The following is a 114,705-nucleotide window of genomic DNA, read 5'->3' as shown; positions in this document are numbered from 1 at the left end:
GGGCAAAACGCCCCGAAGGCCTGAAGGCAGGAATATGGGCATAGGATCTGAACCCCGTCTACTCGATGTCTCGTCTTATTTATACTCAGAAGTCGTCGAGTTGGCTCTGCTTTCCGAGCTCTGCAACAACCCGCTCTTCACACGTGTCGCTTAACTGGTCTTTCATCCTCTTGGTAGTCGGGAAAGGTTCTTATGCAGGAACCGCCTCGGTTAGAATAGGCCCGACTGGAGGCTTCAACGATGACCTTTCAAGAACGACTCCGCTCGATAGAAGAGCGGTACGACGTAAGCGAGAGCGAATATGCCCGGGAGCTTGGGCGCACTGTCGCGGACCTTCAGGACTAACGCGGTTATTCTGCCTTTTCGAGGAACGAGACGAACTCTGCTTTTCGGGTTCCTTCGGTACTGAGGAGTTCGTCGTGTCCAGCACGGGTGACAGATTCGGTGAGGAAGTCTGTACAGAGTTCAGTGTGCACATCCCCATAGTGCGCGTACGCTTCTGAACGAGTGAAATCGAGGTCGTACTCTGCAAGAACGATCTCGATGCCGTTCTTCCGGACAACGGTGTCACACCCCCACTCAGAGAGTAACGAGAACGCCGTCGTATTCCGCCGAACCGTGAGAAGCCGCTTCGATTCGGCAATGTACTCGTTGACCCAGGTCTTCCAGCCGTACGCTTCGGTCGCAAAGTCCGGAAAGGAGAACCCGGTTTCGATGCTCTCCAAGTACCACTGAGCCATACTGATCGAAGTCCGGTGGTTCGCGTTGGGTAGCGCGTGTTTCAGAACCAGCGTAGACATAAGTTGCCCTGCGACATCGACGGCAGTACCGGTCCAATCGACGTGTGCGATAGCGTTGGGGATTCGCCCTAATTCGATTTGCTTGTAGATCTCCAGCTTCTCTTCTTTTTCCAGTTCCTTTTCCTCGACAATCTCCTCGAAAATCTGGAGCAACCGCACTGTAATCGTCCGATCCTCTGGTGACATCTCATCGAGTACCTCCTCAAACTCGTCGTCGAGATCATCGACGGTACCACTCGCCCCACGATTCGTATACAACACAAAGAACTCCCCATCGAAATCGTAGTGCTCAATAATCGCATCTTTCCCAGATGTCGTTATCTCATCCCTGTTCTGAGTGACATACGCGAGAGAATATTGAGAATCCTCGGGATGATGGTAATAGACACGGGCAGTCATCCAATCAGCGTAGGCGATAGACCAAATTAAAACACACTACATCCAGAGGAGGGTACGCACGTTCGGACATACTACTGCCCTATATGAGTCGTTCTGTGGCTCTGGAAGGGCAGGCCAGCGAATCTAAATCGGACTATCGGAGTCTGGCGGATATCTGATCGTCCCCTTCCTCGACCTGGACGAGACCGTCCTCAGAGAGGTCCGAAAGGAGATCTCGAAGCCACTCGCGGCCGTGCTCACCGTCGGGCGTGTAGTCAACTCGTATCCGATGTCCGAGCGTGTCTAGGTCCATCTCGTCGTGTTCGCCGAGGAGCCGAACAATCCGCCCGCGGAACTGCCGACGGCTCCCCTCGAAGCTCGGCTGTGTGGGCACGTCAGGCGCGGTGAAGTCACCAGTCTGGTACGCGTGACACCACTCGCGCCACGGGCACCCGGCCTCGTCACACCGTGGTTTCTTCTCGCACGCGACGCCACCCAGTTCCATCATCGCGTTGTTCCAGACCCGGGATTCGCCAGCGGGCAGCAGTTCGGCCGCGGTCGCCTCGAACGCCGCGTCGTCGTCTGCGACGTCGAAGGCGCGGTAGAGGACACGCTTGACGTTCGTGTCCACGACCGCGTTGCCGTTGTTGAACGCGAAGGAGGCGACGGCGTTGGCGGTGTAGGGGCCGACGCCCATCAACTCCGAGAGTTCCTCGGGCGTCTGCGGGAACTCGCCGTCGTACTCCTCGCTCACCTGTCGCGCAGCTTCGTGAAGGTACCTCGCCCGGTTGTTGTACCCAAGCGAGTGGTCGCTCCAGAAGGCGACGACGTCGGCGCGATCGGCTGCCGACAGATCCGCCGCAGTCGGCCAGCGGTCGAGGAAGTCCTCCCAGGCGTCGACGACACGACCCAACTGCGTCTGCTGGCTCATCACCTCCGAGACGAGGATCTCGTAGGGATCGTCGGTCTCGCGCCACGGGAACTCGCGGTGGTCGGCCTCGTACCACGAGAGCAGGGCGTCGCGGATCGACGCCAGATCGTCGGCCGGAACCGCCGCCGTCGCGGCCTGGGAGGCGTCCTCGTCGGTCATCGATAGTCCCTGTGGGCTCGCGGGATTTGTGGATTCTGATCGGGGCGTGGCGGTTCGACCCTGGCCTCGGCGGGATCGCGCACCCGAGGCGAAAGCCGTTTGCCCACGCCACCCCAGCCTCGGGGTATGAGCCTCGATGCTCTCACTGAGGACGTCGAAACCGCCTACGCCGACATCGACGAGGAGCAGTCGGTGTCGCTGGACAGGGAGACCCGCCACGAACTGGCGATGCTGGCCGCAGCGTTCGGCACTGAGGAGACCGACGAGCTGTTGCGGCGGGCAGTCCATCTCCTCTTCCAGACGACGGTCGATCGCGGCACGCTGGATTTCCACCTCCGACAGGACTACGACGTGACATACGACGAGTATCTCTCGGGGATGACCTTCGAGGAGATGACGGGCGCCGATCAGTACCCCCAGCGCGACGACGAGCGCCGGTATCAGATGTAGTCGCCCCCGTCAGCGAACCCAAGTAGAATCGCTGTCGCCACAGCCCCGAGCGGAGGGCTTTATTCCTTGGCGCCGCTCAGACCGCGTATGGAAACCGACGAGGTCGAACGACGTATCGAAGCCGCGATCGACGACGCGGAGGCGTCAGTCTCGCTCCCGCGTGTCCCCGACGAGGACCACGAGGACGCCCACTTCGCCGCAGTCGTCGTCTCGCCGGCGTTCGAAGGGCTCTCGCTCGTCGATCAGCACGAACTGGTGTACGACGCGCTGGGCGAGGCGATGACGACCGAGATTCACGCCCTGGAGTTGAAGACGTACACGCCCGAGGAGTACCGCGAATCGAACTGATACTGTCGCTCGCGGCTGTTTTGTGACCGACACCACCGCTGCAGTCACACGAACAGACGCTCGAACTCCCGGATGCTCTCGTCGGTCCCGGCGACCACGAGTTTGTCGTCGGTGCCGATCCGGGTGTCCGGCCCGACGTCGGTCAAAACATCACCGTTGCGCTCGATCGCGACCACTGTACAGCCGGTTCGGGCGCGAATATCCGCCTCCGAAACACTCTGTCCCGAGAGTTCGGGAGCCTCCATCCGAACAACTTCGATCTGTTGATCGAGCGAAAGTACGTCCCGTTCCGTCAGGATCTGTGAGGCGATCATCCGACCGGTGACCGTCGCCAGCGACAGGACATAGTCCGCACCCGCGCGGAACGTCTTCGGGATCGTCGGGCGCTCCTCGACGCGGGCGATGATCTCGATCTCCGGGGCCAGATCCCGAACCACGAGCGTCGCAAACTCCGTCGTCGTGTCGTCCGGCAGCGCGAGCACCACCGTTCGGGCGCCCTCGATACCGGCCTCGACGAGCGTCTCCGGATCGGTCGCGTCGCCGACGACGTCGACGCCCTCGCCCTCGGTCCGATCGACCGTCGTGAACGGGACACCGGCCTCTTCGAGCGCGGTCGCGACCGTCTGACCGACCTCTCCGTAGCCGAGGACGATTGTCTCTCCCGTCCGGAACCGGCGGAGTTGCGCCCGGCTCAGTTCCACGAGGCGTTCGAGCTGTTCGGAGTGGCCGGAGACGAAGAGCACGGTCCCGGCTGTCAGCCTCGTGTCCGGCGTCAGGACAGCGTTAAATTCGCCCTGAAACCAGGCGCCGAGCACGTTGACGCCGGTCTTCTCCCGGATCCCGCTGTCGGCGAGCGTCGACTCGGCGAGTTCGCTCCCGTGGCGGATCGGAATCTCTGCGAGTTCGATGTCGTCGCCGATCTCGATCGCCTCGTCGATCTCCGCGTTCATCGCCGTGGTCACCTTCGCGGCGAGGCTCCGGCCGAGCAGCGACCGCGGCGAAAGCACCTGGTCGGCGCCGGCCAGCCGGTGGTATCGCTCTCTGTCGGGGTCCTCGACGACGCTGACGATCCGGACGTCCGCGGCGAGTTCCTTCGCGGCGAGGACGATGCTCGCGTCGACCTGATCCGAGAGGTCTGCGACCAGCGCCCGCGCTGTGGGGAGGTTCGCCCGCGCGAGTCCGTTTGTCGACTCGGGATCCGCCCGGATGACGCGGTGGCCGTCCTCGTATAGTTCGACCGCCCGATCACGGTCCCCCTCGATGATCACGTACGGCACGTCGAGGGAGTCAAGTTCCGACGTGAGTGCCTCCACCCGCGAGGTGTCCGAGCAGATCACCACGTGCTCCGAGAGCGACTCCTCGACCGCCCGCGGGACCGTCGTCGAGAACGCGTTCTCCAGAAACGGCGTCGCCAACACCGGCAGCGTCCCGATCAAGAGTGCCATTCCGACGAGATCCATCACGGCGATGAACACCTGCATCTGCGGCGCCGTCCACGGCGAGTCGCCGCCGAACCCGGTGGTTGTGAACATCTCGACGACGACCTGCAGCGAGTGGAGGAAAGTCACCGGATCGTCCTCCCAGACCCGCATCCCCCACTGGTAGGCCAGTGCCGTGAGTACCATCACCGTGGCGAGGAACACGGTGTAGCCGACCACCCGACGTTTCCACGCGTTCACGGTTACGAGAGAAACGGTGAATTCTCTTAAACCGTCGGAATCGCGCTTCCGCTCCGACGCTGAGCGTCGTCGATACGAGGTCCCGCGCGACGCGAACCGACGGGTTTTACGCGCCGGCCGGCCGTCCCTCCGAGTATGTCCGACGACGACGAGTACCGCATCGAGCGGGACAGCCTCGGAGAGATGCAGGTGCCGAAAGACGCCTACTGGGGCGCCCAAACCCAGCGAGCGATCGAGAACTTCCCCATCTCGGGGATCGCCTTCGGCCGCCGCTTCGTCCGGGCGCTCGGGATCGTCAAGAAGGCCGCCGCAGAGGCCAACCGGGATCTCGGCCTCGTCGACGACGAAATTGCCGACGCCATCGTCGACGCCGCCGACGAGGTCATCGCGGGCGAACACGACGACCAGTTCCCGGTCGACGTCTTCCAGACGGGCTCGGGCACCTCCTCGAACATGAACGCGAACGAAGTGATCGCCAACCGCGCCGCGGAGATCCTCGGCGAGTCGATCGGCGACCGGACCGTCCACCCCAACGACCACGTCAATTTCGGACAGTCCTCCAACGACGTGATTCCGACGGCGATGCACGTCTCGGCGCTCGAAGCCGTCCAGAAGGATCTGATCCCGGGGCTCGAAACGCTCGCGGATTCGCTCGAAGCGAAGGAGTCTGAATTCGACGGCGTCGTCAAGACGGGCCGGACCCACCTGCAGGACGCGACGCCGGTCCGCCTCGGCCAGGAGTTCGCCGGCTACCGGACGCAGGTCGAGAAGGGGATCGAGCGCGCGGAGGACGTCAGCGACCACCTCGGCGAACTCGCGCTCGGCGGGACAGCGGTCGGGACCGGCCTCAACACCCACCCGGAGTTCCCCGAGCGCACCGCGGCGTACATCTCCGAGGAGACGGGGCTATCCTTCCGCCCCGCGGACAGCCACTTCGAGGCGCAGGCCGCCCACGACGCGATGAACGAGGCCCACGGCGCGCTCCGGACCGTCGCCGGATCGCTGAACAAGATCGCAAACGACCTCCGACTGCTCGCCTCGGGGCCGCGGAACGGTCTCGGCGAGATCGAACAGCCGGAGAACCAGCCCGGCAGTTCGATTATGCCCGGGAAGATCAACCCGGTCGTCGCGGAGGCGGTCAACCAGGTCCACAAGCAGGTCGTCGGCAACGACGCCGCCGTCGCCGCCGGGGCCGCGGAGGGACAGATCGATCTGAACCTCTACAAGCCCGTCCTCGCGCACAACTTCCTGCAGTCCGCGGCGTTGCTCTCGAACGCCGCCGAGACGTTCGCCGAGCGCTTCGTCGCGAAACTGGAAGCCAACGAGGCCGTCTGCGAGGCGCAGGTCGAGCGGTCGATGGCGCTGGCGACGGCGCTGAACCCGACGATCGGCTACGACAAGGCCAGCGAGGTCGCGAAGACCGCGCTGAAAGAGGACAAGACCGTCCGCGAGGTCGTCATCGAAAAGGGCTACCTCACCGAGAGCGAGGCCGACGAGGTGCTCGACCCCGAGACGATGACGCACCGCGGCATCCTGGGCGACGAGTGAGCCGCGGTTTGGCGGGTCGGCCCCGAACCGCAACCTCTCGCCGACCTGTTAGTCGTCCAGAAGCTCCGCCGCACCTTCCTTGATCCGCGCGGCGGTCGCCGCCCCGACGTAGTCGACTGCTTCGAGTTCCTCCAGGCTCGCCCCCGACACCTCCAACGGTGTCGAGTAGCCCGCCTCCGAGAGGAAGTACGCCATCCGCCCGTCGACAGCGTCGATGTCGGCCACCGACGGCCCGTACTGCCGCAGGAGCGTCTGGCGCGCCGCAGACGGGGGAACGCCCGCCGCTGCGAGTTGCGACAGCGCCGCCTCGAAGAGCGACGCCTCCCGTCCCGTCTGTCGGGCCAGTTCCTCGGCCGTCGAGGGCCCGTCGTCGAGGTGTTCCCGGGCGCCCTCGACGGCGACGGTCGCCGTCGCCTCGCTGAACGAAGGGACCGCCGCAAGGTCGGCCGGGCGCGTCTCAGCCAATTCCGCGATCGAGTCGAACCCGGCGGCGCAGAGTGCATCCGCGCGTTTGGCTCCGATACCGGGGATCTCGCGGAGTTCAGAGTCGGTCTCCTCGTCCTCCTTCTCTGTCCCGTCGTCGCCGATCGTCTGTTGATCGGCCGGTCCATCGTCGGTCCGGTCGGCGGGTTCGACTGCCTCTCCGGTGCGCTCGCCCAGTTCGGAAGCTTCCCCAGACCCCTCCTCCGAGGTGGCTTCCTCCTCGAAGATCCCGTCGGGAATCGTCGGCAGTTCGGTCACCGGGACGTCGTCGGGGTCGATGTGTCCCGAGAGGCCCGTTGTCTCGATGACCCGTGTCACAGTTTCGAGTCGTACTGCAGGGACGCGTGTCGTCCGCAAGTACTCCGCCACAGCCTCTCGGTCCGTCTCGCCAGCGGGCGCGTTCTCCGGAAGGTCCGCCAGGACTGACTCGTAATCCCGCTGGTGGGGAAACCAGGCGTCTCCGGTCGCGACGAGGACGCGGACGATGGGATCCGGGACGACGTCGCGGCGTTCGTATCCGAGCCTGTCCCGCAGGAGCGACCGCCCGCCGTCGCGGAGCGAGAGTTGATACCGTCCACCGGGAAGCGACACCTTCAGCTTCGTCGCGCCGGTCGTATCTTCGATCAGTCGGGGCCGGTCGTATCGGGTCACGTCTTGGGGTTCACCCGGTACAGGATAAATACCGGTTTGGCGGAACGACAGGATCAGTGTGGTCCGATCATCGGAAGATCGATACGTTGATACACGATTCCGTCGAATATCGCCGTATGCAGGGTCTCCAGTATAGTCGCGACCGCGGTCGCGACCTCCTCGAATGCCGACACTGTGGGGCGACGTTTCCGGAAGGGAAGGCGACGACCGACGGGTGGCACTACGCCTGTCCCGAGTGCGACGAGGGCAGCGGCATCGGCGACGGGCTGCGACGGCTGTAGACCTCGGCCGCCAGCATCGGCGACGGACTGCGACGGCTGTAGGCTTCGGCTGCCGGATCACGCGCCGACTTGCAATGACCGCAGGCGTCGGCCGCCGGATCACGCGCCGACTTGCAATGACCGCGGGCGTCGGCCGCCGGATCACGCGCAGACCTGGGGACCGCTCGGCGCGGACTGAATGGTTTTTACGCCGGGGGTTCGCAGTAGCCCGTAATGACCGCGTACGACTACGACGACCTCGGCCTCGTCGCGGGCCTGGAGATCCACCAGCAGCTCGACACCGCGACGAAGCTGTTCTGTGGGTGTCCGACCGAGGAGCGCGACCCGAAGGCGGCGACACGCTCGTTTACCCGCTATCTCCACCCGACGAAGAGCGAACTCGGGGAACTCGACGAAGCAGCCTTAGAGGAGAGCCGCGTCGACCGGGAGTTCGAGTATCTCGCGTACGACACCACCTGTCTGGTCGAGGCAGACGAGGAACCGCCACACCGGCTCGACGAGGAGGCGCAGGCGGTCGCCTTACAGATCGCCGATCTGCTGGAGATGGAGCCGGTCGACGTCGCCCACGTGATGCGAAAGCTCGTCATCGACGGATCGAACACTTCCGGCTTCCAGCGGACGTCGCTGGTCGCGCAGGACGGCCAGATCGAGACGAGCGAGGGGCCGGTCGGCGTGGAGGATCTGCTCTTAGAGGAGGAGTCCGCACAGCGCGTCGAGGAACGCGAGGGCAGCGTCACCTTCTCCTTAGATCGGCTGGGCGTCCCGCTCGTGGAGATCGGCACTCGGCCGGACATCGACTCCCCCGAGCAGGCCCGCGAGGCGGCGGAGACCATCGGGATGCTCCTGCGGTCGACCGGCGCCGTGAAGCGGGGCCTCGGGACCATCCGGCAGGACGTCAACGTCTCGATCGCCGAGGGCGCACGCGTCGAGATCAAGGGTGTCCAGGCGCTCGATCAGATCGACGAGATCGTCCGCCAAGAAGTCGGTCGGCAGGTCGAACTCCTCGATATTCGAGAGGAGCTGCGGGAACGCGAGGCGTCGGTCGGCGACGTCACCGACGTCTCCGACGTCTTTGCGGACACGGACTCCGGCGTGATCGGCGGCGCACTTTCCGACGGCGGGTCGGTGATGGCGGTGCCGCTTTTCGGCTTCGACGGGCTCGTCGGCCGCGAGATCCAACCGGACCGCCGGCTCGGCACCGAACTGTCCGATCACGCCAAGCGCCACGGCGCGGGCGGGATCTTCCACACCGACGAACTGCCGGCTTACGGGGTGACAGAGGCGGAGGTCGCAGCGCTCCGAGAGGCGGTCGACGCCAGCGACGAGGACGCCGTCGCCATCGTCGCCGCCGACACCGAGACCGCGGAACTGGCGATCGACGCCGCCGCAGCGCGGGCCCAGACAGCAATCGAGGGCGTTCCCGAGGAGACCCGCGGCGCCAACGAGGACGGGACGACCCGCTACCTCCGGCCACTCCCGGGCGCGGCGCGGATGTACCCCGAGACCGACGTCCCGCCGGTCGACCTCGACGCCTCGGCCGTCGAGACGCCGGAACTACTGACCGAGAAGGTCGAACGCTACCAGGCGGCGTACGGTCTCGACGCGGGCCTCGCCGAACAGGTGGCCTACGGTCGCCGGATGCCGCTCTTCGAGCAGGCCGTCGAGGCGGGGATCGACGCCACGTTCGCGGCTGGACTACTCGAATCGACGCTGACGGAACTGCGCCGCGACGACGTCGCCGTCGACCGACTGACCGACGAGCACCTGCTCGCGGTGATGCATCTCGTCGAGGACGGCGACCTCGCAAAGGAGGGCGTCGCGGAGGTGCTTTCGACTATCGCCGCAGACCCCGACCTCTCGGCGGAGGCGGCAGTCGAGGAGGCCGGCCTCGGGGGCGTCTCCGAGTCCGACGTCCGCGAGGCCGTCAGCGAGGTCGTCGAACGGAACGTCGAACAGGTCGAAGCCGAGGGGATGGGCGCGTTCTCGGCGCTGATGGGCGAGGCGATGGGCGCGCTGCGCGGGAAGGCGGACGGCGAGGTCGTCAGCGACGTCCTCCGCGAGGAGATCCAGAAGCGGACCTGATACTGCGGGCCCCATCCGCTCCGGGTCGAGACCACTCTGTTCGATGGTCCCGACGTTCCAGGCCGGTTTTCAGTGAAAATAGCAAGACTGCGTTCCTGTCGATTCCCCAACGAAACGTTCCGCTATCGAAACAACACAATTATCATTGCTGGTAACCGGGGCACAGATTTTTCTCCCGGTGCAGGATTCACCCGAGTATGGTGGGGAGCACGACAGACGCCGGGATGGACGATTCCGGTGTAATAGACCGCGGAGGAGGGATACTCCAGGAGATCATCAAGTACACGCCGAGTGGCGATACGATCCCTGATGAATCGTGGCAGCGGCGCCACCGGAACATCGTTATATTGCTCGTGGCGCACATTCCGCTGCTTTTTGCGCTCGGTCTCTACGAGGGGACTGACTCGTTCACGGGGGCGACGATTCCCGGACGGCCGCTCACACAGATCCTGCTTCGCATCGGCGTTCTCGGGGCGATCGCGGCGCTGGCGAGTTGGCCGCGGCTGAGTCGGCGAAAGCGAACGACGCTTGCGACGATCGGGCTCGCCACTGCATCGGCGATCCTCGTGTACTTCTCCGGCGGGTACATCGAGGCGCACTTCCATTTCTTCGTCGTGATGGGCGTGGTCGCCATCTACGAGGACTGGTTGCCGTTCCTCGTCGGGATCGTCTACGTCGCAATCCAGCACGGCGTCTTCGGGATGCTGAACCCGGGGGAGGTGTACAACCACGCCGCGGGCGCCAACAACCCGTTCGTGTGGGCCGGGATCCACGCGACGTTCGTGCTGGCGCTGTGTGGCGCGCTGATGGCCAACTGGTATTCGATCGAGCGGTCCCGGGAGGCAACGCGGGCACAGCTGGCAGAGACCGAAGAGGCGGAGAAACTGCGAGCCGAAGCCGAAGAACGACAGCAGGAGGTCGAGGAACTGAACGAGCACCTCGAAACCAAGGCCGACGACTTCAGCGCCACGATGGCGAAGGCGGCCGACGGCCACCTGGGGGCCAGACTCGATCCCGAAAGCGACAGCGAAGCGATGACGCAGGTCGCAGAGGCGTTCAACGGGATGATCGAGGAGATGGAATCGACGATCCGGGAGGTGCAGACCGTCTCCGGGGAGGTGACTGTCGCAAGCGAGGAGGCCGACGCCGGCACCGACGAAGTCAGGCAGGCGAGCGCCGAGGTGACCGACGCGGTCCAGAACATCTCCGGCGGCACCGAGGAACAGCGGGAGATGCTCGAGGAGGTCTACGGGGAGATGACCGACCTCTCCGCGACGGTCGAGGAGGTCGCCGCGTCCGCAGAGACCGTCGCCGAGACGTCCCACGAGACGGCCTCAATCGCTGAAACCGGTGAGCGGACCGCACAAGGGGCGATCGACGACGCCCGCGACGCCCAGTCGGCGATCGACTCGACCGTGGACAACGTCGAAGATCTGGAGGATCGGATGACCGAGATCGGCGAGATCGTCGAACTCATAAGCGACATCGCCGAGCAGACCAACCTGCTCGCGCTGAACGCCAACATCGAGGCCGCCCGCGTCGGCAACGGCACTGGCAAGGCCAACGGCGACGGGTTCGCCGTCGTCGCAGACGAGGTGAAACAGCTAGCAGAAGAGACCCAGGAGTCCGCAAACGAGATCGAGGAGCTCATCCAGGAGACCCAGGCACAGACGGGGACGACGGTCTCCGAAGCGCGAGCCGCGAAGGACTACATGCAGGAGGCCGTCGAGGCCGTCGAGGAGGTTCTGGATGCGTTCACGCAGGTGTCGACGAACGCTGAGGAGACCGACAGCGGGATCCAGGAGATCAGCGACGCGACCGACGACCAGGCCGAAACCGCCGAAGAGACAGTGTCGATGGTCGAACGGGCCGCGGAGATCAGCCGGACGACGGCCGACGACGCTCAGGACGTCTCTGCGGCCGCCGAGGAACAGGCCTCCTCGATCTCGCAGGTCAGCGCGAACGTGGAGTCACTCGCAGAGCAGGCCGAACAGCTCCAGTCGTTGTTAGCCGCGTTCGACGCCGGCAAGCGGGCGGGTGATCCCGTCGAGAAGGATCCCGACCCGAGGGCGACTCCCGGATCGGACGTCGCCGTCGGCGACGGCGGCACCCCGGAGTAACCGGGACTGTCCGAATCAATCGACGAGAATCCGGGTTCCTGAATCCGCAGCGAGATCGGACAGCCGCTCGATCCGTTCGTCCGTCGGCGGGTGTGTCGAGAAGTACTCCCGGAGCCGGCGCTCGGCCTCGGATTCGACCTCCCCGTGCCACAGCGGCGAACGGGTCCCCGCGGTCGGGTTCGCTGCCCGGTCGAGTTTCCGGAGCGCCCTCGCGAGCGCGAGGGGCCGGCCGGTCACCTCCGCGGCGCGTCGATCGGCAGCGAACTCCCGCCGGCGAGCGTGTGCCCGGAGCAGGAGCGTCACCCCGACGCCGACCAGCACGACGCCGGACTCGATGCGGAGTCTGATCCGGCCGGGGGCCGTTTCCGGCCAGGACCGCGGCGCACCGCGGAGCCACGCGAGGCTGAGGGCGGCACCGGTCGCGAGGAACACGAGCGGCGAGAGCAGCAACTCCACGAGCGCGACGGCGAGCTGGGAGACGGAGAGGACGGCAGTCTGGACCAGACTGTCCCGCCGTTCCAGGTGTGCGAGTTCGTGTGCGAGCAACGCCTCCATCTCCGGAGCGTCGAGCAGGTCGAAGAGCGACGCGGCGACCACGACGGTCCCGCGGCCCCGGGTAGCGAGCGCGAAGGCGTTCGGCATCCCCAGCCTGGCCACCAGCAGCCGGGGGCGGTCGACCCCCATCGATTCGGCGAGGTCCGCGAGCGTCCGGTGAAGGCCCGGCGCACGCGCTTCGGGCGGTTCCCAGGCGTCCAGCTGAGAGAGAATGCGCCGGGTGCCCAGACGGAGACTCAGGTACGCGGTGACAAGCGCCCCGACGCCGATGCCGAGCACGACCACGCCGGGATCGAGCCCCACCTGCCACAGCGACGTGAGCACGATTACGCTCCCGGCGGCGAGCAGACCGTAGAACGCGAGGATAGCGCATCCGACGAGGACGCGCGCGACGGGGCCGGGACCCGGATACGTTCCCGGGCGGTCTGGCTTACCTGCCCGACGCGGCGGTGGTGAGGGCATCAGTACCTCCGGTCTGCGGATCTGTGGCTGTCGAGCGGGATCGCACGGGTCAGCCCCCCCGCGCGGTGTCGCTCGGGTCCGCCCCCGCCTCGGCGCTGTCTCCGTCTGCGTGGTCGCCGAACGTCCGGTCGCCGAGGAGCTCGTTCGCCCGGCGGAAGATCCCGGTGAGCGTGGTGATTTCCCGCTCGGTCGGATGCGCGCGACCGAGAAGTCGACGCATCATCATCCTCGTCTTCGCCCGCTTGTGGTCTCGGCTCTCGATAGAGCGGTGGAACTCCTCGAAGAAGTCGTAGAACCGATCGATCGCGGCCTCGTCGGCGCGTTCGCGCTCGACGTCCGGGAGTTGCGTCTCTTCGACGGTCAACGGACGAAGTTCATACAGGAGGATCGTCGCGGCCTGGCCGAGGTTCAACACCGGATAGTTCTCGCTCGCGGGGATCGAACACACCTCGTCGAGCTGTGCAAGCTCCTCGTTGTCGAGACCGGTGCCCTCCCGGCCGAAGACGAGCGCCGTGCGCGTGTCGACTGTTTCCAGACTCTCGCGGACCTCCAGCGGCGTCTTGAAGGGAAAGCGGACGTGCCGTCGGCTGTCCTCGTTCGTGATCGCCGTCGTACCGACGGTGTGGTAGGTGTCGACGACCTCCTCGAAGGTCACTTCCTCGGCGTTCGGCAGAACGTCCTCCCGGGCGTGTCCGGCGAACCCGTACGCCTCGCCGTCTTCTTCGAGTTCCGGCGGGTCGACGAGTTTCAGCTCCGAGAGCCCGAAGTTCTTCATCGCGCGGGCGATCGTCCCGATGTTGCCCGGCGTCTTCGGTTCCACGACGACGACGACGAGGTCGTGGCTACGGCCGTTGGCTTCGCCCTCGCCCGACATCTACTTGGTGGGGTACTCGCGGCCGAGGTCGACGTCGTCCAGCGGCGGCGGCGCCTCACCGTCCGCGTCCTCGGCTTCCTCGACGGTCGTGATTTCGCCCGTCCGGAGGTCGATCCGCTTACGCTCGCCCTCGTAGCTCTCGTTGAGCCGGCGGTTGAGCTCCGCCGGATCCGGGGGCGTCGGCAGCGTGCTCGGGTCGGTATCGACGTGTTCGAGGCCGCCGTAGCCCTCGGGAGCGCGGTTGCCGGCGGCGAACCACTCGTGGAACTCGTCGCGGAACCGTTCGGAACCGACCAGTTCCTTCCCACCGGCTTCCCGGAACCAGTAGAGGAAGTCCGCCTCGTGGTCCGCACAGAGGAGCACCTCCTCCATCGGTTCGCCGTAGACGATCGCAGCCTGGTTGGCGCGGCGCTTTTCTTCCTCGCCGTAAGTGAGATAACAGGCGTCGCAGGGCTTCTCCTGGAGGTACGTCAGACGGATGAGTCGCTTGCGAATGTCCTCGGAAACCTCATCGAGCGGGCGGAACTCGCCGTCCTCGTCGAACACCTCCTCCTCGTCGAAGCGCCAGCCGCGGAGGCCGATGCTGACTTTGGCCATTAGCGGACGGTAGCGGACGAGCGGATAAAAAGAGCGCGTCTCGGCGACCTCCACGTGTATTCGGCCTGCCGGGGGAAGTATCAAGAGCCGTCACCGAAAACGACCGAACGTGTCCAAAGAGGAGTCGCCGTCCGGGCCGTCGCCGTTGTCGCCGCGCGTGGAGTCGCTGTTACTCGGCCGGGACCCCGAGGAATCAATCCGGCTCTCGGCGGTCGCAGGCGTGCTGTTCGCTGTCACCTTCGTTCTCCACCTGCCGCCCCGACTCGTCGGCGGTCTCTCCGTCCCGTTCGGGCTGTTCCTACCGTTTTTGATCGGCATTGCCTTCCTCGCGGCCGCGGCCGGCGCCTACCGCAACGACGGACTGTTCGTCAGTCTCGCCCTGGCCGGCGGGCCGAGCTTCGGCTTCTACCTCCCGCTCGGACTGTTCGAGCTGACGTATCCGAGCGCGACGCTCCTGACCGGGCTGGCGATCGGCGCGAGCGTCGCCGTCGGTGCTGGAACGGCCGGCTTCGTCGTCGGCGCGGGTGCACGGCGGCTGTGGGAGCGCCTCGGCGAGCGGTAGTCGGGCGAATCGGCGGCGCCCGGAGATGCAGCCCGGTGGTGACGTGACAGCGCGTCCCGACGACGAACGGAACGTGCGGCTTTTCCTTCCCCCGCGAGAACGAGGGGTATGGATCCGAAGCGGGAGCTCACGAGCGTCGATCTGGCCGCCCTCGTCACCGAACTGACCCGGTACGAGGGAGCGAAGGTCGACAAGGCCTACCTCTACGGCGACGACCTGCTCCGCTTCAAGATGCGCGATTTCGACCGCGGCCGAGTGGAACTCATCCTCGAAGTCGGCGAAGTCAAGCGCGCGCACGTCGCCGACCCGGAGCGGGTGCCCGATGCCCCGGGGCGGCCGCCAAACTTCGCGATGATGCTGCGCAACCGTCTCTCGGGGGCGGACTTCGCGGGCGTCGAGCAGTACGAGTTCGACCGCATCCTCGTCTTCGAGTTCGAGCGCGGCGACGAGAACACGAAGATCGTGGTGGAACTGTTCGGCCAGGGCAACGTCGCCGTGCTCGACGAAACCGGCGAAGTGGTCCGGAGCCTGGAGACGGTCCGGCTGAAATCCCGGACCGTCGCTCCCGGCGCCCAGTACGAGTTCCCCGAATCGCGGATCAACCCCCTCACCGTCGACTACGAACCGTTTGCCCGGGAGATGGAAGATTCGGACACCGACGTCGTGCGAACGATCGCGACGCAGTTGAATATGGGCGGCCTCTACGCCGAGGAGGTCTGCACCCGCGCGGGCGTCGAGAAGACGACGCCGATCGAGGACGCCGACGAGGACGTCTACCGGGCGCTCCACGACGCCATCGACGATCTGCGGACCAGACTCCGAGGCGGCGAGTTCGACCCGCGCGTGTACACCGACGAGGAGGGTGCCGTGGTCGATGTCACGCCGTTCCCACTGGAGGAACACGAGGCGGCGGGCCTCGACAGCGAGGCGTACGATACCTTTAACGACGCCGTAGACGAGTACTTCTTCCGACTCGAACTGGCAGACGATGCCAACGAGACCGAGGACACGGGATCGTCGCGACCGGATTTCGAGGCCGAAATCGAGAAGCAAAAGCGGATCATCGCCCAGCAGGAGGGGGCAATCGAGGACTTCGAGGCGCAGGCCGACGAGGAGCGCCGCCGCGCGGAGTTGCTGTATGCGAACTACGACCTCGTCGACGAGGTCATCTCGACAGTCCGCGAGGCGAGAGAGAACGACGTCTCCTGGGACGAGATCCGCGAGACGCTCGCAGCGGGGGCCGAACAGGGCATCCCCGCGGCGGCGGCGGTCGTCGACGTCGACGGCGCGGACGGAACGGTCACGATCGAACTCGACGACACCGAAGTCGCGGTCAACGTCGACACCGGGGTCGAAAAGAACGCTGATCGACTGTACACCGAGGCAAAGCGGATCGAAGAGAAGAAAGAAGGCGCGCTCGCCGCAATCGAAAACACCCGCGAGGAACTCGAAGCCGTAAAGCAGCGGCGCGAGGAGTGGGAGGCCGACGACGGCGAGGCCGACGAGGAGGACACCGACGAAGAGCCCAGGGATCGGAACTGGCTCGAAATGGAGTCGATTCCCATCAGAAGCTCCGAGGAGTGGTACGAGCGCTTCCGGTGGTTCCACACCTCCGACGGATTCCTGGTGATCGGCGGCCGCAACGCCGACCAGAACGAGGAGATCGTCACGAAATACCTGAACAAACACGATCTGTTCTTTCATACCCAGGCCCACGGCGGTCCGGTGACGATCGTGAAGGCGACAGGGCCCTCGGAGCCCTCGGAGGCTGTCGATTTCCCGGAATCGACGAAAGAGGAGGCTGCACAGTTCGCCGTCTCCTACTCGTCGATCTGGAAAGATGGCAGATACGCCGGGGATGCGTATATGGTGACGCCGGACCAGGTATCGAAGACACCGGAGTCCGGCGAGTACATCGAGAAAGGCTCGTTCGTGATCCGCGGCGACCGGACGTACTTCAGGGACGTCGCCGCCGAGGTCGCGATCGGCATCCAGTGTGAGGGCGAGACCCGCGTCCTCGGCGGGCCGCCGTCGGCCATCGAGGACCGCGTCGAGACGGCGATCCGGGTGCGCCCCGGTCGCTACGCGCAGAACGACGCCGCAAAGATGCTTTATCGGGAGTTCAAAGAACGGTTCACCGATCAGTCCTTCCTCCGAAAGGTCGCGTCTCCCGACAAGATCCAGGAGTTCCTGCCACCGGGTGGGAGCGACCTGGTCGAAGAGTAGGGCTCGGAGCGACCGGATCGAAGAGGTGCGTCTGGAGCGACCGGGTCGAAGAGGTGTGTCTGGAGCGACCGGATCGTAGAGGAGCGCCCGGAGCGACCGGGTCGAAGAAGAGTGGCCGGAACGAAACGGAAGCGAGCCGCAGACGGTGTACGGCGAGCATACCGGAGGGTAAGCTGTTCATAGTTATCTAGGATAATGGTATATGACAACGCAGAGCGAACTCACTCGAACCACCGCCCCGGGTCCAACCCGTGGGGTCGCTCGAAAAAATAATGATACAACAATCACTGCAGTATCCCAGACACGACGACAATTGGATCACCACGGTTATCATCGGCGGCATCCTCACCCTGCTCGGCGCCTTCGTCATCCCGACAATTTTCGTGCTCGGCTACTTCGTCAGAGTGGCGCGCGGGACGATGCGAGGTGACGAACAGCCCCCCGCTTTCGACGAGTGGGGGGACCTCTTCGGAGACGGGCTGAGAGCGTTCGTGATCGCGTTCGTGTACGGACTCGTCCCCGGAATCGTCGGCACCGTCTTCGTCGGCGGCGGGATCTTCTCGTTCGTCGTCGGGAGCGGAACCGAAAGCGCGGGCTTTCTGGGGCTCGGGACGATCGGCATCCTGGTGGGCGGGCTCTTGGCACTCGTGTTGAGCCTCCTTGCGGCGTACGTCGTCCCCGCAGCGATTTCGGGCTTCGCGGAGACAGGCCGGATTGGAACAGCGTTTTCGGTCGACGAACTCCGCCCTGTCCTGACGTCCGGAACCTACGCCACCGCCTGGCTCTCCGGCTTCGCGGTCGTGCTTGGCGCTGTCATCGTGGGCGGCGCCCTCAACGTGATCCCCTTCCTCGGGGCGATCGTTGGGGCGTTCCTCACGTTTTACGCCGCGGTGGCCGCGTACTACCTCATCGGCAGCACGTGGGGAGAGCTCCGCGATATTGAGGGCACCGAGCGTGAAGATACGGTCGACGACCAGGTGGCCGTCTGAACTCGGCGGTACGCTTTTCGAAGGCAACTCCCCGACCTCGAAGCGAGAGTGACAAGAGTTACCTGTGAGTACCGAGAGGCTCGGGTCGATGCTCTCGGATGCCCTCCGTTATCCGCTGAACGACGACAAGTGGCTTCGGACGATACTGATCGGCGGCCTCCTGAGCGTGCTCACAGTGGTCGTGATCCCGATATTCTTCCTCCAGGGCTACTTCGTCCGCGTGCTTCGGGGTGTCGCCAACGGTGACAGCCAACCGCCCGCGTTCAACGACTGGGGCGATCTGTTCATCGACGGCGTGAAGCTTCTGGTCGTGAACATCCTCCTTTCCCTGGTCGTTCTCGCCGTGATGCTCGTCATCGGCGCACTCTTCGGCGCTGGCTCGCTGCTCAGCGGCGCAGGGCCCGGCGCCGATCCGGGCCCGGGCGGACTCATCGCCGTGCTCGGCGTCGTCGGATTCCTCCTCTTTCTGGTGATCGCGCTGGCCATCGGATACGTCGCCCCGGCGATGTTCGCGAACTTCGCCCGCGAGGACTCACTGGCGGCGGCGTTCGACGTCTCGACGATCCTCGCGGGCGTCACGACCGGCGAGTACCTCACCGCCTGGGTACTCGCGATCGCCGTCGCAGTCGTCCTCGGCACGATCGCGAGCCTCCTGAGCGCCGTGGTGATCGGCATCTTCGGGCTGTTCTACGTGCAGGTCGTGACGTTCTACCTGTTCGCCCGTGGGTTCGCCGACGGACTGGACGACCACGGTAGCTACGGCGGCGCGAACAAAGCGCGGGTGTAGCGCTCGCGCCGCTCGATTGACCCGGGACTGCCGTCCCCGCGGATAGCAGGACCTTTCTTTCCCGACCGTCGACCTCAGTGTATGCGAATTTCGAGCCGCGGCCACGGCGAGGAGGGCCGCGAGCGGATGACCCTCGTCCCCGAGAACGTCGACGACCTCTGGCATCTCTCGCACGTCCTCGAATCCGGGGACCGGGTCTCCGGTGACACGACACGGCGGATCCAGCGCGACGACGACCAGCTCCGCGATACAGGCGGCCAGCGCGAACACCTGTTCGTGACGATCGAGGTCTCCGACGTGGAGTTCGCGCGCTTCGCGAACCGGCTGCGCGTCGGCGGTGAGATCATCGACTGTTCCCGCGAGGACCAACTCGGCCACCACCACACGCTGAACGTCGAAGAACACGACGAGGTGACGATCGAGAAGCACTTCAAACCGGATCAGCTCGAACGGATCGAGGAGGCCGAACAGGCCGCCGAGAATGCCGACGTCGCGATCGCGACCGTCGAAGAGGGAGAGGCGCACATCCACACGGTCGCACAGTACGGCACCGAAGAGCGCTTTTCGTTCACCGCGCCGACCGGGAAGGGCGAGTACGCCCGCCCGCGCTCGGAGCTATTTGCGGAGCTCGGGCAGGCGCTCGCGCGGATGGACGTCGACGCGATCATCCTCGCCGGCCCGGGGTTCACGAAGGGTGACGCGCAAGACTACATCGCGGAGAACCACCCCGACGTGGACGATCTGATCACCGTTGTCGACACCGCCGCTGTCGGCGACCGCGGCGTCCACGAGGTGCTGAAGCGCGGCGCCGTCGACGAGGTCCAGACGCAGACGCGTATCTCCAAGGAGGCCGAGTTGCTTGATCAGCTGATGGAGGGCATCGCGACGGGCGAGAAAGTCGCCTACGGGATCGACGAGGTGGCCGAGGCCGCCGAGTTCGGCGCCGTCGAGGAGTTACTCGTCGTCGACGACCGACTGCGGCAGGAACGACAGGGCGAGGGCGACTGGGAGAAAGACGTCAACGACGTCATCCGGAGCGTCGAACAGCAGGGCGGCGACGTCACCGTCTTCTCCGGGGAGTTCGACCCCGGCCGCCAGTTGAAAAACCTCGGCGGGATCGCGGCCCTGCTGCGGTACCGGTTACAGTAACCCACCTTTTTTCGCCTCGGGGTCGCCTCCGGCGACCCGCTCGGCCAAAAAATCTGGACCAAAAAAGCCGCTCGGCTCGCTTTGCTCGCCTCGCGGTGAACGCCGCGCTTCGCGCGGCGACATCGACTCTTTCAGACGAGAATCAGCGAAGGATAACACGACCTTGTTTTCACACTCATTTCGCTGAATTAGCCGCTGGACTGGGCGTGCTGCTTGAGCCAAGCGCAGAGTTGCGATTCCCCCGCCAAACTTCGGAAACAGGACGATAAACACAATCGTATCTGGATCACCAGAGCAAGGCAATCGAGATACTCCCCCAAAACAGAGCGGTCGATTCCCGTACCATAATTTAGTATCTTGAGAGTCCTCTGCAGCTCTTCGTGAATGCGGCCCGAGACTGCTTATACACCACTCCTGTGAATCAAATAGTATTTTACGAATGGTACTCGTGTGCGTATATGGCGAACACCCCCATCGATACGATCAAGCAACTCCTGGAAACTGCTATAAAAGAAACAGATGACCGCGAAGTACATTTTAAACTCCGGACGGCCAGCCAATTAGTTGACGTTGTCCAACAGCACCACGACGACCTATTGGAGTCCCTTGAGGATGCCAACCTCAACGACGAACTAACAGAGGAATTACGCGAAATGGGATATATGGACTAATCCCGACGCTCCGCACAGAATGGGTCCTACAGAAGACATATCGGATGAAACGGGTCATCGATCTCCGCTTCCCGAGGAAGTAGTCCGGGAAATCTACCACTCCGTCAACGACGCGATTTTCCTTCACTCCGCGGAGACCGGAGAAATCCTGGACGTGAACGAGACGATGTGTGAGATGTATGGATACTCACGGGCTGAAGCCCGGCAACTGTCCATCGAAGATCTCAGCACCGGCGTTCCCCCATATACGCAAGACACTGCCCGTGAGTACTTGCAAAAGGCTGCTGAGGGGGACCCACAGATATTTGATTGGCACGCTAAAGATAGCGAAGGGGCTCCTTTTTGGGTCGAAGTGAGTATGCGGCGGGCAACCTTCGAAGACCAGACATTTGTCCTCGCTATCGTTCGGAATATCACCGACCGTAAGCGCCGCGAACACGAACTGAAAGAACTCTTCGAGGAGTACGAGGCTATTTTCGAAAACGCGCAAGATGCCATCTTTCTCATCAATGTTGACAACGGCGAATCGGATCCAGTGTTTCGATTCGGGCGACTCAGCCCCTCACACGAATCGAAGAGCGGGCTACTTACTGAGAACGTTCGAGGAAAGACACCCCGGGAAGTGCTCGGCGATGAAATCGGCGCGGAAGTCGAAGCGAACTATCGACGCTGTGTGTATGCCCGCGAAACGATCACCTACGAAGAAGAACTCCCGATGTCGGATCGTCAGATTGTTTGGCAGACGAAACTCGCGCCAGTTATCGTAGATGACAAGGTTAACCGGATCGTCGGGATCGCTCGGGACATCACTGACCGGAAAGCACTCGAAGCGGACCTCAAAAGGAGCCTAAATCAACTGAAAGTTATGGATCGCGTGCTCCGTCACAATCTCCACAACGAGATAAATGTCATCAAAGGCAATGCCGAGACGATCCGGAGAATTAGCGAGGACGATGTCGCGGAGATGGCCGAGATAATCATCGAGGAAAGCGAAAGACTCCTCACGACTGCCGAGAAGGAACGCGAAATCACGGATGTTCTTGTGGACGAGCAGTCGCCCGAGCCGATCGATCTCGATGCGGTCATCGACGCCGCTGTCACGGCTACGCGAAAGCAGTACCCCGAAGCCCATATTACGGTCGAGGGTACCGTCGATCGACAGGTTGGAGCGATCGGGTCAATCAACCGTGCGTTAACCGAGCTCCTGAGTAATGCCGTCGATCATTCCGATCAGACAGAACCATCGATCGAGGTAACCATCGAGAACCGCGACGACGTTGTAGCCATCCGGATCGCCGATAACGGGCCGGGGATTCCGGAGATGGAACGGCAGATCATCACGGAGGAAGCCGAAATCGAACCGATGTATCACGGTTCGGGCTTGGGGTTGTGGCTCGTGAAAACGATCGTGGAGAACTCGGGCGGCTCGCTGGCGTTCGACAAAAATCAGCCTCGGGGCAGCATTGTTACCATTACACTCCCAGTAGCCCCGGTGAGTGGTACTGACTGATGCTGGAAGACGACTTGGTAACGGTCATTGACAGTTTGAACGGTACCGTCTTTCTGCGCGATTGCGCCAAGAACAATCTCAGGGCATTATAGAAGAATTGCCACAGTGATTTATTTCACAACCTCACAGCCGAATCAGCCGTAAAAAGGAGCGTGCGTATTGATCGGCGTTCAGTGGTACAAATTCCGATGGTTCTGTAATCGCCACACTTTCGTTCAGTGCTGTTATGATCCAACTTCGTGGTAATTTGCCTATGGATCGGCGGGAATTCTGTATTGCAGCAGGTGGGACACTCCTCGGAACATCAGGATGCCTAGAGGCCGGTTTCGAGCAAGGGATTCGTCTCGGTGGTGTCGTATTGGCAAACCAGCGAGCAAGCGATACTGTAGTTGAACTTCGGATACAACAGGGAGACACAACTGTCGTCGATAGTGGGTATTCACTAGAACCATCCGACAGCTCTGGATCTGGTATCACTATAGACGACGCGTGGAGCGACAGTGTGGATCAATACACGGTCACAGTAGACCTCAACGATGGGATGGCAGACTCGTTTATTTTCACAGCCGATCACAGTCACGGAGACTGCACGGTGGCATACATCGGGATACGGCCCTCGACTTTCCACTTCTCCACTCACGAAGCTTCTGAGGGGACATTCTGCTCTACGACCAGTGATTGATAGATACGTCCTCTCTCCCGAGTGTTTTGCATCAGGTGGTTTCAACTAAATCCACTGAACCAGCTGTTAGAACCGTACTTGCAAATCAAGTAATCTTCGGAGCGGACTGGGAAAATGTTTACCACGCGCCCTCGGGTTGAAGCCATACGGACAGAGTATGGTATTGACAGAGGCGACAGGCATATTATGTATCATAGTCGGGGGATATGCACTGGCACGCCCGCTGTCAGTCCGTAATTATCCAAGTGCCAACCAGTGGGAATCAGATCCAGAACAAGCGAAACAAGAGCAACGTGCATACGCAGCTATGACTGCGTTTTTTGCGATACTGGGCGGCCTCACGCTCATTATACTCGGATTACTTGGATTCGGCCCATAAGTCGCCTGTCCCGAGTATTTTGCATCAGCTGTTTCAACTAATCTAATTACCTCTCCTGAACGTCTTGGGACGTGCCTGAATAGCGATGTCCACCGCCGCTACGGGATGTCGACGAAGACCAGGAGCCGCTATTCGCCGGTGAGCGCCTCGCTCCCCGGCGCGAAGTCGATAGTAGTCCCCAGGTCGGCCGCACTCGCCCGCTCGTAGAGCAGATACGCGCCGGCGGCCGTCTCGATACCCGTCCCGCCGCTGTCGAAGACGGTGATGTCGTCGCGGGCCTGGCGGCCGGGTTCGTAGCCGGCGACGACGTCGCCCAGTTCGGCGTGGATGTGGTCCTCGTCGACGACGCCTTCCTCCAGCGCGTGCAGGAACGAGCCGGCGTCCTGCGTGGCGCGGGCGCGGAGATCAGGTACGTACGTCGCGCGCTCGATGGTCGTCGTGTCGAGTTCGCGTTTCGCCGGGTCGTACTGTCCCATCGCGGTGACGTGCGCCCCCGGTTCGAGCAGGTCACCGTCGAAGACGGGCTCGCTCGCGTTCGTCGCTGTCACGACGATGTCCGCGCCCTCGACGGCTGCCGCGGCGGAGGCGACTGCGGCGACGCTCCCGTCGAGCCGGCGATCCATCTCGCCGGCGAAGGACTCTCTGTGTTCCTTGGTCGGCGAGTAGACCCACACCGTCTCCAGGTCGCGGACCGTTGAAAGCGCGCGGAGTTGCCCCCGTGCCTGCGCACCACTGCCGATGATCGCCGCCGAGGATGCGTCCTGTCGGGCGAGTTCGTCTGCGGCCACCGCGCCGGTCGCGCCCGTCTTGAAGGGGTTCATACTGGCGCCGTCGAGCAGCGCGATCGGCTCCCCGGTCTCGGCGTCGAAAAGCGGCGTCGCGAACCACGAATCCTCGGCCGCGAAGCCAGCTGCGTACATATATCCGCCCATCACGCCGGTGTCCGGAAGCACTGCGGCGTAGGTCGTCAGAAAGCCCGGCGGGTCGGCGTTTTTCAGTTTCGTCCGCGGTTCGGCGGGGGCTCCTTCGCCGCGCTGTCGGTAGGCCTCCCGGACCGCGTCGACGAACTCCGCGGGCGTCGCGAGGCCGTCGACGTCGTCGCTCGTGAGGAACAGCGTCTCGGTCATATCCCCGACTTCGACGGCCACCGACAAGAACGTGCGGGAGAAGTCGTGGGGAGACTGACCAACTGCGAGCGAACAAGCAAACGGCGAAACAGAAAATCGAACGGAAAACGATCAGTCGGCGTTCGGATACGGTGCGTTGCCGTCGGGTCCGATCTCATCACGCTCGCGTCGGTCGGGGGTCGTCGCCACGGGTGCCCGGACGAACATCGCGTGGCCGATGATTCCCAGGGCGACCGCAGCGGCGATGGGCAGCGCCGCCGTCAGCGACAGGCCGACCCACGTGAGGCTGCCAGTCATCCCGAACAGCGTGAGCGGAATGAGGCCGAGCACGTAATCGTAGTACCCTGGCATACTCACTCTATACTACTGATGTGGGAAATATAAATTTTTCTCAGGGGTAACACATAGTAATTCAGTGGGCCTCTTCGACGTTACTCATAACTTATGAGTGGGCGTCCTGTCTCCGGATACTGACTACGGCGATTCCAGTCACCGAGCGCAATGCGCAGGACCGACCGTGCAGACAGTCCGACGGATAAATCCGGAGCGTTGAAAGTCCCGCTCCGCACAAAAAGGGACGTGAACGCGAACGACCGGTCGATCGTGGCGCTCGTGATGCTTGCCCACGGGATGGTCCACACCTACGAGCTGTCGATCCCCATCTTCGTGTCGATCTGGCTGGTCGAGTTCGACGTCCTCTCGCTCGGATTCGTCGAATTCGGCGTGACGGAGGCGACACTGGGACTCGTCGTGACCGCGGGCTACGGCCTCTTCGGCGTCGGCGCGCTGCCGGGCGGAGTCCTCGTCGACCGGATCGGCTCCGATCGACTGATCACGGCCTGTCTGTTCGGGATGGCCGCTTCGTTCGTTCTGCTCGGCCTCTCGCCGAATCTCCTCGTCGTCGCGATCGCGCTCCTGCTGTGGGGGGCGGCCGCGAGCGTCTACCACCCCGCGGGGTTGACGCTGCTCTCGAAGGGCGTCCACGAACGCGGGACGGGCTTTGCGTACCACGGAATCGCCGGTAACGTCGGAACGGGCCTTGGACCGTTGTTGACGGCGATCCTGCTGCTCTTTCTCGATTGGACGGTGGTGGCGATCCTGCTTGCGGTACCCGCCCTCGCTGCGGGGGCCTACGCCGTCCGGGCGCAGTTCGACGAGACGGCAGCCGTCGACGACGTTGCGAAGGCGACGCCGAACGGCGGGGGCGACAATGAGAACGATGGCGGTGCCGACGCCGGCAACACCGACACCGGAGGAGATTCTCGCGCGGACAGCGTGGGTTCGCTGGCCGAGTTCGGCGTCGAGACCCGCCGGCTCTTCGCCGGCGCCTTCGCGCTCGTCTTCGTGGTCGTGATGGCCTCCGGGCTCTACTACCGCGGCTTTCTGACCTTCCTGCCGAACCTCCTTGAGGGGCTGCCCGGGTTCGACCCGCTGCCGCTGACCTCGCTGCTCCCGCCGGTCGTGACCGACGCCCTGGGCGTGCAGCCGGGGTCGACGCGCTCGATCAACCCCGAGCGGTACTTCTACTCGGGGCTGCTCATCGTCGGCGTCTTCGGCCAGTACCTGGGCGGGAAGCTATCGGACCGGATCCCCGTCGAGCGCGGCCTCGCCGGCGGTTTCGGCCTATTAGCCGTGCTCGCGCTCGTGTTCCTTCCGGCCGCGAACGCCGGGATCGTCCCGCTTTTAGCCGTCGGCGCGATGCTCGGCGCGGCGCTCTTTCTCGTCCAGCCGTTCTATCAGGCCACCGTCGCGGAGTACTCCCCGGCCGGGACGCGGGGACTCTCCTACGGCTTCACCTACCTCGGCGTGTTCGGCGTCGGCGCGCTCGGCGGCGCGATCGCCGGCACGATTCTGACCTACGGGACGCCGGCTGTGCTCTTTGCGACGCTCGCGGGGTTCGCGGCGGTCGCCTCCGGGATCGGCCTCTACTTGCTCCGACGACACTCGGCCGCTGGAACCGGCGGGGTCAGATGAACGTGGCGTCGCCGAAAACACCGACACACGCCGGCTGACGGGGTCAACCCCGGAGTTTGAAGAAGAGCCACCGGAAGACGGCCAGAGAGACCCCACCCGTGAGGAGCATAACGATCCCGAACGTCCACTGGAAGCCGCCCGAAAACAGCGGCGACGCGCGGAGGACGAAGCCGATGATCGAACCGGGGATCCACGCCCGAATCGCAAGCGGGATGGCGGCCTTCGCTGATTCGGCCGCGCCCGCGGAGTATGCACCGACGAGCGGCCCCGCTACAGCCCATCCGACCAGAAACGGGACGAGCGTCAAAAGCCACCCGACGGGGTTCGTCGAGAGGTACTCGACCCCGTTGTGGTTGATCACGCCGATAGTCAGGACCGCAGCGAGCGCGAGGACGTCGACGACCGCCAGCGGAAACGCCTCGGCGTCGATTCGTCGTGCGAGGAACGACTCCTCGGAGGATGCCATACGCGTCGATTCGGACGCTCCCTAATGGCTCTCCCGGATTCGGCTCGGCACCCTCCGTCACATCACTCCCGCGGCACCCGTCCCACGACGACGTACTCGAATCCCTCGCGAACGATCCGGGCCTCGAACCCCGTCGTCGACAGCAACTGACAGAGCGCCGCGGGCCGCCAGAACGTCGAATCGAACCCGACGAGCCGTTCGGCGGCCACGAGCGCGCGCCCCCGAAGGCCGCGTGGATCGAACTCCTGGACGACGAGTACACCGCCGGGACGGAGAACTCGGAAGGCCTCCGACAGCCCCGCTTCCGGGTCCGGGAGGTGATGCAGCGCGTCGACGACGACGGCGGCGTCCACCGCGTCGTCGCTGATCGGGAGGGCACTCGCGTCGCCGCGGACGACCGCGTGGCCCTTCTCGCGAGCGCGTGCGAGCATCCCGCCGGAGATATCGACGACGAGCGGGTCGTACCCGACAGTAGCGAGTCCCCGTCCGGCGCGGCCGGTGCCGCCTGCCAGGTCGACGACGCGGTCGATCGGCCGATCGGCGAACGCGAAGCCATCGCGGAGCGGTTTCACCCGTGCGGGCGGCATCACAGCGTCGTAGAGCCGTGCGAGACGGTCGAAGAAACGGACGTCGCCGGGACCGAACCGCAAGGACATACCTCGCCTTTCGCGGGCGCCTGACAAGGGCCTGTCGCACCGCCGCACTCTTTCCCCTGCCGTTCGTAGGGCCCGAAAATGGAGTTCGAGGTCCTCGGGTGGCCCCCGGACGGGCCGACGCTCCGCCTCGATTACCGGCGGTTCGCGTACGCCGGCAAGTTCGTGATGTCGAACACCGGCAAGGCCGTCGTTCGCGGGCCATCGGCGGATCCCGATGACAATACGGCGATGCGAGAGAGAGGTGACTCGGGAGAGATACCGCGGGACGTCCCCGACGCCGACGACTTCGAGACCGGCATCGTCGCCGCGCTCGCGTTCAACGCCGACCGGACTGACGACGCGACGCTCTGGTACCGCTACGTGACGGTCCGTTCGGACGTGAAAGGCTCGGGGATCGGACCGCGACTTGCGGCCTTCACTGCCCCACGTGCCGCAGCGCGCGGCTACGAGCGGCTCCGGATCGCCGTCAACAACCCCTTCGCCTACGAGGCGATGCACAAGGCGGGCTTTCGGTGGACCGGTCGCGAGACGGGACTGGCCGAACTGGTCCTCGAACGACCAGCCGAAGAGGAGATGACTGCGGCAGAGTCCGACGGTCTACCGACGGACGTGGCAGAAACCGTCGACGCGGATCGGTACCAGGCGGGTCTCGACCGCTTCCGCGAGCGCGATCTCGGAGATCAGGAAACGACATTTCTCCAGCGGAAGCGCGGCGCCGACCCACCAGCACCGATCACACAGCCGACGGACCCGGAGGGTTAAATCGACGGGCGCCCGAACGCCGAGCGATGGGTAACGCAGACCTGCGGAGTCTGGCGGCGCTCGAAGAGGTCAGCTTCGACGAGGTGGCCGGCAGCGTCGTCGCCGTCGACGCACACAACTGGCTGTACCGGTATCTGACGACGACAGTCAAGTTCACCGCCGAGGACGTCTACACCACCGAGGCGGGCGAGGAGGTCGCGAACCTGCTGGGCGTCGTCCAGGGGCTGCCGAAGTTCTTCGAGCACGATCTGGTCCCGGTGTTCGTCTTCGACGGCGGGGTGACGGAACTCAAAGACGACGAGGTGGCAGAGCGGCGGGCGGCCCGCGAGCGCGCCGAAGAGCGGAAGCAGGAAGCCGAGGAGCGCGGTGACGCCGTCGCGGCGGCCAGACTTGAAGCGCGGACACAACGGCTGACCGACGTGATCCACGAGACGACGCGGGAACTCCTTCAGCTGCTCGACGTCCCGATCGTCGAGGCGCCCGCGGAGGGCGAGGCCCAGGCGTCGTATATGGCGGCCCGCGGCGACGTCGACTACGTCGGCAGCGAGGACTACGACACGCTGCTCTTCGGTGCGCCGTACACCCTGCGCGGACTCACCTCGAAGGGCGATCCGGAACTGATGGATCTCGAGGCGACGCTCGCGAAGCACGGACTCACCCGCGAACAGCTCGTCGACGTTGCGATCCTGTGTGGGACAGACTTCAACGAGGGTATCTCCGGGATCGGACCGAAGACTGCCCTCTCGGAGATCCGCGAACACGGAGACCTGTGGGCCGTCCTCGACGACCGCGGGGTGTACATCGAACACGCAGACCGGATTCGCGAGCTGTTTCTCGATCCACCCGTGACCGACGAGTACGACTTCCGGACGGAGATTTCACCCGACATCGACGCCGCGCACGCCTACGTTACCGAGGAGTGGGAGATCCCGGCCGAAGAGGTCGCCCGCGGGTTCGAACGCATCGAGTCCTCGGTTGTCCAGACCGGGCTCGACGAGTGGACCTGACCTGTTGTCCGCTCAGGATTACTCACACGCGCATTCGAGGAAACCGGCCCGCGTAACTCACACGTGCATTCGAGGAAACCGGCCCGCGTAACTCAAACGCGCATTCGACCTATCCAAACGGGTTTGATACCCGCTTCCGTATTCGGTATCGATGCGTCGACGCCGGTTTCTCTCTGTGGCGTCCGCCCTCCTTGTTAGCCCGCTCTCCGGGTGCATTTCGGGGGCGACGACTGACACCCCCGGAAGCCCCGGGGCCGACGAGGAACTCCCACCGACGGGCGACGGGACGCTCTCGGAGTTCGACGCCAGGGACCCCTTCGAGACGCGGCGCGTCGGTGAGGCGTCGGAGGCGGCTCACCACCGCGCAGTGGTCTGGAACGACGACGCCGATCGACGGACGATCGAGGTCGAACTCCGCGCGGCAGCGACGGGCGAGAGTATCGTGGACGCGACGACCGAGTTTCCGGCCTACGGGTCGCTCCGAATCGAAATCTACCGGGCGCGGGACTACGTCCTCGACATCGCACTGTCGAACGAGGACGAACGGATGCTCGGCATCCGGCGGGATTTCGTCGACTGCAACGACTCCGCGACGCACGTGGCGGTCCGGCCCGACGGGAGCGTCAGGGCCCGGGTGTTTTCGACGGCGCTGGCCTGTGACGTGGCGTCATCGAAATCAACGATCTCGAAGGAGTCGTCGGCCGCGTCGATGCCGACTGAAACGGCGACAGCGACCCCAACCGCCGAGTCAACAGCCGAAGCCGCTACGTCGGATTCGACAGCCGAGTAGCCGAATCGTCGGACAGGAACCGGTCAGGGCTGGGTTCGCGGTAGCTTTTTGCCGCCCGCCGTTCCTGCATAGGTATGTCCGTAGTTGGGATGGACCGCTCACAGCTGTCGTGGTGGGTGGCCGGGTTCGCCCTGATGGGGGCGCTTCTGTTCGTCGTCCACTCGTTCATCGGGACGTTCGTCTTCGGGCTGTTCATCTACTACGCGACACGTCCCATCTACCGGCGTATCAAACAACGGGTCCGACCGCCGAGTCTCGCTGCCGCCGTCGCGCTCTTCGTGCTCGCGCTACCGGCGCTGACACTCGTTGCGTATACGGGCGCGATCGCGGTCAGTGAACTGATCCGTTTGACGAACGAGGGGCTTTTCGATCTCTCACAGTACCCGATCACGTCCGAGCAACTCGCCCGGCTGACCGACTTCGAGCGGCTGCTTGCGCTTGATCCGGCTATGTTGACAGTCGCGCAATTTCAGCAGGTGATCGCTTCGATGAGTTCGGCGAGTAACGTTCTCGCCTTCGTCGGCATCGGGCTGGTACACCTGTTTGCGATGATCGCGGTCGCGTTTTATCTACTCCGCGACGACCAGAAGCTCTCGATGTGGACGCGGACACAGGTGGCCGACGACCGAGGCGTCCTGGAAGCCTTCCTCGACGGCGTCGACCGGGACTTCACGAACATCTTCTTCGGCAACATCCTCAACGCCGTCCTCACCGGAACGATCGGCGTCATCGCGTACTCAGTCCTGAATCTGTTCGCACCACAGGGGACCGGTATCCCCGCTGCAGCCCTCGTCGGCCTCATCGCGGGCGTCGCGAGTCTCGTCCCCGTCGTCGGTATGAAACTCGTCTACGTGCCGGTCGCGGTGTATATGGGCGCCGATGCGTACCTCTCTGACCCGACTACCCTGTGGTTCACCGGCGTATTCGCCGGCGTTTCGTTCGTGATCGTGGATGCGATCCCGGATCTCGTCCTGCGACCGTACGTCTCGGGTCGCAATCTCCACGTCGGCGCCGTGATGATCGCCTACACGCTCGGGCCGCTTTTGTTCGGTTGGTACGGCATCTTCCTCGGTCCGATCATCCTCGTGTTACTCGTCAACTTCGCGCGGCACGTACTGCCGGTGCTGATTCAGCGCGAGTCGCTGGTCCCGTACTCGATCGATCCAAGCGTCGCCCAGGTGGACGAATCGTCTCAGCCGCCCGGGTGGGATCCGGACGTCGTCACTGACGGTGACGGAAACCACGAGGGAGGAGACGGCTTCGAGTTTGGCGCCTCCCTCGCAGAGCCGACGCCGGCGACGGCGCAGAACGGAGAAGAAGGTGCTGGAGCACCCTCCGAAGGCGAGTGAAGTCACCCGCAGTCGTCGGGGTGGCCAGGCCGGGTGTCGTCTCCGGGCGGTGCCCACCGGCGGGTGGTGAACACCGGTCGTCAGATCCACGAGCCCGTCTCACACTGATTAGGCTCGTCTCTTCCCGCCGAGCGCTACCCCGTTGGCGACGCTCGGCGGGGAAACGTGAGAGTAATCAGTATCAGTCGTCGTCGATGCCGTCGAAGGTGACGTTGATGTAGGTTGCTTCCCAGTCTTTGCGCGCGGCGATCTCGCGGCGGCCGCGTCTGGTGAGAGTGTAGTAGTTCGTTCGTCGGTCGCGCTGTCCCTTGTCGACGAGTCCTTTCTCCACGAGAGTGTCGAGATTGGGGTACAGCCGGCCGTGGTGGATCTCTTTTTCGTAGTACTCTTCGAGTTCGTCTTTGATTGCGAGCCCGTGGGGTTCATCAAGCCCGGCGATCACGTACAGCAGGTCGCGCTGAAATCCTGTCAGGTCATACATCGGTGAACTCTATGTGTTATTTAGTGTTCTCGGAAATAAACATATCGGCTCACGACGGCCGCAGGGCGCTCGAAACCGGCAAGAGCGTCTCGTATGCGCTATACCGATCAAGGGACATATCCGGAGATTTACCCCTCGAAAGTCAACGAGTAAATATGTCGGCCGTCGCGTGACTTCGACCCTTTTCGGGAGCAAAGAGACCAGTGGCTGACGAACGACCCGAACGGAAAAGGAAGCAAGCCGCGTGAAAGGCACGCGGATGCTTGCCGCCCTGAGTTGGTCCCCGCTGACGCTTCGGCCCTCCAAGCGAAGCGTCATCCAACGGTTACGGATTTCTCTACATAAATATATCGACTGCGGCGAGCGCCGTCGCGACGCGCTTTTTGTATTCGGGACTCAACCGGAGCGTATGGAAATCCGAGGTCGTCGCCGGTGTACGGACTGCGGCCGGGAATGGTCGTACTACGACACCGGCCGCGTCGACTGTCCGGACTGCGGGAGTCTCCGGAGCGTCGGCCTCGGCGACCGGGAACGACACACCGACGGGGCGGTCGAACTCGACCTGTCGGACCATCGCGCTGCCCTCGGCGAGCACACTGCGATCGAGGACGTCGCGGCCGACCTGAAAACGACGCTCCGGGACTACGTTCGCCGTCGCGGGTTCCTGCACGGCGGCGAATTGCGTCCCGTCGACGAGACGGTGCTCGCGGCGGCCGAACTGCTCCACGCCGTCGACGTCTTCGACCGGACGCGCGATCCCGACGACGATGCCCGGCTGTACGTGCTCGAACTCCTCCGCGGCGCCGACTCCGGCGAGCGGCCGGCCCCGGACACTGTCCCGGCGTCGATGACTGCCGCCCGCGGGCTCGCGTACGCGGAGGTGCTCGACGGGTTCATCACCGACGTCGGTGTCTGGTTGGAGGACAATCCGGACACGGCCGCGAGCAAGGTGCGTGAGAGGCTCGATACGCACGTGCGACGCGTCGAGGCAATCTACGGCGACGTGCCGGCCGAGGAATCGGAGGCACTCGTCCGTGCCGCCCGCGAACTCGTCGCGTACCTCCACGACGACGAGGAGACGGCGCTCGCCCGTGCGAGGGATCGACTTTCGCGGCTGGGCTAAAGAGACTCGTTTCACGGCCGGTGGCGATCGCGACAGCAACGGTTTTGGCCGCGGCTCTCGGACACCCGGCGATGGCCGAGCGATTCGACCAACACGCCGTCCGTCACCGGATGAAACTCCTCCGCGACGGCGGCGACGTCACGCTGTATGAGAACCGTGAAGGCGTCGAGTGTCCGGCCTGCGGCGACGCGTTCTCCCGGTTGCTTCTCACCGAGCGGCGCAGCCACTCGTTCGATCTCGGCGGCGCCGAACGGGTCTGTGTAACCCACGAAGACGAGCGGCTGGTGATCTGCACGCACGACCAGTAGCAGGGATCTCGCCGGATCGGAACACCGCGAGGGTTTTTACCCGATCGGGAGGCCAGCCCCGGCGTGACCTGAAGGCGGTCCCCCGACGGTCACGGCGGGAGCGCGGCGCGCCGTCGGGGGCGTCAGAATGCGCCGCCTGTTCGCCCCGTACCCTGATGCGCTGTCTCGTCGCGCTCACCCCTTGATGTTACAGACGGGGAACGTCCGCGCCACCTTGTCGCCGATGCCGAGTTCGTCGGACACGCGGACCACCTCGTCGACGTCCTTGTAGACGCCCGGTGCCTCCTCGGCGACGGTCGCGCCCGACTGCGCCTTCACGTAGATCTTCTCTTGATCGCGGAGTTCGTCCTGGACGGTCTCGCCCCAGTATTCGTTCTTTGCTTGCGTCCGACTCATCGTCCGGCCGGCGCCGTGGGCCGTCGAACCGAACGAGAGGTCGAGCGAGTTCTCCCCGCCCCGGAGCACGTACGATCCGGCGCCCATACTGCCCGGGATGATGACCGGTTGGCCGACGTCCCGGTAGGCGGCTGGCAGTTCCGGCCGCCCGGCCGGGAACGCGCGGGTGGCACCCTTCCGGTGGACGTAGAGTTCCCGCTTTTCGCGGTCGACCGCCGCGTCGACGGTGGCCGGTCGGCCGTCCTCGTCGACGCCGACCTCGTGGACCTCCTTCTTGCCGATGTTGTGGGCGACGTCGTAGAGCAGGTTCATCTCCATCGCCTCCCAGTCCCGATCGAAGACGCGCTCGAACACCTGCCGCACCCGGTGGGTGATGAGCTGGCGGTTCACCCACGCGAAGTTGATCGCCGCACACATCGCGCCGTAGTACTCCTCTGCGAGGTCCGATCCCGCGGGGGCGGCCGCCAGTTCCCTGTCCGGAAGTTCCGCCAGCAGGTCGCCGTGGGTCTGTTCGATCTCGCGGAGGTAGTCGGTACAGACCTGGTGACCGAGCCCGCGGGAGCCACAGTGGATGAGGACGACGATCTGGTCGGCTTCGAGGCCGAACTCCTCGGCGACTGCCGGCCGATAGATGTCGGTCACCCGCTGGACCTCGAGGAAGTGATTGCCGGAACCGAGGCTGCCGATCTGGTTTTTACCGCGGTCTTTGGCCTTCTGCGACACTGCGGCCGGAACGGCATCCCGACGCATCCCCTCGTCTTCACAGTGCGTGAGGTCGTCCTCAACGGCGTAGCCGTGTTCGAGCGCCCAGTCGACGCCGCGGGCGAGAATCTCTTCGACCGTCTCCGTGCCGGCTTCGACGACACCGCCGCCGCCGAGCCCCGACGGGATGTTCGCAAAGAGCGCATCCACCAGCTCCGCCTCGTGGCCGACGAGGTCGTCGTACGTCAGGTTCGTCGTCACCATCCGGACGCCGCAGTTGATGTCGTAGCCGATCGCCCCGGGCGAGAGACAGCCGGTCTCGACGTCGGTCGCGCCGACGCCGCCGACGGGGAACCCATAGCCTTGGTGGCCGTCGGGGAGACAGATCGCGGGTTCGACGATCCCCGGGAGATGCGTCGCGTTGCGCAGTTGGGTCAGCGTCTTGTCGTCGCCGATCTGTTCGAGCAGTTCCTCGCTTGCGAGCACTCGGGCCGGGACCCGCATATCACCTTCACGGGGGAGTTCCCAGACGTGCTCGCGGACCCGTTCGAGCCGAATACCGTCGAACTCGCGGATGTCATCGTCGCTCATACGCGGACACACGACGGCCGGCAGGGAAAGCGTTCTCCTCCCGGAGCGATCGCCGCTCCGATACTGGACCGCCGGGGGTTACTCTAGATACGCGATACGGACCTGCTCCCACTTGTCGCGGGATTCCAGATGTCGCTGGAGTTCGTCCGCGTACGCCTGCGTCAGCCGCTCTGCGGCTTCGATCCGCTCTTGGTCCGAACCGCTGCTTCCGGCGTCGAGGCCGATCGCCCCCTTCAGCGAGTCCAGCAGGCCACCCCCGGAGGAGTCGTCCTCGCCGGGGCCGCCGGCCATCGATCCCATCTGTGATCGCACGTTCTCGAGTTCCGGCATAATCTGCGGGAGTTTCTCCGTATCCGCGACCATCCGCGCGTTCTCGGGGTCTTCGGCGTTCTCGATGTCCAGTTCAGTCGCCGTCATAATCAGGCCCCACTCCTGGCTCGTGAACTCGGAATTCTCGACTTGGTCGGTGAACTCCCGGTCGACAGTCATCCGGTCGCCGACGATGCTGTCGGTCCAGTCTGTCATACGACGATGTAGGCCAGTCGCCCGTTTGAGCGTTTCCCCTTCGCGGCTCGCCCCGTGCCCGGCGACGACGCACGATCCGACGCAACGGAGGATGCGTTTTTATCCCCGTATAACCGACTCCGCGTATGGATCGATACGATCTCCTCTACCGACTCTACGAGGGGTACGAGACGGATACGCTGCGCGATCTGCAGAACTTCGTAGACCTCTTTCCGCCGGTGGACTCCCGCGTCGCGCTCGACTACTGGGAAGACGCGAGCGACGAACTGGACGCCCGAAAACGAGAGATCACCGCGGCGTTCGACGGCAGGGGCACACTCGCCGAAATCGCCGCTCGGGCAACTCGAGAGCAGACCTTCACGGCGCTGGATCTCCACTCGAAGTACGGTCGGTCGGTGAACGCCCTGGTGCTCGACGTCGACGAGACACTTCGCTCCGCGGGCCGCACGGACAACGAAATCCCCCGGGAGACGTTGCACCTCCTGACGGAGATGCACGAGGCGGGCCTCCCGATCGTCATCTGTACAGGCCAGACGCTGGAGAACGTGAAGGGCTTCGCCATCCAGGGACTGGGCACCGAACTCGTCCACTCGGGGGCGCTCAGCATCGTCTACGAGGCAGGAACGGGCGTCTTCACCCCGGGACACGGCTCCGACACGAAGCGGTTGCTCTACGAGACGCTCGACGAGGACGTCCAGGAGGTGTTCTCGGTGGTCCGCTCGCGCGTTCTCACCGCCGCCCCCGAAGAACTCCGTCGCTCGGTACATCTGCAGGGCAACGAGTTCAACGTGACGCTCAAACCGAATTTCGACGTCGGGAGCGACGCCGCAGCGGCAGTCATCGACGAGGGGTTGGTGTACCTCGTCGACCTCCTCGGACAGGCCGTTGCCGAGACCGTCGAAGGGATCGGGGAAGTCGGCATCGAGGTCCGAGACGTCGACGGCGACGACAGAGGACGCGCCGCAAACTGGGCGAGGGCATACTACACCGACGCCGATCCGGAGATCGCACAGGTACTGGACCGCGAGGACGCGACGCCGTCCTGTGGGGTCGAAGAGATCCCAGAGTCGGTTCGGGAGCGGTTCGACCGGATCGACGTGGGGTACTACCACGCCGACGCCGCCGAAATCGGTTCCCTGGACCTCGACAAGCCCACCGGTGTCAGGGCTGCGCTGGACGTCCTCGGGATCGACGACCCCTTCGTGACGGTGATGGGCGACAGCAAGTCGGATCTGCGCGTGATGGAGTGGGCCGAGTCCGCCGACGCCGGAATCGCTGCGGCGCCGAGCCACGCCTCGGCATCGGTCCTCGAACACGTCCGAGCGACCGACGAACTGGTGTACGAGCCGGGAGACGCGGGATCGATTCTGCGGACGGTCTCCGTGCTGAACCGGCTGAACGAGTGGTGAGATCCGCCGGCCGCTCGGGGCAGTTCCCAGTCTCCAAAGAGTTACATCGGAACGAGTAAATACGAAACTATGGGAATCGACTACGCCGATCTACACGATCCGAACGCGGAGTACACGATGCGGGAACTCTCCGCGGAGACGATGGGCGTCACGCGCGAGCGCGGTGGCGGCCGCGACGTCGAGATCACCGACGTCCAGACCACGATGATCGACGGGAACTTCCCGTGGACGCTCGTGCGGGTGTACACCGACGCTGGCCTCGTCGGTACTGGCGAGGCGTACTGGGGTGCCGGCGTCCCGGAACTCATCCAGCGGATGAAGCCGATGATCGTCGGCGAGAACCCGCTCGACATCGACCGGCTCTACGAACATCTGATCCAGAAGATGTCGGGCGAGGGTTCGATCGAAGGCGTCACGGTCACTGCGATCTCCGGTATCGAGGTCGCCCTCCACGACCTGGCGGGCAAGATCCTCGAGATCCCGGCTTACCAGTTGCTCGGTGGCAAGTACCGCGACGAGATGCGGGTCTACTGCGACTGCCACACCGAGGCAGAGGCCGATCCCGAGGCCTGCGCCGACGAGGCCGAGCGCGTCGTCGAGGAACTCGGCTACGACGCGCTGAAGTTCGACCTCGACGTGCCCTCCGGCCTGGAGAAAGACCGAGCGAACCGACACCTCCGTCCGGGCGAGATCCGGCACAAAGTCGAGATCGTCGAGGCGGTCACGGAGCGCGTGAGAGATCGGGCGGACGTCGCTTTCGACTGTCACTGGACGTTCTCCGGCGGATCGGCCAAGCGCCTCGCCGACGCTATCGAGGACTACGACGTCTGGTGGCTGGAGGATCCCGTCCCGCCGGAGAACCTCGACGTCCAGGAGGAGGTCACGAAGGCGACGACGACGCCGATCACCGTCGGCGAGAACCGCTATCGCGTCACGGAGGAACGGCGACTGATCGAAAACGGCGCGGTCGACATCATCGCACCCGACCTGCCGAAGGTCGGTGGGATGCGGGAGACGCGGAAGATCGCCGACGTCGCAAACCAGTATTACGTGCCGGTGGCGATGCACAACGTCTCCTCGCCGGTCGCGACGATGGCCGCCGCTCACGTCGGCGCCGCGATCCCGAACGCCCTGGCAGTCGAATACCACTCCTACGAACTCGGCTGGTGGGACGAACTGGTCGAGGAACCCGTGATCGAGGATGGGTCGATCGAGATCCCCGAGGCGCCCGGACTCGGCGTGACGCTCGATATGGACGCCGTTGCCGAGCATATGGTCGACGGCGAGGAGTTGTTCGACGAAGCGTAGGTTCGTCGAGCCAGCCAATCTCCGATTTGCGTTGTTCGATCCGGCGTAGCCGGATCGAGCTCGCCCGAGCGACGTTCCGACAGTGTTCGACCAAACGGAGCGAAGTCGTGCGCGAAAGCCCCTCTTTCCCCTCAGCAGATCGGCTTGGGATCGACACCCATCCCCACGAGCACGTCGGTGTAGTCGTCGTACGCGAGCTGGATGACGTAGCTCGCGACGGCCTCGGCGGTCTCCCAGTCCGCTTCGGTCTCACAGACCGTATCCAGCAGGTCCAGTCCCCGATCCTGGGCCTCGCGAGTTTCGGTCCGCAGTTCGCGGAAGACGTCGGCGGCGGCCTCGTCGGCCTCGTTGACGAAGAAGCTGACCACCTGGAGGTGGGTCCGGTCGCTGACCAGCGTCCGGCCCAGCAACCCTCCGGCCAGGCGATCTACGGTCCCCGCACGCTCCCGGAGGTAGCCGTGCATCGGGCCGCTGCCCGGGGGCTCGATCTCCTCGCCCAGGAGGTCGGCGACCTGCTCGTAGTGGCGCTGCTCCTGGTCGGCGACGTCGGCGAACAGGTCTGCGGCCGCATCGTGTTCTTCGTCGTCGGCCCACGTGGAGAACGTCTCGCGGGCGGCGAGTTCGCTGGCGGCGGCCGCTCGCAGAACGCTCTCGCGGTCGAGTTCGGCGTCGGTCAGCGCGAGAAGCAGTTTACTCGAACTGAGACGGTCGAGTTCCGTTTCCTTGGTCGTCTCGACGGCGTTTCGGAGGTCGGCTGTGTCCATACTCCCGCTTCGGAGCAGCAGGCGTTAAGCCTTGGTGGCGATCGGCTTCGATCGACACCGCGGCGGAACAATCAGTGTGGATGTGCCCTCATAGTGATTACTCTCGTCTCTTCCCGCCGAGCGCCGCCACCGGGGGGTGGCGCCCGGCGGTAGTGAGAGTAATCATTATCAGTCGAGGTGTAACCCGGACAGCACGATCCAGCTACCCTGCTGTTTAATCCACCGAGCGCCGTAGTTGCGAGTATGAGTGACCGTGACTACCCGGAACCGGACGGCGAGGTCGACACGCTCTCGCCGGCGACTCTCGCCGCCCGAATCGGTTCGGGAGAGCCCGTCTCGATCCTGGATGTCCGCGACCGCGACGAGTACGACGCCTGGCACGTCGACGGGCCGGGCGTCACCAGCAGACAGCTCCCCTACGTGAAATTCGTCCAGGCCGAGATCAAGGGGACCGTCGCCGAGCGAGCGCCGGACCTCCCCGAACCACTCGTGGTGGTCTGCGGCGAGGGGAAAGCCAGCGCGTACGTCGCGGACCTCCTGACGACGGCCGGCGTCGAAGCGGCGAACCTGGCGGGCGGGATGGACGCGTGGGCCGACCTGCTGGTCGCCGCCGAGGTGCCGACCGACGGACCGGCCACCGTCCGCCAGTATCGACGCCCCTCCAGCGGCTGTCTCGGCTACCTCGTCGAGCGCGACGGCGAAGCGGCGGTCGTCGACCCGCTCCGGGCCTTCGCCGACCGGTACGTCGCGGACGCGGCGGACCTCGGCGCGGACGTATCCTACGCGATCGACACGCACGTCCACGCCGACCACGTCAGCGGAGTCCGCGAAGTCGCCGAGCGGACCGACGCCGAGGTGATCCTCCCCGCCGGCGCGGCCGACCGCGGGCTCGCGTTCGACGCGACACTCGTCGGCGACGGCGAGACGCTCACTGTCGGCGGGACGACTCTGCGTGCGCTGGGGGCGCCCGGTCACACCCACGAGATGACGGCGTTCGCCGTCGGGGAAACCGCCGGGAGCGGAGTCGACGTCCTGCTCGCGGGCGATAGCCTCTTCTTGCGCTCAGTCGCACGCCCCGACCTGGAGGCGGGCCTCGACGGCGCACCCGAACTGGCTGCGCTGCTCCACCGGACGCTGACGGAGCAGTTCGCCGAACTCGCTGACGACGTTATCGTGGCGCCGGGTCACTACGACACCACCACAACGGCCGCCGAGTCGGGGGTCTACGCCGCCACACTGGGTGAGCTTCGGGGGTCGCTAGACGCGCTGTCGATGGAGTCTGACGCGTTCGTCGACCACGTCCTCTCGGCGATGCCACCGCGGCCGAACAACTACGAGCAGATAATCGCGACGAACCTCGGACGCGAACGCGTCGACGACGACGAGGCGTTCGAGATGGAACTCGGACCGAACAACTGCGCGGCCGGAGGGGCCGACGCCGACTGACGGGCCGAGCCGACGACCCACCCTCATACTGATTACTCTCGTCTCTTCCCGCCGGGTGCCGCCACCGGGAGTGGCGCTCGGCGGGAAACGGTGAGAGGTGATCAGTATCAGTCGTCTGCGGCGGCCTGCGAGGCGTCAGTCCCGACGTCGCTTTCGATGCTCGGCGGGTACACGCCCCGTTTCAGCTTCAGATCGCTCTGGGGGCGGGCCATACAGGTCAGCGCGTAGTTCTCGCGCTCCTCGTCGGTCAGCGCCCGTGCTGCGGGCTGGGTGACGTCGCCCTCGACGATCTTCGCCGAACAAGCCAGACACATACCGACGCGACAGGAGTACTCCTGGGCGATTCCCGCCTCGATGCAGGCTTTGAGAATCGTCTGTTTGTCCGAAATCGCCAGAGTCTCGCCCGTGCCGATGAACTCGACACTGTACTCGGTCATACCTCGGCGTTCGGCGGATCGCGTCAAAACTCTTTTGCGAAGCAGCCGGGAGATGATCTGCTCAGTGCTACCCGACCGAACGGGGCGAGCTACTCCTCGCTTTCTTCCTCGTCGGCCGATTTCGGCGTTCGGACCGTCATCACCGGAGCGTCCGCGGTGCGGATGACCTTCTCGGCGACGCTGCCCAGGAGGAAGCGCCCGACGCCGGTGCGGCCGTGGGTGCCCATCACCACGAGATCGATTCCCTCCTCGTCCACGTAGTCGACGATCGATCGGTGGGCGAGGCCGGTTTTCACGGTCGCTTCGACCGAAACGCCCGCTTCCTCCGCGGCCGTCTCGATGCGGTCGACCGCCTTTTTGCCTTCCTCCTGGAGTGCCTCGGCGACGATCTCTGCGCCCATCTCCAGCGAGGAATACGCACCAGTATCAACCACGTAGAGAGCGTGGAGCGTCGCGTCGTACTGCGTCGCGAGTTCGATCGCGTGTTCGACTGCGCCCTCGCTCGCGTCGCTGCCGTCCGTCGGAACAAGTATGGAGTCGTACATCTGTCGAGACAACCTACGTTCCGGGGGGTTTTAGTTAGTATCCTCGGATAGGGTGCCGAGGCGTGCTAGTCAGTTCCCTCCGGTGCGGTGCCGTCGTCGACTGCGGGTTCGAAGTTCCCGGGAGCGTCCTCGGCTGTCACCTCCACGGGATCGATCCCGCGGAAGCGGAGGATTTCGGCCTCGCACGCCTGCAATCCGTCGATGCGCTCGACGTCCGCCGAGAGACTGACCGTCTCCACGACGGTCCACGACTCGGCGTCGGCATCGAAGGCGAGCCCTTTCACCCACGCGTCGGTGGCGACGAGCACGCCGGACGCACGGCCCTCCTCTTCGACCGGAACCGCGAGCTCCAGCGCGTCGGCGGCGTTGAGCTGCATCAACTCCTCCGGGCCGAGCGGGCGCGGCGGCAGCGAGTCCACGAGAGTCATATCCGACCTGGCGTTCGCGAGCGCTTGGGCGTTCCGGATCGTCTCGGCGCGCCGCGCCGTTGGAATCCCGGTCGCGGTCGGATCGATTCGTCGACGATCACAAAACTTCTACCCCCTGGTGACTACGGGAGGCCTATGTCGCAGGAGGGTGACGAGGAGACCTCCCCCGATTCGGCTGTCGACGCTGTCGAGAGCCGATCGCTCCCGATCGATCGCGTCGTCATCGCTGTCCTCGGGATTGCCGTGGTCGGCCTCGCACTCCGCCTCGTCGACCTCGGGGCACGGCCGTTCCACTGGGACGAGGCGCGCGTCGGTTACTGGGCGCTTCGATACGTCGAGACGGGCGCGTTCCAGTACCGCCCCGTCGCCGGTGGGCCGCTCCTCTACCATCTCGATCGGATGATTTTCTCTCTCGTCGGCGTCTCGGATCGGCTCGCCAGACTCCCTGTGGCGGTTCTCGGCGCCGCACTCCCGCTCTGTGCCCTTCTCTTTCGGGATCGGCTCGACGACGCCGAGACGGTCGCCTTCGCGGCAGTCCTCGCCGTCCAGCCGCTCGTGCTGTACTACTCCCGGTTTCTCCGCGGCGACGTCCCGCTCGCGCTGTTCGGTCTCGCCGCCGTCGGCTTCGCGGTGCGGGCCTGGGATCGACGGAGCCGACGCGACGCGTACGCGGCCGCGGTTGCGCTGCCGCTTGCAGCCTCAGCCTCGGGATTTGTCGTCGGCTACGTCGCCTGCTGGCTCGCGGCGCTTTTCCTCATCGTCGACCAGCGGAGCGTCGCCGCCGACGGCGGTCGAAGTGCACGAGCGGCCGTCGGTACCCTTCGAAAGCGCCTCGAAGGGACGTCGACGCCGGCCGCTCGTGCGGGACTGCTCGCGACGGGCGTGACCGCCTTCCTGTTCGCTCCGCGGGCCGGGCCCGGCGTCCCGATCGGTCTCTACGATCCGTCGACGGTCCACCTGGCGGTCTACGAGGGGACAGTCGGCGCCTTCCGGCGGTTCGTTGGCGTTCGGATCGTGAACAGATTTCCGGAGGGGACGCACGCGATTCTTCCGTACGTGGCCGACAGCGGCAGGCTCTTTCTGGCCGTCTCGCTCCCTGTCGTCCTCCTCGGGGCCGCGGCTACGTTGCGGGAACGGTACACGGAAACGCGCCGGCCGGTGGTCGAGGGCGTCGGCTACTGGGGCCTGCTCGCGGTCGTGGTGTTCCCGACGATCGCAGAGGTCTCCGCTCCGTGGACGCTCGTGCACGTGATCGTCCCGCTGTCGCTCCCGGCGGCGGTCGGCCTGGTGGCCTTGCTTCGGTGGGGTGCCGACGCTGCAGTCGTGGTGAGAGACGCGGCCGATCCGGCGCCCGAGAGCCCCGTCGACGACGTCGACGCGGATACTGAGATCGACGTTGGCACCGAGTTCGACGCGGGCGATCGTATCGACCCTGGCATCGATTTCGACGCCGGCACGGTCGTCGCCGTCGTGCTCGTCGTCCTCGCCGTGACGGCTGCGGTCGGTGGCGTCATCGCCGGTGACGTCTACGGGCCCTCGGACCGGGACAACCGGCTTGCGCAGTATGGACAGCCGAGTGACGATCTCGACCCGATCAGATCTGCGGCGGCAAACGCGACCGATGGGGATCGATCGACTGCTGAAGTGGTGTACGTGGGATCCGCCTACCACGTTCCCAACCATCGCTCGACGCGATTCCCGCCAGTCGGCGACATCTGGGGGAACCGACTGCCACTGCCGTGGTACGTCGCGTCGGCCGATGCCGACGCGACTAGCGTGGCGAACGCCACAGAACTGGACGGGCTGGCCGAAACCGGGTCCGTACCGCCGATCGTCGTCACCGACCGCGGGAATCGGAACGTGGTCGCAGAGCGGCTCGATCCGGCGTACGAGGCAACGACGTACCGGCTGGGACTGTGGAACCGCGAGGTAGTGGTGTTCGTCGACCGCTCGCGGCGCTGACGACTCGACCGCCCTCCCTTTTTAACCAATGATCGGGACAATCTCAGTATGACTGGTGGGATCCGGGTGTTGTGCGTCGCTGACGGCGCCGCCGAATCGACAGCACACCATCTCGGAGACGCTGCCCCAGATTTCGAGATCGTCACAGAGACCCGCACTGACGGCGTCCTCGATCGACTGGCAAACGACGACGAGCGGATCGATTGTGTGGTCTCGGAACAGCAAGTAGGAGACGGGAACGGGATCGAACTGCTCGGCGCCGTCCGCGGGACGTATCCGGATCTCCCCGTTCTTTTGGTCGCCGAACCGGACGCCGATATCACGCCAGAGGAGGCGATCGCGGCGGGGGCGACGGATTTCCTCCGGCGACGCGACGGCGTCGACCAGGGCGCACTCTTCGCGAGGCGGATCGAAACCGCCGTCGAGGCGTCGCGGGCGGTGGGAAACGGCGGCGACCAACTCCGGAATCGGGAGACAGCGAACGTAGCGCAACTCCGCCTGTTCCGCGAGGCTGTCGAGGCATCAGGGCACGCGGTGTACTTCACCGAACGGGACGGGACCATCATCTACGTCAACGAGGCCTTCGAGGCGACCACAGGCTACAGCGCCGAGGAGGCGATCGGCCGGACGCCCCGGATCCTGAAATCGGGCGAGCACGACCGGGAGTTCTACGAACGGCTGTGGGGGACGATCCTCGCGGGCGACGTCTGGCGGAGCGAGATCACGAACCGGACGAAATCCGGGGACCGGTACGTCGTCGATCAGACGATCGCCCCCGTCGAAACCGACGCGGGGGCCACTCACTTTGTCGCCGTCAACGCGGAGATCACCGGGCACAAGGAGCGCCAGGCGGCGCTGGAACGCAACAGAAAACGGCTGAACGCGCTTTTCGAGAATTCGCCGGACGCCATCACGGTCCACGACGTCGACGGGGAGATCCTGCGGGTCAACCGCCAACAGATCGAGAATCTGGGCTACTCTCGTGAGGAGTTGCTCTCGATGAACGTCGCCGACGTCGAGGCCCGTCACTCCCGAGAGACGCTCCGCGAGACGTGGACGAAAGCGAGCGTCGGCGAGCGGGTCCAGATCGAGGGCCGGCACCGGCGGAAAGACGGCTCGACGTTCCCCGTCGAGGTCTGGATCACGAAAGCCGAGATCGACGCGACGGAGCGCTTCATCGCCTTCAGCCGCGACATCACCGACCGGAAGGCCGACGAGCGGGAACTCGAACGGCAGATCGATCGGCTCGAACAGTTCGCTACGGTCGTCAGCCACGACCTGCGCAACCCGCTGAACGTAGCGAAGGGACGGCTCGATCTGGTCGAAACCGATCCCGATCACCGAAGCGAACACCGCAAGGCTGCACAGGACGCCCTGGGCCGGATGGAGGAGTTGATCGAGGACCTCCTCGTCCTCGCACGCGAGGGTGGGAACACCGGCGAGACCGAACCCGTCGACCTCGGCGAACTGCTGTCCGACTGCCAGGAGACCGTCTCGGCACCCGAGGCCTCGTTCGTCGTCGACACTGACCGACAGATTCGCGCTGACCGCTCGCGGCTCCAGCAGTTGTTCGAGAACCTTGTCCGCAACGCGATCGAACACGGGCGGCCGGACGTCACCGTGACGGTCGGCGACCTTGCAGACGGCTTCTACGTCGCAGACGACGGTCCGGGGATCCCGGCAGAGGAGCGCGAACAGGTGTTCGAAACCGGCTTCACCACGACCGAAGACGGGACGGGGCTGGGGCTGAACATCGTCAAGCAGATCGCCGACGCGCACGGCTGGGACGTCGCAGTGACCGAAAGCGACGACGGCGGTGCCCGGTTCGAGTTCACCGGAGTCGACGTCGTCGAGTGACTGTGAAAGCCAGCGAGAACAACACGGGTCCGGAGTGACCCAGAAAGGGGCTCGACTACCGGAAGCCCATCGCTTCGATCTGCTCCTGATAGCGGTTGCGGATAGTGACCTCCGTCACCTGCGCGACGTCGGCGACCTCCCGCTGGGTCTTCTTCTCGTTACACAGAAGCGAGGCGGCGTAGATCGCCGCTGCTGCGAAGCCCGTCGGCGACTTGCCCGACAGCAAGCCCTGTTCGGCGGAGACGTCGATGATCTCCGTCGCCTTCGACTGGACCTCCTCGCTCAGTCCGAGCGAGGAGGCAAACCGCGGCACGAACTGCTTCGGATCGACCGGTTTGAGTTCCAGTCCGAGTTCCTGGGAGATGTAGCGGTAGGTCCGTCCGATCTCCTTTTGGGGGACACGCGACACTTCGGCGACCTCGTCCAGCGAGCGGGGGATGCCTTCCTGTCGACAGGCGGCATAGAGCGCCGAGGTCGCGACGCCCTCGATGGAGCGCCCCCGGATCAGGTCCTCGTTGAGTGCCCGTCGATAGATGACGGAGGCGACCTCCCGAACCGATCGCGGGACCCCAAGCGCCGAAGCCATTCGGTCGATCTCCGAGAGCGCAAACTGCAGGTTGCGCTCGCCCGCGTCCTTCGTGCGGATGCGCTCCTGCCACTTCCGCAGGCGGTGCATCTGCGAGCGCTTCTCCGAGGAGAGCGACCGCCCGTAGGCGTCTTTGTCCTTCCAGTCGATCGTCGTCGTCAACCCGCGGTCGTGCATCGTTTCGGTGATCGGCGCGCCGACACGGGATTTCGACTGCCGCTCGGAGTGGTTGAACGCCCGCCACTCCGGCCCCCGATCGATCTGCTGTTCGTCCAACACCAGGCCACAGTCGTCACAGACCAACTCGCCCTGGTCGGCGTCTGTCACGATGTCCTGCGACTCGCATTCGGGGCATACGAGGCGTTCCTCGCCCGACTGTTCGCTTTCCTGCTCGCGCTGGCGCTGGCGACTCGGACGTTCCATTATAAGGTTTGTGGTGAACGGTGAATTTAAACCTTTGTAACAGAAAACGGACATAAATCGGTCGGGTTCAGTTTTCGACACCCGCTGCCGATCCGCTCGCTATGCGAACACAGACGCTCCTCGTCGTTCTCCTCGTGGTTTCGGCCGGCTGTCTCTCAGGTGTTCCGGCACCCGGCGCGGGGGACGGCGCAGCGACCGGCGACTCGTCGGGACCGACCGCCGGCACGCCGACAGACGGCGTCCGCGTGACCGTCACCGAGGTCGTCGACGGCGACACGATAAAGGTGGCCTACCCGAACGGGACGCGGGAGACTGTCCGACTGCTGGGCGTCGATACTCCGGAGGTTCACGCGGAAAACACCCCCGAGGAGTTCGACGGCATCCCGGACACCGACGCCGGGGCACGCTGTCTGCGACAGGCTGGCGAGAACGCCTCGGCGTACGCGTCGGATCGATTAGCCGGCAAAACCGTCACGCTTGTCTTCGACGAACGCGCCGACAAGCGAGGGTACTACGGCAGGTTGCTCGCCTACGTCTACGTCGGGAACGAGTCATTCAACTACGCCCTGCTCCGGGACGGCCACGCCCGGATCTACGAGAGCACCTTTACCGAACGTGAGCGGTACGAACGAGCAGCGAGCGCGGCACGCGAGGACCGCCGCGGACTCTGGTCGTGCATCGACAACACCGGCGGGACTGTCGGGACAGCCACGGAGGGCCCGCTTGCGGTCGGAGAGGTCCACGCCGACGCCGCAGGCAACGACCACGAGAATCTCAACGACGAGTACGTGACGTTCCGCAATACCGGGGACACCGAACTCGACCTCTCGGGGTGGACCGTCTCCGACGACGGTGGCCACTCGTATACCTTCCCGACGGGGACCACGCTCCCACCGGGGGCAGAACTGACGCTCCGGACCGGTTCGGGAACCGACACCGAATCGGAGGTCTACTGGGATGCCGACGGCGCCGTCTGGAATAACGGCGGTGACACGATCACCGTCCGCAACGCGAACGGGACGGTCGTCTTGCGGCATTCCTACTGACAGTGGTCTTACAGCATTCCTACTGACCGTGGTCTTGCGGCATTCCTACTGACCGAAGGATAACTGTGCGTATTCGAGAAGGATTTTTGTATTATCACCGGGAATCCATAGACTGAGTCTGATGGCCACGAAATCAGCGCTGGAGACGCAACTGGCGGTCGTCGCGGGCTTCGAAGCGCCGCGGGCGGATCTCGAACAGTATCCCACGCCGCCGGCGTTGGCCGCACACGTCGTCCACGTGGCGGACCTGAACGGAGACATCGAAAGCCGGACGGTCGTCGACCTCGGAACGGGTACGGGGATGTTAGCCCTCGGCGCTGCGCTCCGCGGCCCGGAGCGGGTCGTGGGCGTCGACATCGATCGAACGACGCTTACGACTGCTGCGGAGAACCGTCGACGCGTCGGGGCGGCGACGTCGATCGACTGGGTGTGTGCGGACGCGACGCGTGCGCCGCTCCGCCCGTCGGCGGAGACGACGGTGCTGATGAACCCGCCGTTCGGCGCCCAGGACGGCAACGAACACGCCGATCGGGCGTTTCTGGCCACGGCCGCGGACCTGGCGACGGTTTCTTACTCGATCCACAACGCCGGTTCCCGGGAGTTCGTCGAGTCCTTTGCCGCCGACAACGGCGGCGAGGTGACACAGGCGTTCCGGGCGACGTTCCCGATCGAACGCCAGTTCGACTTCCACGAGGCCGACCGCGAGGAGATCGAGGCTGAGGTGTTCCGGATCGCGTGGTCGGAGCCGGGAAGCTGAGCACGCCAGCGACCGAAACCGCCGGTTCGGACCCATATGTTTATTTTCGCTGTCAGCAGTTCTGTTCCCGGGCCGTACACGTTCGACCGCAACGCAGCGTGCGTGTTGGCTATCGACGGGGGCAACTATGATGCAAGACAAGCAGAACGATCGACTCGCCAGTAGACGAACACTGCTCCGACGCCTCGGCGTCGGCACCGCGCTCGTGGGGGGCGGTGTGGCCGGATTGAGTTCGGGTGCCGCAGCCTCCCACACGGACGAGCCGGAAATCGACATTCCGGACCCACAGACCGCGCGGGATCACCCGCGGTTCAACGCGGTCATCCAGATCAACAGCGCCTATCTGCCGGAAGGGTGGTACATCAAGGTCAAGAACGCCAACGACGACTGTGAGGTAGATGGGCAGTCGATCATCGAACTGCCCGCCGGGCACTTTCGGAACTCCTCGGTGGTCGTACAGACGGCACCGGACGACGAGTCGTGTGAGGTAACTGCGGTGATCACCAGGGATCAAGCGGGAGAAGAGCCGTACAGAAAAGACGGTTCGTCGGTATCCGACACCGGGACAGTCGAGTTTTAGCTCCCTCGGGCGACCCGCCCGAACGGAGTCAGTCCGGTAAAATCGTCTTACTCATACGACTCCCGCTCCAGCAACTGCACCCGCGTCCGGTTGTAGGAGACGTACACGCTGGAGTTTTTCCGCGTGAACGTCAGCCCGTCTGCCGTCACCGATTCGTTTTGCGTGGGGAATCGGGCGTCGGTCGACGTGTTGCCCTCGGTGACCCGGAGCAGATACCCGCTTTTGTTCGGGACGACCGTCACGTTCCGGCCGTCAAGCGTGGGGCTTGCCGTAACGGGATCCGAGGCGTAGACGACGCGTGTGGTGTCGTTGTGGCCGAGCGCGACGCGGTAGGCGGAGCTGTTGCCGAGGACGCGCCACCCGCCGCGCTGGGCGGTCACCGTCTCACGCCAGCCGACACCGCCGAGGCGGACGGCTCTCCGGCCGTCGAACGCCAGCCGACCTCTCGAAACCGCCGTGGTCCAGATGCCCCGCTCCTCACTCCGCACGATGACGCCGGAGGTGTTCACCCCCGTGGTCTCGCCGAAAGCTTCGACGTCGACCGTCGCGACCAGTCCGTTCTCGACGTTCTCCGCGTAGGTCACCTCGTAGTCGCGGACCTCGATCTCCTCGCCCGCGAGATCGCCTGATTCGGCGGTGTAAAGGTTGGTCGGAACGGCGGGGCCAGCGAGCGCGGCCGTCGAGAGTAGCAGGATCCCGGCGGCGACCTGCCAGTTGCGGACGACGCCGCTGTCGCCCAAAAACTCCCAGGAAAAGAGCGGGTCGTCGCGGGTGACGACCGCGAAGACGATGATGAGCGCGAGCGCCGCCACGAGGATGACGCCGACAGCCCGGTAGAGCACGAACGTCTCGCCGCCGCGGAACCAGTAGACCGCCCACAGCGACTGCTCGACAGAGAACAGAAGCGCTCCGAGCCAGAGCCGCCGGGCGCTCGGACGGGCCGCTTGCTGTCGTCTGCGAACGATTGCGAGCCCGATGAGGACGCCGATCAACAGTCCGATTGCGTGCCCCTGGATGGCGATGTCGGCCCACCACGGCGTGATGTATGCCGGCCGTCCGCTTGCGGTGAGCACCGGATTCCGGAGTGCGTTGTACACCAGTCGGAGCGCGCTGCCACCAGCGAGTGCGATCACCGTTCCCAGCGGGTAGTTGACGAGCGCGACGCCCGCAAAGGCGAAGACGACCCCGGAGAAGCCGATGATCGGCCCGATCGCGAAGATCGACGTGAGGAGTCCGACGACGACGACGGCGAGGGGGAAGACGACCAAGGCTCGAACGTACGGGTTCGTCCGGAGCGACGAAAACGAGTGGGCGCCGCGTTCCCGAGGGAAATGCCCCCACGCGTACTCCGCCAGCGGCGCGAGGGTGAGCGTCCCGACGAGATTGCCGACGAGATGGCCCGCGCTCCCGTGAGAGAACGCTGCAGTGGCGATCCCGAGCGGGTAGAAGTACGACCACGCGCGGAACGGTATCGTCACCGGCGAGTACCAGTGGTCGTATCCGCCCTGTACCAGGAGATAGACCGCGAGAACGAACGCTGCCGACACGAGGGTGCCCCACGGAACGCCCAGGATGAAGCGGCGGCGGAGCGAGGCAAGGAGCGATGATCGCCGATCCAATAAGAGAACGACGGCGACAGACACCACGAGGGCTGCGACGACGCCGACACGCTGGAGCAACTCCACCGGAAGCGAATCCATCGTGGGAGGGGAGTCACCGAACGGTTAAGAAACCGCCCGTCCCGGATCGAACTGCCGCCCTTGGTCAGCGGGTCGAAGGCTGTTGACATCCTCCCCGCCCTGAAGGACGGGGTTTTATTCTTGTAACTTCCATAGTGGTTACTCTCACTTTTTACCGCCGAGCGCCATCCCCGTCGAGGGCGTTCGGCGGGAAGAGACGAGAGTAATCAGTATGAAGCGAGAATCGCGAAAGAACGGTGACCTCGATACGGAACGAATGCCTCTCAGAGTTTGCCTTCGGCGTCCTCGGCGAGTTCCTGCATCCGCTTGCCGACGCGGCCAGCGTTCGAGAACTCGTCTTCGCTCATCGCCGACGCCAGAGCGTTGCCGAGGACGAACACCGCGTGTTTGTGCTCGCTCTTGGATTTGTGGACGTGCGACGGGTCGACGCCGATTTCCTCGTACTCCTCGAAGATACTGCCGTCGACCTCCTCTCGCGCGGCGAAGTTGTCCTTGATGATCACCATCTGTTCGTGTAACTCCAGTAGCTCTTCTTTGTGCATAGACGTGGATACGTGGGAGATCGATTTAAGTATTATTGGTGGATATTCCCACGGGCGTCGACATCGCGGGTCGAGTCTGGACCCCGCCGACCGTGCTGGTACCTCTCATACGGATTCCTCTCACTTTTCCCGCCGAGCGCCGTCAACGGGGGTTGGCGCGCGGCGGAAAGAGACGAGAGTAACCAGTATCAGAAGACGTACTCGTCTTCGTGGCCCATCATTCCGTCGTCCTCGAGATGGTCGTCCTCGTCCATCGGGCCGCTGGTCTTGAACGCGCGCAACCCAGTCGAAAGCAACTCCTCGATGGCTTCCTCGCGGCTGACGAACTCGCCCTGATCAACGAGCTGGGCGATCTGCATCTCGAGATGTTCGGGGACGTTGATGTTCACCTTGGGCATTTGAACGTGAGGGGGTTTGGATCCGGGTTATTTAAAGCCTGCGGCGGAGTTTGACCATTTAAGCAACTATATTTTCACCATAATGTATGTCTATTTTGGTTCTAATTAGAATAGTTTGGTTAATCGGTACCTACTTGTCGTTACTGTTAGATACTTCGCGCCGATAGCGACCCTATGGTCGAAGACGTTACCGATCTCTACCGGGAATTTGGCGACGAGCGGGTTCCGCCGGGACAGCACGAGAGTTCCAAGTTCCCGGTGCTCTCGAAAGGTTCGACACCCTCCTGGACCCGCGAGACGTGGTCCTTCGACGTCTGGGGCGCCGTCGAGAACGAACTGTCACTATCGTACGACGCGTTCCGCGACCTGCCCGCGACGACGCAGCGACAGGACTTTCACTGTGTTACGGGATGGACGGCCCTCAACTGTGAGTTCACCGGGGTTCCGTTTCCGGCGATCGCCGAGCGAGCGGGCGTCCACGAGGATGCCGTTCACGTCCTGTTTCACGCGCTCGACGGATACAAGACGGATCTGCCGCTTGCCGACTGCAACCGGAAAGAGGTGCTCTTCGCTTACGGGCGCGACGGCGAGGACTTGGCGGCGGATCACGGCGGACCACTCCGGGTTGTGACGCCACACAAGTACGCCTACAAGGGCGCAAAGTGGGTCGACGGCGTCGAGTTTCTGACCGATCCGGAACACGGTTACTGGGAGGAGCGCGGGTACTCTGTGACGGCGAATCCCTGGAACGAGGAGCGGTACGGATAGCCGTCCAGTGTGAGGGTACTTTCGCCGACGGCGGCCGGAAGGAGGTGGTCGACCCCGCTACATCCGATTGTCTCTCGATCCGTACGCCGTCGCGCGCTTGGACGGAGCAAAGAGTTGTAAACGTCCCTATAGTCAAATAAAAGCGTGTGGGATACCGAAGGTCGGTAATGGAATCGTTGCGGACCGACGCGGGCGGGGGTAGCCTTCTCAGCCGCTCGAAGCCGATCGAGAGCCCCTCCTTCCGCGCCGTCCTCCGGACGGCCGATGCGCCCCGGACAGTCTGGAGTGCTCCTGACGAGGCAACCGTCGTCGGTGGGGGCGCGGCGGCGACGCTCACGGCAGACGGCCCCGATCGTTTCGAGAAGATCCGGAAGCGTGCAGAGGCGCTTTTCGCCTCGGGAGACGTCCACACCGGGACGGAGGCGGCCCGACCTCGACTGTTCGGCGGTTTCGCGTTCCACGCCGAGGGGACGAGCCGGGAGCCGTGGACGGATTTTCCCGGCGCCCGATTCGTCTTTCCCCGGGTGCAGATCACCTGGACCGACGACGGCTCGTGGCTCACGGTGAACGCCGTCGATCCGGAAACGTCACCCGAGACTGTCGAAACTCGGCTCGCGGCCGAACAGGAACGGATCGCCGACCTGCCCGACCCCGGCGAACCCGCGGACCCGCCCGGCGTCGAGGAGCGGACGCAGACCACCACGCGATCGGGGTGGCGGTCGGGCGTCGACGCCGCGATCGACCGCATCGAGGCCGGCGATCTGCGCAAGGTCGTCCTCGCGCAGGCGCTCGACGTCGATCTCGCGGCCGAACTCTGCCTGCCGGACGTGCTCTCTCGGCTGGGGCAACGGTACCCGGAGTGTTACCGGTTTCTCGTCGAACCGGCTCCCTCGGGGAACCGAGAGGGTGCGTCCTTTTTCGGCGCGACGCCGGAACGGCTGGTCTCGGTGCGCGGCCGGACGATCGAGACCGGCGCGCTCGCGGGGACGACCGGGCGCGGTGAAACCCCCGCCGAGGACGAGTGGCTGGCACAGGAACTGGCCAACGACGAGAAGGACGCCCACGAGCACGACCTCGTCGCCGAGACGATCCGCAAACAGCTCTCGCCGTACGCCGCCTCGGTGAACCTCGGCCCGCGGCAGATCAAGCGCCTTGCCACGGTCCAGCACCTCTGGACGCCGATCAGGGCGACGCTGGACCGCGACGAACACGTCCTCTCGCTGGTCGAGGCGCTGCACCCGACCCCCGCAGTCGGTGGTCTGCCGCCCGCAGCCGCCCTGGAAACTATCCGGGAGACCGAACCGTTCGACCGCGGCTGGTACGCAGCCCCTGTCGGCTGGATCGACGCCGCGGGCTCCGGCACCTTCGCCGTCGCGCTCCGCTCGGCAGTCGCGAGCGCCGACACCGCGACCCTGTTTGCCGGCGTCGGCATCGTCCGCGACTCCGATCCCGACAGCGAATGGGACGAGGTGCAACTGAAGTACCGACCGATCCTCGACGAACTGGAACGGGGGAAAGGGTAATGTCGCCACGTCGGTGCCATCCGCGATGACCGACCCGAACCGGAACACCCTGTGGGGGCGTGTCCTCGTCGACGAACTCGTCGCCGCGGGCGTCGACGCCGTCTGCATCTCGCCGGGCAGCCGATCGACGCCGCTGACGGTCGCTTTCGACCGCCACGAGGACATCCACGTCTTCTCACATCTCGACGAGCGGTCGGCGGCGTACTTCGCGCTCGGACGCGCCCGGCGGACCGGAGACGTGACGCCGCTTGTCTGTACCTCCGGGACCGCGGCCGCGAACTACCACCCCGCAGTGATCGAAGCCTCGCAGTCACGGGTACCGCTTTTAGTTTTGACCGCCGACCGGCCGGCGTCGATTCGCGATTCCGGCGCGAACCAGACGATCGACCAGGAGAAGCTCTACGGCGACGCCGTCCGGTGGTACCGTGACGTGACAGAGCCGGAGGCGACGTCGCGAAAGCTGCGTTCGCTGCGGACGACGGCGGCGCGCGCGGTCGCGAAGGCGACCGGGACCCCGGCAGGCCCGGTACATCTGAACTTCCCGTTCCGCAAGCCGCTGGAGCCGACGCCGGTCGAAGGCGACGTCCCCGCCGACCTCCCAGAAAGGGCGGCGCACGGACGGGACGGCGCGTTCGTCGAGACCGAAGCCGGCGTTCCGGAACTCGACGACGACGCGCTCCGAGACCTCGCGGCGGACCTCTCGGAGCCCCGGGGACTCGTCGTCGTCGGGCCCGCCGACGCGCCGGGCATCGACCCCGAAGCGGTGGGCGCGTTCGCGCACGCCAGCGGGTTCCCGGTGCTCGCGGATCCACTCTCGGGTGTTCGCTACGGCGGGCTCGTGCGCACGGCGCCGGTGATCGGCGGCTACGACGCCTACCTCGGGGAGCGGGTCCGCGAGGTGTGGCCCGATCCGGACGTGGTGATTCGCGCCGGCGCCTCGCCCACGTCGAAGCCGCTCCGGAAGTATCTCGCCGCCGTCGACGCCAGGCAGGTCGTCGTCGACCCCGCGGCCGGGTGGCGCGAAGCGGAGTTCACAGCCACCGACCTCGTCGTCGCGGACCCATCGCGGCTCTTCGGCCGGCTCTCGCGGCTTCTCGCCGGGCCGGGAAGCGAGGCGTGGCGCAACCGGTGGACGACCGCCGACGAGGAACACGCCGCTGTGCTCGACGAGAGCGACGGATTCTGTGAGGGCCGAATCCTCTCGGACGTCGTGGACCTCGCTCCCGACCCCGCGACGATCTTCGTCTCGAACTCGATGCCCGTCCGCGACCTCGATCGCTTCGGCGCACCGACGACGAGCGCGTACACAGCCCTCGGAAACCGCGGCGCGTCGGGGATCGACGGCATCGTCTCGACCGCACTCGGTGCGGGGTCGGCGTCCACGGACGACCTGACACTCGTGAGCGGAGACCTGGCGTACTACCACGACATGAACGGCTTGCTCGCGCTCGGGCGGTGTGACGTCGAGGCGACGATCGTGCTTGTCAACAACGACGGCGGCGGGATCTTCCACATACTCCCGATCGAGGCGTACGACCCGCCCTTTACCTCGCAGTTCGTGACGCCGCACGGTCTCGACTTCGCCCCGACCGAGGACCTGTACGATCTCTCCTTCGCGCGCGTCGACGGCGGAGAGCGTGCCGCTTTTCGTGACGCCTACGCCGAGGCGACGACGAGCGACGGGTCGCACGTCATCGAGGTGGGGACGGACGCCGAAGCGAGCCACCGGGTCCGGGAGGATCTCCGCGAGCGGACGGTCGAGCGGGTGCTCGCTGCGACCGAGTGAGTTGCGGCCGGACCGGGGAATCCCCCCGGCCGAAACGAATCTTTTTGCTGAGCCCGACCCCTCTCACGGTATGGTCTCGGAGATTTTCGACGACGCACGCTGGGAGGAAGTCGACGGAGCCGGGGCGTTCGACGACATCACCTACCACCGCGGGAGCGACCTCCCGGTGGTCCGGATCGCCTTCGACCGCCCGAAGAAGCGCAACGCCTTTCGGCCGGGGACTGTCGACGAACTCTACGCCGCCCTGGATCACGCACGCAAGCAGGCCGACGTCGGCTGTGTCCTCCTGACCGGGAACGGCCCGTCACCGAAAGACGGCGGCTGGGCCTTCTGTGCCGGCGGCGATCAGTCCGTCCGCGGGGAGTCGGGCTACGAGTACCGCGCCGACGACGAGGCCGACGAGTCCGACGACCCGCTCGTCCGCGAGGCGAAAGCGGGCCGCCTCCACATTCTGGAAGTCCAGCGGCTCATCCGGTTTATGCCGAAACCGGTGGTCGCCGTCGTGCCCGGGTGGGCGGTCGGTGGCGGCCACTCCCTGCACGTCGTCTGCGATCTGACGCTCGCCTCCGAGGACCACGCGAAGTTCCTCCAGACCGATCCCGACGTGGCCTCGTTCGACGGCGGGTTCGGCTCGGCGTTGCTCGCAAAGCAGATCGGACAGAAGAAGGCCAGAGAGGTGTTCTTCCGCGGGAAGACCTACTCCGCGGCGGAGGCCGCAGAGATGGGGATGGTCAACGAAGCAATTCCCCACGCGGACCTCGAAGACGTTGCCCTCGAGTGGGCCGAGGAGATGACGAACAAGTCGCCGACCGCGATGCGGATGCTCAAATACGCGTTCAATCTGACGGACGACGGACTCGTCGGCCAGCAGGTGTTTGCGGGCGAGGCGACGCGGCTGGCGTACATGACCGACGAGGCCCAGGAGGGACGCGACGCGTTCCTCGACGGCCGCGAGCCGGACTTTTCGGAGTTCCCCTGGCACTACTAACCCACCTTTTTTGTCGGGGGTCCTCGGCGACGGCGTCGCCGTCGCCTCGAACCCCCGCAAAAAAGCTGGACCAAAAAACCCCGAGAGCTCGGCTTCGGCCTCGCTCTCGGTGAATCCCGCTCACTTCCGGGTCCTTCGGACCGCTCGTTCGCGCGAATGCCTGTCGGTGTTTCTCTATTGAATCTATTGTTCGCTGATGGGTTGATTGCTCTGTGGGGTGGGAATCATCGAACGACTCTCAGCGTGACACCCTTAATTCTATTATCCACCTACCGACACAACTCATTTGATGCACGAGAAGAACTGGCCAACATTTCAGTTCGATCTGGGTCGCACTGGACACGTCTCCAACGATACTGGGCCAAAGACGAATGTAACGGAGAGTTGGACTGCCCAGACGAGTGGCTCATTTACTTCTTCACCGGTCGTGAAGAATGGGTTGGTCTACGTAGGCAGCACAGACGGCAACGTATATGCGTTCGATTCCTCGACTGGACGGCAGGAGTGGACCTGTGATACGGGCCAGAAGGTAAAATCCGACTTGACGGTAGAGAATTCGACAGTCTATGTCGGGAACGAAAACGGACTTTGTGCAATCGATGCTAATCGCGGAATGCTTGAGTGGGAGTTCGATTCTGTTGTCGACAAAGATCGGCAGTATTTCCGAGCGGCCCCTGCCGTTGTTGCTGGAACAGTCTATGTGGGTGATCGGAACAACAACTTGTATGCAATAAATAATAGGACCGGTACAGCGGAATGGTATATTTATAAATACGGTTCCAGCGCTCCTGCAATAGCAGGCAACTCCCTGTATATTAACGACGGCCACGGAGTTTACGCGCTTGATCGGAACGGGGCACACGGCATCCCTCTCCGACGTGACGAGTATTCTGATGAGCATCCGGAAGACCCCCATTGGAAGTTTGAAGATATCGGCGTTTCTCTGCATCCCTCAACACCAGCAGTCAAAGAGAACACTGTCTACGTGGGAGGCGGAGATGGACACCTTTACGCGATTGATACGACAACCGGTCGCGAAAAGTGGCATTACGAGACAGACGATGAGATCCGCTCATCACCTGCAATTGCGAATGGCACAGTCTACGTCGGGAGCCGCGACGAACACCTCTACGCGATTGATGCAGCGACAGGTGAAAAAAAGTGGGCGTTCAGCGCCGATGGGAGAGTGGATTCATCACCTGCGGTGGCTGATGGAGTCGTCTACGTAGCAAGTAATGAAGCGAATTCGTTCACAGATGTGGACGGTCACCTGTACGCAATCAATACGGACACAGGAGAACTGTTATGGGAGTATGAAATCGGATATCCGAGCGATTCCTCTCCAGCGATCTCCGACGGAAAGGTGTATATCAGTGGCGGTGACACCATCTACGCGATTTCGGAGGCCCCAGATGCGACTGAACACGTTTGTCCAGCGTGTGAGGCAGAGTTAACTGAATACGGCGACGTGGACTTCTGCCCAGAGTGTGGAACCGCGATAACCGCGAATGGGAACTCCAACACACAAATCTACGACCCGTGAGGATGGGTCAATTATATTGTGATGTAGCAAACGCGGGAACCGTGCTGAACTCACGCTCTGTATTCAGCAGCTCATTCCTGACAGATCCTGAGTAAATAACGACCCGATATGATACAGCGTTCATCTGTACTGAGCATCCGCGAGCGGAGCGAGCGGTTCCCCGACTGAGCCGTCTGACGGCTCAGTCGGCATTTTTTGGTCCAGCTTTTTTGCGGGGGTTCGAGGCGACGGCGACGCCGTCGCCGAGGACCCCCGATAAAAAAGGTGGATCCGAACTTTGACGCCGCCGCCGCCCCGAAGTGACGATAATGAGCACGCAGGAGATCACGAAGCGGGAGGCGTGGCTGATCGCCGCCCGTCCGCAGACGTTGCCGGCGGCGGCCTCCCCCGTGATCGTCGGGACCGGACTGGCGGTGCACGACGGCGTTTTCGCCGCGCTCCCCGCGCTTGCCGCGCTTTTGGGTGCCGCGTTGATCCAGATCGGCACCAACTTCGCCAACGACTACTACGACGCCGTCCAGGGCGCCGATACCGAGCAGCGGGAGGGCTTCACCCGTGTGACGGCGGGGGGCCTCATCGCACCCGAGACCGTCAAGCGCGCGATGTATCTGACCTTCGCCGCGTCGATCCTCCTCGGGACGTATCTGGTCTACGTCGGTGGCGTGCCGATCCTGGTGATCGGCCTGCTTTCGGTCGCCTCCGGGATCGCATACACGGGCGGCCCATACCCGCTGGGCTATCACGGCCTCGGGGACCTCTTCGTCTTCGTCTTCTTCGGTCTCGTCGCAGTCACGGGCACGTACTACGTCCAGGCCGCAGCAGTGCTGGCGGACCCGCTGGCCGTCGGGATTCCGCCCGGAACGCTTCCACTCGGGGCAGTGATCGCCGCGCTGCCGATCGCAGCGCTGTCGACGGATATCCTCGTCGTCAACAACGTCCGCGACAAGGAGGAGGACGCCACGACCGGCAAGCGAACCCTCGCGGTGCGTTTCGGCTACGGGTTCGCCCGCGCGGAGTTCGTCGTCCTGATGCTTCTGGCGTACGCCGTGCCGCTGTGGTTCGTCCTTCGCCCCGGGTTCACCGTCGCCGCGGCGCTGCCCGTCCTTACGCTTCCGTATGCCCTCTCGATCACGCGGACGATGCTCGAAGAGACGGCCGGGACCGTCCTGAACCCGACCCTCGAACGGACTGGCCGCCTGCTTGCGGCCTACGCCGTGCTCTTCGCCCTCGGGCTCTCGTTCACCGAGTTACCACTGTGATCCACACTACCCGATTCTCGGTGGGGCTTTGTCACCACAGGAAACGGCGGCGGGAGAAGGAACCCCGCGTGTCGTTTCGGGATCGCGGCCGAGAGTAATAAGCGAATCCGGACCCAGACTGTCGGTATGCCCCAATCCACGTCGGAACAGCGCCGGCTTATGGCCGGGCTGTTCGCCTTCGCTGCGGTCGTGTTCGTCGCAGGAATTGTCGTCGTCGCGTTTCTCGCTGGGGTGCTCTGAGAGGAGTTTCAGTCCGTTCGTCCCGATGATCACGCCTGCCGAGAATTCGATCCCGGGTGAAGAACAATCTTCCCCCAGTTGACCGACTACTGCGATCCTCTCCCAGTTGACCGACTACTGCGACTCGTCGGAGAGGTCCCCATCAGTGCCGTCTGGGCGGTGTGTGACACCGGATCGTCCCTCGGCGTCTTTCCGTCTGATCGCTGCAGCGGCGTTCGAGGCGTCGTAGCCGAAGTAGACGTTTCGGCCGTAGGTCTCGGCGACCTCGGTGGCCCGGACGAGATCGTCGACGTCGACGTCGACGGCGTAGAGTTCGATCGAGAAGGTAGTTTCCAGCGGATCGAGCAGGCTCTCGAACCCCTTCGCGATCGTTTCGAGCCAGTACGTGGTCGCGTAGTGGGTGTCGTAGAGCGGCACCACAAACTCGTCGACGTGAGGTGCAAGCGCCGCCACGTCGATGCCGGCCCGCGCTTCCAGGTGGCCGGGATACGGATCCGGATACAGCGTGAGGTAGGTCCGACCGGGGATCCGGTCGGCAGCCTCGGCGACGAATTCGGTGACGACGGCGGTGCGCCACGCAGATCGGTTCTCGTGTCCGCTCGCTGCGAACTGCCGCTCACAGCGGTCACAGCGGCAGTATCCCTCCCGCGGGAAGCCGACGTCGTCCAGTCGGACGTCTTCGTTTGCCTCCGCGGCGTCCTCGACGATCTCGAAGAGACCCGCGCGGTACTGCTCGTGTGTCGGGCAGACGTACGACCAATCGAAGTACGGCTGTTCGCGCGTCGCCGGCGTCCCGTCCTCGTCGACGGCTACAAGGTCGGAGTCGGCGTCGACCGCCGCGGTGTCGCCGAAACAGGAGAGCATATTCACCGCGTCGGCGAGCGGTTCCGAGGCCCGCCCGGTCACGTCCTTCACTTCGTAGAAGCCAACGTCGAACTCGTTCCAGCCGACCTCCTCGGCGTTCCGCGTGACGACACCGTACATACCGGTCGTTCCGGGCCAAGCGGTATCAGTCCGTCGGGACCGAGCGACGGGGCTTCTGTGGTTTTCTCAGATGGCCGCGGCTCTCCGAATCGATCGCGGAAAAAGGCATAACGGGGTGGGATTGGTTACTCGTCGTCGACGTCGACCTCGACGGGGTCTTCGCCGCCGGAGACGACGAAGTAGACGAGTGCGATGAGCGCCAGTACCAGGATGAATTTTGCTTTTCCGGACATACCTATGCGTTCGCCGCCTCGGTACAAAATCATTTCCCTCCCCGTCCGGTGGCTGTCGAGCGTTCGTGCGGGGGAGGAAACTCCGTTCGGCGCTGTCAAGACCCCCTTCGTCGCCGTCAAGACTCCGTTTGGCGCCGTCAGGAGACGTCGAGGTGTGTCGCGATCTCGTCTTCGCGGACGATTTCGCCGCAGTACTCACACCGAAGGCCGTCCTTCAGGACGACAAAGTGTGTCTCGACGGGTTCCTCGTCGTTGGTGATACAGTTCCGGTTCGGGCAGGCGAGGACCCCCGCAACCGACTCCGGACGGTCGATTCGCTCTTTTTCGATCACCTCGTACTCCCGGATGATGTTGATCGTCGCCTCCGGCGAGATGACGGCGAGGACGTCGACCTCCGACTGACTCAGCTCCCGGTCTTCGACCTTCACGATGTCTTTCTTCGCGAGTTTATCGGAGGGAACGTTCATCCCGACTGAGACGCTCTCGCCGCCGGAACCGTCGATCCCGAGCAGCGCGAGGACGTTCAGCGCCTGCCCGGCCGCGAGGTGGTCGATTACGGTGCCGTTGCGGATCTTCGAGACGCGTAGTTCGCGGTTGGTGTCGCTCATTGTGCACCTCCGGTGTCGTCGAGCAGCATATCCAGAAGGGCCATCCTGACGGGAACGCCGTTGTGTGCCTGTTGGAAGTACTGCGCCTGGTCCGTGTCGTCGACAGCGGGCGCGATCTCGTCGACCCGCGGTAGCGGATGCATCACCGTCAGCGATTCCTTGGCCGCATCGAGGTCGTCGGTGTCGATCTGATACTCGCCGGCGACCTTGCGATACTCGTTTTCGTCCGGGAAGCGCTCCCGCTGGATCCGAGTCACGTAGAGGACGTCCAGTTCGGCAAGAACCGCCTCCAGTTCGGTGTGTTCGCGGACCTGCGCGCCCGAATCGTGGAGGTCGTACCGGACGTTTCGTGGAAGACGGAGGCTCTCCGGGCTGATGAAGTGCTGACGAACGTCAAAATTTGTCAGCGCAGACGCCAGCGAGTGGACCGTCCGGCCGTATTTCAGATCGCCCATAATGCCGACCGTGATGTCGTCGAGACCGGCGTTCTCGCGCATCGTATAGAGGTCAAGCAGGGTCTGGCTTGGGTGCTGCCCCGCCCCGTCGCCCGCGTTGACGAGCGGGACGTCGACGAACTCCGAGGCCATCTTCGCGGATCCTTCCGAGGGGTGTCTGAGGACGAGCGCGTCGGCGTACCCCTCAACGACGCGCATCGTATCGGCCAGCGTTTCGCCCTTCTTCACCGACGTCGACTCTACGGAACCCATATCGACGGTCTGTCCCCCCAGACGTTTCATCGCGGTGTCGAAGCTCATCCGCGTGCGGGTGCTCGGCTCGAAAAAGCAGAGGCCGAGCACCGATCCGGCGTGGCGCTCCTGCCAGGCGGCCGGGTCGGCGTCGATCTCCGCCGCGCGATCGAGCACCGCCTCGATGTCGGCCCGCGACAGTTGCGTCGCGGAGATGAGGTGGTCCTGACGCATTATCTACGTCCCCGGCGGGAACGGACTTCAACCCCTCGGGTCGGCGTCGAACAGATCGGGAATCAGTGACACGTCGTCGAAGAAAACAGGGAGAAACGACCGGGAACGAACGCTACGGCCAGTTGCCGCCCTCGGTGTAGGCGTCGACGATCCGCTGGGTGGCGACGACGTACGCCGCGGTCCGGAAGTTCGGGAGATCGCGGGACTCGAAGGCGTCGACGAGGTCGTCGAAGGCGTCCGTGATCACCGCTTCCAGTTCATCGTTGACGCGTTCCTCCCGCCAGGAGAACCGCTGTCGGTTCTGTACCCACTCGAAGTACGAGACGGTGACGCCCCCGGCATTGGCGAGGATATCCGGGATGACGACCACGTCGCGTTCGGTGAGGACGTCGTCCGCGTTCGGCGTGAGAGGGCCGTTCGCCGCCTCGACGATGACCTCCGCCCGGACTTCCTCTGCGAGTTTGCGGTCGATGGCGTTCTCCAGTGCCGCCGGGATTAGCAGGTCGACGTCCAGCGTCAGCAGCTCCTCGTTTGTCAGCTCATCGACGTTTTCGTAACCCGTCACCGAACCCGTCTCGCTCTTGAAGGATTTCACCGCACGGGTGTCGAGTCCGTCCGGATCGTAGACCGCGCCCGAGGAGTCGGAGACGGCGACGACTGTCGCTCCCTGATCTTCGAGCAGTCTGGCTGCGATTGACCCGGCGTTGCCGTAGCCCTGCACAGCGACCGTCGCGTCGGCAACGTCGCGGTCGAGATACCGGAACGTCTCGCGGGCGGTCAGCATCGTCGAACGGCCAGTGGCCTCGACGCGTCCCGCACTGCCGCCGGAGGAGATGGCCTTGCCGGTGATGACACCCGGTGCATTCGTCCGTTCGAGCGTCTCGTAGGTGTCCTTGAACCAGTTCATTTCTCGCTGACCCGTGTTCACGTCCGGCGCCGGAATGTCACGATCGGGACCGACGAGCGGCCGCAGTTCGGTCGCATACGCGCGAGTCAAACGCTCTAATTCCGACGCAGAGTAATCATCAGGGTCGACGACGATGCCGCCTTTCCCGCCGCCGTACGGGATGTCGACAACAGCGCATTTGTATGCCATCCACCCGGAGAGGGCCTTCACCTCGTCTCGGGAGACGCCCGGGTGATACCGGATCCCGCCCTTGTAGGGGCCTCGGTCGCCGTTGAACTGCGATCGGAACGCCTTGAACTGCTCCATCGTGCCGTCGTCGAGTTCAACCGAGAGACTGAGTTCCAGAACCCGTTCGGGATGTTTCAGCCGTTCGATCACGTCCGGAGCGACATCGAGATACGCCGCGGCGTCGTCGACCTGCTCCTGCAAACTCTCAAACGGATTAATTTCAGACATATTATGCATATTCGCTCGGGTGGAATTTAAGGGTGTTGAAGGTATTCCTGGCGGGTACTCATCGAGACGAGAACGGGGCCAGCAATAATGATAATTTATATTATAAATTTCTATATAGTTTATTTTTATTAATCGATATTCGATTTTTGGAACCTTTAGAAACGTGTTTTAGGCCATATACAAATAAATAGTTATTATTCAAACTTGATTGGATTTGTTTTGAGGCGGTGTTCTGGATTTTCACACCGAAAACGTTTGGAGGGTCCAGTATGTAGATCCCGTATGAGGGAGAAAGCAAACCACCCCGTTCGAACCAGCGAAAAGACGCTGGCGTTGATCGAGACGCTCGACACCGCCGACGGGTTCCGACTCACCGAACTCGACGAGCGGCTGGAGATGAGCAAAAGCGGAATCCACAACCATCTCAGTACGCTTAGAGAGCACGGATACGTCGAGAAAAACGGCGACGAATACTCGCTCAGCCTGAAATTCCTCTCGCTCGGCGGCCACGTCCGCAGTCAGTCGCCGCTGTACCGGCACGGCCGCTCGAAGATCGACCAACTGGCGAGCGATACCGGGATGCTGGCCAACCTGGCCACTGAGGAGGGCGGCCGCGCGGTGTACCTCTATCAGTCCCGCGGCAGCTACGCCGTCAACCTCGACACTCACGTCGGCTATCGGCTCCGCCTGCACAACATCGGAATCGGGAAAGCGATCCTCGCACACCTGCCACGGGAGCGCGTCGAGGCGATCGTCGACGAGTGGGGGCTGCCGAAGGCGACCGAGAACACGATCACTGAGCGGGAGGAACTGTTTGCGGAGCTAGAACAGATCCGCGAGCGGGGCTACGCGACCGACAACGAGGAGCGGACCGAAGGCCTCACCTGCATCGGCGCACCCGTGCAACTCGACGGGGAGGTGCTCGGCGCGATCAGCATCTCCGCGCCGACGAAGCGACTCGGCAACGCAGGCTTCGACGACGACATCACCGCGGAAGTCGAGAGCACGGCCCACGAACTCGCGTTGGATATCAAATACACACAGGAGTAGCAAAGTCGTATCGCGGCTTCGCACGGATTGCAACGGCTGTGAGCGTCGCTGGGGCGGTCCTCGCACCCATCAGTGGGAACAATTATGACCACGGTCCGGTGTAGTAAGTGTATGCCAGAAATCGTCGACGGCTACACCCACATATTGACGGAGCGGTTCTTCGAGGATTTGACCGAGCAGTTCGGCTTCCAGGGGTTGTCCGGCCGGCCCGAGTTCCTCTGGGACATCGAGCAGCGAAAGCAGGATATGGCCGACTACGGCGTGGACAAACAGATCATCACGCTCGCGCTGCCGACGATGTTCCAGGGGATGGACCACGATCTCGCTCTGGACATCACGCGGCTCGCGAACGACGAGATTCATCGACTCGCCGACGAGCATCCCGAGGATTTCATCCCGGTGGCGACGATCCCGAAGGTCAGCGAGGAGTTCCTCGCGGAGTTCGACCGCTGTGTCGACGATCTGGATATGGCCGGCGTCCAGATCTTCTCGAACATCGACGGCCGCCCGCTCGACGACGAGCACTTCTGGCCGCTCTTCGAGCGCGCCGAGGCGACCGACACGCCGCTTTGGATCCACCCGCAGCTGTGGGAGTGGTACGACTGGGCCTCAGAATATATGGAACATCGGCTCTTCGGGTGGCCGTTCGACACGACGCTCGCGCTGTCGCGGCTGGTGTTCGGCGGCGTGATGGAGGCGTACCCCGATCTGAAAATCGTCTCCCACCACGGCGGCGGGATGGTCCCCTACTACGGCAGCCGGATCGAGATGTTCTACCAGCAGCGACTCGCCTACCCCGAGAACTATCCCGGGTTCCACGAGAACGCGGCCTCGCTGTCGGAACCCGCAGAGGAGTACTTCGAGAAGTTCTACGCCGACACCGCCGTCTCGGGCTCGGCACCCGCACTCGACTGTACGGCGTCCTTTTTCGACGACGGAAACGTGATCTTCGGCACCGACTACCCGTTCAGTCCCGAGCGGGGCCGCCGGACCGTCGACGTCACTATCGACGCCGTCGAGGGGATGAACGTCGACGAGGCGACGCAGGCGGACATCTTCGCCGACAACCTCTACGAACTGATCGACTGACTGCTGTTTTCACTCTCAGAACAGTTACGTCGGGGAGTTGATTCGACCGGTGCTGGCCGACTGCGGAAGAACAGACGTACGAATGTTAGTGCGATCATCGTGATCCGGACCGTCTCTGCGGCACTGCATCGTACTGCAATTAAAGACGAACCTATTTTCAGATAGAAAACAACCGGGGTTCGACGGGAGAACTACGGGCGTTCAGAGAGGTAACTCGGATTACTCGGCACGGACGTCGATCGATCCGAGATTCGCGAAGTCGATCCCGTAGACGTCGCCGGGTTCGATGTCGATTGCGGCCGTGATCCCGCCGCTCATCACGAGTTCGCCCTCGCGGAGACCGTCGTCGACGTCCTCCAATCGTTCAGCGAGCCACGCCACCGGGCGGGCAGGGTTGCCCATAATGTCAGCTCCCAGACCGGTCGCCTGGACCTCGCCGTTGACCGAGACGGCGACGCCCTCCATCGCCAGATCGAGGTCGGTCACGTCGCGGTACTGCTCGCCGACGATGACCTTCCCGGCGGAGGTGAGATCGGCGATGACGTCCTGCGCCGAGGGAATCGACCAGCCTTGAAACCGGCTTTCGAGGATTTCGACGACGGGAACGACCGCGCGGGTCGAGGTGAGTACGTCCATCGTCGAGACCGGCGGTTCGAGATCCTCGTCGATGATGAAGCCGATCTCGGCCTCGATGCGCGGCGCAATCAGGTCGTCGGTCGGGATCGGTTCGTTCTCCAGTACCGTCTCGTGGGCGACGTAGCCGAAGATCGGCTCCGGGATGCCGAGTTGTTCCTGTTTGGCCTCGCTGACGAGGCCGAGTTTGTGGCCGACGATGTCCTCGCGGCCGCCCTCGCTGAGCCGGTCGAACACCTCGAACTGGATCCGGTAGGCGTCTTCGGTCGAGAATTCGGTGTCCTCCGACAGCGGTTCGATCGGCTCCTTGTCGTCGTACGCCTCGTAGAGTGTCGTCGCGAGGCGGTCGATCTCGTCTTCGCTGAGTGGCATACGTCCAAAGGTTCGGTGGTGTACCCATTATACTTTCGACAGACGTCGACGGCCCGCGCTTCGCGCACAGTATGTAACTAATAACAATTAATCGATCACGTTCGTATTATATAGCGACGAATTTCCGTAGCCGACATCATTTTACTCGTCAGGACGGTATATGGAGTGTATGAGTGAACCCGACATCGACCAGCAGATCGCTATCGACGCGGCCTGGAACGGCCTCTACGTCGACGGCGAGTGGGTAGCGCCGGACGACCGCGACACGATCGACGTCCGCAACCCCACGACCCGCGAATCGATCGCAGAGGTCCCGGCAGCGTCCAGCGAGGACGTCGACCGGGCCTTCGCGGCGGCCACACGCGCCCAAGGGGAGTGGGCGGACACCACGCCCGACGAGCGCGCCGCGGTCGTCCGGGAGGTAGCGAACCTCATCGACGAGTACGAGGCGGAGATCCGCGATCTCCTGGCGGTCGAAACCGGCGCCACGAAGCCCCGACAGGACATCGAACACGGCGGGACGGTCACTTTCGTGCACGACGCCGCTTCCTTCGCCTTCCGCGCCTCCGGCGGCCACAACCAATCGAAGATCCCCGGCAAGGAGAACATCATCCAGCGGGAGCCTGTCGGCGTCGTCGGCGTGATCTCGCCGTGGAACGTCCCGATGAAACTCTCGATTCGCGCGGTCGCGCCCGCGATCGCGCTCGGGAACAGCGTCGTCCTCAAGCCGGCGGAGGAATCGTCGATCTCGGGCGGGCTCCTCCTCGCCAAACTGTTCGAGAAGGCCGGCCTCCCCGACGGCGTCCTCAACGTCGTCACCGGCACCGGACCGGAGGCGGGCGATCGGGTGGCCTCGCACCCGGACGGCGACGTGATCGCCTTCACCGGGTCGACCGGGGCCGGCCGGCTCGTCGGCCACAACGCCATCGACCACTTCGCGTTCCCCGCCCTGGAACTCGGCGGCAACAACCCTCACGTCGTCCTGGCGGACGCCGACCTCGACGAGGCCGTCGCCGCCGGGACGTTCGGCTCCTTCTGGAACCAGGGACAGGTCTGCATCTCGATTAACCGACACCTCGTCCACGAGTCGCTCTACGACGAGTACGCCGAACGGTTCGCCGAGCGGGCCAGCGAACTGAAAGTCGGTGACCCGCTCGACGACGAGGTCGTGATCGGACCGATCATCAACGAGTCCCAGCGCGACGAGATGCTCGACTACATCGACCGCACGGTCGAGCAGGGGGCGACGCTCGAAACCGGCGGTGAGGGCGACGGGCTGTTCGTCGAGCCGACCGTACTCACGAACGTGACCAACGATATGGCCGCCGCGTGCAACGAGCACTTCGGCCCGGTGGCGCCGATCATCCCCTTCAGCGACGACGACGAGGCGGTCGAACTCGCCAACGACACCGAGTACGGGCTCGCCGCGTCGGTTCACTCCACCGATCGCGGGCGGGCGCGCGACGTCGCAGACCGGATCGACGCCGGGATGGTCCACGTCAACGACCAGACCGTCAACGTCGAACCGCACGTGCCCTTCGGCGGGGTGAAGGACTCGGGGATGGGCCGCTACAACGGCAAGTGGATCATAGACGAGTTCACCCAGACGAAGTGGACGTCGATCCAGCGGGAGCCGCGCGAGTACCCCTTCTGAGCGGGGTCGGCAGCGGCTGACAGCCGTTGTCCCGCCGTTCGCTCGCCCCCGCTTGCCGTTCGCCCGCCAGCGGAGCCGGACTGCGTTCGTTCGAGACGCCGGCCGACTACTCGTGTCGCCCGCGGTACGTCGAGAGACAGTCGCGCGCGCTCTCGGCGAGCATCGCGAGGTCGGGGCCCATCGCGAGATAGTCGACGCCCCAGTCGTCGCGGACGGCGACCTCGTCCCGGCTCGTCGCGAGCGTCCCGACGGGGACCTCCGCCTCGTCTCCGGCCGCGACGATCCGGTCGACGGCGTCACGGAACGCCGCCGACTCGTACTCGCCGAAGGCGCCGAGCGACGCCGAGAGGTCGACAGGACCGATGAACAGCGCGTCGACGCCCTCGACCGCGGCGATCTCCGCGACGTTCTCGACGCCGGTCGCGGACTCGATCTGGAGGATCGTGAGGACCTCCTCGCTTCCGGACTCGACGTACTCCCGAAGGTTCGCCCCGTAGTCGGCCGCGCGGTAGCCCGCGATGCCGCGCCGCCCTTGCGGACGGTAGGTACAGGCGTCGACGGCCCGCTCGGCCCCCGCGACGGTCTCGACCGCCGGGATCATCACGCCCGCCGGTCCCAGATCGAGCACCCGCTTCACCTCGGTCGGATCGTTCGACGAGATCCGGACGATCGGGACGGTGTCCGTGCCCGCGGCCTCGACGGCCCGGACGACCGTCGCCAGCGCCGAAAGCGTCATCTCGGTGTGTTCGCCGTCCAGGACCGCGAAGTCGTAGCCCACGCCGGCGAGGAGTTCGGCGCTGGCCGGGTGACCGATAGAGAGCCAACAGCCGGCGAGCGGGTCTCGGTCGCGGAGCCTCGTCGCAACGTCGTCCGTCATACTCCGTTATCGTGTCAGCACTCGTTTGAGTTTTCGGGTTGACTCCCGCGTCGGCGCGTTTCCGACCGAGGTGTCCCGGGAGACGGCGTCTCGACCGTCAGGCGCCCCGTTCGTCGGGGCGCCGCTCGCTCCCGTCTCGCGCTCGTAGGCGAAGTTATTAGTACAATAGATTCGTATCTCGGCGTATGTCGTTAGATGCGGCGATCGTCGGTCCGGGTAACATCGGAACCGACCTGATGTACAAGATACTCGATCGGGGAGAGGAGATCGACCTACAGCGGATGGTGGGTATCCTCCCGGTCGAGGAATCGGAGGGCCTCCAGGCGGCCGTCGACGAGGGCGTCGACGTCGGTACCGACGGGATCGACAGCATCGAAGAGCACGCCGACGAGTTCGACCTCGTCTTCGAGGCGACGAGCGCGGGCATCCACGAGCAGCACGCGCCCGTCTATGACGACCTCGATCTGTTCGCGGTCGACCTGACGCCCGCGGCGATCGGTCCCTACACCGTGCCCGTCGTCAACGTCGACGACGTCGTCGCGGAGGGCCACGAGAACATCAATATGGTCACCTGTGGCGGCCAGGCGACGATCCCGCTCGTCTACGCCGTCGACCGCGTCGCCGACGTCGAGTACGCGGAGATGCTCTCGCATATCGCCTCCAAGAGCGCCGGTCCGGGGACCAGACAGAACATCGACAAGTTCACGCAGACAACCGCGGCGGGCCTCGAGGAGGTCGGCGGCGCCGACGAGGGGAAGGCGATCATCACGCTGAACCCGGCGGAACCGCCGATTATGATGCGGAACACCGTCTACACGATGGTCGACGGGGACACCGACGTCGACGAGGTCCGCGATTCGGTCTCGCGGATCGAATCAGAGGTCCAGGAGTACGTCCCGGGCTACGACGTCACGCTCGAACCGACGGTCAAAGACCAGGAAGACGTGGCGTTCGATCTCGAGGGGTCGATCATCCTCACGACGATGCTGGAGGTCGAAGGCGAAGGGCAGCACCTGCCACCCTACGCGGGCAATCTCGACATTATGACAAGCGCAGCACTCGGCGCAGCCGAACGGGTCGCACAGCAGCCAGTCGATGCGGGCGTCGTCGGAGGTGCGGGCGATGACTGACGCGGACGTTCGGCTGGTCGATATGACGCTCCGCGACGGGATGCACGCCGTCGACCACCAGTTCACTCCCGAGGAGATGGCCGACGTCGCCGCCGCGCTCGACGCCGCCGAGATGGACGTCGTCGAGGTCTCACACGGCGACGGGATGGGCGGCTCCTCGATCAACTACGGGTTCGCCGCGGCCGACACCGAAGAGTACCTCGATGCGGTCGTCCCCGAACTCACGGACACGGAGCTTTCGGTGCTCCTGTTGCCCGGCATCGGGACAGCCGAAGAACTCGATATGGCCATCGACCGCGGTGCGGACATCTGTCGGATCGCCACGCACGTCACCGAGGCGGATATCTCCGAGGACCACTTCGACAAGGTGAAAGACCGCGGTATGGAGGCCAACGGCCTCCTGATGCTCTCGCACATGGCCGAACCGGAGCGGATTCTCAAGGAGGCCAAACTGATGGAGGAGTACGGCGCCGACGCCGTCTACCTGATGGATTCGGCTGGCGCGCTGCTCCCCAACGACGTCCGCGACCGCATCCGCCCCCTCGTCGACGAACTCTCGATCGACGTCGGCTTCCACGCCCACAACAACCTTGGCCTCGGGATCGGAAACACGCTGGCGGCCATCGAAGAGGGCGCAGTCACGACGGACGGCTGTCTCCGCGGCCTCGGCGCGGGATCGGGCAACGCCCAGATCGAAGTGCTCGTCGGCGTCCTGCAGAAGGCCGGCTACGACGTCAACCCGGACTTCTTCGGCGTGATGGACGCCGCCGAGGACGTGCTCGTGCCGATGATCGACGACGACGAGATGCCGGAACTCGACAACGACTCGCTGATGCTCGGCTACGCGGGCGTCTACTCGTCGTTCCTGCGGCACACCCGCCGCGTGGGCGAGAAGTACGACATCGACCCCCGCGAGATCCTCGTCGAACTCGGCGAGATGGAGGTCGTCGGCGGTCAGGAGGACCTGATCACCGACGTCGCCGCGCGACTCGCCGAAGAACGTGACGCGGGCACGGCCGCCGAGGCTGCGTCCGACGACTGAACCGGGCTCCTCACTTTTTCGGGTCGGCTTGCGGTGGTAACCTCGCCAGATAGAGACGCCTTCGATCCGTCTCAGAGGTCGTCGCGCGGCTCGATCAGTTCGAGCACGTGGCCGTCAGGATCCGTGACGAACGCGATCCGCGCGCTTACACCCATCGAATCCAGCGGGCCGCGGAGGAGTTCGCTATCGGTTTCTTCGGTCAGCCGCTCGACTAAGGCGTCGGTATCCTCGACTTCCAGCGCGAGGTGGTCGAACCGCCGGGTCGACCGTTCGCCGAGGTCGTGGTCGGGCTTGTGTTTGAACTGGATCTCCGTGTCGCTCTCGCCGCTGACGTAGACGTTCCGCGCGTCGTCGCCGCCGACGAAGTCGTTGGTCTTCTCCAGATCGAGCGCTCCGGTGTAGAACTCCAGAGTATCTTCGACGTCCGATACCCAGATCGCGCTGTGGATGACGTCCATACCCCCAATCGGGGTTCGATCTATCATAAATGACGTGGATCCGTACCCGAGACCGACGGATCGATCACCAACCTATTTGGCGACGCCGCGAGGGAAAAGAGGTATGGGAGTTTCACCGGACACCCGCGAAGAGTTGGCAGAGAACCTCTATACAGCGCTCCGCTCACAGTCGCCCATCGACCGGCTCACCGCCGAACACGACCTGACGATGGCGGACGCTTACGACGTCCAGACCCGGCTGATCGAGCGTCGCCTCGACGACGGCGCCGAGATCGTCGGGCACAAGATCGGGCTGACGAGCGACGGCATCCAGGAGCAGCTCGGCGTCGACGAGCCGGACTTCGGCCGGCTGCTCGATACGATGTTCGTCGAAGGCAGAGAGATCCCGGGCGAGGACCTGATCGAACCGCGAGTCGAACCCGAGATCGGATTCCTGCTCGAGGAGCCGCTCGAGCCGCCCGTGACGTATCTGGACGTGCTCGACGCCACCGGCTCGGTGCTGCCGGTCGTCGAGGTGATCGACAGCCGCGTCGCCGACTGGGACATCCGCATCCAGGATACGATCGCCGACAACGCGTCCTCGGCGCTGTACGTCGCGGGCGAGCGGACGACGCCTGCCGACACGGATCTCTCGCTGGAAGGGGTGAAACTCTACAAGAACGGCACGCTGGAGTCCTCCGGCGTCGGCGCGGCGGTCCTCGATCACCCCGCGCGCTCGGTGGCCTGGCTGGCGAACACGCTGGCTGACCTCGACGAAAAGCTCGAAGCGGGGCATCTCGTCTTGAGTGGCTCGTTGACCCCCGCGGTCGACCTCGCACCGGGCGACGTGATCTCCGTGGAGTTCACCTCCCTCGGGACCGTCAACGCACGGCTGGCTGAAGAGTAGTCAAGCCCGGTCGCAGACGGCAACTCCGCCGCTGGAACGTTTTCTCCGGACGAACAGTACCGCGAGGAGCCGCCGCTGCTCGGCGTAGGGGATGGCGCCGAGGCTGTACTGCGTCCCGAACTACTGGGGGTCCGACTCGGAGCCGATGTCCTCCTGCCAGACGACGGTGTCTTCTAAGCGGTATATTCTCAAACCTTCGTTTTGCTACAATAAAAATCCTGACCTGCTTCTCAGTTTCCTGCACTCGAATAAAATTATTATTTGCAATGGATCGGCCATCGAACCGTATGGGAATTGCAACACTTGCACACGCAGAGCTATACTGTCCCGATCTTGAAGCGTCGCTGGAGCACTTCCGGGATACGATGGGGATGTACGTCCGCCACGAAGAGGACGACGCCTACTACCTGGCTGCGTTCGGCGACTGGCAGGACTACACGCTCATCCTCCGAGAAGGCGACAAATGGGGCTGTAAACACGTCGCCTGGATGCTCGAAGAGGAAGACGACTTCGAGGTGCTCAAAGAACGCATCGAGGAGTCCGGATACGACACTGAGTGGGTCGAGGAAGGCGCCGAACCCGGCCAGGGCCGCGCGCTAAAGTTCGATTACCCCGGCGCGACCCCCGAGTACTGGGAACTCGTCTACGACGTCGACCGCGCGTTCGACACCGTCGACGAGGAGCACAAACCCCGACTCAAAAACCAGCCTGCGCGCAAACCCGAGCGCGGCGCGGGCTTCCGTCGCATCGACCACGTCAACTTCAACGTGAGCAACGTCAGGGAGTGCTCGGAGTGGTTCCAGGACGTCCTCGGCTTCAACCTCCGCGAAGAAGGGTTAGATCCCGAGGGCAACCAGGCCGGCGCGTGGCTCAGCGTCTCCCCGCTCGTCCACGAGATCGCGTTCGTCGCGCCGCCGCCGGACGCCAACGTCGTCGACAAGATGGACCACGTCGCCTACTATATGGACGGCGGCTATCGCGGGGAACTCGAACGCGCCGCGGATCTGCTGCGGGAGCGCGGCATCGAGTTCGTCGGCGGCCCCGCGCGCCACGGCATCAGCCAGGCACACTTCAACTACTACCTCGAACCCTCCGGGAACAAGGTGGAGATCTTCGCGGGCGGCTACCTGATCTTCGATCCCGAGTGGGAGACGGTCACCTGGACTCCCGAGGACGGTTCCGACGGCTTCGTCTGGTGGGGCGGCAAGGCCGGCCAGCACGCCCGCCGGCAGTACGACTATATCCCGACCGACGAGACCGACTGGTCGGACGAGGGCGCACACCACCTGCGGGATCGCTACAAGTCACAGGATCCCGACGGGGCCGAAGCCGACGACTGAGCGACGACCTGCGGATCGGTGCGGGTTTTTTCGATTCTCGCTGAGCTAACGGTTCGGAACCGAACGCGACGATCCGGGCGAAGATTACCGATGAACGGTTATATCAGTCCGTCTCAGTCGTCGGCGGCCTGTGCGAAGTCCGCGACGAGATCGCTGGGGACGATACCGTCCTCGGTCCAGCCGCGGTGCTCGTAGTACTCCTGAATCGAGGAATCGAGATCCGGCAGATCGTAGGGGAGCCGGTCGTCCGCGGCATCCAGACCGCGCTGGTTGCCGAAGTGCCGTTCGAGATTCACGATCCGGTCGCCGACCGCGAGCAGATCCTCGTAGTCCTCATCGAACAGCGCCTCGAAGATGTCCTCCTCGATGACGCGCCCGAGGCCGAACTGACACAGCACCGCACAGTCGCGGATCGCGTTGCGGTCCTCGTTGTCGATCACGAACTCGGCCTTGCCCGCTGTTCCCTTCGCAGGGATGTCGTCGTTGTACTCTGCGATCATCGTCGTCGAGTACATGTGGTCGGCGCCGCGGCCCGCGACCGCGTAGGAGAGCCCCTGCCCGTGGACGACGCGGCCGTCGTGGGCGGCGAAGTCCATCCCCTTGACCGTCCAGTTGTCGACGCCCAGCTCCTCGTGGACGCGATCGATCCCCTCCGCGAGGGTGTCGCCGACGCCCTCGCGGTGGGCGATCTTCTCGATGAGGTCGTGGATCAACTCCTCGTTGCCGAACTCGTCTTCGCTCGCCAGGTACGCGGCGATGGTGTTCCCACAGGAGATGGTGTCCATCCCGAGTTTGTCGCACAGATCGTTGGACTTCATAATGTCGACGATGTCGTCGACGCCGGAGTTGCTGCCGAACGCGAAGATCGTCTCGTATTCGGGCCCCTCCGTCTCCAGTCCGCTCTCCTCGTCGCGGGTCGGGAGTTTGCAGGCGAAGGCACACACCGAACAGGCGGCCTTCTTGTACTTTTTCTCCTCGACGCGGTCGCCGTTGATCCCTTCGGCGCCTTCGAAGGACTGCTCGGAGAAGTATCGCGTCGGCAGCGAGAAGTTGTCGTTGAGAATCTGCACCAGATGGGTCGTGCCCTGCCGGCGGAAGATGTCGTCGCTCGTCGCCGCCTGCCGGTGGACGTCCATCTGGACGTCCTCGTTCGGCATCTCGATCTCGGGCGCGGAGTCGCCCTCGAAGGAGAGACACTTGACGTTCTTCGAGCCGAGAATGGCGCCCAGGCCACCGCGCCCGAACGCACGGGCGTCGTAAGTCATCACCGAGGCGAACCGAACCTCGTTTTCCCCCGCCGGGCCGATCGAGACGAGGTTCTCGCTCTCCAGTCCGTGCCGCTCGTTCATCGCCTCTGTGACTTCGGGGACTGTCGCGCCTTCCAGGTCGGGGACGGCCTCGAACTCGACGCCCTCGTCGGTGACGTGAACGGCGAGGAGTTCGTCGCTCTCGCCGGCCACCTCGACGACCGAGTGACCGGTGCCGACGAAGTTTCGGGAGAGGTAGCCGCCGGCGTTCGAGGAGAGCAGACCGCCCGTCAGCGGTGAGAGGCCGGTCATATTCATCCGGCCGGTGAAACTCATATCGGACTGCTGGAGCGGGCCGGAGGCGAGATACGCGCGGTTCTCCGGACCGAGCGGGTCCGCGTCGAAGGGGATCCGATCGTGTGCCAGTTTCGTCGCGACGCCGCGTCCGCCGATGAACTCCGCGAGTTCCTCGTCGATGTTCTCGGTCGTGGTGGTTCTGTCGCCGACGTCGATTGTCAAAAGCGAGCCGTTGGCGTGGAGCATCGTTCTGAGATACGCAAGCCAGCACTAAAACCCGTCGCTGATCGCCCGCGACCGCCGATCGGGTTACCCAGCCAGCACGGCGAGCACGACGAGTTGGATCGGGACCAAAAGCAGCATCGTCGCGAGCGTGGCCGCCGAGACGACGCGGATCAGTTCCCGAACCTCGACGAGATCGTACGCCAGAATGACGGCGATCACAGCCGACTGCTAGGGGAAAAACGGCATCGAGAGCGCGACGGGTTCTGTCAGCGCGACCGGGAGGAGCGGTAGGTCGGCATCGACGGCGAACGTGAGAAGCACGGGCGTCACGACGCTTGCGGCGGCCAGCCCGCTGACGACGAAAAGCAGGGCCACGGTGTACAGGAAGAGGACCGCCAGGATCACAACGAGCGACGAGCAGAGCGACTGCTACAGAGAGCGTCGACAGCCGAGTGCTCGAATCCGATTCGAGAAGTGACATCATTCGCAGGGTAAAGCGGTTCGCGGCAGTCGTTCCCCCTGGGAATTTTCAGATGGAAAGACGGAGTGAGCATATACCAACGAAGAATCGCTGGGTGCTGCTTATACTTGTTGATGGATACCCCGTCCGGGCGTTATCGGTCCTGGCCGAGCAGGTCGCTGTCGGGTTGCTGTCACCAGTTGCTCACCTAGATGCATTGAGACACCAGCACGACGCGGCGTACAGGAAGCCCCCCTCTGGTCCCGAATCGCGTTTCCAGCGGTGGGAGTTGACACCGTCTCCGAGGTATTCTGTATTTCAAAACGCTCGACCGCCGAAGATCCAGGGTGAATTATTCGATGACAACGAGCCAAAAAAGTGAGGATGTTTTTGAGAGAAAATTCAAAAAGCAAAGAATCCGTTACGGTTCGGCTGTTTCATCGGAAAGTCACGGCGGGAACGGTGACGAACGGCCGGTTTCGGCTGCCAGATCTGATCTGGTGATAACAGATGTACTTCTGTTTCGACCGGTGGATTGCAAAGCTACTGGCGTATCTTGCGTATTTCGTTTTCACATTTAGAAAGTGACCGAGTTGCGCCTGTCATCTCTCGGCGGTTCGAACACAACCCCTGTGACACTCGGGTGCTATTCGGGGACTCGCACCCCTTCGGCGTCGGGCCGGCGGACCGATTGACCGACCAGCAACTGGAAGACGGTATCGTCGGTCAGATTCTGGGCGCGGCCAACGAACTGGAATTGAAACTCACCCAGGGGAGACAGTACCTGAGTTCGAACTAGTGTATATATCAGATTGAAACTACTATTAGTAATATTATGTTCTCTTCATCAACTATCGATATCTCCGATATCAACTCCTACGCAGACCAGATACGGTGTGTACCTCACAGAAGATTAGGTCACTATAACAGGTATTCTATTCAATCATTGACTATCTTATACTCGAACTACGGGCTCGGGTCGATGGGATTTGCGACGAGATGTTCGCGGCGCCGTCTCCGAAAGCGCCGCGTGGACAGACCGGTCGAACACCCAGTTTCAACAGTCATTTATTTCGGCTCGTCGTTCCCAGCGTATGCGACTTGCACGATTACAGACGCCCGAGGGGGTCGTCGAAGGCCAGTACAGAGACGGGATGATCCACGCACCGGACGGCGAGTACGCCGTCGGACGCGACGGCACGCTCACGGCCCCTTGCTCGCCGTCTGCGATGTACTGCGTCGGCCGCAACTACGCGGAGACGCTCGATCAGATGGATTACGAGCGGCCGTCGGAACCCGATTTCTTCATCAAGCCACCCGCTGCGCTCGCCGGCACCGACGATCCGATCCGGTATCCGCAGTGGACTGAAGAACTGACGTACGCCGGTGAACTCGCCGCCGTCATCGATAGCCGCTGCCGCGACGTCGCGGTTGAGAACGTTTCAGAGGTGATCCGTGGCTACACGATTATGAACGACGTCGACGCGCTCGATCAGAGCGGACGAACCGCGCGAAAGGCGTTCGACGGCTCCGGCCCGTTGGGTCCGTGGATCGAAACGGACTTAGATCCCGAGGGCACCGAGATGGAGACGATAATCAACGGCGAAAAGCGGCAGAACTCGAACACAGAGTTGATGCTGTTCGGCCCCGAGGAGATTGTCGCCTTCCTCTCCCGAAGGTTCACACTTCGCCCCGGGGACGTCATCGCGTTCGGAAGTCCAGCCAACCCGGGAACCGTCGACCCCGGCGACGAGATCGAGATCACCTACGAGGGTGTCGGGACGCTCCGGAACACGGTGATCGACTCCGTCGAAGCACGCGCCGACTGAATCGGACAGCGCTTCCGGGTGGATCCCGGGAAGTTCGGACGGCGCTTCCGGGTAGCTCCCGGGAAATGAGCGTCGGCATCACGGGCAGTTCCCGAGCCGAAAGCGTCGACCGCCCGATCAGTTCCCGACCGCAGTCGCCCGCTCGACGATCTCCTCGCCGTACATCTCCTCGAGTTCCTCGTGTTGGTCCGGCCGGTGTTCGTAGACGTCCTGGAACAGCGCGATCGGCGTCCCCGCCGCCTGGTACGTTGCCTCGTCCCACATCCGGTCTTTGCTGATCTCGACGCTCACACCGTCGATGACCACTGTGGCCGACTGCGTCATCGCGATCGCACCCTTCCCGGCCTCCTTGGCCGCCTCGAACTCTTCCATCGAATCGACGATATCGGTCATACTGGGGACGTAGGCGGTCATATCCAGCAGTTCCTCACGGAGTTCGTCCTCGTCGAGCACGTGTTCGTCGTCGCCGACACGGAGGGTGTACTCGCGGTCGCCCGTGACTTCCAGCCCCATCTCGGAGCCGTCGTACACCTGCTGTCCGTCTTCCGCGCTGAGTTCGACTTCGCGGTCGCCCACTTCGAGGAGCCAGGACCCGGTCTTCGGCGGCAGCGGGGCTTTATTGGCCGTGACGACCTGTCCGGGCGTCAACGACCAGATGCCCGTCATTCCCTTCGCGCGATTGTCGGCCATCCGCTCCTCGTAGCCCTCGATGTCACGGATGTCGTCGTAGGGGCCGTCGACGGCCACGAGCCCGGCGGCGCTGGCGCCCCGGGAGGTGTTGTGGCGCAGTTCGGGCCACGGCGGGAGTTCACCGGTCCGCGTCATCGCCCGCATATCCTTCGTGTAGTCGACCTCACCGTCGACCAGGAGAAAGAGGCGTTCGAGGTTGTTCGCCGGCTTGCCCATCTCCGTGCGGAGGTCGCCGAGGGCGAGTTCGGCCTCGCCGGACTCGACGATGACCGACATCGAGAGCGATCCCGGTTCGAGGCCGCACTCGGTCTCGATGATCGTGAAGAACTCGTCGGCCTTCTTCCAGTCGTCGATGTCGCCCACCTCCGGGATCACGAAGCCGTCGATATGTTCGATGGCTCCGGTGTCGGAGCGGGCGATCCGCAGCATCTGCTGGAATCCCGCGTACCGCTTTGCGGGATCCTCGCGGTGCCAGACGACCCGCGGATGGATCTCTCCCGGGAAGTCCGCGCCGTGCTCGGCGACGACCTCGATGATGTTATCGATTCCTTCCTCCCGCATCGACGGGGCGGTGGCGTCCTCGTTGTCCGGGACCCAGACGTCCGGGGCCTGCATCCCGCGCAACCCGGCCGCGCTACGAAGCATCTTCGCTGAGTCGTCTTCACCCTCGACGGCCGTCGGCGACGTGAAGAACGTTCGCACGAACTCCCGAGTGTAATGTCTTTCAGTACTCATATCCGACGGGCGAATCCTCCCGGGGAATCATATTAAAAGTTCCGAGCGACACGACGAGACGGTCGGCAATCCACCGGTCTCGACCCACACTTGTTCCTCGACATCCGTTTTGTGATGACAAACGGTCGTTTTCGAACTCTCCCCATGCAGTGACCGGGATTCGATCGGCGGCTATCTGTTAAGCGGGGGTCTAATACCCCAGGTGATCGTTTTCCCGCGGTTCGTAGAGCGTTATCCAATAGTAAACATTGATGCCGATCCAATCGCTATGGGGCGTATGACCGAGAAAGCGAATCACCCGATCAAATCCGTCGAAAAGACGGTCCGGATCGTCGAGGCCCTGAAGCGACGCCGCTCGGCCCGGCTTCGCGAACTAGCCGAGGAACTGGAGATGAACAAAAGCACGGTCCACAACCACCTCAGTACGCTGCGCGAACACGAGTACGTCGTCAAAGAAGGCGAGGAGTACCGCCTGAGTCTGAGTTTCCTCCACATCGGTGGCATCCTGCGGAACGAGGTGGAGCTCTACGAGGCCGCGAAGCCGAAACTCGATCGGCTCGCAGCGGAGACAGGTGAACTCGTCACTCTCGCGACAGAGGAGCGAGGACTCGGCGTGGTCCTCTATCGGGCGCGAGGCGAGGAGGCCGTCGAGATCGACACCCACGTGGGGAGTCAGCTCACGCTCCACAACTCCGCACTCGGGAAAGCCATCCTCGCACATCTCCCCCGGGAACGCGTCGAGGCGATCCTCGACGACCGCGGGGTTCCGGCCACGACGGACAACACGATCACCGACGAGGCGACGCTGTTCGAGGAACTCGACCGCATCGAGGAGCAGGGGTACGCCTTCGACGACGAGGAGAACTGGCGCGGACTGCGGTGCGTCGGCGCCCCCATCCTCACAGACACGGGCGTCGTCGAAGGAGCGATCAGCCTCTCGGTTCCCAAGAACCGCCTCGCCGACGAGTCAGCACGCCAGGCCTACGTCGACGAAATCAAGAATACCGCCAACCTTGTCGAACTGAGCATTACCTACTCCTGAGGGGGGTAGCAGCTTGCATATCAGCCGTACATCTGTTAGGTGATTCACCGGATCTCGGCGAGATCACCCGTCTTCGACCGTCGGGACATCCGCGTTTTACACTGCCAAATCTCGCGTCGGGACATCCGCGTTTTACACTGCCAAATCGCGCTGTCTCACCGATCGATTGCGCTATCGACGAGTTCGATCGGGTGGGGTGGGTTCTCCGCTGCCTCTTCCCTGTCGCCGATCTGACTGCGACAGGAGCCGCCGGGAGCGACCACCTGTGTCGCCTCGCTCGCGTCTATCTTCTCGAACAGCCGGTCGGCGATCGATTTCGAGACGTCGTAGTGTTCGGCCTCGTAGCCGAAGCTGCCGGCCATCCCGCAGCACCCCGAGTTCAGCGGGTCGACGTCGTAGCCCGCGCGGCGGAGGACGCCGACCGCGTGGTGGTCCTTGCCGGCGGCGTGCTGGTGACAGTGGCCGTGATAGGCGAGTGCCCGGTCGAGTCCCCCCGGCTGGACCGGTAGCTCCTCGACGAGCCGGTGGGTGTCGAGGTACTCACAGACGCCGTAGGCGTTTCGCGCGACGCGCGCTGCGGCGTCGGTCGAGAGGAGATCCGTGTACTCGTCCTGGAAGACGACGGCGTCGCTCGGTTCCACGGCGACGATCTCCCAGCCCTCCTCGATGTAGTCGGTGAAGGTATCGACGTTCTCCCGGGCGCGTTCGGCCGCCCGATCGAGGAGGCCGACCGAGTAGGCCGCGCGGCCGCTCGGGGCGACGTCCGTCGGGATGTGGACGTGCACTCCCGCTGCTTCGAGCACCCGCACGGCCGCCTTCCCCGGTGCGGGATAGCTGTAGTTCGTGTAGGTGTCGGGGAACAGCAAGACCTTGCGGTCGGCTTCGACCGCGGAGACGCCCGGGTCGCGCTGCTCGGCCCACTCGACTAGCGACTCGCCCGCAAAGGGCGGCAGTGATCGATCGGACGCGATCCCGAGGACCTTCTCCATAACCGCCCGCGACCCGGGAATCGCTGTCGCCCAGTTCGAGAGCGGCGCGAACCGCGAACCCCACTTGGAGGCGGTGTCGATGTTGGCAAACAGCTTCGAGCGGAGGTCCGGCCCCTTCTCCTGGTAGTACTGGTGTTTGACCTCGGCTTTGAGTTTCGCCATATCGACCCCGGTCGGACAGTCGGACTTGCAGCCCTTGCAGCCGACACAGAGGTCGAGGACGTCCTGCTGGAAGTCGGGTGATCGCAGCCGCTCTTCGGGGATCTCACCGCTGATCGCCGCCCGGAGCATATTGGCGCGCCCGCGAGTGGTCGCCAGTTCGTCGTCCGTCGCCCGGTAGGTCGGACACATCACGTCGTCGTCCTGCTGGCGACACGTCCCGCAGCCGTTGCACAGTTCGACGAGATGGGAGAACCCGCCCTCCTCGGAGAAATCCAGCGTCGTCTGCGGCTCGATCGAGGCGTAGTCGGCGCCATACCGAAGATGCTCCCGCATATCGGTCTGCTCTCCCTCGCGGTAGACGACTTTCCCCGGGTTGAGGCGCCACTCGGGATCGAACGCGGATTTGAGCTCCTGAAAGGCGCCCCACAGCTCCTCGCCGTACATTTTGGGGTTGAACTCGGTTCGTGCCAGCCCGTCGCCGTGTTCGCCCGAGAACGCGCCGTGGTGGTCCAAGACGACGTCCGTCACGTCGTCGGCGATCGACCGCATCTTGTCGATCCCCTCCTGTTCTTTCAGCGTGAGGATCGGCCGGATGTGGAGGGTGCCACTGCCCGCGTGGGCGAAGTACGCCGCAGACGTGTCGTGGTCCTCGAGGATCTCCATAAATTTCGCCGTGTATTCGCCCAGCTCCTCAGGTGGGACGGTCGCATCCTCGATAAACGGGTAGGGTTTGGGATCGCCTTCGAGGCTCATAAGCAGCGGAATCGCCGCCTTGCGGAGCTTCCAGAGGTCCGCCTGTGCGGATTCGGAGTACGCCTCGATGACGTCGAAGGCGTCGCCGTCGTCGAGGAACCGGGCGTTGGTCTCGGCGATCGCCGCCTCGAAGTCGGAGACGAGTTCGGAGTCGAATTCGATCATCAGGGCCGCGGCGGCGTCGTTCGGGATCGGCTCCTCGTACTGTGCGTACTGATCGGACTCTCTGGCCAGCCGGAACACCTCGTCGTCCATCAGTTCGACGGCGCTGACGTCGTACTCCAGTGCGTCGGGAACGGCCTCGAGCGCCGCGATCAGGTCTTCGAAGCAGTACAACGCAAGCGCCGTCTCCTCGGGTTTCGTGACGAGCGAGAGTTCGGCCTCGACGACGACGCCGAGTGTCGATTCGGCGCCGACGAACAGCTTCGAGAGGTTGATGACGCGCTCGCCGTCGTCGTTCTCGTAGATGACCTTCTGGAGGTTGTACCCCGAGACGCTGCGTTTCAGATCCGGGTACCGGGCCTCGATCTCCGTTTCGTGTGTTTCGACCAGGTCGCGGACCGCTCGGTGGAGTTCGGCCTCGCGGGTGTCCGCCGCGACGAGCCTGTCCCACTCGTCGCTGTCGAGAACGATCTCACGCGTCTCGATGAGACTGCCGTCCGCGAGCACGACTTTCAGGCGTTCGGTGTAGGCGTCGGTGATGCCGTACCGGACCGAGTGGGCGCCCGTGGAGTTGTTGCCGATGCCGCCGCCGACGGTCGCGCGGTTCGACGAGGCCGGGTCCGGGGCGAACTTGAGTCCGTCTTCCGCCAGTCGCGCATCGAGGTGGTCCTGCACGACGCCGGGCTGGACCACAGCGCGTTGCTCGTCGGGGCGGACTTCGAGGATGTCGTCCATATGCGTCGAGAGGTCCAGCACGACACACCCTGGACCCACCGCCTGACCGGCGAGCGAGGAGCCGGCCCCACGCGCGATCACCGGAACGTCGTGTTCGGCCGCAATCGACAGGGCAGACCGGACGTCCGAAACGTCTTTCGGTTCTACGGCGCCCGCCGGTCGCGCCTGGTAGATACTTCCGTCGGTCGCATACAGTACCTGCGCGTACTCGTCGAACCGGACGGCGCCGTCGACCTCTGCACGGAGATCCGAAGCCAGCGCTTCGTACGCGCCCGTCCCGGCTGTCGGAGCCGGCTCGTCGCGGGCTGCTCCCCCCTCCTGGGGGATCTGTTGTGACATACCCCTCGGGTTGCGGGTGAACTGTTGTAAAATCTGGGGTTGTCCGAATTCGCAGGCCGCGGTCCCCACTGTTTCGTATGGTAAAACATCCCGGTCTCTCGACAGCGTGATTGTTCTACGACGTTCCACTCACGCCCGATCAGTCCCGCTGACACTCACACCCGCGGGATTCGAGAAACTCCGAAATGGAATACTGCTCCCCACAGCTCTGACAGAGGACCTGAACGTCCAGGAGAACCTCGAACTCCTCGACGTCGACGCGGCCGGTCTCCCGGAGCTTCTCGATCCGTTCTTCCGTCACCGAGAGCGTCCGCGTCATCAGCCGCTGGATGCTCTGGAGGTCTTTCTCGACTTTCTCCTCGTCGGAGAGCCGGCGGTACTCGGCGTCCCGGTAATCAGTCAGATACGATCGGATCGCCTGGTAGCTGACGAAGTCGGATTCGAGCTTGTCGACGTCGACGCCGCCGGCTTCGAGTCGGTTCCGGGCGTCGGTCCGAACCCCGGGACTCACGTCGTCGTCGGTCAGGTTCTGGTAGGTCGTCGAGACGTCGCTCTCGAGCGCGCTCATCCCCGCATCGAGCAGGGCCTGCTCCAGGAGCCGTTCGTTGAAGTAGTCGGCGAGATCACGGAGACTGGTCCGCTCGACGCCGTCGCCCGTCCAGCGGGCCTCAAGTTCGTCACCGAGGCCGTCGAGATCGTACTCCCCGATCAGCCGCGCCACCTTGCTCGACGGTCGATTGTCGGTCGAATCTGGCATTAGGGTCCTTTCGCCGAAGAGTCCCAAAAATGTACTGGGCTATCGCCGGGTTGAGAGACGGCCGACGTGTCTCAGATCGACGTGACCCGCGTGAAGTCGTCGTCGAGTGCCTGGGCGTCTTCCGGCAGCAGCGCGACCACGAGGAAGTCGGCGTAGTCCGCGAAGTACTCCACCAGCGCGGCGATCCGGTCCGAATCGATGGCCTCCAGCGAGTCCAGCAGCATAAACGGCACCGTCTCGTGGAGGTCGTGGACGAGATAGCCCGCGAGCGCGAAGATCAGTCCAGTGACCTCCCGTTCGCTCTCCGAAAGGTGCTCGATCGTGTCCTCGTAGGCGGCCCCGTTCTCGGTCGTCCGAACGATGTGGAGCTCGAACCGCGTCTGGACGTCGTTGCCGCCGCCTTCCTCTATCCGCTCGATCCAGATGCGTTCGATGTTCTCGTACCCGAGCAGGTCCAGGATCGACTCCATGTGGTCGTTGAACGATTCGACCGCTTCCGATTCGATCTGGTCGATCTTGGTCCGCTGGTCGGTGAGTTCGTCGACGAGTTCTGCGCGTTCCTCACGGAGCTCCTCTGCGCGTTCGACCGCTGCCTCGATCTCTTCGATCTCGTCGGTCACTTCTTCGAGGTCCGATTCGAGGCTCTCGATCTCGAACTCCAGCTGGTTCGCCTCCTTGTGCAGCGAGAGGATCTCCTGGAAGTCTGCGGACTCGAGGCTTTCGACCTTCGATTCGAGGGACTCGACGTCCTCTGTCAGTTCCGTACGCTGCGCTTTCAGCGCCTCGATCTGCTCGTCCCGACGGGAGAGCTCGGCGTCGATATCGTCGAGCTTTCGTTCGATCTCCGACCGACGCTTCTGCTTTTTCGTGGCCTCACGCTGTTCGGCCTTCCGTTCGTCTAGCTGGCTCTTGACGTCGTTGAGCTCCTCGACCTTCTCCGATCGGAGAGATTTCAGCCGTTCGATCGTGGATTCGATCTGCTCGCGGTCGACCGAAGAGCCACAGGTCCAGCAGACCACTGTCTCGGAGTCGCCCCCGACGAGCTGGTCGGTCACCGAACCGTTCGAGCCGTCGCCAGCGGCTTCGGAGCCGTCGAGGAGGTCGTAATCCTCGGCTTCGAGCCGTTCCTCGTTGTACTGGATCAGACTCCGGAGTTCGTTGATCTCGGTGTTGAGATCCTGTCGTTCCGACCGGAGCCGGTCGATTTCGGCGTCCAGGTCGCGGTGATCGCCCATCGGCGTCTCCGGCAGTTCTTCGAGGTCGTCCTCGAGTTCGCTCCGTTCGCGCTTCAGCGAGGAGACGCTCTCCTCCTGGCGCTCGATCTTCCGGCGGGCCGACTCCAGTTCCGAGCGCGTCTCCCGAAGCTCCTGCAAGCGTTCTTCGAGTTCGGCCTGCTCCTTGCGGCCCTCTTCGACGTCCCGGCTGCTGTCATCGATTTCCTCCTCGAGCTCGGCGAGTTCGTCGCGCTTCTCCTCGATCCGTTCCCGGAGGGTGTTGCGCCGCTTTTCCAGCTCCGGCAACTCCCGCTTGCGGGATTCGATCCGCGCCAGTTCGTCGTTGATGTCGCCCTTCTCGGATTCGAGGCGGCGGATCTCCGCGCGGATGGCGTCGACGTCGACGGGCCGCATAATGACGTCGCGGAGCTGGTCGTCGCGAGCGGCCGCCTGTCTGGCGTCGTTCGTCTCGAGGAGGAACGCGAACAGATCCGCGACCTCCGGATCGTCGAGATACCCCTCACCCTCGAACTGGACCCCGTCGCCCACCCGTTTGAGCGTCCGCTCGTAGGTCTCGCCGTCGAGTGTCATCGACACTTTCCCGGAGTCGGCGTCACCCTTCAGCGAGACACGTTGGCTCCCCATCGCGGCCATAATTGATCGCAGGAACGAAGTTCGGTTCGTCGCGTTTTTGCCAGTGAGGACAGTTACGCCGGGGGGAATGTCTACCTCCGTGTAATCGATGCCGCCGATATTCTCGACGGAGAAGTGTGCGGATTCAGTTAGTTGTTCGGAAGTCGCCATACCTGCCGTATCAGTTCTCGTGTATATAGTCTTTGTGTACTCGATTCCGAGTTTCTCCTGGGTTTCGAGAGGAGATTCGACATTCCCGTTATTGCTTGGAACGAATGACACACTCCCCCTGTGCTGTTCCTGATCTATCGAGGAAGCGACGAGGTAGTGATCATAAGATGACAAAAATTTCCAACTCCCGCCTATATGGGTTGTTTGGTGAACTCCACGGCAGTCACTTCATATTACACAGGTGGTATGATGCCGCCTTCGGCGGCCGTCTCAGCCTGCCGAATACACGTTGAAAATCGATCCAGGCCCGCGATCAGAATAACAATCGTACCTTCGTTACAGTCAAACGTCATAGCGGGCACCGATCAGAGAGAAAACCGCGGGCTCGATTCTGGCCCGAACTCCGAGTATATCGCAGATTGTCCGGGAAAATCGGACGGATGACGGTAAGTCATTCTTTCGTGGGAGTGGAACCGGGGCCGTGGTTCGGCCGATTTCGAGATCAACACCTGAGGAGATATCGATCCGAATCGCCCCGCAAAATGTCGTCAGAAGGACGATATCAGACGATCCAACCGAGTCAGAACAGGCGGCGGTTGGGACTGAGATCAAAGCGCCATTGCAGTCGTAACGCCACCGTGGGAGCCACGGCGTCCGAGATAACCGTAGTTTTTACTTTACCGGCGACGTGAAGACGAGTAAGGATGACCGACGATGCCCCGCCGCTGAAAACAGTCCAGCGCGCATTCGAGATACTGGACCTTCTCAAGCAGGAGAAAGAAATCGGAGTGGCCGAACTGTCGCGTCGGATGGATCTCCCGAAGAGCACTGTCCACGACTATCTGCGGACGCTTCGGACAATGGGTTACGTGGTCAACGACAGCGGCAGGTACCGGCTGGGCTTTCAACTCCTGGAACTCGGCGGTCAGGTGAAGTACCAGAATCGGCTCTTCCACGTCGCGAAACCGGAACTGGAGCGGTTGGCCGGCGAAACTGGCGAGCAGGCGAGCGTCAACGTCGAGGAACGCGGGGAATTCGTGATCGTCCACACCGAATTCGGGTCCGATTCGCTCCAGCTCGGGACCTATCCGGGGCTCAGAACTCCGATTCACACGCACGCAGGCGGGAAGGCCATCTTGGCACACCTGGGGGAAGAAAAAATCGATCAGATCATCGAAACGCACGGTCTGGAGGCAAAGACCGATCACACGACCACCGATCCCGACGACCTGACCGCGGAACTGGAGACCATCCGCACACGAGGATACGCCATCGACAGCAACCAGCAGGTTGTCGGGATGGGTTCGGTTGCGGCACCAGTGCAAGTAAAAGACCAGGTGCTCGGATCGATCGATATCGTCTGTCCGAGCGATCGGCTACAGGACCCAGACTACCGCGAAGAACTCGCCGCCGAGGTGCAGCAGTCGGCAAATGTCGTCTCGGTCAACTACCAGTATGCGCCTTGAGACGGATCGAGGCCGCTTTGCTGTGCGATCTGTTCTTCCACCAGGGACTTCGTTGTGGCCGAATCGGGCAGGGGAACTCTCGGAACTGCGTTCGAGCATCTCAGACGGCCACTGCCACTACCGAGACGACGGCCTCCCTACGTTCGGACAGAATCACCAGAGAATCTCGACTACGTCGACCTCCCACAAGAGGGCCAACAGTACGCGTTCTCGACGGTGCGGGCGTGCGCGCCGATGGGAATGGAAGACGAAGTGGCGTTCGTGTTCGGGATCGTCGACCTCGGCGACATCCAGGTGTCGGCGCGCGTCGAGAACGCCGAGTGAGAGGATCTCGAAACCGGCGATCCCGTCGAACTCGAGATCGTCGAGGTCGACGAACCGGTCGACCACGAACGGGTTTTTTACCGGGTCGAACCGAAGGCGTAGCGCGATGAAGGATTACGAACTCACGATTACGGAGTTCCTAAAGCGGGCGGTCGATCTCTTCGATCACAAGGGAATCGTCACCAAACAGGCCGACGGGTCGATCCACCGCTACACCTACGCGGACGCCTACGAGGGATCTGCCAACTCGCCCACGCCCTCGACGACTACGGGCTGGAGACCGGCGACCGCGTGTCGGTGATGGCGGTCAACCACTACTGGCACTACGAACTGTACTTCGGCCCCTCCTGCAGCGGCCGGAGCATCCACACGACGAACCACCGGCTGCCGGAACACCACCTGACGGAGATCATCAACGAGGCCGAAGACCGGCTTTTGTTCGTCGATCCCGAGTTCGTCGAGACCGTGGAGGCGATCGCCGACGACCTCGAAACCGTCGAGCAGTACGTCGTCCTCGCCGACGAGGTGCCCGAGACGAGCCTCGACCCTGTCGTCGACTACGAGTCCTTTATCTCGGGCTACGACACCGAGTACGACTGGCCGGAACTCGACGAGGAAAGAGAGTTTGCGCTCTGTTATACGTCGGGGACGACCGGCCTCCCGAAGGGCGTCCAGTACCGGCACCGGCGGATGTTCCTGCACACGCTGATCCACGGCCACGCCGACGTATTCGGCGTCGGGGAGGGAGACACCGTGATGCCGGTCGTGCCGATGTTCCACGTCAACGGCTGGGGGTTCCCCTACTCGGGGACGTTCTACGGCTCGAAGCTGGTCTTGCCGGGCCAGCACACCTCGCCGGAGGCGGTCGCCGACCTCGTCGACGCGGAGGACGTGACCGTCGCCGCCGCGGTGCCGACCGTCTGGATCGAGATGGACAGCTACCTCGACTCCGCCGCGGGCGACCCCTCGAGTCGCTGGATCGGGTGCTGACGGGCGGCAGCGCGCCGCCAGCCTCGCTGATGCAGAAGTACGAGGAGGTGTACGAGGCCCCGATCTACCAGGGCTACGGGATGACCGAAGCGTCGCCGCACCTGACAAACACCTTCGAGACGACCGAGATGCAGGAGCTTCCCGACGAGGAGCGCTACGAACTCGGGCGCAAGGCGGGCATCCCGGCGCCGGGCGCAAAGATCCGTCTCCGGGATATCGACGGCGATCCGGTGCCACACGACGGGGAAACCCCGGGAGAGATCCACGCTCGCTCGCCGTGGCTCACTGACGGCTACGTCAAGCGACCGGAGGCCAACGAGGAGTCGTTCACCGACGACGGGTGGTTCAAGACCGGGGACATCGGGACTATCGACGAGTACGGCTACCTCGACATCGTCGATCGACTCGACGACGCGATCAAAAGCGGCGGGGAGTGGATCTCCTCGGTCGAACTGGAGAACAACCTCATCGACGCTGAGGGGGGTCGCCGAGGCGGCCGTCGTCTCCGTGCCCCACGAGAAGTGGCAGGAGCGACCGGTCGCGTACGTCGTCCGCGAGGACCAGTCGCTGGACGAGGAGGCGCTCCGGGAGCACCTGCTTGAGACGTTCCCGAAGTGGTGGCTCCCGGACGTGTTCCGGTCCGTCGAGGAGATCCCAAGACGAATACTCACAAGTTCGACAAGAAGAATCTCCGTAGTCAGTTCATCGAGACGGAAGGAACGCTTCCGCTCGACGAATAGCGTGAGTTTCTCATCATCGATTCTGATAGTAAACGACCACCCGACAACTTTGTAATCAGATATACTCGCCGAAACGGTAGTTCTCGAATAGGCACACGAGCTGTCACACCACCCGCGGTCGGTCGCGACTGACGATATCGAGCCCGTCGCGACCGAGTACACCGAGTCGGTGGCCGGCCCCGACGACGTCGTCGTTCAGGGTAAGGCCGGAGAGGGATTCACAAGGATGGGTGTAATCTCCGGCTGCCGACCGCGGAACCCGATGCGTGATCGGCAGTAAACCGATACCACAGACCGAGTCAGTAGTTGCCGCCGGCGGACGTCGGCGGAGCGTCGTGCGGCCCGTACGGCGCGTCGTCGAGATACTCGCCGGCGACCTCGAAGTGGTCGGCCAGCGACGCGGCGACCTCCTTCCGCAGGACTGTCACCGGGTCTCTGTCTTCGAGGTACTCCAGCGCCTGCCCGGCCGCGTCGATGTTGTACTCCGCGGCCTGCTTGCGCCGGTTGGCGTAGCGGTCGATCTCGTGGTCGTGGACGCCCCGGGTCTGGGCCTGCAGCGCCACCGTGATCGCGGAGGCGGCCTCGTCGGCGTCGGCCACACAGGAGTTCATCCCGCGGGCGCCGAAGGGTGCAAGCAGGTGTGCGGCCTCGCCGGCTAAGAGCACGCGGCGGTGCTCGTCGACGAACTTGTCGGCGATGACCTGCAGGAACTTGTACGTCGAGGTCCACTTGATGTTGTCCGTGTACGCTTCGCCCATCACGTCGGCGACGATCTCGCGCATCTTCTTCTCGCCGGCGACCTCCTCGGGGTCGTCGTCGCCCAGACACTGGACGTCGAGCCGCCACCCGCCGGTGAAGGGGACGAGCATCACGTTCCGGCCGTCGGCGGCCGGCGCGTCGTAGTGGAACAGCCGCTCGAACGGGATCGGGTCCTCCTCGATCGTGTTGCCGTCGAGCGTCTCGACGTCCACGATGATGAAGGAGTTCTCGGATTCGTCGCCGTGGAACTCGGCGCCGATCTCCTTGCGGACCTGCGAGCCGCCGCCGTCGGCGCCGATGAGGTACGGCGCGTCCCACTCCTGCCCGTCGGTGGTCTCGACGTGGACGCCGTCGGGCGTCGATTCGACGGATTCGACGCCGGCCTCCCAGTGGATGTCGATGCCGGCCTCCTCCAAGGCCTCGTGCATAAACTGCTCCGTCTTGACCTGCGGGAGACTAGTGAAATGCGGGAACTCGCCGTCGCCGCCGGGGTTATCGTAGGTCCGTTTGAAGACGTCTTTGCCGCGCCACATCGTCCGGCGCGTCGGCCAGACGAGACCGGCTTCGACCTGTTTTTTCCCCAGGCCAGGGTGGACGCGTTCGAGCGTGCGGAGCGTCGAGCCGTGAACGTAGATCGCGCGGCTGCCGGCGCGGTCGCGATCCGCGGGATCGGCTTCGAGAATCGTCGCCGGGACGCCGCGTGCGTTCAGCGCGAGGGCCGCCGCCATTCCGGTCGGTCCGGCACCGGCGATCAACACTGGCTGGTCGGTGTCGTTGGAACTCATCGTCTACTGCAACCTTGTGACAGACACCTCATAATCGTTGTGGTTGCACTTCGAGGAAGACGGCCGTATGCGGCCGTTTTCGATGGGTACGGCAGAATCACTAACGCAAAACCGATCGTCGTCTGCGACGCGGGGGCGTCGATGAAACGCCGGACGTCCGGGACTGACGGTGACCCGCTGTCGTCAGTTCAGGCCGAGCTTTTCGCCGACCCAGTGGTCGCGTGCGGCGAAGACGAACTCCTTTTCGTCGTCGTAGATAGTCGACTCCGCGACGAACTCGTCCCACTCGCCGTCGCCGACGCGACCGAGATCGTCCGCGGAGGACGCATCGGAGGGGCTCGCAGCCACCAGCTCGTCGAAGGTCTCGAAGTCGGTGTTTTCGCTCACGAACGTGTCGTCGAACACCTCACGCAGGGGAACCTCCTCGTCTTTGCCGACGATGTCGTGAGGGTCGGGGAGTTCCTCTGCCGCCTCGGCCGCCTCTTTGAGATCCGTCTGCTGTCCCATACCCAGAATCTGTGACCTCTGGTATATAAACATTTGTGGTACGCCGGCGGTGGAGCGACAGCACCCACCAGCAGTGGTCGCTCCAGGCGAAGGATTTTCTACCCCTGCGTGCCTGGCCGAACTATGCGGTACTTCGAGGACGTCGTGGTGGGCTCGATCGACTCGTTCGGGTCCTACACCGTGACGAAAGACGAGATTATGGAGTTTGCCGAGAAGTACGATCCACAGCCGTTTCACCTGGACGAGGCGGCCGCGGCCGAATCGATGTTCGGCGAACTGGTCGCCTCCGGATGGCACACGATGGCGATGTGTATGCGGATGATCGCCGACCGGCCGGATCCGCTGGCGGCGCTCGCGGGCGTCGGCGCCGACAACATTCGATGGCGAAACCCCGTCACACCGGGAGATACGCTCAGCCTGCGTACGGAGGTGCTTTCGAAGCGCGCCTCCGAGGGCCGCGACGACTGGGGCTTTGTGACCTCGGCCATCGAGTGCCTGAACGGAGACGACGAGGTGGTCGTGAGTTTCGAGACGACGGCGCTGGTCCAGCGCCGCGAGGACAATCAGTATCAGCAGCGAAAACCGGGCGCGGAGAATTAAATACCGACACCGACCACGCCCGTTCAATGACACAGCAACCTCCGATGACCGAGGAAGCGTCGCTCGCCCCCGACATCCCCGAGGGCGCCGACGAGACCGAACGCTACCGCGCCGAACGGGACCACTGGCGCCATCTGTTCAATCAACTCGCTGCCGAGATTCCCGAACCAGTGATCGTCTTCGACGACGACGGGCGGCTGACACACTGGAACGAGATGCAGACGGAGTTTACCGGCCTGCCGGCCGAGGAAGCGCTCGGTCAGCCCGCTTACGAGGTGATCGGGACAAAAGACGTCGCGGAGACGCTCGCGGAGGAGGTAGCGAACACCGGAGAGACGATCCGCGAGTCGGACATCCGGACGATCACCACCCCCGAAGGCGAGGAGAAGCACGGCCGCGCGATGGGCGTCCCGCTCACGGCCCCCGACGGCGAGACGGTCGGTGCCTTCGAGATTCTCTACCGCGTGACAGACCTCGTCGAGAAGCGGCAATCGATCGAATCGGTCCAAAAGCAGGTCACCGGAGACCTCGAAGGCACGGTCGAGAGCCTCGAGGAAGCATCGGAACAGGTGACCTCGAACGTCGACGTGATCGCCGACACCGCCGAAGCGGAGGCCGAACACGTCCGCGAGGTCGACGACGAGATCCAGACGTTCAGCGCGACGACCCAGGAGGTCGCCGCCAGCGTCGAGACGATCAGCACCCAGAGTTCCGAGACGGAGGAACTGGCCGCCGACTCGGAGAGATCGACGACGGAACTGCTGAACACGGTGGAGGCAGTCGCCGAGGCGAGCGATCGGATGGCCGCGGATGCCCAGGATCTCGAATCGCGCGTCGAGGAGATCGACGACGTGGTCGCGCTCATCGACGACATCGCCGATCAGATAAACATCCTCGCGTTGAACGCGTCGATCGAAGCCGCCCGAGCGGGAGAGGCCGGGGAGGGCTTCGCCGTCGTCGCCGACGAAGTGAAGTCGCTGGCCGCGGAGTCGAAGACCGAGGCCGACCGCATCGAGGAGCTCGTCGAGTCGATTGCGCGGATCGCGACGGACACGATCGACGGGGTCGAGCAGACGGCCGACCGCATCGACGAGATCGAGACGCAGATGGAGGCTGTCAACGAGAACCAAAGGGAGATTCAGGAGGCGGTCGCGGACGTCTCCGAACAGCTCGAACAGATCGCGACCGCCACCGACGAGCAGGCGACCGGCGCCGAGGACATCTCCACGATGCTGAGTACGACCGTCGAGGGCGTCGAGCGGATCGCAGAGGAGGTCGGCGAACTCGCGACCGCGAACCGACAGCAGACCGAGCAGGTCGCTGCGATCCGCCGGAACGTCGAGACGCTCGAACGCAACCTCGGCTCCGCAATCGGCGACGACTGAACGGGACAGGAGGGGAGGTCGACACTATGGATCGAGCAAACTCTCTCAGGGGACTCCCCGAACGGACGGCGAGGGAACCGCGTCGCTCCGGGGGCGTCGACAGGAGCGGAATCGTCCCTTGAGAGGGACGGGCGCCTACTCCTCTTCGGTGCTGCCGCAGACGAGCACCGGGCGGTGGGTGTCGAGGATGACTTTCTGGGTGACGCTGCCGAACAGCGCTTTGCCGGTCGGCGAGCGCTTGCGACCGCCCACACAGATCCGGTCGACGTCGTGTTCCTCCGCGTACCGGAGGATCTCTTCGGCCGGCGATCCGCTGGTTTCGAGCAGTTGGACCTCCGCACCCGCCTCTTCGAGTCGTTCCTGGGCCTCCCGGACAGCCTCGACCTGCTGGACGGACGCGCCTTCGGGGTTGTCGCTGAAGACGTGGAGGATGTACACCGTGACCCCCTCCTCTCCGCCGATCAGATCCTCGACTGCGTTCGTCTGTGCGTGTGCCTGTGGGATGTTGTCGTCGAGTGCGAGTAGTACTCGGACCATATTTCTCACTCGATCAGCCACCTACTTATATTTCGGCGATATTCGGGGGGATGTCGCCGGTCTGAACGACAGACGGGTCGCGGGGTGCCCGGATCGGTGGGGGCAAACCGGACGGCCGGCGTGACGTCACCCAGGTTTATGACCGCGACCGGTGTAGGGGCGCGGTATGCAACGGACCTTCGAGGACGCGGAACCGGCTGTCGCTGACGACGCCTTCGTGTCAGAGATGGCGTATCTCGTCGGTGACGTCAGCGTCGGAGCGCGAGCGAGTCTCTGGCCGTTCGTCTGTCTCCGGGGACACGGAACGCCGGTAGAGGTGGGAACCGAGACGAACGTCCAGGAGTTCACGACGCTCCACGGGGCGACGCTCGGCGACGAGGTGACCGTCGGCCACGGCGCTGTCGTCGACTACGCGGCGGTCGGCGATCACTCGCTCGTCGGGATGCAGAGCGCGGTGATGCGCGGGGCAACGGTCGAAGACCACTGCATCGTCGCCGCGAACGCGGTGGTGTTGCACAATCAGACGATTCCGTCCGGGCATATGGCGTACGGAACGCCCGCCGAAACCAAACCGCTGACCGAGGAGCAGTTAGCAACGATCGACCGGACCCACGAGACGTACGTAGATCTGGCGGCGCGCTTCCGGGCGGCGCGATTGGGCCGTGACCGGTCCGAGTGAGGTTTGTTCGACAGCATCGAACAGACTGGTGCTCTGTGGAACCGAATTCCTTCTTCCGGAGACCTCAGCACCCGTATTCGGGAGGTTTGAGGGTTCACTACGATCCGGGTTCCCGGTTCGAGCGCCGGTAACAGCCGTACGGTTGTTATGTAGCCGCCGAAGAGGGCTCCTGTTCGATCCCATCGAACACAGAGCGGATACTGCTACACCATCGGCACCTACCGAGGCCGACGCGGTACTTACTTGTTCGTCGTGTGGCAATTGGCCCTATGCGACGCGAACAGGAACGGGGCGGCGGGATCAAATCGGACGAAACGCTGTTCGACATCGTCGAACAGCTTCGGGAACTGGACGGTGCGGGCGTGACACAACTCGCAACCCGCCTCGATGTCGCGAAGAGCACCGTCCACGGTCACCTGACGACGCTACGCGATCGTGGCTTCGTCGTCAAGCGTGGCGGCGAGTACCACCTCGGTCTCACCTTCTTCGAGTACGGACAGTACGTCCGCGGGCAACTCGACGTCTTCGAGTCCGGCATGTTCGCTGTCGACAGGCTGGAACGGGAGACCGACGAGATGGTCTGGCTCATCGCGCACCAGGGCGGGAAAGCGATCTACGTCTACGGTCGTGGCGGCAAAAACGACATCAACGTGAATACGATTCTGGGGGAGAGCGTCCATATGCACTACAACTCCGGCGGAAAGGCGATCCTGGCGCATCTCCCCGAAGACGAAGTCGACCGGATCGTCGACAGACACGGTCTGCCAGCGCGGACGGAGAACACGATCACCGACCGAGACCGCCTCGCGAAGGAACTGGAGACGATCAGAGAACAGGGATACGCCCTCAATCTCAGCGAGGATCTGTCCGGCGTCCACGCGATCGGCGTGCCGTTGACCGTCGACGGCGACGTGCAGGCGGCACTGAGCGTCGCCGGCCCCGCACACCGGATGTCGAAAGAGCGCTGTGAGGGAGAAATTCTCGAACGACTCCGGGCCGCGGCCGACGAGATCGACCTGACGATCGCATACAGGTAGGCTCGTGGATCGCTGCTATCCCACGAACGAGGGACGTGAGAGTCACAGCGCGATGGCGAGAGCCGTCGCGGCCACGTTCTGCACCGGGGCGATTGCTGCACACCCCCGGCCGCACGCCGAGAGAAAAAGCAACGCGGCGAAGACGTACGTCAGTCCAATCTGGATCCGCACTGCCCGTTCGGGAGCCGCCAGGCCCGTGGTGGCGAGACAGCCGAGCGGAACGACCGCCGCCGCAACCGCGAACTGCGAACCGACGGTATCGATACCAACCCCGACTGCGACAGTCGCGAGCGCTGCCAGGAGGAAAACGGCGGCGGCGACCCGGGAGGCACTCGTCGGGCCGAGCGCAACCGGGACGGTCCGCTTGTCGATCGACCGATCGAACGCCGTATCGAGGCGGTCGATCCCGATCTTGATGCCCGAGAGCAGCGTACTAAAGAGCGCGGCGACGGCGATGACGGCGAGCGGGAAGCCGGCCGCCTGTGCCGTGTACCCGCCGAGGATCGCCACCCCGATCCCGACCGGGTAGTCGACTGTGACAGCCACGGGGTGTCGGTCGAGATACGGCGCGTGCAAAAGCGCGAGCGCCAGCAGGACGACGACCGAGAGCGCAGCGAGCGGTCCGGCAGCGACGTAGAGCACACCAGCGGCAACGAGCAGCACCGCACTCCCCAGTCGGATCCCTGACTGCAGTGTCGACGCGTCGAGTCTGGGCGTCTCCTCGTCGCGACGGTAGCCGTCGATGTAGCCGTCCCGGAGGTGGGCGACGAAGAGCGCGAGGCCGACAGTACCGGCGTGTAGCGCGGCAATTTCCGGCTGGAATACCCGCGCTGGAGCCAGGAGCGCGCCGTAGACGGACATTCCGACCGCGGGGAGCATAAAGGTCGGGCGCACGTAGGTGAGCAGTCCCGTGACCAGCCGACTCCGACGACCCGACCCGGCGGACATACAGGGCAGTTCGACGGGGAGGGTGAAATAGGATCGTGGTCACGGTCGCTACAGCCGTTGATCGCACGATAGTGAGACCGTCGACAACTGGATTGCGGCGATATCGGCGGTTTCCAGTCGCGAACCTGCGGATTCCGCTCATCGATCAAAACAATTAACACTGCCGTTGGCCTGGTGACTCCTAACACCACACTATGAAACTTGGAGACGCCCTCGACCGAACGGTACGCTGTTATCCCGACAAGACAGCCCTTGTCACCGACAGCGGCCGTTCGTTCACCTACGCGGAACTGGACGAGCGGGCGACACGGCTCGCAAACGCCCTGACCGAGCGGGTCGGCGCGGGGCGGAGTGCCGTTCTCGCGATCAATCACGTCTCGGCGATCGAATCGATGTTCGCCGGGAACAAGCGGGGCCGCGCGACGGTCCAACTTTCCTACCGGGCGACGGTCGGCGAACTGGTCGAGATGGCCGAAACCGCGGATGCCGAAGCGCTCGTCTTCGACGACGCAAACGCCGACGAGGCGCTCGAACTGCTGGACCGCGGCTCCTTCGACGCCGCGATCCACGCCGGCGACCGCGACATCGACCACAAGGACGTCGAAGCCTACGAGGCCGTCCTCGCGGAATCGTCGACCGAGCCCGTCGACGCCGACGGCGACGAGTGTGCAGTACTGTACACCAGCGGCACCACGAGCGTCCCGAAAGCGGTGCCGTTCGACCAGGAACAGCTCTGGTACGGGGCGATCCAGGGAATAATGGAACACGGCTTCGACGAGACCGACGTCGCCCTGTGTACCTCGCCGTGGTACCATATGGTGACGACCGACGCGTGGCTCTACCCCCACTTCGTCGCGGGCGCCACCGTCGTCCTGCACTCGGAGTACGACCCCGAGGAGGCCCTCGAACTGATCGAGGAGCACAACGTGACGGGGCTTTTGGCTGTCCCGACACAGCTCAAGACGCTCAACGACGTCCAGCGGGAAGCCGAGACCCCCTACGACACCGACTCGCTTTCGTACATCCGGACCGGCGGGGCGATCGTCACCGAGAACCTCGTCGAGGAGACCCACGAGCACCTCAGCGAGCAGGTGTACAACACCTACGGGATGACCGAGGCCGGACCGGATCTCACCTTTGCCCACCCGAGCGCGCAGGAGGAACACCCCGGAACCATCGGCAAGGAGGCGTTCTCCTGGGAGATCCGTGTGGTCGAGTCGGTACCGCTCTCGGAGGAACCCGATCCCGAGGCGACCGTCGACGCGGGCGAGCGCGGCGAGATCATCGCCCGCGGTCCTGGAATGTCGACCGGCTACATCGACAACCCGGAGGCCGAGCAGAAATCGTTCTTCGACGGCTGGCTCCGCACCCGCGACGTCGCCCGGATCGACGAGGAGGGCTATCTCTACATCGTCGACCGCGTGGACAACATGATTGTCAGCGGCGGCGAGAACATCTACCCCGCGGAGGTCGAGCGTGTCCTCGGCAACCATCCGGACGTCGCCGAGGCCTGCGTCGTCGGCCAGGACGACGAGCAGTGGGGGCAGGTCGTCACGGCGGTCGTCGTCACCGAAGAGGGCGAAGAGATCAGCGAGGATGAGCTTACGGAGTACTGTCTGCAGCACGACGGCCTCGCCGACTTCAAGCGCCCCCGGGAGTACGCGATCACCGACGAGGCGCTGCCCCGGAGCGACACCGGGACGATACTGCGCGATCAGTTGATCGAGACGTATTTCTCGTAAGCGGCGACGTCCCGAAATCGACGGCGACGCCTTCGGGGCTATCGCCTCGGGGCAAAACGGACGGCGACGCAGTCAAAAGAACAGCACGAACAGCCCGATCTGGATCGGGAGCAGGACGACGAGCGTCGCGATCGTGTAGATGCTCGCCATCCGGCTGAGTTCCACCGTGTCGACGACGCCGAGCCCGAGGATCGCGACCAGGACGGCCGACTGATACGGGAAGAAGTAGCCCGTCAGGGCCACGGCCTCGACCATCGCGACCGGGACGATCGGGATCCCGGCGCTCTCCGCGAACGTGACGAAGACCGGCGTGACGACGCTCGCGACAGCCATCCCTTCCATCACGAACGCAAGCAGCATCGAGACGGCGACGACAAAAACCAAGACGAGCGGCAGCGACGGATCGGCGGGCAGATACGAAACCAGCGTCTCCGCGGCCAGGTCGGTGAACTCCGTTCGCTGTAACCCCTCGGCGATAGCAAAGATCGCTCCCAGGAAGAAGAGAATCGAGAAGTCCGTGTCCTCGATCGCTCCGTGGTCGATGACGCCGACGCGGGGCAGAAACGAAAGCAGCGCGACGACGACCGCACCAAACACCGGATGGAGGCCGTGGATGAAGTCGGTCGCCCAGATGGCGACGCCGACGAGCAGGAACCCAAGCATCCGGCGCTCTCGGGGAGAGGCCGCGATCGATTCGACGTTCTCCGGAGTCGCCATCGCGTCGTGATCGCGCGGCCGATACAGGAGGTACGTGACGGCGACGATGACACCGACGCGACCGATCCCCATCACCGGACCCAGCCACAGCGACCACTCGGCCCAGGAGATCGCGGGACCGCCGCCGGCCTCCACGATCCCCGTGATGATAATGTTCGAAAGCGAGCCGGTCAACACGCCCGAAGATCCGTAGTACGTCGAAAACAGGGGCGCGAGGAAGAGGCCGATCGTCGCCTCCCGCTCTGTGAACAGGTCGCCGAGCGAACGCAGGACCGGCGCGAGGATGAGCACGCGAACCAACGCAGAGGGAACCAGCACCGCGAGCGCGAGACTGGCAACGGAGAGGACGACGAGCAGATAGCGGTACACCGCGACGGCGTCGGTCGTGATCCCCCCGGGCAGCAGGTTCAGCGCGATCCGCTCGACGAGTTCCGCCAGCCCGCTGGCTCGTGCGGCCTCGCCGATGAGCAGCCCCACGACGACGAGCCAGGTCGCCGGCGATCGGAATCCGAACAGCGCGAGGTCCGTCGAGAACGTCACCCCGATCAGGCCGATCCCGAGCAGTGCGGTAAACCACGGTTCGACCGGCGACCCGATCCACAGCGCGACGCAGAACAGCGTGATCGCGAGCATCCGTGCGGCGTCGGGGGCGAGCGGCGCGTACCGAAGGACAGCACCGACCGCCAGCAACCCGGCCGGAACCGAGAGCCAGGCCGGATCGAACGGCACCAGTCGTCCCGATCGCATCCCAGTTCCGTCCGTCATTCTGTGTCGGTCGCCTCACCGTGAACTCTAATGAGAGTGTCGATGCCTTTGCATAGCCAGTTGCGAACGCCACTGCATTTTTAACAGGGGTGACGTCGTATGATCCCACGATGACGAGTGACCAGACCATCGTCGAGATCGCACCGGACGTCTACGACATCACGGTAAAGGAGTCAGCGGACGCGCGCTGGCGGGTGTTCCTCTTCGACGGCGAGACACCGACACTCGTCGATGCCGGCTTCGAGGACACCGTCGACGCCGTCGCGGCGGCCGCAGACGACCTGGGCGTCACGCCGGAACGGATCATTGTCACCCACGGCGACCCCGACCACATCGGCGGCCTCCCGGGACTCGTCGACCGCTTCGATCTCGAAACATGGGTTCCCGAGGGTGTCGAGGTCGACGTCGACGTCGATCACCGCTTCGGCGACGGCGACCGCGTCGGACCGTTCACCGCCGTCCACGTCCCGGGCCACACCGACGCCCACCACGCGCTGGTCGACGAGGCGAACGGGATCGCCGTGATCGGTGATGCGCTGTTCGGGTCGGACGGCCGGGGGCTGCCGGCGGGTCACTTCGTCCTGCCGACGGCACACTACTCCGCGGATCTTGCGACCGCCGACGAGTCGCTCGATCGACTCCCGGCGTTCGACTTCGACGTCGGATTAGTCTACCACGGATCGAGCGTGACCGAGAACGCAAGCGAAAAAATCGCGGCGTTCGTCGAGTTCGCTGGCAAGCACTAGTCGACGGGCCGAACCGGAATCTGTCGCGTTCGCGGCGAGCGATAGTCGACGGACCGAACCAGAATCCGTCGCGTTTGTCGGGAGGTCCTCCCGACTAACGGAGACCTTGGAGAGGCGGTCACCGGCGGGCATCCCGGCGATCGCGGCAACAACGCTCTCAGTGGGAAAACGCTTTGACGGAGTTCGGTATAGTGACGGGTGTGAGTCTCACACAGCTTTTCGAACCCTCGGGGATCGCCGTGGTCGGCGCGTCGCAGACCGAGGGCAAGATCGGATACGAAGCGATGGTGAACGCCGTCCGGTTCGACGGGCCGGTGTATCCGGTGAACCCGTCGACGGAGGGCGAACTGTTCGGCAGGGAGTTCGTCTCGTCGGTGACGGAGATCGACGGCGCGGTCGACCTCGCGCTCTGTTGTGTGCCGGGCCCCGCGGTCCCGGACGTGCTCGAAGAGTGTGGCGAGGCCGGCATCGGCGCCGCAGTGATCTACGCCAGCGGCTTCGCCGAGGCGGGCGAGCAGGGCGAAGAGCTTCAGGACGCCGCCGTCGCGGTCGCCGAGGAGTACGACATCTCGCTTCTGGGGCCCAACACGAGCGGGTTCATCGTGCCCGCCCTGGACCTCCGGTGTTCGTTCGCCAGTGGCGTCGAGGAGATCCCGGAGGGCAACATCGCAGTCGTCGCCCAGAGCGGAGGCGTCGGCCTCGTACTGGCGTTCCAGTCTCGCCGACAGAACCGTGGCGTCTCCGCCGAGGTCGGCCTCGGGAACCGCGCGAACGTCGGCTTCGCGGAGGCGATCGAGTACTTCGACAGCGACGATCGGACCGACGCGATCGTCCTCCACGTCGAGGGAACCGACGACGGCCGTGGACTGCTCGAAGCCTGCCGCGAGAGCGAGACGCCGGTGGTCGCCTACAAGGTCGGCCAGTCCGACGTCGGCGACTTCGCGGAGTCACACACGGGCGCGCTCACGGGCGATCACGAACTCTACACCGCCGGCTTCGCGCAGTACGGCGTCCCGACGGTCGACGCGACGGACGAACTCCTGGATGCGGCCGCGGCGCTCGGAAACTCACCGGCCCCAGACGGCCCGAACGTCGGCGTCGTCACCGCCCAGGCCGGGCCGGGGATCATCATCACTGACCGGATCCAGCGGGCGGGCGGGCGACTGCCGGAGCTCTCCCCGGAGACCCAAGAGCAGGTCGACGAGATTCTCCCTGGCATCACCTACGCCGACAATCCGGTGGACACCGGCCGGCCGATGCCGGAGTTCGGCGAGATCGTGACCGCCGTCGCCGAGGACGACCGCGTCGACATCGTCCTCGTCTACGAACTGTTCGAGGCGGCGCTCGGGTTCCCGGTCGAGGACCTCGACGGACTGGCCGAACGGGTCGACAAGCCGGTGCTTTTCGCCACCGAGGGGATCGAGGAGTCGATGGCCGACGAGCGCGAACGGCTGCGGGACGTCGGCATCCCGTTCTTCGAGACGCCCGAGCGGGCCGCGGACGCCGCAGGCGCACTCGCACGGTACGCACGGCTACATAACGACGGCGCGAGCGGCAGCGATCCGGTGCCCGACGGCGGAGCGGATGGAGAACCGCAGGGTACCGCAGCCCGCAGTCTGGAGGTTCGTCTCGATGAGTGACTCGACGCCGGCGCCGATCGTCGCTGCCCGCGAGGACGGCCGCCGGACGCTGACGGAGGCCGAAGGAAAGCGGCTGCTGGCGTCTGTCGGCATCGAGACGACCAGGTTTACCGTCTGTCCCGACGCAGACGCCGCCGTCGAAGCCGCCGACGAGATCGGCTATCCGGTCGTCGTCAAAGTCTCCTCACCGGCGGTCACCCACAAAAGTGAGTGGGCCGGGGGCGTCGGGGTCGCTGTCGGACTCGACGACGCCGCAGCAGTTCGTTCGACTGCGACGGAGATCTTCGACGCCGCCGCCGAGCGCGACATCGATGCGGAGGTCCTCGTTGAGGAGGCGGCGGATCTCGACGCCGGCACCGAGGTGATCGTCGGCGGCGTGCGCGATCCGTCGTTCGGCCCGGTCGTCCTCACCGGCCTCGGCGGCGTGTTCACCGAAATCTTCGAGGACACGAGCCACCGGATCGCGCCGATCGATCGCGCGGAGGCCCGCTCGGCGATCGAGGAACTGCAGGCCGTCGAGTTGCTGGAAGGATACCGGGGGAGCGATCCCGCCGACGTCGACGCGCTGGCTGCTGCAGTCGCCGCAGTTGGCGATCTGGTCGTCGAACAGCCGATTGCCGAACTCGATGTCAACCCACTGTTGGCGGCAACCGATGGAGTGATTGCGCTCGATGCACTCGTCGTGCTTGAGGAACGTTAATGTTCGAACGCACCTGGACGGTCCGATTTTCGGACACCGACCCACACGGCATCGCCCACTACCCGCGCATCGTGGACGCGCTCCACGAGACCTCGGATATGTTTATGCAGGAGATCGGCTTCCCCTTCTGGGAACTGACGGGGAACTACGACTTCGGCTTCCCGCTGGTAGATATGCGCTTCGAGTTCGAACACCCCCTGCACGCCGGCGACGACGTCCGCATAACGCTCACGCCCGACCCGAGCACGCGAGCCGTCCGATTCGAGTACGATGGGTTCGTCGGGGACGACACGCTCGCGTTCTCCGGGTACGAGCAGCGGGTCTGTGCCGGGACCAGCGGCGGCGGCGCCCAGGAGATCCCCGAAGAGATCCGCTCGCAGTTCGTCGAGTACGCCGACGGGGAGTGATACTGATTACTCTCTTCTCTGACCGCCGAGGGCCGTCAACGGGAGTGGCGCTCGGGGGTAAACAGTGAGAGTAATCAGTATGACGCGGCCGATCCCTGCTGTGTGACGGTGTTCTCGCCGCTCCGAGCGATACCCTTTTGACAGTTACGCCGTTACAGCGGTGTATGGCGGAGTTCACGAACCCGTACGCGGATGAAGACCCGTTCGTCGAAGCGCACTTCGACTGTCTGGAGTGCGGGGGCAAACTCTGGGAGTACGCGATCCAGCGACAGATGGTATGTGAAGACTGCCGGTCGCTGTTCGACACCGAGGAAGTGTTCGAGTCACAGGCCGTCGCATAGGGGGCCGGCGACTCGGTACTCGGACGCTGCAAACCGCTGCAGCCCCGACGCCGGCGATTCGCGGCGTGCATACGTCCAACACACTTATTATCGAGTTTTCCCAACACTTGGGTATGGCACAGCAAGAGCCAGAGGAACTCCTAGAGATGAGTTCCGAGACCTGGGACATCCTCGAGGAGCACAGCCTCCAGCCGCTCTGGGAGATCGAGGACGATATGGGCACCGTCCTGGAGGATCCCGAGGCGGACATCTGGAAGTGGGAGGACATCAAGGAGGCGATCGACGCCATCGAGGCGGACGTCCCTATCTCGGAACTCCCGCCGGGATTCCAGCGGCGCGTCGCCGTCCCGATCAACACGGCGAACGCCATCTCGAATACGATCTACGTCGGCGTCCAGACGGTGTCGCCCGGCGAGACGGCGCCCTCGCACCGTCACGGGGCCAACGCCCTGCGCTTTGCAATCGACGGCCACGAGGACATGAAGACGGTCGTCGCGGGCGAGGAGTTCCCGATGAAGGACAACGACCTGATCACCACCCCGCAGTGGGAGTGGCACGACCACGTCAACGACAGCGACGAGACGGCGGCGTGGCTCGACGTCCTGGACCTCCCGCTCGTGCTCGACTCGCTGAACGCCAAGAACACCTTCGAGTACCACGAACTCGAACGCCAGCCCGTCACCAAGAGTCAGGGCTACTGGGCCTCCCAGTACGGTCGCGGTCGCGCCGAGTCGGATCTGAAGGCAGACGGCATCCCGGGTCCCTTCGAGGGCAACCAGGAGCCGACGCCGCCGTACCGGTTCCAGTGGGCGAATATGGTGGAATCGCTCGAACAGCGGGCGGACAACAACGACCCCGACCCGAACGACGGCTACAGCCTCACGTACGTCAACCCGGCGTCGGGCGAGCCGCCGCTTTTCCCCACGATGTCGTTCCGCGCGCAGCTGATGCAGGAGGCGACCGATCCGCACTTCCACAATATGACGGAGATCTTCTTCGTCATCGAGGGCGAGGGCGCCACTCACATCGGCGACGAGGCCCTCGAGTGGAGCCAGTGGGACATCTTCATCGTCCCGCCGGACGAGATCCACCACCACGAGCCCGACGGCGAGGCGACGCTGCTCGCGATCACCGACAAGCCGGTCTTCGAGGCGTTCAACCTCTACGCCGAGGCCGAACCGTCGTCGTAGACACACCGTCGTCGTCGGGCGCGACGTCGGGACCGCAGCTCCTCGGGGATCGCTCACGCTTCTATTTTGGTACCGCTACCGATGATCACAGTATTTCGGTAGGCTACTGCTGATCACACCCCACAGGCAGCCGCAGGGCTGCCAGTGTCGCCCCGGACTCAGTGTTCAGCCAGTGAAAAAAACCAGGAACCGAACAGCGTTAGTCGGTACCGTGAGCTACCGCTACTCCTGGCCGCCCTTCTGGACGTTGGCCTCGGCGTAGCTGACGTCGCGTTCGGTGACGTCGACGGTCATCGAGCCGACGTCCTCGATCTCGGCGTCGATGGTGTCGCCGTCGTGGAGTTCGCTCACGCCCTCGGGCGTGCCGGTCGTGATCACGTCGCCGACTTCCAGGGTCGCGCCGAGAGAGGCGTACTGGACGATGTCCGCGCAGGTGTAGACCATATCCCCGGTGTTCTCGTACTGGCGGCGCTCGCCGTTGAGCTGCAGTTCCATCTGGAGGTCCTGGGGGTCGTCGATCTCGTCGGGGGTGACGACACACGGGCCGATGACACAGAACGTGTCGTAGGACTTCCGGTTCGAGCGGTCCTGCCCGCCGCGCAGGGAGATATCCAGCAGGATCGTATAGCCGAAGATGTTGTCCCACGCCTCATCGGCGGTGACGTCCTTCGTCTCCTCGCCCATAATGAACGCCAGTTCGATCTCGTGGTCCGTCCGGCGGTCGCTGAAGGGGAGCTCGATGCCGCGGTCGGGGCCGACGACGCTGGAGGGCGCTTTCAGGAAGTAGCCCTTGTCCTTGATCGAGAACCACTCCTCGGTGGTGATTTCCTTGTCGGCGATCGCCTCCTCGATGTGCTTCTCGTAGTTCAGCGGTGCGGCGATGACCTTCCCCGGCCGGCCAACGGGTGAGCCGACCTGGACGTCCGCGACATCGTGGTCGGGGGCTTCGTCCGCATATTCGGACGCGTCGTAGTCGCCCTCGATGTACTCGACGAGCGGCTCGTCGCTTTCGAGGCCGAGCCGGTCGGTGAGGTCGATGATGCCGGTGCCGTCGTCGGTGAGCAGTCCGAGCTGGGTGTCGTCGTAGCGGACGAATCGCATACACGGACAATCGACGGAATAAGTAATAAAAGATGCCTTTCCGGCCGAAGGGATCGTCTGCGAGCGACGAGGATCGGCAGCGCAGGCCCAACCGTCCGGCCCCGCAGCCGACCGGCACTGACCGCACAACAGATCGCCGCCAACCGCTACAGGTGACTCTCCGTCCGCGTCAGTTCCACGTCGGCCGCGACGTCCTCGCGGAAGTGCTCGGCGATCGAGTCGAGCGTCCACCCCTCGGGATTCACGCCCACGGCGTCCATCGCCGGGTCCGAGTAGACGCCGACCCGATTGCCGCCCGCGTACAGCGTACAACCGGTGATGTCCTCGGCGGCCTCGCTCGCGAGGTACGCGACGAGCGGCGCGACGCGCTCTGGCGGCATCTCGGCTTCGGTGTACGGCCGGTGCTCCTCGGGAACCGTCTCTGTCATCCGCGTGTAGCCGTTCGGAACGAGGGCGTTGACCCGGACGTCCGAGCGGACCAGTTCCTTCGAGACCGACCGGACCATCCCGAGGACGCCGGCCTTCGCGGCGGCGTAGTTGGCCTGACCGAGGGCGCCGCGCGCGGCGCCGGCGCTGACCGCGAGATACGAGCGCTGCCGGTCGAAGCCGCCGTCGCCCTCCTCCGCGTCGCGAGCCTCACTCGCCTCGCGCCAGTGGCTCGCAGCCGCCCGAAGCGGCGCGAACTGGCCGGTGAGGTTCGTGTCGATGACTTTCCGCCACTCGTCCTCCGAGAGCTTGTAGCTGATCCCGTCGCGGAGGATGCCCGCGAAGTTGCAGACGAAGTCGACGCGACCGAACTCCGCGACCGTGTCCGCGATGAGCTGTTCGGCGTACGCGAAGTCGCTCACGTCGCCGTGGTGGGCGACGGCGGTCCCGCCGCGTTCGCGGATCTCCTCGGCGACGGCTTCGGGGACTGACGGGTCGCTGCCCGTCCCGTCGACCTCGGTGCCGAGGTCGTTGACCACGACGCGGGCGCCGTGGTCGGCGAGTTCCTTTGCCGCCGCCCGGCCGAGGCCGTTGCCGCCGCCGGCGACGACACACACCGTCTCCTGGAGCATCTCAGGAGGATCTCAGAAGGGGAACTCGCGCGGCTCGTGCTGCAGCGAGATCCACTTCTTCTCGGTCACTTCGTCGAGGAAGTCCGTGGAGTTGTACCCGCCGAGGCCGGAGGCCTTCGTCCCGCTGAAGGGCACGTGCGCCTCGTCGTTGATCCCCTGGTCGTTGACGTGGACGTTGCCGGTGTCCATGCGCTTTGCGATCTGCAGCCCGGTGCCGACGTCGCCCGCGTGGACCGAGCCGGCGAGCCCGTACTCGGTGTCGTTCGCGAGTTCGATCGCCTCGTCGACGTCGGAGAACGGGATCACGGGCGCGATGGGGCCGAAGTGCTCGTTACAGGAGGCCGCCATATCGTTCGTGGCGTCCGAAAGCACCGTGGGCCTGACGACGAGCGAGTCCTCGACGCCGTCGAGTTCGACCGTCTCGCCGCCCGTTTCGAGCGTCGCGCCGGCCTCGATCGTCTCTTCGACGTACTCCAGCATCTCGTCACGCTGGGACTCGTTGATAATCGGGCCGATGACGACTTCGTCGTGTGCGCTCCCGGCGGGGAGTTGCTCCGCACGCTCGGTCAGCCGCTCGACATATTCGTCGTAGACCGACTCGTGGACGATGTGGCGATTGATCGAGATACAGACCTGTCCCTGGTGGATGAACGACCCGAACACCGCGGCGTCGATGGCCTGATCGAGGTCTGCGTCCTCGGTGACGATGTGGGCGTTGTTCCCGCCGAGCTCCATCGCCGGGACCGCGAGGTTCTCTGCGGCGAGGGCCGCGACGTGCTGGCCGACCTCGGTCGACCCGGTGAACGCGACGACGTCGCTGTCGGGGTGGCCGGCGAGGTGATCGCCGATTTCGGAGCCCTTGCCCGTGACGACGTTGATCACGCCGTCTGGGAAGCCGGCCTCCTCGGCGAGTCGGGCCCAGAGGAGTCCGCCGATGATCGGCGCGTCCGTCGACGGTTTGAGCACGACCGAGTTCCCGGCGGCGACGGCGGGCGCGAGCGCGCGCGCTGTGAGGTTCAGCGGGAAGTTCCACGGCGAGATGACCGTGACGACGCCCTTGGCCTCGCGGTAGACGATGTTCTCCTTGCCGGGGATGTTCGAGGCGGCCGTCTCGCCTTTCATCCGTCGGGGCAGCGTCGCGGCCTCGGCGAGGTGGTCCTGTGTGATCTGGACTGCGGTCTCGCCGACGCCGTGGATGCCACCGATCTCCGTCGTGTTGAGTTCGATGATCTCCTCGGCGTGCTCGTCGACCGCCTGGATGAGTCCCTGGACGTGTTCCTGGCGGGCGGCCGGGGGCTGATTTTCCCACTCTTTCTGTGCCTCGACGGCGGCCTCGTAGGCTGCGTCGACGTCTGCCTCCGATGCGCGCGGGACCTCGGTGACGACCTCACGGGTGGAGGGATCCTCGACGGGTGTGGTCTCGCCGCTTTCGGGGTCGACGTACTCGCCGTCGATATACAGTTTGCTCCAATCGGCGTCGATGCTGTAAGGTGACTGGCCTTCGAGTGCCATACCGACTAGTTGCGTCGTATCAGTAATGAAAGTTTGGCCAAATCGGCAGTTTCATCCACTGTGACCCGGTTACATCGGTGATACCGGGACGAGATCACGTCGAAGAGTGGACGACAGTCGGGGAAAGAAAACGATAAAAGAGCATAGAATCACGGTACGGACGAACCCACCAGCCCGCAGTTGCGTCTCAGGGTTGGACAGCAAACTCACCTATGACTGAAACCGAACCCGACGCCCTGGATTCGCTGACCAGCTGGCTCATCGTCGCGCTCGGGCTGGTCATCCTGGTTCTCGACTGGGGGCTCGTCTTCACCTTCACCGTCTACTCCGAGGCGCTCGCCGAGGCCTTCGGGCTGTCCGGGCTTCGGGTCTCCTCGGTCTTCTCGATCACGATCGCGGTCTTCTACATCGCGGGCGGGCTGATCGGCGTCGTCATCGCCCGCTTGCCGCTGCGTCCCGTCGTTGCGACCGCCGGGGGCGTCTTCGCTATCGCCATCGGCCTCCTGCAGATCACGGGTTCGTATCTCGGGCTGGCCGCCACCTTCGCGTTGATCGGAATGACCGGCGGGACGATGTTCGTCGTCGTCATCTCGCTCGTGCCGCAGTGGTTCGACCAGTACCAGGGCCGGGCGATGGGCATCACGATGACCGGCAACGGCCTTGGGATCTTCGTGTTGCCGCCGGTCTGGGTGTGGCTACTCGAACGGACGGACATCAGAGGCGCCTTCGTCGTCGTCGGCGGCGTGACAGTTGCAGTGATCCTGCTTGCCAGCCTGCTCTACCACCGACCGCCCGGACAGGAATCGACGCACGCGTCGCCGATGGATACGACCTGGCTGCGGACGAATCTGACCGACTTGCCGTTTCTCGCCGCCTTGGCCGGCTTCGCGCTCCTGTGGAGCTGGTACTTCGTTCTCTCTGCTGACTTGGTCGGGATCCTGACCGCAAACGGGATCGGACGGACCGTCGCCGCGACCGCGTTCGGCATCGTCGGCGGCGTCAGCGTCGCCGCGCGGGTCGCAAGCGGCGAGTTCGCCGACCGGATCGGAATGCGCGTGACGCTCACCACCGGTGTCGTCCTCGCGTCGCTGTCGATGGGCGTGTTGCCGCTAGTTTCGTCCCCGCTTCCGATGTACGTCCTGCTCGTGCTCTTCGGCGTCGGCCTCGGCGCCATCGCGCCGCTTTTTTCGCCGATCATCATCGAGCGGTTCGGCCCCACGAACGCCACCGCCATCGTCGGAATCTTCACCGTCGCGGAGGCGTCGACGGCCTTCTCGGTACCGATCGTGCTGAACGTACTGACGGAGGCGACGGGCAGCTACGCCCCGCCGCTCATCCTGATCGGCGGGGCCACGCTCCTCGGTGCGGGGCTGTTCTACTGGGGGACGGTACCGGGGCGAGGGAACGAGAGCCGGGCTGGCGGCGACGCCGAGCGCGACCCAGCCTGACGGTTACTGGTTCAACCCGGCCGCGAGCGCTTCGATCGGGGTCGGCGGCTCCTCGCGTCCCCCGTCGTCGCGAGGCAAAAGCGAGCGATCGGCGGTCGCCCCGAGATCCGAGAGTTGGGTTCGACAGGATGCGCCGGGTGCGACGACGGCCTCCGCGTCGCTGTCGTCGACCTGTCCCTTGAGCGTATCGCCGATAGCAACGCTCATCGCGTGGTGTTCGGCCTCGTAGCCGAAGCTCCCGGCCATCCCACAGCAGCCGGAGTCCAGCGGATCCACGCGGTAGCCCGCCCGGCGGAGGACCCCGACGGCGTGGTGATCCTTCTTCGTCGCCTTCTGGTGACAGTGACCGTGGTACGCGATAGAGAGCGCCGGCGGCGCGAAGTCGATCTGCTCGTCGAGCCGGAAGGTGTCCAGATACTCACAGACGCCGTAACTGTTGGCCTGCACCGTCTCGACGGCAGCGCCCGAGAGCAGGTCGCCGTAATCGGACTGCAGCATCACGGCGTCGGAGGGTTCCGCGACGACGACGTCCCACCCGGACTCGATCCGCGGTGCGAGCGCGTCGACAGTCTCGCGGGCGGTCTCGCGGGCGACGTCGAGGTGACCCTTCGAGAACGCCGGCCGGCCGCTGTCGGTGACGTCGGCGACGTCGACGTGGACACCCGCGGCCTCCAGCACTTCGACCGCTGCCTTCCCGACGTCCGGGTGGCTGTAGTTCGTGTACGTGTCCGGCAGGAGCACGGCGTGGCGGTCGGCCGCGTCGGCGTCGACACGGGAGCCACCGCGGGCCGCGAACCAGTCCTGGAGCGTCTCCCGCTCGAACGTCGGCAGCGTGCGGTCGCTGGCGATCCCGACCGTCTTTTCGAGGACCGCCCGCGCGCCGGGGACCTTCGCAGCCCAGTTGGAGACGGGCGCGAAGGTGCTGCCGAGTTCGGCGAGGGTGTCGACGTTCGCAAACAGCTTCGAGCGCAGCGAGGAGCCGTGTTCCTCGTGGTAGGCGTGCGTCACCTCGGCTTTGAGTTTCGCGAGGTCGACCTCGCTCGGGCAGTCGTTGGCACAGCCCTTGCAGCCGATGCAGAGGTCCATCACCTCGGTGACGAACTCCTCGCCGGTCGGGTCGTCCGGAAGGTCGCCGCTCATCGCCTGCCGGAGCATGTTCGCCCGGCCGCGGGTGCTCGTGATCTCCTCGTCGGCCGCGCGGTAGGTCGGACACATCACGCCGCCCTCCGACTGCTGGGTGCGACAGCCGCCGCAGCCGTGACAGAGCTCCACCATCCCCTGCATTCCGTTCTCGTTGTCCCACTCGAGTGCCGAGTCGAACCCGGCCTCGAACTCGTAGTCGGGGTCGAACCGGAGGTTCTCCGTCAGCGCGACGTCGCCGCAGACCTGCCCGGGGTTGAGCAGCCAGTCGGGGTCGAAGGCGGTCTTGAGATCCCGGAACGCCTCCCAGAGCTGGTCCCCGTAGAGTTTGCGGTTCCACTGGGTCCGCGCGCGGCCGTCGCCGTGCTCCCCGGAGACGGAGCCGCCGAGTTCGACCACCAGATCCGTCACCGCCTCGCCGATGGCCTCCATCGCCTCGAGGTCGGTGGCCGACTTCGTGTTGACGAGTGGGCGGACGTGGAGGACGCCCGGCCCGGCGTGGGCGTAGAAGGACGCGAACGTGTCGTTCTCCTCGAGCACCTCCTGGAACTCGGTGACGAACCGCGGCAGATGCTCCGGCGGGACGGCGCAGTCCTCCAGGAAGCTGATGTGCTTCGCGTCGCTGGTCCGGCCGAGGAGGATCGGAAGTCCCGACTTCCGGAGCTTCCACAGTTCCGCGCGCTCGTCGTCGTCGTGGGCCTCCAGGGCGTCGAACGCGAAGCGTTCGGGGTCGTTCGCCGTTTCGGCGTCGTCTTCGCTTGCTGATTCGACATCCGCATCCACGTTCTCCCGCCCAGGCACCCGATCCGCCAGGAGTCGCCGAACTTTCTCGCGGCCTTCGGCCTCGTCCTCGGCGTAGAACTCGACCAACAGCGCCGCTTCGGTCCGATCGGGAAGCTTGCCGGTGACCTCGGCGAACTCGGAGGTGTCGGCCGCCAATCCGATCAGCACGTCGTCGATGAGTTCCACGGCAGCGGGGTCGTGTTCGAGCACGTGCACGACGTCGCTGACGGTGTCGACGACGCTGTCGTAGGTCAAAAGCGCGACCGACTTCGTCTCCGGGACCGGTTCCAGGGAGACGGTCGCCTCGGTGACGACCGCGAGCGTGCCCTCAGAGCCCGCAAGCAGTCGCGCGAGGTTCACGACGCCCGCCTCGCCGAACTCGCCTTCGGCCTCCGCGAGCAGGCGATCGAGGTTGTAGCCGGAGACGTTCCGCTTCAGTTCGGGGTATCGCTCGTGGATCTCTTCGGCCTGCTCGTCGAGCACTGAGACGACGCCCGCAGCGATCCGCTCCTCGGCGTCACCGTCGGGATCGGCGCGCTCGCGGAGCTCTTCGACCGCAACCTCGCCGAACGTGGTGACCGTCCCGTCGGCGAGGACGACCTCCGCCTCCTCGACGTAGTGGTCGGTCTTCTCGTAGACTAAGGAGTGTGCGCCCGTGGAGTTGTTGCCGATCGCGCCGCCGATGGCGCTGCGGTCGCCGGCCGCGGGGTCGGGGCCGAACGTGAGGTCGTATTCCGCCGCGCGGTCGTTGAGATCCGCGAGGACCGTTCCGGCCTGGACGCGTGCCTCGCGGGCGTCGGGGTCGACGTCGCGGATGACGTCCATATGCCGCGTGAAGTCGAGGACGACCGCCTCGTTGACGGTCTGGCCGGCGAGGCTCGTGCCCCCGCCGCGGGGAAGCACCGGGATCCCCTCCTCGGCGCAGTAGGAGACGACTGCGGCGACATCGGCGGTCGAGGTCGGGAAGACGACGCCGATTGGCGTCACCTCGTAGGCGCTGGCGTCGGTGGCGTACAGCTGTCTGGTGTAGGTGTCGAAGCGGACCTCGCCGTCGACGCGGGCCGCGAGCGCGTCGACCAGATCGGGGCGTTCGACGGTCTCGGAGACGTACTGGTAGTCCGATCGGGCGTCCCGGGCCGGCGCGGCACTCCGTACGCCACCGTCCGGAACGGCATCGCTGTCGCGGTCGGGCATATGCCTACTACTGAGGACAAGGGACACTTATAGCCGCCGTTGTCGGTGCTCGGCTCGGTTTGCGGTGGTCGACTCGGTTTACGGTGTTGCCGACCGGGTCACACCACCGCCGACAACAGCAAGTATTTTTTATAATCCTCCGCGACGTGCGGGATGGCACCGTGAACCACACCGACGATACCACGACCGACGGTCTACACTCCCTCACGGACCGACTTCTCGATCGTGATGTCGACGCCCACGCGGCGGCGATCGAAGAACTCGCCGAGAAGGGCGACGAGCGCGTCGTTCCACATCTGGTCGAACTGCTCGTGATCGACAGCATCGCGAACGACTGGGGGGAGTTCGGCTTCCCGGCGGTGCTTCGCAACCACGATCCGCCGCGGTACCTCGAACTGCCGGAGGTGCGCTGGCCGGGCGTCCGCGACGCCCTCGCGACGCTCGCGGACCCGGATTTCGACTCCGCGCACGCGTGGGTCG

At 64.4% G+C, this 114,705-nt stretch carries 103 protein-coding genes and 1 pseudogene (1 of these 104 running past the window's edge); 59 read left to right on the top strand and 45 right to left on the bottom strand.

Going from position 1 to position 114,705, the window contains the following annotated elements; genetic code table 11:
* Positions 1-350: 350 nt before the first annotated feature.
* Together RJT37_RS09440 and RJT37_RS09435 are read right to left on the bottom strand one after the other, a co-directional pair.
* Positions 351-1,199 (bottom strand): DUF8172 family protein, encoded by an 849-nt coding sequence (locus tag RJT37_RS09440; RefSeq protein ID WP_313683861.1) that lies wholly within the window; start codon positions 1,197-1,199, stop codon positions 351-353.
* 133 nt (positions 1,200-1,332) lie between these two features.
* A complete protein-coding gene (locus RJT37_RS09435; RefSeq protein ID WP_313683859.1) occupies positions 1,333-2,268 on the bottom strand; it encodes an A/G-specific adenine glycosylase in 936 nt (311 codons plus the stop codon).
* A 126-nt stretch (positions 2,269-2,394) separates the two neighbouring features.
* Here RJT37_RS09435 and RJT37_RS09430 point away from each other — a divergent pair, with 126 nt between their 5' ends.
* Both RJT37_RS09430 and RJT37_RS09425 read left to right on the top strand, forming a co-directional pair.
* Entirely contained in the window at positions 2,395-2,718 is a 324-nt protein-coding gene (locus RJT37_RS09430) for a ribbon-helix-helix protein (protein WP_313683857.1), read from the top strand.
* Positions 2,719-2,805: 87 nt separating this feature from the next.
* Positions 2,806-3,066, top strand: a complete 261-nt coding sequence (locus RJT37_RS09425) for a BolA family protein (RefSeq protein ID WP_313689817.1) — start codon at positions 2,806-2,808, stop codon at positions 3,064-3,066.
* A 44-nt stretch (positions 3,067-3,110) separates the two neighbouring features.
* Here the strand turns inward: RJT37_RS09425 and RJT37_RS09420 are convergent, their stop codons facing one another.
* Positions 3,111-4,745: a potassium channel family protein gene (locus RJT37_RS09420; RefSeq protein ID WP_313689815.1), complete on the bottom strand. Its 1,635-nt coding sequence runs from the start codon at positions 4,743-4,745 to the stop codon at positions 3,111-3,113.
* Positions 4,746-4,880: 135 nt separating this feature from the next.
* Here RJT37_RS09420 and RJT37_RS09415 point away from each other — a divergent pair, with 135 nt between their 5' ends.
* A complete protein-coding gene (locus RJT37_RS09415) occupies positions 4,881-6,293 on the top strand; it encodes a class II fumarate hydratase (protein ID WP_313689813.1) in 1,413 nt (470 codons plus the stop codon).
* A gap of 48 nt (positions 6,294-6,341) precedes the next feature.
* On the opposite strand, the gene RJT37_RS09410 is transcribed toward RJT37_RS09415, so the two are convergent.
* Entirely contained in the window at positions 6,342-7,427 is a 1,086-nt protein-coding gene (locus tag RJT37_RS09410; RefSeq protein ID WP_313689811.1) for a helix-hairpin-helix domain-containing protein, read from the bottom strand.
* A gap of 116 nt (positions 7,428-7,543) precedes the next feature.
* On the opposite strand from RJT37_RS09410, the gene RJT37_RS09405 reads away from it, so the two are divergent.
* The 3 genes from RJT37_RS09405 to RJT37_RS09395 all read left to right on the top strand — a co-directional run bounded on the left by RJT37_RS09405 (position 7,544) and on the right by RJT37_RS09395 (position 11,910).
* Positions 7,544-7,708: an HVO_2901 family zinc finger protein gene (locus tag RJT37_RS09405; RefSeq protein ID WP_313689810.1), complete on the top strand. Its 165-nt coding sequence runs from the start codon at positions 7,544-7,546 to the stop codon at positions 7,706-7,708.
* A gap of 213 nt (positions 7,709-7,921) precedes the next feature.
* Complete coding sequence (gene gatE, locus RJT37_RS09400) at positions 7,922-9,790, top strand: Glu-tRNA(Gln) amidotransferase subunit GatE (RefSeq protein WP_313689808.1); 1,869 nt, start codon at positions 7,922-7,924, stop codon at positions 9,788-9,790.
* Between the two features lie 224 nt (positions 9,791-10,014).
* Positions 10,015-11,910, top strand: a complete 1,896-nt coding sequence (locus RJT37_RS09395; protein WP_345785390.1) for a methyl-accepting chemotaxis protein — start codon at positions 10,015-10,017, stop codon at positions 11,908-11,910.
* Positions 11,911-11,925: 15 nt separating this feature from the next.
* Here the strand turns inward: RJT37_RS09395 and RJT37_RS09390 are convergent, their stop codons facing one another.
* Genes RJT37_RS09390 through RJT37_RS09380 form a run of 3 tightly spaced genes read right to left on the bottom strand, consistent with a single transcriptional unit; the run spans position 11,926 to position 14,398 of the window.
* Positions 11,926-12,927 (bottom strand): M48 family metallopeptidase, encoded by a 1,002-nt coding sequence (locus tag RJT37_RS09390; protein ID WP_313689802.1) that lies wholly within the window; start codon positions 12,925-12,927, stop codon positions 11,926-11,928.
* A 49-nt stretch (positions 12,928-12,976) separates the two neighbouring features.
* A complete protein-coding gene (locus tag RJT37_RS09385) occupies positions 12,977-13,801 on the bottom strand; it encodes an RNA methyltransferase (protein ID WP_313689800.1) in 825 nt (274 codons plus the stop codon).
* On the bottom strand, positions 13,802-14,398 hold the full coding sequence (locus RJT37_RS09380) for a DUF8114 family protein (RefSeq protein ID WP_313689798.1): 597 nt from the start codon (positions 14,396-14,398) through the stop codon (positions 13,802-13,804). It abuts the gene before it with no gap.
* Between the two features lie 109 nt (positions 14,399-14,507).
* Between RJT37_RS09380 and RJT37_RS09375 the strand changes: the two genes are divergently transcribed.
* The 7 genes from RJT37_RS09375 (at position 14,508) to RJT37_RS09345 (ending at position 22,292) form a co-directional block, all read left to right on the top strand.
* Positions 14,508-14,960, top strand: a complete 453-nt coding sequence (locus RJT37_RS09375) for a hypothetical protein (RefSeq protein ID WP_313689796.1) — start codon at positions 14,508-14,510, stop codon at positions 14,958-14,960.
* Between the two features lie 108 nt (positions 14,961-15,068).
* Positions 15,069-17,186: a ribosome rescue protein RqcH gene (gene rqcH, locus RJT37_RS09370; RefSeq protein WP_313689793.1), complete on the top strand. Its 2,118-nt coding sequence runs from the start codon at positions 15,069-15,071 to the stop codon at positions 17,184-17,186.
* A gap of 272 nt (positions 17,187-17,458) precedes the next feature.
* On the top strand, positions 17,459-18,175 hold the full coding sequence (locus RJT37_RS09365) for a DUF4013 domain-containing protein (RefSeq protein WP_313689791.1): 717 nt from the start codon (positions 17,459-17,461) through the stop codon (positions 18,173-18,175).
* Positions 18,176-18,239: 64 nt separating this feature from the next.
* Positions 18,240-18,962 carry a DUF4013 domain-containing protein gene (locus RJT37_RS09360; RefSeq protein WP_313689788.1) on the top strand — a complete coding sequence of 241 codons (723 nt, stop codon included), beginning with the start codon at positions 18,240-18,242 and terminating at the stop codon, positions 18,960-18,962.
* A gap of 81 nt (positions 18,963-19,043) precedes the next feature.
* A complete protein-coding gene (locus tag RJT37_RS09355; RefSeq protein ID WP_313689785.1) occupies positions 19,044-20,111 on the top strand; it encodes an mRNA surveillance protein pelota in 1,068 nt (355 codons plus the stop codon).
* Between the two features lie 458 nt (positions 20,112-20,569).
* Positions 20,570-20,782, top strand: a complete 213-nt coding sequence (locus RJT37_RS09350; RefSeq protein ID WP_313689782.1) for a hypothetical protein — start codon at positions 20,570-20,572, stop codon at positions 20,780-20,782.
* Between the two features lie 19 nt (positions 20,783-20,801).
* The gene (locus RJT37_RS09345) at positions 20,802-22,292 is read left to right on the top strand and encodes a PAS domain S-box protein (RefSeq protein ID WP_313689780.1); all 1,491 of its coding nucleotides are present in this window, start codon (positions 20,802-20,804) and stop codon (positions 22,290-22,292) included.
* A gap of 1,189 nt (positions 22,293-23,481) precedes the next feature.
* Here the strand turns inward: RJT37_RS09345 and RJT37_RS09340 are convergent.
* Positions 23,482-24,480 (bottom strand): ornithine cyclodeaminase family protein, encoded by a 999-nt coding sequence (locus RJT37_RS09340; protein WP_313689778.1) that lies wholly within the window; start codon positions 24,478-24,480, stop codon positions 23,482-23,484.
* A gap of 111 nt (positions 24,481-24,591) precedes the next feature.
* Positions 24,592-24,831, bottom strand: coding sequence for a DUF8015 family protein (locus RJT37_RS09335; protein WP_313689776.1), 240 nt, complete (start codon positions 24,829-24,831; stop codon positions 24,592-24,594).
* A 264-nt stretch (positions 24,832-25,095) separates the two neighbouring features.
* Between RJT37_RS09335 and RJT37_RS09330 the strand changes: the two genes are divergently transcribed.
* Positions 25,096-26,454, top strand: a complete 1,359-nt coding sequence (locus RJT37_RS09330) for an MFS transporter (RefSeq protein ID WP_313689924.1) — start codon at positions 25,096-25,098, stop codon at positions 26,452-26,454.
* A 43-nt stretch (positions 26,455-26,497) separates the two neighbouring features.
* On the opposite strand, the gene RJT37_RS09325 is transcribed toward RJT37_RS09330, so the two are convergent.
* The gene (locus tag RJT37_RS09325; RefSeq protein ID WP_313689774.1) at positions 26,498-26,920 is read right to left on the bottom strand and encodes a DUF3054 domain-containing protein; all 423 of its coding nucleotides are present in this window, start codon (positions 26,918-26,920) and stop codon (positions 26,498-26,500) included.
* Between the two features lie 62 nt (positions 26,921-26,982).
* Positions 26,983-27,576, bottom strand: coding sequence for a class I SAM-dependent methyltransferase (locus tag RJT37_RS09320; RefSeq protein WP_313689772.1), 594 nt, complete (start codon positions 27,574-27,576; stop codon positions 26,983-26,985).
* 78 nt (positions 27,577-27,654) lie between these two features.
* Between RJT37_RS09320 and RJT37_RS09315 the strand changes: the two genes are divergently transcribed.
* The 4 genes from RJT37_RS09315 (at position 27,655) to RJT37_RS09300 (ending at position 31,484) form a co-directional block, all read left to right on the top strand.
* Positions 27,655-28,338 (top strand): GNAT family N-acetyltransferase, encoded by a 684-nt coding sequence (locus tag RJT37_RS09315; RefSeq protein ID WP_313689770.1) that lies wholly within the window; start codon positions 27,655-27,657, stop codon positions 28,336-28,338.
* Between the two features lie 26 nt (positions 28,339-28,364).
* Positions 28,365-29,345 (top strand): flap endonuclease-1, encoded by a 981-nt coding sequence (gene fen, locus RJT37_RS09310; protein WP_313689768.1) that lies wholly within the window; start codon positions 28,365-28,367, stop codon positions 29,343-29,345.
* Positions 29,346-29,496: 151 nt separating this feature from the next.
* Positions 29,497-30,135, top strand: coding sequence for a hypothetical protein (locus RJT37_RS09305; protein WP_313689767.1), 639 nt, complete (start codon positions 29,497-29,499; stop codon positions 30,133-30,135).
* Positions 30,136-30,209: 74 nt separating this feature from the next.
* Complete coding sequence (locus RJT37_RS09300; protein ID WP_313689766.1) at positions 30,210-31,484, top strand: AI-2E family transporter; 1,275 nt, start codon at positions 30,210-30,212, stop codon at positions 31,482-31,484.
* A 181-nt stretch (positions 31,485-31,665) separates the two neighbouring features.
* On the opposite strand, the gene RJT37_RS09295 is transcribed toward RJT37_RS09300, so the two are convergent.
* The gene (locus tag RJT37_RS09295) at positions 31,666-31,965 is read right to left on the bottom strand and encodes a PadR family transcriptional regulator (RefSeq protein ID WP_311172773.1); all 300 of its coding nucleotides are present in this window, start codon (positions 31,963-31,965) and stop codon (positions 31,666-31,668) included.
* 409 nt (positions 31,966-32,374) lie between these two features.
* Between RJT37_RS09295 and RJT37_RS09290 the strand changes: the two genes are divergently transcribed.
* On the top strand, positions 32,375-33,088 hold the full coding sequence (locus RJT37_RS09290; RefSeq protein ID WP_313689765.1) for a DUF7117 family protein: 714 nt from the start codon (positions 32,375-32,377) through the stop codon (positions 33,086-33,088).
* A 71-nt stretch (positions 33,089-33,159) separates the two neighbouring features.
* Positions 33,160-33,396, top strand: coding sequence for a DUF7385 family protein (locus RJT37_RS09285; RefSeq protein WP_313689762.1), 237 nt, complete (start codon positions 33,160-33,162; stop codon positions 33,394-33,396).
* Positions 33,397-33,570: 174 nt separating this feature from the next.
* On the opposite strand, the gene RJT37_RS09280 is transcribed toward RJT37_RS09285, so the two are convergent.
* Both RJT37_RS09280 and RJT37_RS09275 read right to left on the bottom strand, forming a co-directional pair.
* Positions 33,571-35,085, bottom strand: a complete 1,515-nt coding sequence (locus tag RJT37_RS09280; RefSeq protein ID WP_313689759.1) for an RtcB family protein — start codon at positions 35,083-35,085, stop codon at positions 33,571-33,573.
* A gap of 78 nt (positions 35,086-35,163) precedes the next feature.
* Positions 35,164-35,610 carry a DUF5799 family protein gene (locus tag RJT37_RS09275; protein WP_313689756.1) on the bottom strand — a complete coding sequence of 149 codons (447 nt, stop codon included), beginning with the start codon at positions 35,608-35,610 and terminating at the stop codon, positions 35,164-35,166.
* A 125-nt stretch (positions 35,611-35,735) separates the two neighbouring features.
* Here RJT37_RS09275 and RJT37_RS09270 point away from each other — a divergent pair, with 125 nt between their 5' ends.
* Positions 35,736-37,019, top strand: a complete 1,284-nt coding sequence (locus RJT37_RS09270; RefSeq protein WP_313689754.1) for an HAD hydrolase family protein — start codon at positions 35,736-35,738, stop codon at positions 37,017-37,019.
* Between the two features lie 69 nt (positions 37,020-37,088).
* Positions 37,089-38,327 (top strand): mandelate racemase/muconate lactonizing enzyme family protein, encoded by a 1,239-nt coding sequence (locus RJT37_RS09265; protein ID WP_313689752.1) that lies wholly within the window; start codon positions 37,089-37,091, stop codon positions 38,325-38,327.
* 131 nt (positions 38,328-38,458) lie between these two features.
* Here RJT37_RS09265 and RJT37_RS09260 read toward each other — a convergent pair whose 3' ends face one another.
* Positions 38,459-39,091 (bottom strand): rubrerythrin family protein, encoded by a 633-nt coding sequence (locus tag RJT37_RS09260; RefSeq protein WP_313689750.1) that lies wholly within the window; start codon positions 39,089-39,091, stop codon positions 38,459-38,461.
* A gap of 243 nt (positions 39,092-39,334) precedes the next feature.
* Here RJT37_RS09260 and RJT37_RS09255 point away from each other — a divergent pair, with 243 nt between their 5' ends.
* Complete coding sequence (locus RJT37_RS09255) at positions 39,335-40,537, top strand: MBL fold metallo-hydrolase (RefSeq protein ID WP_313689749.1); 1,203 nt, start codon at positions 39,335-39,337, stop codon at positions 40,535-40,537.
* A gap of 107 nt (positions 40,538-40,644) precedes the next feature.
* Here the strand turns inward: RJT37_RS09255 and RJT37_RS09250 are convergent, their stop codons facing one another.
* The 3 genes from RJT37_RS09250 to RJT37_RS09240 form a co-directional block, all read right to left on the bottom strand.
* Positions 40,645-40,974, bottom strand: a complete 330-nt coding sequence (locus tag RJT37_RS09250; RefSeq protein ID WP_313689746.1) for a 2Fe-2S iron-sulfur cluster-binding protein — start codon at positions 40,972-40,974, stop codon at positions 40,645-40,647.
* A gap of 89 nt (positions 40,975-41,063) precedes the next feature.
* Positions 41,064-41,519 (bottom strand): universal stress protein, encoded by a 456-nt coding sequence (locus RJT37_RS09245; RefSeq protein WP_313689744.1) that lies wholly within the window; start codon positions 41,517-41,519, stop codon positions 41,064-41,066.
* Between the two features lie 65 nt (positions 41,520-41,584).
* Entirely contained in the window at positions 41,585-41,947 is a 363-nt protein-coding gene (locus RJT37_RS09240) for a DUF7964 domain-containing protein (protein WP_313689742.1), read from the bottom strand.
* A gap of 135 nt (positions 41,948-42,082) precedes the next feature.
* Here RJT37_RS09240 and RJT37_RS09235 point away from each other — a divergent pair, with 135 nt between their 5' ends.
* Complete coding sequence (locus tag RJT37_RS09235) at positions 42,083-43,909, top strand: flippase activity-associated protein Agl23 (protein ID WP_313689740.1); 1,827 nt, start codon at positions 42,083-42,085, stop codon at positions 43,907-43,909.
* Between the two features lie 48 nt (positions 43,910-43,957).
* Positions 43,958-45,766, top strand: coding sequence for a PAS domain S-box protein (locus RJT37_RS09230; protein WP_313689738.1), 1,809 nt, complete (start codon positions 43,958-43,960; stop codon positions 45,764-45,766).
* A 55-nt stretch (positions 45,767-45,821) separates the two neighbouring features.
* Here the strand turns inward: RJT37_RS09230 and RJT37_RS09225 are convergent, their stop codons facing one another.
* Positions 45,822-46,775: a transcription initiation factor IIB gene (locus RJT37_RS09225; protein WP_313689736.1), complete on the bottom strand. Its 954-nt coding sequence runs from the start codon at positions 46,773-46,775 to the stop codon at positions 45,822-45,824.
* Positions 46,776-46,876: 101 nt separating this feature from the next.
* Between RJT37_RS09225 and RJT37_RS09220 the strand changes: the two genes are divergently transcribed.
* The 3 genes from RJT37_RS09220 to RJT37_RS09210 all read left to right on the top strand — a co-directional run bounded on the left by RJT37_RS09220 (position 46,877) and on the right by RJT37_RS09210 (position 49,158).
* Positions 46,877-47,821, top strand: a complete 945-nt coding sequence (locus RJT37_RS09220; RefSeq protein ID WP_313689733.1) for a lamin tail domain-containing protein — start codon at positions 46,877-46,879, stop codon at positions 47,819-47,821.
* A gap of 121 nt (positions 47,822-47,942) precedes the next feature.
* Positions 47,943-48,578 (top strand): METTL5 family protein, encoded by a 636-nt coding sequence (locus RJT37_RS09215; protein ID WP_313689731.1) that lies wholly within the window; start codon positions 47,943-47,945, stop codon positions 48,576-48,578.
* A 127-nt stretch (positions 48,579-48,705) separates the two neighbouring features.
* Positions 48,706-49,158: a hypothetical protein gene (locus tag RJT37_RS09210; protein WP_313689729.1), complete on the top strand. Its 453-nt coding sequence runs from the start codon at positions 48,706-48,708 to the stop codon at positions 49,156-49,158.
* Between the two features lie 47 nt (positions 49,159-49,205).
* On the opposite strand, the gene RJT37_RS09205 is transcribed toward RJT37_RS09210, so the two are convergent.
* The 3 genes from RJT37_RS09205 to RJT37_RS09195 all read right to left on the bottom strand — a co-directional run bounded on the left by RJT37_RS09205 (position 49,206) and on the right by RJT37_RS09195 (position 51,798).
* Positions 49,206-50,858 carry a rhomboid family intramembrane serine protease gene (locus RJT37_RS09205; RefSeq protein ID WP_313689726.1) on the bottom strand — a complete coding sequence of 551 codons (1,653 nt, stop codon included), beginning with the start codon at positions 50,856-50,858 and terminating at the stop codon, positions 49,206-49,208.
* 263 nt (positions 50,859-51,121) lie between these two features.
* A complete protein-coding gene (locus RJT37_RS09200) occupies positions 51,122-51,400 on the bottom strand; it encodes a UPF0058 family protein (RefSeq protein ID WP_313689724.1) in 279 nt (92 codons plus the stop codon).
* 188 nt (positions 51,401-51,588) lie between these two features.
* On the bottom strand, positions 51,589-51,798 hold the full coding sequence (locus RJT37_RS09195) for a ribbon-helix-helix domain-containing protein (RefSeq protein ID WP_311172753.1): 210 nt from the start codon (positions 51,796-51,798) through the stop codon (positions 51,589-51,591).
* A 174-nt stretch (positions 51,799-51,972) separates the two neighbouring features.
* Between RJT37_RS09195 and RJT37_RS09190 the strand changes: the two genes are divergently transcribed.
* From RJT37_RS09190 to RJT37_RS09165, 6 genes are all read left to right on the top strand, one after another.
* On the top strand, positions 51,973-52,566 hold the full coding sequence (locus RJT37_RS09190; protein ID WP_313689722.1) for a molybdopterin-dependent oxidoreductase: 594 nt from the start codon (positions 51,973-51,975) through the stop codon (positions 52,564-52,566).
* Positions 52,567-52,733: 167 nt separating this feature from the next.
* Positions 52,734-54,089, top strand: coding sequence for an isochorismate synthase (locus tag RJT37_RS09185; RefSeq protein ID WP_313689721.1), 1,356 nt, complete (start codon positions 52,734-52,736; stop codon positions 54,087-54,089).
* Positions 54,090-54,114: 25 nt separating this feature from the next.
* The gene (menD, locus tag RJT37_RS09180) at positions 54,115-55,875 is read left to right on the top strand and encodes a 2-succinyl-5-enolpyruvyl-6-hydroxy-3-cyclohexene-1-carboxylic-acid synthase (RefSeq protein WP_313689719.1); all 1,761 of its coding nucleotides are present in this window, start codon (positions 54,115-54,117) and stop codon (positions 55,873-55,875) included.
* Between the two features lie 70 nt (positions 55,876-55,945).
* Complete coding sequence (locus tag RJT37_RS09175) at positions 55,946-56,863, top strand: 1,4-dihydroxy-2-naphthoyl-CoA synthase (RefSeq protein WP_313689717.1); 918 nt, start codon at positions 55,946-55,948, stop codon at positions 56,861-56,863.
* 289 nt (positions 56,864-57,152) lie between these two features.
* Entirely contained in the window at positions 57,153-58,406 is a 1,254-nt protein-coding gene (locus RJT37_RS09170) for an outer membrane protein assembly factor BamB family protein (protein WP_313689715.1), read from the top strand.
* A gap of 308 nt (positions 58,407-58,714) precedes the next feature.
* A complete protein-coding gene (locus RJT37_RS09165; protein ID WP_313689712.1) occupies positions 58,715-59,665 on the top strand; it encodes a 1,4-dihydroxy-2-naphthoate polyprenyltransferase in 951 nt (316 codons plus the stop codon).
* 354 nt (positions 59,666-60,019) lie between these two features.
* On the opposite strand, the gene RJT37_RS09160 is transcribed toward RJT37_RS09165, so the two are convergent.
* From RJT37_RS09160 to RJT37_RS09145, 4 genes are all read right to left on the bottom strand, one after another.
* Positions 60,020-60,889 carry a hypothetical protein gene (locus tag RJT37_RS09160; protein ID WP_313689710.1) on the bottom strand — a complete coding sequence of 290 codons (870 nt, stop codon included), beginning with the start codon at positions 60,887-60,889 and terminating at the stop codon, positions 60,020-60,022.
* 370 nt (positions 60,890-61,259) lie between these two features.
* On the bottom strand, positions 61,260-61,730 hold the full coding sequence (pyrI, locus tag RJT37_RS09155; RefSeq protein WP_313689708.1) for an aspartate carbamoyltransferase regulatory subunit: 471 nt from the start codon (positions 61,728-61,730) through the stop codon (positions 61,260-61,262).
* Complete coding sequence (pyrB, locus tag RJT37_RS09150) at positions 61,727-62,650, bottom strand: aspartate carbamoyltransferase (RefSeq protein WP_313689705.1); 924 nt, start codon at positions 62,648-62,650, stop codon at positions 61,727-61,729. The genes pyrI and pyrB overlap by 4 nt, the downstream gene beginning before the upstream one ends.
* 112 nt (positions 62,651-62,762) lie before the next feature.
* Complete coding sequence (locus RJT37_RS09145) at positions 62,763-64,013, bottom strand: Glu/Leu/Phe/Val family dehydrogenase (RefSeq protein WP_313689702.1); 1,251 nt, start codon at positions 64,011-64,013, stop codon at positions 62,763-62,765.
* A gap of 282 nt (positions 64,014-64,295) precedes the next feature.
* Between RJT37_RS09145 and RJT37_RS09140 the strand changes: the two genes are divergently transcribed.
* Positions 64,296-65,063, top strand: coding sequence for an IclR family transcriptional regulator (locus RJT37_RS09140; RefSeq protein WP_313689701.1), 768 nt, complete (start codon positions 64,296-64,298; stop codon positions 65,061-65,063).
* Between the two features lie 111 nt (positions 65,064-65,174).
* Positions 65,175-66,152, top strand: coding sequence for an amidohydrolase family protein (locus RJT37_RS09135; protein WP_313689700.1), 978 nt, complete (start codon positions 65,175-65,177; stop codon positions 66,150-66,152).
* Positions 66,153-66,371: 219 nt separating this feature from the next.
* Here the strand turns inward: RJT37_RS09135 and RJT37_RS09130 are convergent, their stop codons facing one another.
* Complete coding sequence (locus RJT37_RS09130; protein ID WP_313689698.1) at positions 66,372-67,157, bottom strand: 2-keto-4-pentenoate hydratase; 786 nt, start codon at positions 67,155-67,157, stop codon at positions 66,372-66,374.
* Positions 67,158-67,326: 169 nt separating this feature from the next.
* Between RJT37_RS09130 and RJT37_RS09125 the strand changes: the two genes are divergently transcribed.
* Positions 67,327-68,811, top strand: coding sequence for an aldehyde dehydrogenase family protein (locus tag RJT37_RS09125; protein WP_313689696.1), 1,485 nt, complete (start codon positions 67,327-67,329; stop codon positions 68,809-68,811).
* A 106-nt stretch (positions 68,812-68,917) separates the two neighbouring features.
* On the opposite strand, the gene RJT37_RS09120 is transcribed toward RJT37_RS09125, so the two are convergent.
* Entirely contained in the window at positions 68,918-69,688 is a 771-nt protein-coding gene (locus tag RJT37_RS09120) for an HpcH/HpaI aldolase family protein (protein WP_313689694.1), read from the bottom strand.
* Positions 69,689-69,873: 185 nt separating this feature from the next.
* On the opposite strand from RJT37_RS09120, the gene RJT37_RS09115 reads away from it, so the two are divergent.
* Positions 69,874-70,818 (top strand): acetaldehyde dehydrogenase (acetylating), encoded by a 945-nt coding sequence (locus RJT37_RS09115; RefSeq protein WP_313689692.1) that lies wholly within the window; start codon positions 69,874-69,876, stop codon positions 70,816-70,818.
* Positions 70,811-71,860, top strand: coding sequence for a 4-hydroxy-2-oxovalerate aldolase (gene dmpG / locus RJT37_RS09110; RefSeq protein WP_313689690.1), 1,050 nt, complete (start codon positions 70,811-70,813; stop codon positions 71,858-71,860). Before RJT37_RS09115 ends, dmpG begins: the two co-directional genes overlap by 8 nt.
* A gap of 71 nt (positions 71,861-71,931) precedes the next feature.
* Here dmpG and RJT37_RS09105 read toward each other — a convergent pair whose 3' ends face one another.
* Positions 71,932-72,318, bottom strand: a complete 387-nt coding sequence (locus tag RJT37_RS09105) for a VOC family protein (RefSeq protein WP_313689687.1) — start codon at positions 72,316-72,318, stop codon at positions 71,932-71,934.
* 103 nt (positions 72,319-72,421) lie between these two features.
* Between RJT37_RS09105 and RJT37_RS09100 the strand changes: the two genes are divergently transcribed.
* Both RJT37_RS09100 and RJT37_RS09095 read left to right on the top strand, forming a co-directional pair.
* Positions 72,422-73,204: a 2-keto-4-pentenoate hydratase gene (locus tag RJT37_RS09100; protein WP_313689685.1), complete on the top strand. Its 783-nt coding sequence runs from the start codon at positions 72,422-72,424 to the stop codon at positions 73,202-73,204.
* 287 nt (positions 73,205-73,491) lie between these two features.
* Positions 73,492-74,544, top strand: coding sequence for a VOC family protein (locus tag RJT37_RS09095; protein ID WP_313689683.1), 1,053 nt, complete (start codon positions 73,492-73,494; stop codon positions 74,542-74,544).
* Positions 74,545-74,657: 113 nt separating this feature from the next.
* Here RJT37_RS09095 and RJT37_RS09090 read toward each other — a convergent pair whose 3' ends face one another.
* The 3 genes from RJT37_RS09090 to RJT37_RS09080 all read right to left on the bottom strand — a co-directional run bounded on the left by RJT37_RS09090 (position 74,658) and on the right by RJT37_RS09080 (position 76,718).
* Positions 74,658-76,334 carry an aldehyde ferredoxin oxidoreductase family protein gene (locus RJT37_RS09090; RefSeq protein WP_313689681.1) on the bottom strand — a complete coding sequence of 559 codons (1,677 nt, stop codon included), beginning with the start codon at positions 76,332-76,334 and terminating at the stop codon, positions 74,658-74,660.
* 63 nt (positions 76,335-76,397) lie between these two features.
* Complete coding sequence (locus RJT37_RS09085) at positions 76,398-76,532, bottom strand: hypothetical protein (protein WP_313689679.1); 135 nt, start codon at positions 76,530-76,532, stop codon at positions 76,398-76,400.
* Positions 76,533-76,541: 9 nt separating this feature from the next.
* Positions 76,542-76,718, bottom strand: a complete 177-nt coding sequence (locus tag RJT37_RS09080; protein ID WP_313689676.1) for a hypothetical protein — start codon at positions 76,716-76,718, stop codon at positions 76,542-76,544.
* Between the two features lie 698 nt (positions 76,719-77,416).
* Between RJT37_RS09080 and RJT37_RS09075 the strand changes: the two genes are divergently transcribed.
* Positions 77,417-77,572: a hypothetical protein gene (locus RJT37_RS09075; protein ID WP_313689674.1), complete on the top strand. Its 156-nt coding sequence runs from the start codon at positions 77,417-77,419 to the stop codon at positions 77,570-77,572.
* Between the two features lie 295 nt (positions 77,573-77,867).
* Complete coding sequence (locus tag RJT37_RS09070; RefSeq protein WP_313689672.1) at positions 77,868-78,602, top strand: fumarylacetoacetate hydrolase family protein; 735 nt, start codon at positions 77,868-77,870, stop codon at positions 78,600-78,602.
* Positions 78,603-78,719: 117 nt separating this feature from the next.
* On the opposite strand, the gene aceB is transcribed toward RJT37_RS09070, so the two are convergent.
* Positions 78,720-80,027 carry a malate synthase AceB gene (gene aceB, locus RJT37_RS09065; RefSeq protein WP_313689670.1) on the bottom strand — a complete coding sequence of 436 codons (1,308 nt, stop codon included), beginning with the start codon at positions 80,025-80,027 and terminating at the stop codon, positions 78,720-78,722.
* 277 nt (positions 80,028-80,304) lie between these two features.
* Here aceB and RJT37_RS09060 point away from each other — a divergent pair, with 277 nt between their 5' ends.
* Entirely contained in the window at positions 80,305-81,069 is a 765-nt protein-coding gene (locus RJT37_RS09060; RefSeq protein WP_313689668.1) for an IclR family transcriptional regulator, read from the top strand.
* Between the two features lie 155 nt (positions 81,070-81,224).
* On the opposite strand, the gene RJT37_RS09055 is transcribed toward RJT37_RS09060, so the two are convergent.
* The 3 genes from RJT37_RS09055 to RJT37_RS09045 all read right to left on the bottom strand — a co-directional run bounded on the left by RJT37_RS09055 (position 81,225) and on the right by RJT37_RS09045 (position 86,984).
* On the bottom strand, positions 81,225-84,209 hold the full coding sequence (locus RJT37_RS09055; RefSeq protein WP_313689666.1) for an FAD-binding and (Fe-S)-binding domain-containing protein: 2,985 nt from the start codon (positions 84,207-84,209) through the stop codon (positions 81,225-81,227).
* A gap of 139 nt (positions 84,210-84,348) precedes the next feature.
* Positions 84,349-84,966 (bottom strand): rod-determining factor RdfA, encoded by a 618-nt coding sequence (rdfA, locus tag RJT37_RS09050; protein WP_313689664.1) that lies wholly within the window; start codon positions 84,964-84,966, stop codon positions 84,349-84,351.
* Positions 84,967-85,037: 71 nt separating this feature from the next.
* Complete coding sequence (locus tag RJT37_RS09045) at positions 85,038-86,984, bottom strand: archaea-specific SMC-related protein (RefSeq protein ID WP_313689662.1); 1,947 nt, start codon at positions 86,982-86,984, stop codon at positions 85,038-85,040.
* A gap of 704 nt (positions 86,985-87,688) precedes the next feature.
* On the opposite strand from RJT37_RS09045, the gene RJT37_RS09040 reads away from it, so the two are divergent.
* Positions 87,689-88,450, top strand: coding sequence for an IclR family transcriptional regulator (locus RJT37_RS09040; protein ID WP_313689660.1), 762 nt, complete (start codon positions 87,689-87,691; stop codon positions 88,448-88,450).
* 430 nt (positions 88,451-88,880) lie between these two features.
* Positions 88,881-90,504, top strand: a pseudogene (locus RJT37_RS20515) (long-chain-fatty-acid--CoA ligase).
* 299 nt (positions 90,505-90,803) lie between these two features.
* On the opposite strand, the gene RJT37_RS09015 reads toward RJT37_RS20515, so the two are convergent.
* On the bottom strand, positions 90,804-92,048 hold the full coding sequence (locus tag RJT37_RS09015; RefSeq protein ID WP_313689652.1) for an FAD-dependent monooxygenase: 1,245 nt from the start codon (positions 92,046-92,048) through the stop codon (positions 90,804-90,806).
* A 183-nt stretch (positions 92,049-92,231) separates the two neighbouring features.
* Positions 92,232-92,555, bottom strand: coding sequence for a hypothetical protein (locus RJT37_RS09010; protein ID WP_313689650.1), 324 nt, complete (start codon positions 92,553-92,555; stop codon positions 92,232-92,234).
* A gap of 123 nt (positions 92,556-92,678) precedes the next feature.
* Here RJT37_RS09010 and RJT37_RS09005 point away from each other — a divergent pair, with 123 nt between their 5' ends.
* Both RJT37_RS09005 and RJT37_RS09000 read left to right on the top strand, forming a co-directional pair.
* Positions 92,679-93,155: a MaoC family dehydratase gene (locus RJT37_RS09005; protein ID WP_313689648.1), complete on the top strand. Its 477-nt coding sequence runs from the start codon at positions 92,679-92,681 to the stop codon at positions 93,153-93,155.
* Between the two features lie 26 nt (positions 93,156-93,181).
* The gene (locus tag RJT37_RS09000) at positions 93,182-94,540 is read left to right on the top strand and encodes a methyl-accepting chemotaxis protein (RefSeq protein WP_313689646.1); all 1,359 of its coding nucleotides are present in this window, start codon (positions 93,182-93,184) and stop codon (positions 94,538-94,540) included.
* A 135-nt stretch (positions 94,541-94,675) separates the two neighbouring features.
* On the opposite strand, the gene RJT37_RS08995 is transcribed toward RJT37_RS09000, so the two are convergent.
* A complete protein-coding gene (locus RJT37_RS08995) occupies positions 94,676-95,077 on the bottom strand; it encodes a universal stress protein (RefSeq protein ID WP_313689643.1) in 402 nt (133 codons plus the stop codon).
* A 166-nt stretch (positions 95,078-95,243) separates the two neighbouring features.
* Here RJT37_RS08995 and RJT37_RS08990 point away from each other — a divergent pair, with 166 nt between their 5' ends.
* Positions 95,244-95,756, top strand: a complete 513-nt coding sequence (locus RJT37_RS08990) for a gamma carbonic anhydrase family protein (RefSeq protein WP_313689640.1) — start codon at positions 95,244-95,246, stop codon at positions 95,754-95,756.
* Positions 95,757-96,025: 269 nt separating this feature from the next.
* Positions 96,026-96,793, top strand: a complete 768-nt coding sequence (locus tag RJT37_RS08985) for an IclR family transcriptional regulator (RefSeq protein ID WP_313689638.1) — start codon at positions 96,026-96,028, stop codon at positions 96,791-96,793.
* A gap of 42 nt (positions 96,794-96,835) precedes the next feature.
* Here RJT37_RS08985 and RJT37_RS08980 read toward each other — a convergent pair whose 3' ends face one another.
* Complete coding sequence (locus RJT37_RS08980) at positions 96,836-97,741, bottom strand: UbiA family prenyltransferase (RefSeq protein ID WP_313689636.1); 906 nt, start codon at positions 97,739-97,741, stop codon at positions 96,836-96,838.
* 194 nt (positions 97,742-97,935) lie between these two features.
* Between RJT37_RS08980 and RJT37_RS08975 the strand changes: the two genes are divergently transcribed.
* The gene (locus tag RJT37_RS08975; RefSeq protein WP_313689634.1) at positions 97,936-99,483 is read left to right on the top strand and encodes a class I adenylate-forming enzyme family protein; all 1,548 of its coding nucleotides are present in this window, start codon (positions 97,936-97,938) and stop codon (positions 99,481-99,483) included.
* A 72-nt stretch (positions 99,484-99,555) separates the two neighbouring features.
* On the opposite strand, the gene RJT37_RS08970 is transcribed toward RJT37_RS08975, so the two are convergent.
* Entirely contained in the window at positions 99,556-100,965 is a 1,410-nt protein-coding gene (locus tag RJT37_RS08970; protein ID WP_313689632.1) for an SLC13 family permease, read from the bottom strand.
* Positions 100,966-101,075: 110 nt separating this feature from the next.
* Here RJT37_RS08970 and RJT37_RS08965 point away from each other — a divergent pair, with 110 nt between their 5' ends.
* The 6 genes from RJT37_RS08965 (at position 101,076) to RJT37_RS08940 (ending at position 105,989) form a co-directional block, all read left to right on the top strand.
* On the top strand, positions 101,076-101,711 hold the full coding sequence (locus RJT37_RS08965) for an MBL fold metallo-hydrolase (protein ID WP_313689631.1): 636 nt from the start codon (positions 101,076-101,078) through the stop codon (positions 101,709-101,711).
* Between the two features lie 200 nt (positions 101,712-101,911).
* Positions 101,912-103,351: an acetate--CoA ligase family protein gene (locus RJT37_RS08960; protein ID WP_313689629.1), complete on the top strand. Its 1,440-nt coding sequence runs from the start codon at positions 101,912-101,914 to the stop codon at positions 103,349-103,351.
* Positions 103,344-104,051, top strand: coding sequence for an acetate--CoA ligase family protein (locus tag RJT37_RS08955; protein ID WP_313689627.1), 708 nt, complete (start codon positions 103,344-103,346; stop codon positions 104,049-104,051). The genes RJT37_RS08960 and RJT37_RS08955 overlap by 8 nt, the downstream gene beginning before the upstream one ends.
* On the top strand, positions 104,051-104,458 hold the full coding sequence (locus RJT37_RS08950) for an acyl-CoA thioesterase (RefSeq protein ID WP_313689625.1): 408 nt from the start codon (positions 104,051-104,053) through the stop codon (positions 104,456-104,458). The genes RJT37_RS08955 and RJT37_RS08950 overlap by 1 nt, the downstream gene beginning before the upstream one ends.
* Positions 104,459-104,622: 164 nt before the next feature.
* Positions 104,623-104,799 (top strand): hypothetical protein, encoded by a 177-nt coding sequence (locus tag RJT37_RS08945; RefSeq protein ID WP_313689623.1) that lies wholly within the window; start codon positions 104,623-104,625, stop codon positions 104,797-104,799.
* Positions 104,800-104,912: 113 nt separating this feature from the next.
* The gene (locus RJT37_RS08940; protein WP_313689621.1) at positions 104,913-105,989 is read left to right on the top strand and encodes a cupin domain-containing protein; all 1,077 of its coding nucleotides are present in this window, start codon (positions 104,913-104,915) and stop codon (positions 105,987-105,989) included.
* A gap of 222 nt (positions 105,990-106,211) precedes the next feature.
* Here RJT37_RS08940 and RJT37_RS08935 read toward each other — a convergent pair whose 3' ends face one another.
* The 3 genes from RJT37_RS08935 to RJT37_RS08925 all read right to left on the bottom strand — a co-directional run bounded on the left by RJT37_RS08935 (position 106,212) and on the right by RJT37_RS08925 (position 109,660).
* Positions 106,212-107,090, bottom strand: a complete 879-nt coding sequence (locus RJT37_RS08935) for a fumarylacetoacetate hydrolase family protein (RefSeq protein ID WP_313689620.1) — start codon at positions 107,088-107,090, stop codon at positions 106,212-106,214.
* Between the two features lie 146 nt (positions 107,091-107,236).
* Positions 107,237-108,148, bottom strand: coding sequence for an SDR family oxidoreductase (locus RJT37_RS08930; RefSeq protein WP_313689618.1), 912 nt, complete (start codon positions 108,146-108,148; stop codon positions 107,237-107,239).
* A gap of 12 nt (positions 108,149-108,160) precedes the next feature.
* On the bottom strand, positions 108,161-109,660 hold the full coding sequence (locus tag RJT37_RS08925) for an aldehyde dehydrogenase family protein (RefSeq protein WP_313689616.1): 1,500 nt from the start codon (positions 109,658-109,660) through the stop codon (positions 108,161-108,163).
* A gap of 212 nt (positions 109,661-109,872) precedes the next feature.
* On the opposite strand from RJT37_RS08925, the gene RJT37_RS08920 reads away from it, so the two are divergent.
* A complete protein-coding gene (locus RJT37_RS08920; protein ID WP_313689614.1) occupies positions 109,873-111,108 on the top strand; it encodes an MFS transporter in 1,236 nt (411 codons plus the stop codon).
* Between the two features lie 3 nt (positions 111,109-111,111).
* Here RJT37_RS08920 and RJT37_RS08915 read toward each other — a convergent pair whose 3' ends face one another.
* Complete coding sequence (locus tag RJT37_RS08915; RefSeq protein ID WP_313689612.1) at positions 111,112-114,225, bottom strand: FAD-binding and (Fe-S)-binding domain-containing protein; 3,114 nt, start codon at positions 114,223-114,225, stop codon at positions 111,112-111,114.
* Between the two features lie 161 nt (positions 114,226-114,386).
* Here RJT37_RS08915 and RJT37_RS08910 point away from each other — a divergent pair, with 161 nt between their 5' ends.
* On the top strand, positions 114,387-114,705 hold the 5' portion of the coding sequence (locus tag RJT37_RS08910) for a DUF3179 domain-containing (seleno)protein (protein ID WP_313689611.1). The gene runs 1,166 nt beyond the window's last position; the window shows 319 of its 1,485 coding nt (coding positions 1-319); it begins with the start codon at positions 114,387-114,389; its stop codon lies beyond the right edge, outside the window.

This window comes from Halobellus marinus, from assembly GCF_032113415.1.
In the GTDB taxonomy this organism is placed as follows: Archaea; Halobacteriota; Halobacteria; order Halobacteriales; family Haloferacaceae; genus Haloquadratum; species Haloquadratum marinus.
Note: the sequence above shows the minus strand (reverse complement) of the source record. Positions and strands in the feature narration are given on the sequence as shown.

Coding starts and splice junctions, on each gene's coding strand:
- RJT37_RS08930 (WP_313689618.1), bottom strand. CDS start 108,148: ATGCTCCAGGAGACGGTGTGTGTCGTCGCCGGCGGCGGCAACGGCCTC.
- RJT37_RS09120 (WP_313689694.1), bottom strand. CDS start 69,688: ATGACGGACGACGTTGCGACGAGGCTCCGCGACCGAGACCCGCTCGCC.
- RJT37_RS09425 (WP_313689817.1), top strand. CDS start 2,806: ATGGAAACCGACGAGGTCGAACGACGTATCGAAGCCGCGATCGACGAC.
- RJT37_RS09225 (WP_313689736.1), bottom strand. CDS start 46,775: ATGGAACGTCCGAGTCGCCAGCGCCAGCGCGAGCAGGAAAGCGAACAG.
- RJT37_RS09305 (WP_313689767.1), top strand. CDS start 29,497: ATGCGTCGACGCCGGTTTCTCTCTGTGGCGTCCGCCCTCCTTGTTAGC.
- RJT37_RS09385 (WP_313689800.1), bottom strand. CDS start 13,801: ATGTCGGGCGAGGGCGAAGCCAACGGCCGTAGCCACGACCTCGTCGTC.
- RJT37_RS09060 (WP_313689668.1), top strand. CDS start 80,305: ATGACCGAGAAAGCGAATCACCCGATCAAATCCGTCGAAAAGACGGTC.
- RJT37_RS09300 (WP_313689766.1), top strand. CDS start 30,210: ATGTCCGTAGTTGGGATGGACCGCTCACAGCTGTCGTGGTGGGTGGCC.
- RJT37_RS09415 (WP_313689813.1), top strand. CDS start 4,881: ATGTCCGACGACGACGAGTACCGCATCGAGCGGGACAGCCTCGGAGAG.
- RJT37_RS09190 (WP_313689722.1), top strand. CDS start 51,973: ATGGTCGAAGACGTTACCGATCTCTACCGGGAATTTGGCGACGAGCGG.
- rqcH (WP_313689793.1), top strand. CDS start 15,069: ATGGATCCGAAGCGGGAGCTCACGAGCGTCGATCTGGCCGCCCTCGTC.
- RJT37_RS09260 (WP_313689750.1), bottom strand. CDS start 39,091: ATGGACACAGCCGACCTCCGAAACGCCGTCGAGACGACCAAGGAAACG.
- RJT37_RS09130 (WP_313689698.1), bottom strand. CDS start 67,157: ATGCCACTCAGCGAAGACGAGATCGACCGCCTCGCGACGACACTCTAC.
- aceB (WP_313689670.1), bottom strand. CDS start 80,027: ATGAGTACTGAAAGACATTACACTCGGGAGTTCGTGCGAACGTTCTTC.
- RJT37_RS09175 (WP_313689717.1), top strand. CDS start 55,946: ATGGTCTCGGAGATTTTCGACGACGCACGCTGGGAGGAAGTCGACGGA.
- RJT37_RS09045 (WP_313689662.1), bottom strand. CDS start 86,984: ATGGCGACTTCCGAACAACTAACTGAATCCGCACACTTCTCCGTCGAG.
- RJT37_RS09090 (WP_313689681.1), bottom strand. CDS start 76,334: ATGCTCCACGCCAACGGCTCGCTTTTGACAATCGACGTCGGCGACAGA.
- menD (WP_313689719.1), top strand. CDS start 54,115: ATGACCGACCCGAACCGGAACACCCTGTGGGGGCGTGTCCTCGTCGAC.
- RJT37_RS08970 (WP_313689632.1), bottom strand. CDS start 100,965: ATGACGGACGGAACTGGGATGCGATCGGGACGACTGGTGCCGTTCGAT.
- RJT37_RS09015 (WP_313689652.1), bottom strand. CDS start 92,048: ATGAGTTCCAACGACACCGACCAGCCAGTGTTGATCGCCGGTGCCGGA.
- RJT37_RS09355 (WP_313689785.1), top strand. CDS start 19,044: ATGCGAATTTCGAGCCGCGGCCACGGCGAGGAGGGCCGCGAGCGGATG.
- RJT37_RS09335 (WP_313689776.1), bottom strand. CDS start 24,831: ATGCCAGGGTACTACGATTACGTGCTCGGCCTCATTCCGCTCACGCTG.
- gatE (WP_313689808.1), top strand. CDS start 7,922: ATGACCGCGTACGACTACGACGACCTCGGCCTCGTCGCGGGCCTGGAG.
- RJT37_RS08920 (WP_313689614.1), top strand. CDS start 109,873: ATGACTGAAACCGAACCCGACGCCCTGGATTCGCTGACCAGCTGGCTC.
- RJT37_RS08935 (WP_313689620.1), bottom strand. CDS start 107,090: ATGCGATTCGTCCGCTACGACGACACCCAGCTCGGACTGCTCACCGAC.
- RJT37_RS09105 (WP_313689687.1), bottom strand. CDS start 72,318: ATGGACGTCATCCACAGCGCGATCTGGGTATCGGACGTCGAAGATACT.
- RJT37_RS09115 (WP_313689692.1), top strand. CDS start 69,874: ATGTCGTTAGATGCGGCGATCGTCGGTCCGGGTAACATCGGAACCGAC.
- RJT37_RS09405 (WP_313689810.1), top strand. CDS start 7,544: ATGCAGGGTCTCCAGTATAGTCGCGACCGCGGTCGCGACCTCCTCGAA.
- RJT37_RS09390 (WP_313689802.1), bottom strand. CDS start 12,927: ATGCCCTCACCACCGCCGCGTCGGGCAGGTAAGCCAGACCGCCCGGGA.
- RJT37_RS09255 (WP_313689749.1), top strand. CDS start 39,335: ATGAGTGACCGTGACTACCCGGAACCGGACGGCGAGGTCGACACGCTC.
- RJT37_RS09250 (WP_313689746.1), bottom strand. CDS start 40,974: ATGACCGAGTACAGTGTCGAGTTCATCGGCACGGGCGAGACTCTGGCG.
- RJT37_RS09010 (WP_313689650.1), bottom strand. CDS start 92,555: ATGGGACAGCAGACGGATCTCAAAGAGGCGGCCGAGGCGGCAGAGGAA.
- RJT37_RS09135 (WP_313689700.1), top strand. CDS start 65,175: ATGCCAGAAATCGTCGACGGCTACACCCACATATTGACGGAGCGGTTC.
- RJT37_RS08915 (WP_313689612.1), bottom strand. CDS start 114,225: ATGCCCGACCGCGACAGCGATGCCGTTCCGGACGGTGGCGTACGGAGT.
- RJT37_RS09165 (WP_313689712.1), top strand. CDS start 58,715: ATGAGCACGCAGGAGATCACGAAGCGGGAGGCGTGGCTGATCGCCGCC.
- RJT37_RS09325 (WP_313689774.1), bottom strand. CDS start 26,920: ATGGCATCCTCCGAGGAGTCGTTCCTCGCACGACGAATCGACGCCGAG.
- RJT37_RS09380 (WP_313689798.1), bottom strand. CDS start 14,398: ATGGCCAAAGTCAGCATCGGCCTCCGCGGCTGGCGCTTCGACGAGGAG.
- RJT37_RS08995 (WP_313689643.1), bottom strand. CDS start 95,077: ATGGTCCGAGTACTACTCGCACTCGACGACAACATCCCACAGGCACAC.
- fen (WP_313689768.1), top strand. CDS start 28,365: ATGGGTAACGCAGACCTGCGGAGTCTGGCGGCGCTCGAAGAGGTCAGC.
- RJT37_RS09320 (WP_313689772.1), bottom strand. CDS start 27,576: ATGTCCTTGCGGTTCGGTCCCGGCGACGTCCGTTTCTTCGACCGTCTC.
- RJT37_RS09265 (WP_313689752.1), top strand. CDS start 37,089: ATGGGAATCGACTACGCCGATCTACACGATCCGAACGCGGAGTACACG.
- RJT37_RS09055 (WP_313689666.1), bottom strand. CDS start 84,209: ATGTCACAACAGATCCCCCAGGAGGGGGGAGCAGCCCGCGACGAGCCG.
- RJT37_RS08990 (WP_313689640.1), top strand. CDS start 95,244: ATGCAACGGACCTTCGAGGACGCGGAACCGGCTGTCGCTGACGACGCC.
- RJT37_RS09395 (WP_345785390.1), top strand. CDS start 10,015: ATGGACGATTCCGGTGTAATAGACCGCGGAGGAGGGATACTCCAGGAG.
- rdfA (WP_313689664.1), bottom strand. CDS start 84,966: ATGCCAGATTCGACCGACAATCGACCGTCGAGCAAGGTGGCGCGGCTG.
- RJT37_RS08975 (WP_313689634.1), top strand. CDS start 97,936: ATGAAACTTGGAGACGCCCTCGACCGAACGGTACGCTGTTATCCCGAC.
- RJT37_RS09345 (WP_313689780.1), top strand. CDS start 20,802: ATGGGTCCTACAGAAGACATATCGGATGAAACGGGTCATCGATCTCCG.
- RJT37_RS09285 (WP_313689762.1), top strand. CDS start 33,160: ATGGCCGAGCGATTCGACCAACACGCCGTCCGTCACCGGATGAAACTC.
- dmpG (WP_313689690.1), top strand. CDS start 70,811: ATGACTGACGCGGACGTTCGGCTGGTCGATATGACGCTCCGCGACGGG.
- RJT37_RS09230 (WP_313689738.1), top strand. CDS start 43,958: ATGACTGGTGGGATCCGGGTGTTGTGCGTCGCTGACGGCGCCGCCGAA.
- RJT37_RS09095 (WP_313689683.1), top strand. CDS start 73,492: ATGGGAATTGCAACACTTGCACACGCAGAGCTATACTGTCCCGATCTT.
- RJT37_RS09435 (WP_313683859.1), bottom strand. CDS start 2,268: ATGACCGACGAGGACGCCTCCCAGGCCGCGACGGCGGCGGTTCCGGCC.
- RJT37_RS09220 (WP_313689733.1), top strand. CDS start 46,877: ATGCGAACACAGACGCTCCTCGTCGTTCTCCTCGTGGTTTCGGCCGGC.
- RJT37_RS09170 (WP_313689715.1), top strand. CDS start 57,153: ATGCACGAGAAGAACTGGCCAACATTTCAGTTCGATCTGGGTCGCACT.
- RJT37_RS08955 (WP_313689627.1), top strand. CDS start 103,344: ATGAGTGACTCGACGCCGGCGCCGATCGTCGCTGCCCGCGAGGACGGC.
- RJT37_RS09070 (WP_313689672.1), top strand. CDS start 77,868: ATGCGACTTGCACGATTACAGACGCCCGAGGGGGTCGTCGAAGGCCAG.
- RJT37_RS09205 (WP_313689726.1), bottom strand. CDS start 50,858: ATGGATTCGCTTCCGGTGGAGTTGCTCCAGCGTGTCGGCGTCGTCGCA.
- RJT37_RS09290 (WP_313689765.1), top strand. CDS start 32,375: ATGGAAATCCGAGGTCGTCGCCGGTGTACGGACTGCGGCCGGGAATGG.
- RJT37_RS09210 (WP_313689729.1), top strand. CDS start 48,706: ATGATGCAAGACAAGCAGAACGATCGACTCGCCAGTAGACGAACACTG.
- RJT37_RS09140 (WP_313689701.1), top strand. CDS start 64,296: ATGAGGGAGAAAGCAAACCACCCCGTTCGAACCAGCGAAAAGACGCTG.
- RJT37_RS08925 (WP_313689616.1), bottom strand. CDS start 109,660: ATGGCACTCGAAGGCCAGTCACCTTACAGCATCGACGCCGATTGGAGC.
- RJT37_RS09340 (WP_313689778.1), bottom strand. CDS start 24,480: ATGACCGAGACGCTGTTCCTCACGAGCGACGACGTCGACGGCCTCGCG.
- RJT37_RS09315 (WP_313689770.1), top strand. CDS start 27,655: ATGGAGTTCGAGGTCCTCGGGTGGCCCCCGGACGGGCCGACGCTCCGC.
- RJT37_RS09100 (WP_313689685.1), top strand. CDS start 72,422: ATGGGAGTTTCACCGGACACCCGCGAAGAGTTGGCAGAGAACCTCTAT.
- RJT37_RS08950 (WP_313689625.1), top strand. CDS start 104,051: ATGTTCGAACGCACCTGGACGGTCCGATTTTCGGACACCGACCCACAC.
- pyrI (WP_313689708.1), bottom strand. CDS start 61,730: ATGAGCGACACCAACCGCGAACTACGCGTCTCGAAGATCCGCAACGGC.
- RJT37_RS09240 (WP_313689742.1), bottom strand. CDS start 41,947: ATGACTCTCGTGGACTCGCTGCCGCCGCGCCCGCTCGGCCCGGAGGAG.
- RJT37_RS09440 (WP_313683861.1), bottom strand. CDS start 1,199: ATGACTGCCCGTGTCTATTACCATCATCCCGAGGATTCTCAATATTCT.
- pyrB (WP_313689705.1), bottom strand. CDS start 62,650: ATGCGTCAGGACCACCTCATCTCCGCGACGCAACTGTCGCGGGCCGAC.
- RJT37_RS08965 (WP_313689631.1), top strand. CDS start 101,076: ATGACGAGTGACCAGACCATCGTCGAGATCGCACCGGACGTCTACGAC.
- RJT37_RS09430 (WP_313683857.1), top strand. CDS start 2,395: ATGAGCCTCGATGCTCTCACTGAGGACGTCGAAACCGCCTACGCCGAC.
- RJT37_RS08940 (WP_313689621.1), top strand. CDS start 104,913: ATGGCACAGCAAGAGCCAGAGGAACTCCTAGAGATGAGTTCCGAGACC.
- RJT37_RS09200 (WP_313689724.1), bottom strand. CDS start 51,400: ATGCACAAAGAAGAGCTACTGGAGTTACACGAACAGATGGTGATCATC.
- RJT37_RS09330 (WP_313689924.1), top strand. CDS start 25,096: ATGCTTGCCCACGGGATGGTCCACACCTACGAGCTGTCGATCCCCATC.
- RJT37_RS09195 (WP_311172753.1), bottom strand. CDS start 51,798: ATGCCCAAGGTGAACATCAACGTCCCCGAACATCTCGAGATGCAGATC.
- RJT37_RS09215 (WP_313689731.1), top strand. CDS start 47,943: ATGGCCACGAAATCAGCGCTGGAGACGCAACTGGCGGTCGTCGCGGGC.
- RJT37_RS09275 (WP_313689756.1), bottom strand. CDS start 35,610: ATGACAGACTGGACCGACAGCATCGTCGGCGACCGGATGACTGTCGAC.
- RJT37_RS09125 (WP_313689696.1), top strand. CDS start 67,327: ATGAGTGAACCCGACATCGACCAGCAGATCGCTATCGACGCGGCCTGG.
- RJT37_RS09365 (WP_313689791.1), top strand. CDS start 17,459: ATGATACAACAATCACTGCAGTATCCCAGACACGACGACAATTGGATC.
- RJT37_RS09005 (WP_313689648.1), top strand. CDS start 92,679: ATGCGGTACTTCGAGGACGTCGTGGTGGGCTCGATCGACTCGTTCGGG.
- RJT37_RS09160 (WP_313689710.1), bottom strand. CDS start 60,889: ATGTACGGTGTCGTCACGCGGAACGCCGAGGAGGTCGGCTGGAACGAG.
- RJT37_RS09185 (WP_313689721.1), top strand. CDS start 52,734: ATGGAATCGTTGCGGACCGACGCGGGCGGGGGTAGCCTTCTCAGCCGC.
- RJT37_RS09145 (WP_313689702.1), bottom strand. CDS start 64,013: ATGTCTGAAATTAATCCGTTTGAGAGTTTGCAGGAGCAGGTCGACGAC.
- RJT37_RS09270 (WP_313689754.1), top strand. CDS start 35,736: ATGGATCGATACGATCTCCTCTACCGACTCTACGAGGGGTACGAGACG.
- RJT37_RS09350 (WP_313689782.1), top strand. CDS start 20,570: ATGGCGAACACCCCCATCGATACGATCAAGCAACTCCTGGAAACTGCT.
- RJT37_RS09245 (WP_313689744.1), bottom strand. CDS start 41,519: ATGTACGACTCCATACTTGTTCCGACGGACGGCAGCGACGCGAGCGAG.
- RJT37_RS08985 (WP_313689638.1), top strand. CDS start 96,026: ATGCGACGCGAACAGGAACGGGGCGGCGGGATCAAATCGGACGAAACG.
- RJT37_RS09040 (WP_313689660.1), top strand. CDS start 87,689: ATGACCGACGATGCCCCGCCGCTGAAAACAGTCCAGCGCGCATTCGAG.
- RJT37_RS08945 (WP_313689623.1), top strand. CDS start 104,623: ATGGCGGAGTTCACGAACCCGTACGCGGATGAAGACCCGTTCGTCGAA.
- RJT37_RS09235 (WP_313689740.1), top strand. CDS start 42,083: ATGTCGCAGGAGGGTGACGAGGAGACCTCCCCCGATTCGGCTGTCGAC.
- RJT37_RS08980 (WP_313689636.1), bottom strand. CDS start 97,741: ATGTCCGCCGGGTCGGGTCGTCGGAGTCGGCTGGTCACGGGACTGCTC.
- RJT37_RS09295 (WP_311172773.1), bottom strand. CDS start 31,965: ATGTATGACCTGACAGGATTTCAGCGCGACCTGCTGTACGTGATCGCC.
- RJT37_RS09280 (WP_313689759.1), bottom strand. CDS start 35,085: ATGAGCGACGATGACATCCGCGAGTTCGACGGTATTCGGCTCGAACGG.
- RJT37_RS09000 (WP_313689646.1), top strand. CDS start 93,182: ATGACACAGCAACCTCCGATGACCGAGGAAGCGTCGCTCGCCCCCGAC.